93 protein-coding genes, 1 tRNA gene and 2 pseudogenes are annotated in these 104,972 nt (G+C 58.6%); 54 read left to right on the forward strand and 42 right to left on the reverse strand.

Translation table 11 applies throughout. From position 1 onward, the window contains the following. Nucleotides 1-207: 207 nt before the first annotated feature. Together ACVWXE_RS02480 and serA are read right to left on the reverse strand one after the other, a co-directional pair. Nucleotides 208-1,509: a bifunctional folylpolyglutamate synthase/dihydrofolate synthase gene (locus ACVWXE_RS02480; protein WP_457403182.1), complete on the reverse strand. Its 1,302-nt coding sequence runs from the start codon at nucleotides 1,507-1,509 to the stop codon at nucleotides 208-210. Nucleotides 1,510-1,585: 76 nt separating this feature from the next. Next, nucleotides 1,586-3,166, reverse strand: coding sequence for a phosphoglycerate dehydrogenase (gene serA / locus ACVWXE_RS02485; protein ID WP_011433001.1), 1,581 nt, complete (start codon nucleotides 3,164-3,166; stop codon nucleotides 1,586-1,588). A 233-nt stretch (nucleotides 3,167-3,399) separates the two neighbouring features. On the opposite strand from serA, the gene ACVWXE_RS02490 reads away from it, so the two are divergent. From ACVWXE_RS02490 to ACVWXE_RS02530, 9 genes are all read left to right on the forward strand, one after another. Next, nucleotides 3,400-4,611 carry an acetate kinase gene (locus ACVWXE_RS02490; RefSeq protein WP_414382804.1) on the forward strand — a complete coding sequence of 404 codons (1,212 nt, stop codon included), beginning with the start codon at nucleotides 3,400-3,402 and terminating at the stop codon, nucleotides 4,609-4,611. 118 nt (nucleotides 4,612-4,729) lie between these two features. Then, nucleotides 4,730-5,194, forward strand: coding sequence for a hypothetical protein (locus tag ACVWXE_RS02495; RefSeq protein WP_457489501.1), 465 nt, complete (start codon nucleotides 4,730-4,732; stop codon nucleotides 5,192-5,194). Between the two features lie 423 nt (nucleotides 5,195-5,617). Next, entirely contained in the window at nucleotides 5,618-6,160 is a 543-nt protein-coding gene (locus ACVWXE_RS02500) for an FHA domain-containing protein (protein WP_414332257.1), read from the forward strand. A 424-nt stretch (nucleotides 6,161-6,584) separates the two neighbouring features. Beyond that, nucleotides 6,585-8,606, forward strand: a complete 2,022-nt coding sequence (locus tag ACVWXE_RS02505; protein WP_414344701.1) for an FHA domain-containing protein — start codon at nucleotides 6,585-6,587, stop codon at nucleotides 8,604-8,606. A 257-nt stretch (nucleotides 8,607-8,863) separates the two neighbouring features. Continuing rightward, a complete protein-coding gene (locus ACVWXE_RS02510) occupies nucleotides 8,864-9,316 on the forward strand; it encodes a hypothetical protein (RefSeq protein ID WP_414388642.1) in 453 nt (150 codons plus the stop codon). Between the two features lie 121 nt (nucleotides 9,317-9,437). Further along, nucleotides 9,438-10,373, forward strand: a complete 936-nt coding sequence (gene ispE, locus ACVWXE_RS02515) for a 4-(cytidine 5'-diphospho)-2-C-methyl-D-erythritol kinase (RefSeq protein WP_457489546.1) — start codon at nucleotides 9,438-9,440, stop codon at nucleotides 10,371-10,373. Nucleotides 10,374-10,518: 145 nt separating this feature from the next. Continuing rightward, on the forward strand, nucleotides 10,519-11,700 hold the full coding sequence (locus ACVWXE_RS02520; RefSeq protein ID WP_414332259.1) for an RNA-guided endonuclease InsQ/TnpB family protein: 1,182 nt from the start codon (nucleotides 10,519-10,521) through the stop codon (nucleotides 11,698-11,700). 127 nt (nucleotides 11,701-11,827) lie between these two features. Next, nucleotides 11,828-13,180: an acetyl-CoA carboxylase biotin carboxylase subunit gene (gene accC, locus ACVWXE_RS02525; protein WP_457384836.1), complete on the forward strand. Its 1,353-nt coding sequence runs from the start codon at nucleotides 11,828-11,830 to the stop codon at nucleotides 13,178-13,180. A 72-nt stretch (nucleotides 13,181-13,252) separates the two neighbouring features. After that, on the forward strand, nucleotides 13,253-14,233 hold the full coding sequence (locus ACVWXE_RS02530) for a tyrosine-type recombinase/integrase (protein WP_457489502.1): 981 nt from the start codon (nucleotides 13,253-13,255) through the stop codon (nucleotides 14,231-14,233). Between the two features lie 216 nt (nucleotides 14,234-14,449). On the opposite strand, the gene ACVWXE_RS02535 is transcribed toward ACVWXE_RS02530, so the two are convergent. Next, complete coding sequence (locus tag ACVWXE_RS02535; RefSeq protein WP_457489503.1) at nucleotides 14,450-14,875, reverse strand: hypothetical protein; 426 nt, start codon at nucleotides 14,873-14,875, stop codon at nucleotides 14,450-14,452. Nucleotides 14,876-15,005: 130 nt separating this feature from the next. Between ACVWXE_RS02535 and ACVWXE_RS02540 the strand changes: the two genes are divergently transcribed. Then, nucleotides 15,006-15,641, forward strand: a complete 636-nt coding sequence (locus tag ACVWXE_RS02540; RefSeq protein WP_457489504.1) for an exopolysaccharide biosynthesis protein — start codon at nucleotides 15,006-15,008, stop codon at nucleotides 15,639-15,641. A gap of 17 nt (nucleotides 15,642-15,658) precedes the next feature. Here ACVWXE_RS02540 and ACVWXE_RS02545 read toward each other — a convergent pair whose 3' ends face one another. From ACVWXE_RS02545 to sufB, 5 genes are all read right to left on the reverse strand, one after another. Continuing rightward, the gene (locus tag ACVWXE_RS02545; RefSeq protein ID WP_414416829.1) at nucleotides 15,659-16,822 is read right to left on the reverse strand and encodes an S-layer homology domain-containing protein; all 1,164 of its coding nucleotides are present in this window, start codon (nucleotides 16,820-16,822) and stop codon (nucleotides 15,659-15,661) included. 336 nt (nucleotides 16,823-17,158) lie between these two features. Beyond that, nucleotides 17,159-18,451, reverse strand: a complete 1,293-nt coding sequence (gene sufD / locus ACVWXE_RS02550) for a Fe-S cluster assembly protein SufD (RefSeq protein WP_457489505.1) — start codon at nucleotides 18,449-18,451, stop codon at nucleotides 17,159-17,161. Continuing rightward, nucleotides 18,448-19,263, reverse strand: coding sequence for a Fe-S cluster assembly ATPase SufC (gene sufC, locus ACVWXE_RS02555; RefSeq protein ID WP_457489506.1), 816 nt, complete (start codon nucleotides 19,261-19,263; stop codon nucleotides 18,448-18,450). Before sufC ends, sufD begins: the two co-directional genes overlap by 4 nt. A gap of 97 nt (nucleotides 19,264-19,360) precedes the next feature. Then, nucleotides 19,361-19,759 carry a large-conductance mechanosensitive channel protein MscL gene (mscL, locus tag ACVWXE_RS02560; RefSeq protein WP_011431004.1) on the reverse strand — a complete coding sequence of 133 codons (399 nt, stop codon included), beginning with the start codon at nucleotides 19,757-19,759 and terminating at the stop codon, nucleotides 19,361-19,363. A 244-nt stretch (nucleotides 19,760-20,003) separates the two neighbouring features. Continuing rightward, nucleotides 20,004-21,440 (reverse strand): Fe-S cluster assembly protein SufB, encoded by a 1,437-nt coding sequence (gene sufB / locus ACVWXE_RS02565; protein WP_414349663.1) that lies wholly within the window; start codon nucleotides 21,438-21,440, stop codon nucleotides 20,004-20,006. Nucleotides 21,441-21,620: 180 nt separating this feature from the next. On the opposite strand from sufB, the gene sufR reads away from it, so the two are divergent. The 8 genes and pseudogenes from sufR to ACVWXE_RS02605 all read left to right on the forward strand — a co-directional run bounded on the left by sufR (nucleotide 21,621) and on the right by ACVWXE_RS02605 (nucleotide 30,266). After that, a complete protein-coding gene (gene sufR, locus ACVWXE_RS02570) occupies nucleotides 21,621-22,337 on the forward strand; it encodes an iron-sulfur cluster biosynthesis transcriptional regulator SufR (protein ID WP_457489507.1) in 717 nt (238 codons plus the stop codon). Between the two features lie 289 nt (nucleotides 22,338-22,626). Continuing rightward, nucleotides 22,627-23,697 carry a 3-deoxy-7-phosphoheptulonate synthase gene (locus tag ACVWXE_RS02575; RefSeq protein ID WP_414332215.1) on the forward strand — a complete coding sequence of 357 codons (1,071 nt, stop codon included), beginning with the start codon at nucleotides 22,627-22,629 and terminating at the stop codon, nucleotides 23,695-23,697. Between the two features lie 200 nt (nucleotides 23,698-23,897). Beyond that, nucleotides 23,898-24,081 (forward strand): annotated as a pseudogene (locus tag ACVWXE_RS02580) (hypothetical protein); the annotation flags it as partial. Between the two features lie 33 nt (nucleotides 24,082-24,114). Beyond that, a complete protein-coding gene (gene folB / locus ACVWXE_RS02585; protein ID WP_457489508.1) occupies nucleotides 24,115-24,564 on the forward strand; it encodes a dihydroneopterin aldolase in 450 nt (149 codons plus the stop codon). Between the two features lie 30 nt (nucleotides 24,565-24,594). After that, nucleotides 24,595-25,176 (forward strand): tRNA-(ms[2]io[6]A)-hydroxylase, encoded by a 582-nt coding sequence (gene miaE, locus ACVWXE_RS02590; protein WP_414349667.1) that lies wholly within the window; start codon nucleotides 24,595-24,597, stop codon nucleotides 25,174-25,176. Nucleotides 25,177-25,209: 33 nt separating this feature from the next. Then, complete coding sequence (locus ACVWXE_RS02595) at nucleotides 25,210-26,559, forward strand: sensor histidine kinase (protein WP_457489509.1); 1,350 nt, start codon at nucleotides 25,210-25,212, stop codon at nucleotides 26,557-26,559. A gap of 309 nt (nucleotides 26,560-26,868) precedes the next feature. Next, on the forward strand, nucleotides 26,869-29,055 hold the full coding sequence (locus tag ACVWXE_RS02600; protein WP_457489510.1) for a DUF1796 family putative cysteine peptidase: 2,187 nt from the start codon (nucleotides 26,869-26,871) through the stop codon (nucleotides 29,053-29,055). 17 nt (nucleotides 29,056-29,072) lie between these two features. Further along, a complete protein-coding gene (locus ACVWXE_RS02605) occupies nucleotides 29,073-30,266 on the forward strand; it encodes an RNA-guided endonuclease InsQ/TnpB family protein (RefSeq protein ID WP_457489547.1) in 1,194 nt (397 codons plus the stop codon). A 320-nt stretch (nucleotides 30,267-30,586) separates the two neighbouring features. Here ACVWXE_RS02605 and ACVWXE_RS02610 read toward each other — a convergent pair. Together ACVWXE_RS02610 and lnt are read right to left on the reverse strand one after the other, a co-directional pair. Next, a tRNA-Thr gene (locus ACVWXE_RS02610) sits at nucleotides 30,587-30,659 on the reverse strand. A gap of 82 nt (nucleotides 30,660-30,741) precedes the next feature. Continuing rightward, entirely contained in the window at nucleotides 30,742-32,352 is a 1,611-nt protein-coding gene (lnt, locus tag ACVWXE_RS02615; protein ID WP_457489511.1) for an apolipoprotein N-acyltransferase, read from the reverse strand. Nucleotides 32,353-32,583: 231 nt separating this feature from the next. Here lnt and ACVWXE_RS02620 point away from each other — a divergent pair, with 231 nt between their 5' ends. After that, nucleotides 32,584-33,120, forward strand: coding sequence for an HNH endonuclease (locus tag ACVWXE_RS02620; protein WP_457444362.1), 537 nt, complete (start codon nucleotides 32,584-32,586; stop codon nucleotides 33,118-33,120). Between the two features lie 9 nt (nucleotides 33,121-33,129). On the opposite strand, the gene ACVWXE_RS02625 is transcribed toward ACVWXE_RS02620, so the two are convergent. Both ACVWXE_RS02625 and cysC read right to left on the reverse strand, forming a co-directional pair. Beyond that, a complete protein-coding gene (locus ACVWXE_RS02625; RefSeq protein ID WP_011433031.1) occupies nucleotides 33,130-34,065 on the reverse strand; it encodes an alpha/beta fold hydrolase in 936 nt (311 codons plus the stop codon). 96 nt (nucleotides 34,066-34,161) lie between these two features. Then, the gene (gene cysC / locus ACVWXE_RS02630; RefSeq protein WP_457489512.1) at nucleotides 34,162-34,689 is read right to left on the reverse strand and encodes an adenylyl-sulfate kinase; all 528 of its coding nucleotides are present in this window, start codon (nucleotides 34,687-34,689) and stop codon (nucleotides 34,162-34,164) included. 154 nt (nucleotides 34,690-34,843) lie between these two features. On the opposite strand from cysC, the gene ACVWXE_RS02635 reads away from it, so the two are divergent. Continuing rightward, the gene (locus ACVWXE_RS02635; protein ID WP_457489513.1) at nucleotides 34,844-36,109 is read left to right on the forward strand and encodes an acetylornithine/succinylornithine family transaminase; all 1,266 of its coding nucleotides are present in this window, start codon (nucleotides 34,844-34,846) and stop codon (nucleotides 36,107-36,109) included. Here the strand turns inward: ACVWXE_RS02635 and ACVWXE_RS02640 are convergent. After that, nucleotides 36,106-36,459 (reverse strand): hypothetical protein, encoded by a 354-nt coding sequence (locus tag ACVWXE_RS02640; protein ID WP_457489514.1) that lies wholly within the window; start codon nucleotides 36,457-36,459, stop codon nucleotides 36,106-36,108. The two genes, ACVWXE_RS02635 and ACVWXE_RS02640, sit on opposite strands and share 4 nt — an antisense overlap. Nucleotides 36,460-36,702: 243 nt before the next feature. On the opposite strand from ACVWXE_RS02640, the gene ACVWXE_RS02645 reads away from it, so the two are divergent. Together ACVWXE_RS02645 and ACVWXE_RS02650 are read left to right on the forward strand one after the other, a co-directional pair. Further along, nucleotides 36,703-37,527, forward strand: coding sequence for a creatininase family protein (locus ACVWXE_RS02645; RefSeq protein WP_011433035.1), 825 nt, complete (start codon nucleotides 36,703-36,705; stop codon nucleotides 37,525-37,527). Nucleotides 37,528-37,672: 145 nt separating this feature from the next. Next, nucleotides 37,673-37,969: a hypothetical protein gene (locus tag ACVWXE_RS02650; protein ID WP_148202718.1), complete on the forward strand. Its 297-nt coding sequence runs from the start codon at nucleotides 37,673-37,675 to the stop codon at nucleotides 37,967-37,969. On the opposite strand, the gene ACVWXE_RS02655 is transcribed toward ACVWXE_RS02650, so the two are convergent. After that, the gene (locus tag ACVWXE_RS02655; RefSeq protein WP_011433036.1) at nucleotides 37,966-39,216 is read right to left on the reverse strand and encodes an LL-diaminopimelate aminotransferase; all 1,251 of its coding nucleotides are present in this window, start codon (nucleotides 39,214-39,216) and stop codon (nucleotides 37,966-37,968) included. The genes ACVWXE_RS02650 and ACVWXE_RS02655 overlap by 4 nt on opposite strands. A 186-nt stretch (nucleotides 39,217-39,402) precedes the next feature. Between ACVWXE_RS02655 and ACVWXE_RS02660 the strand changes: the two genes are divergently transcribed. Next, nucleotides 39,403-40,308, forward strand: a complete 906-nt coding sequence (locus ACVWXE_RS02660) for a leucine-rich repeat domain-containing protein (protein WP_457489515.1) — start codon at nucleotides 39,403-39,405, stop codon at nucleotides 40,306-40,308. Between the two features lie 13 nt (nucleotides 40,309-40,321). On the opposite strand, the gene ACVWXE_RS02665 is transcribed toward ACVWXE_RS02660, so the two are convergent. From ACVWXE_RS02665 to ACVWXE_RS02680, 4 genes are all read right to left on the reverse strand, one after another. Beyond that, a complete protein-coding gene (locus ACVWXE_RS02665; protein ID WP_457489516.1) occupies nucleotides 40,322-41,500 on the reverse strand; it encodes a DUF3326 domain-containing protein in 1,179 nt (392 codons plus the stop codon). 53 nt (nucleotides 41,501-41,553) lie between these two features. After that, the gene (gene hemG, locus ACVWXE_RS02670; RefSeq protein ID WP_457489517.1) at nucleotides 41,554-43,089 is read right to left on the reverse strand and encodes a protoporphyrinogen oxidase; all 1,536 of its coding nucleotides are present in this window, start codon (nucleotides 43,087-43,089) and stop codon (nucleotides 41,554-41,556) included. Between the two features lie 118 nt (nucleotides 43,090-43,207). Beyond that, the gene (locus ACVWXE_RS02675) at nucleotides 43,208-44,596 is read right to left on the reverse strand and encodes a homoserine dehydrogenase (protein WP_457489518.1); all 1,389 of its coding nucleotides are present in this window, start codon (nucleotides 44,594-44,596) and stop codon (nucleotides 43,208-43,210) included. A gap of 213 nt (nucleotides 44,597-44,809) precedes the next feature. After that, entirely contained in the window at nucleotides 44,810-45,601 is a 792-nt protein-coding gene (locus ACVWXE_RS02680; RefSeq protein ID WP_457489519.1) for a GvpL/GvpF family gas vesicle protein, read from the reverse strand. Nucleotides 45,602-45,850: 249 nt separating this feature from the next. Between ACVWXE_RS02680 and ACVWXE_RS02685 the strand changes: the two genes are divergently transcribed. Beyond that, nucleotides 45,851-46,477, forward strand: coding sequence for a DUF3318 domain-containing protein (locus ACVWXE_RS02685; RefSeq protein WP_414374913.1), 627 nt, complete (start codon nucleotides 45,851-45,853; stop codon nucleotides 46,475-46,477). Here the strand turns inward: ACVWXE_RS02685 and surE are convergent. Continuing rightward, on the reverse strand, nucleotides 46,400-47,206 hold the full coding sequence (gene surE, locus ACVWXE_RS02690; protein ID WP_414419291.1) for a 5'/3'-nucleotidase SurE: 807 nt from the start codon (nucleotides 47,204-47,206) through the stop codon (nucleotides 46,400-46,402). The genes ACVWXE_RS02685 and surE overlap by 78 nt on opposite strands. Before the next feature lie 175 nt (nucleotides 47,207-47,381). On the opposite strand from surE, the gene gap reads away from it, so the two are divergent. After that, nucleotides 47,382-48,398 (forward strand): type I glyceraldehyde-3-phosphate dehydrogenase, encoded by a 1,017-nt coding sequence (gene gap, locus ACVWXE_RS02695; RefSeq protein ID WP_457384723.1) that lies wholly within the window; start codon nucleotides 47,382-47,384, stop codon nucleotides 48,396-48,398. Between the two features lie 132 nt (nucleotides 48,399-48,530). Here the strand turns inward: gap and ACVWXE_RS02700 are convergent, their stop codons facing one another. The 5 genes from ACVWXE_RS02700 to dpsA form a co-directional block, all read right to left on the reverse strand. After that, a complete protein-coding gene (locus ACVWXE_RS02700) occupies nucleotides 48,531-49,829 on the reverse strand; it encodes an AmpG family muropeptide MFS transporter (protein WP_457489520.1) in 1,299 nt (432 codons plus the stop codon). 597 nt (nucleotides 49,830-50,426) lie between these two features. Continuing rightward, complete coding sequence (locus tag ACVWXE_RS02705) at nucleotides 50,427-51,395, reverse strand: Gfo/Idh/MocA family protein (RefSeq protein ID WP_457489521.1); 969 nt, start codon at nucleotides 51,393-51,395, stop codon at nucleotides 50,427-50,429. A 303-nt stretch (nucleotides 51,396-51,698) separates the two neighbouring features. Beyond that, a complete protein-coding gene (locus ACVWXE_RS02710) occupies nucleotides 51,699-52,328 on the reverse strand; it encodes a (2Fe-2S) ferredoxin domain-containing protein (RefSeq protein ID WP_457489522.1) in 630 nt (209 codons plus the stop codon). Further along, nucleotides 52,312-52,590, reverse strand: coding sequence for an Asr1405/Asl0597 family protein (locus ACVWXE_RS02715; protein WP_414399291.1), 279 nt, complete (start codon nucleotides 52,588-52,590; stop codon nucleotides 52,312-52,314). Before ACVWXE_RS02715 ends, ACVWXE_RS02710 begins: the two co-directional genes overlap by 17 nt. A 139-nt stretch (nucleotides 52,591-52,729) precedes the next feature. Continuing rightward, nucleotides 52,730-53,281 carry a DNA starvation/stress protection protein DpsA gene (gene dpsA, locus ACVWXE_RS02720; RefSeq protein WP_457441926.1) on the reverse strand — a complete coding sequence of 184 codons (552 nt, stop codon included), beginning with the start codon at nucleotides 53,279-53,281 and terminating at the stop codon, nucleotides 52,730-52,732. 287 nt (nucleotides 53,282-53,568) lie between these two features. On the opposite strand from dpsA, the gene ACVWXE_RS02725 reads away from it, so the two are divergent. Continuing rightward, a complete protein-coding gene (locus tag ACVWXE_RS02725) occupies nucleotides 53,569-54,831 on the forward strand; it encodes a YcjF family protein (RefSeq protein WP_457489523.1) in 1,263 nt (420 codons plus the stop codon). Here ACVWXE_RS02725 and ACVWXE_RS02730 read toward each other — a convergent pair. Together ACVWXE_RS02730 and hslO are read right to left on the reverse strand one after the other, a co-directional pair. Then, nucleotides 54,823-55,827 (reverse strand): glycosyltransferase family 2 protein, encoded by a 1,005-nt coding sequence (locus ACVWXE_RS02730; protein WP_414343206.1) that lies wholly within the window; start codon nucleotides 55,825-55,827, stop codon nucleotides 54,823-54,825. The genes ACVWXE_RS02725 and ACVWXE_RS02730 overlap by 9 nt on opposite strands. Before the next feature lie 47 nt (nucleotides 55,828-55,874). Continuing rightward, the gene (gene hslO / locus ACVWXE_RS02735) at nucleotides 55,875-56,765 is read right to left on the reverse strand and encodes an Hsp33 family molecular chaperone HslO (RefSeq protein WP_414328989.1); all 891 of its coding nucleotides are present in this window, start codon (nucleotides 56,763-56,765) and stop codon (nucleotides 55,875-55,877) included. A 342-nt stretch (nucleotides 56,766-57,107) separates the two neighbouring features. Between hslO and ACVWXE_RS02740 the strand changes: the two genes are divergently transcribed. The 4 genes from ACVWXE_RS02740 to ACVWXE_RS02755 all read left to right on the forward strand — a co-directional run bounded on the left by ACVWXE_RS02740 (nucleotide 57,108) and on the right by ACVWXE_RS02755 (nucleotide 59,674). Next, on the forward strand, nucleotides 57,108-57,593 hold the full coding sequence (locus tag ACVWXE_RS02740) for a globin family protein (RefSeq protein ID WP_011433053.1): 486 nt from the start codon (nucleotides 57,108-57,110) through the stop codon (nucleotides 57,591-57,593). A gap of 63 nt (nucleotides 57,594-57,656) precedes the next feature. After that, nucleotides 57,657-58,142, forward strand: coding sequence for an allophycocyanin subunit beta (gene apcB / locus ACVWXE_RS02745; RefSeq protein ID WP_011433054.1), 486 nt, complete (start codon nucleotides 57,657-57,659; stop codon nucleotides 58,140-58,142). A gap of 166 nt (nucleotides 58,143-58,308) precedes the next feature. After that, nucleotides 58,309-58,512 carry a phycobilisome linker polypeptide gene (locus ACVWXE_RS02750; RefSeq protein ID WP_011433055.1) on the forward strand — a complete coding sequence of 68 codons (204 nt, stop codon included), beginning with the start codon at nucleotides 58,309-58,311 and terminating at the stop codon, nucleotides 58,510-58,512. Nucleotides 58,513-58,645: 133 nt separating this feature from the next. Continuing rightward, nucleotides 58,646-59,674 carry an ABC transporter ATP-binding protein gene (locus ACVWXE_RS02755; protein ID WP_457489524.1) on the forward strand — a complete coding sequence of 343 codons (1,029 nt, stop codon included), beginning with the start codon at nucleotides 58,646-58,648 and terminating at the stop codon, nucleotides 59,672-59,674. 130 nt (nucleotides 59,675-59,804) lie between these two features. Here the strand turns inward: ACVWXE_RS02755 and ACVWXE_RS02760 are convergent, their stop codons facing one another. Continuing rightward, on the reverse strand, nucleotides 59,805-61,445 hold the full coding sequence (locus ACVWXE_RS02760) for a 2-isopropylmalate synthase (RefSeq protein ID WP_457489525.1): 1,641 nt from the start codon (nucleotides 61,443-61,445) through the stop codon (nucleotides 59,805-59,807). A 71-nt stretch (nucleotides 61,446-61,516) separates the two neighbouring features. After that, nucleotides 61,517-62,410, reverse strand: a complete 894-nt coding sequence (locus tag ACVWXE_RS02765; RefSeq protein WP_457489526.1) for an arylamine N-acetyltransferase family protein — start codon at nucleotides 62,408-62,410, stop codon at nucleotides 61,517-61,519. 107 nt (nucleotides 62,411-62,517) lie between these two features. On the opposite strand from ACVWXE_RS02765, the gene ACVWXE_RS02770 reads away from it, so the two are divergent. The 4 genes from ACVWXE_RS02770 (at nucleotide 62,518) to ACVWXE_RS02785 (ending at nucleotide 68,838) form a co-directional block, all read left to right on the forward strand. Then, the gene (locus tag ACVWXE_RS02770; protein ID WP_457489548.1) at nucleotides 62,518-63,711 is read left to right on the forward strand and encodes an RNA-guided endonuclease InsQ/TnpB family protein; all 1,194 of its coding nucleotides are present in this window, start codon (nucleotides 62,518-62,520) and stop codon (nucleotides 63,709-63,711) included. 285 nt (nucleotides 63,712-63,996) lie between these two features. Beyond that, on the forward strand, nucleotides 63,997-64,278 hold the full coding sequence (locus ACVWXE_RS02775) for a MoaD/ThiS family protein (RefSeq protein WP_457384362.1): 282 nt from the start codon (nucleotides 63,997-63,999) through the stop codon (nucleotides 64,276-64,278). A gap of 59 nt (nucleotides 64,279-64,337) precedes the next feature. Continuing rightward, the gene (locus tag ACVWXE_RS02780; RefSeq protein WP_457445189.1) at nucleotides 64,338-66,476 is read left to right on the forward strand and encodes a polyribonucleotide nucleotidyltransferase; all 2,139 of its coding nucleotides are present in this window, start codon (nucleotides 64,338-64,340) and stop codon (nucleotides 66,474-66,476) included. Nucleotides 66,477-66,651: 175 nt separating this feature from the next. Then, complete coding sequence (locus ACVWXE_RS02785) at nucleotides 66,652-68,838, forward strand: CHASE2 domain-containing protein (protein ID WP_457489527.1); 2,187 nt, start codon at nucleotides 66,652-66,654, stop codon at nucleotides 68,836-68,838. 579 nt (nucleotides 68,839-69,417) lie between these two features. Here ACVWXE_RS02785 and ACVWXE_RS02790 read toward each other — a convergent pair. Next, on the reverse strand, nucleotides 69,418-69,639 hold the full coding sequence (locus tag ACVWXE_RS02790) for a high light inducible protein (protein ID WP_414349692.1): 222 nt from the start codon (nucleotides 69,637-69,639) through the stop codon (nucleotides 69,418-69,420). A gap of 196 nt (nucleotides 69,640-69,835) precedes the next feature. On the opposite strand from ACVWXE_RS02790, the gene ACVWXE_RS02795 reads away from it, so the two are divergent. After that, complete coding sequence (locus ACVWXE_RS02795; RefSeq protein ID WP_457387583.1) at nucleotides 69,836-70,318, forward strand: pyridoxamine 5'-phosphate oxidase family protein; 483 nt, start codon at nucleotides 69,836-69,838, stop codon at nucleotides 70,316-70,318. 67 nt (nucleotides 70,319-70,385) lie between these two features. On the opposite strand, the gene ACVWXE_RS02800 is transcribed toward ACVWXE_RS02795, so the two are convergent. Together ACVWXE_RS02800 and ACVWXE_RS02805 are read right to left on the reverse strand one after the other, a co-directional pair. Continuing rightward, nucleotides 70,386-71,324, reverse strand: a complete 939-nt coding sequence (locus ACVWXE_RS02800; protein WP_457473824.1) for an alpha/beta fold hydrolase — start codon at nucleotides 71,322-71,324, stop codon at nucleotides 70,386-70,388. Nucleotides 71,325-71,427: 103 nt separating this feature from the next. Continuing rightward, complete coding sequence (locus tag ACVWXE_RS02805) at nucleotides 71,428-72,645, reverse strand: RNA-guided endonuclease InsQ/TnpB family protein (RefSeq protein ID WP_457489528.1); 1,218 nt, start codon at nucleotides 72,643-72,645, stop codon at nucleotides 71,428-71,430. 260 nt (nucleotides 72,646-72,905) lie between these two features. On the opposite strand from ACVWXE_RS02805, the gene ACVWXE_RS02810 reads away from it, so the two are divergent. The 3 genes from ACVWXE_RS02810 to ACVWXE_RS02820 all read left to right on the forward strand — a co-directional run bounded on the left by ACVWXE_RS02810 (nucleotide 72,906) and on the right by ACVWXE_RS02820 (nucleotide 79,550). Continuing rightward, the gene (locus ACVWXE_RS02810; RefSeq protein WP_457489529.1) at nucleotides 72,906-75,227 is read left to right on the forward strand and encodes a spermidine synthase; all 2,322 of its coding nucleotides are present in this window, start codon (nucleotides 72,906-72,908) and stop codon (nucleotides 75,225-75,227) included. Between the two features lie 187 nt (nucleotides 75,228-75,414). Continuing rightward, complete coding sequence (locus ACVWXE_RS02815) at nucleotides 75,415-75,990, forward strand: NADPH-dependent FMN reductase (protein WP_041437310.1); 576 nt, start codon at nucleotides 75,415-75,417, stop codon at nucleotides 75,988-75,990. A gap of 635 nt (nucleotides 75,991-76,625) precedes the next feature. After that, nucleotides 76,626-79,550: a GAF domain-containing protein gene (locus tag ACVWXE_RS02820; RefSeq protein WP_457489530.1), complete on the forward strand. Its 2,925-nt coding sequence runs from the start codon at nucleotides 76,626-76,628 to the stop codon at nucleotides 79,548-79,550. A 24-nt stretch (nucleotides 79,551-79,574) separates the two neighbouring features. On the opposite strand, the gene ACVWXE_RS02825 is transcribed toward ACVWXE_RS02820, so the two are convergent. From ACVWXE_RS02825 to ACVWXE_RS02840, 4 genes are all read right to left on the reverse strand, one after another. Continuing rightward, nucleotides 79,575-80,558: an energy-coupling factor transporter transmembrane component T family protein gene (locus ACVWXE_RS02825; RefSeq protein ID WP_457489531.1), complete on the reverse strand. Its 984-nt coding sequence runs from the start codon at nucleotides 80,556-80,558 to the stop codon at nucleotides 79,575-79,577. 115 nt (nucleotides 80,559-80,673) lie between these two features. After that, nucleotides 80,674-82,752 (reverse strand): SH3 domain-containing protein, encoded by a 2,079-nt coding sequence (locus tag ACVWXE_RS02830; RefSeq protein ID WP_457489532.1) that lies wholly within the window; start codon nucleotides 82,750-82,752, stop codon nucleotides 80,674-80,676. 128 nt (nucleotides 82,753-82,880) lie between these two features. Beyond that, nucleotides 82,881-83,375, reverse strand: a complete 495-nt coding sequence (locus tag ACVWXE_RS02835; protein WP_457489533.1) for a DUF427 domain-containing protein — start codon at nucleotides 83,373-83,375, stop codon at nucleotides 82,881-82,883. A gap of 19 nt (nucleotides 83,376-83,394) precedes the next feature. Beyond that, nucleotides 83,395-84,102, reverse strand: a complete 708-nt coding sequence (locus ACVWXE_RS02840; protein WP_414382146.1) for a Crp/Fnr family transcriptional regulator — start codon at nucleotides 84,100-84,102, stop codon at nucleotides 83,395-83,397. Nucleotides 84,103-84,375: 273 nt separating this feature from the next. On the opposite strand from ACVWXE_RS02840, the gene ACVWXE_RS02845 reads away from it, so the two are divergent. From ACVWXE_RS02845 to ACVWXE_RS02910, 14 genes are all read left to right on the forward strand, one after another. Further along, nucleotides 84,376-85,038: a sigma-70 family RNA polymerase sigma factor gene (locus ACVWXE_RS02845; RefSeq protein WP_414424137.1), complete on the forward strand. Its 663-nt coding sequence runs from the start codon at nucleotides 84,376-84,378 to the stop codon at nucleotides 85,036-85,038. A 2-nt stretch (nucleotides 85,039-85,040) separates the two neighbouring features. After that, nucleotides 85,041-85,649, forward strand: coding sequence for an anti-sigma factor family protein (locus ACVWXE_RS02850; RefSeq protein ID WP_457489534.1), 609 nt, complete (start codon nucleotides 85,041-85,043; stop codon nucleotides 85,647-85,649). A 35-nt stretch (nucleotides 85,650-85,684) separates the two neighbouring features. Then, nucleotides 85,685-86,314: a hypothetical protein gene (locus tag ACVWXE_RS02855; RefSeq protein WP_457489535.1), complete on the forward strand. Its 630-nt coding sequence runs from the start codon at nucleotides 85,685-85,687 to the stop codon at nucleotides 86,312-86,314. 65 nt (nucleotides 86,315-86,379) lie between these two features. Beyond that, entirely contained in the window at nucleotides 86,380-86,694 is a 315-nt protein-coding gene (locus ACVWXE_RS02860; protein ID WP_011433076.1) for a DUF3181 family protein, read from the forward strand. A 45-nt stretch (nucleotides 86,695-86,739) separates the two neighbouring features. Further along, nucleotides 86,740-87,807 (forward strand): S-layer homology domain-containing protein, encoded by a 1,068-nt coding sequence (locus ACVWXE_RS02865; protein ID WP_457489536.1) that lies wholly within the window; start codon nucleotides 86,740-86,742, stop codon nucleotides 87,805-87,807. Between the two features lie 310 nt (nucleotides 87,808-88,117). Continuing rightward, nucleotides 88,118-88,687 carry a photosystem I assembly protein Ycf4 gene (locus ACVWXE_RS02870; protein ID WP_011433078.1) on the forward strand — a complete coding sequence of 190 codons (570 nt, stop codon included), beginning with the start codon at nucleotides 88,118-88,120 and terminating at the stop codon, nucleotides 88,685-88,687. Nucleotides 88,688-88,898: 211 nt separating this feature from the next. Next, nucleotides 88,899-90,131 carry an ABC transporter substrate-binding protein gene (locus tag ACVWXE_RS02875; RefSeq protein WP_457489537.1) on the forward strand — a complete coding sequence of 411 codons (1,233 nt, stop codon included), beginning with the start codon at nucleotides 88,899-88,901 and terminating at the stop codon, nucleotides 90,129-90,131. Between the two features lie 257 nt (nucleotides 90,132-90,388). Continuing rightward, nucleotides 90,389-91,345 carry a phosphate/phosphite/phosphonate ABC transporter substrate-binding protein gene (gene phnD, locus ACVWXE_RS02880; RefSeq protein WP_049749639.1) on the forward strand — a complete coding sequence of 319 codons (957 nt, stop codon included), beginning with the start codon at nucleotides 90,389-90,391 and terminating at the stop codon, nucleotides 91,343-91,345. Between the two features lie 349 nt (nucleotides 91,346-91,694). Beyond that, complete coding sequence (phnD, locus tag ACVWXE_RS02885; protein ID WP_457395833.1) at nucleotides 91,695-92,672, forward strand: phosphate/phosphite/phosphonate ABC transporter substrate-binding protein; 978 nt, start codon at nucleotides 91,695-91,697, stop codon at nucleotides 92,670-92,672. Nucleotides 92,673-92,813: 141 nt separating this feature from the next. Continuing rightward, the gene (phnC, locus tag ACVWXE_RS02890; RefSeq protein ID WP_457387128.1) at nucleotides 92,814-93,668 is read left to right on the forward strand and encodes a phosphonate ABC transporter ATP-binding protein; all 855 of its coding nucleotides are present in this window, start codon (nucleotides 92,814-92,816) and stop codon (nucleotides 93,666-93,668) included. Nucleotides 93,669-93,682: 14 nt separating this feature from the next. Beyond that, the gene (locus ACVWXE_RS02895) at nucleotides 93,683-94,348 is read left to right on the forward strand and encodes a phosphonate ABC transporter, permease protein PhnE (RefSeq protein WP_457489538.1); all 666 of its coding nucleotides are present in this window, start codon (nucleotides 93,683-93,685) and stop codon (nucleotides 94,346-94,348) included. Continuing rightward, entirely contained in the window at nucleotides 94,348-95,160 is an 813-nt protein-coding gene (phnE, locus tag ACVWXE_RS02900) for a phosphonate ABC transporter, permease protein PhnE (RefSeq protein WP_457489539.1), read from the forward strand. The genes ACVWXE_RS02895 and phnE overlap by 1 nt, the downstream gene beginning before the upstream one ends. 60 nt (nucleotides 95,161-95,220) lie before the next feature. Next, nucleotides 95,221-95,676, forward strand: a complete 456-nt coding sequence (locus ACVWXE_RS02905; RefSeq protein ID WP_457489540.1) for an alanyl-tRNA editing protein — start codon at nucleotides 95,221-95,223, stop codon at nucleotides 95,674-95,676. A 7-nt stretch (nucleotides 95,677-95,683) separates the two neighbouring features. Further along, nucleotides 95,684-95,929, forward strand: coding sequence for an alanyl-tRNA editing protein (locus tag ACVWXE_RS02910; RefSeq protein WP_202943694.1), 246 nt, complete (start codon nucleotides 95,684-95,686; stop codon nucleotides 95,927-95,929). A gap of 11 nt (nucleotides 95,930-95,940) precedes the next feature. On the opposite strand, the gene ACVWXE_RS02915 is transcribed toward ACVWXE_RS02910, so the two are convergent. The 5 genes from ACVWXE_RS02915 to ACVWXE_RS02935 form a co-directional block, all read right to left on the reverse strand. After that, a complete protein-coding gene (locus ACVWXE_RS02915) occupies nucleotides 95,941-97,524 on the reverse strand; it encodes an NAD(P)H-quinone oxidoreductase subunit N (protein WP_457489549.1) in 1,584 nt (527 codons plus the stop codon). A gap of 123 nt (nucleotides 97,525-97,647) precedes the next feature. After that, nucleotides 97,648-98,922, reverse strand: coding sequence for a gas vesicle protein GvpJ (gene gvpJ, locus ACVWXE_RS02920; RefSeq protein WP_457489541.1), 1,275 nt, complete (start codon nucleotides 98,920-98,922; stop codon nucleotides 97,648-97,650). A gap of 110 nt (nucleotides 98,923-99,032) precedes the next feature. Continuing rightward, the gene (locus tag ACVWXE_RS02925; protein ID WP_457489550.1) at nucleotides 99,033-99,512 is read right to left on the reverse strand and encodes a peptidylprolyl isomerase; all 480 of its coding nucleotides are present in this window, start codon (nucleotides 99,510-99,512) and stop codon (nucleotides 99,033-99,035) included. A 221-nt stretch (nucleotides 99,513-99,733) separates the two neighbouring features. After that, complete coding sequence (locus ACVWXE_RS02930) at nucleotides 99,734-100,210, reverse strand: phosphate-starvation-inducible PsiE family protein (protein ID WP_457489542.1); 477 nt, start codon at nucleotides 100,208-100,210, stop codon at nucleotides 99,734-99,736. Between the two features lie 49 nt (nucleotides 100,211-100,259). Further along, a complete protein-coding gene (locus ACVWXE_RS02935) occupies nucleotides 100,260-100,445 on the reverse strand; it encodes a DUF2256 domain-containing protein (protein ID WP_041437321.1) in 186 nt (61 codons plus the stop codon). 278 nt (nucleotides 100,446-100,723) lie between these two features. Here ACVWXE_RS02935 and ACVWXE_RS02940 point away from each other — a divergent pair, with 278 nt between their 5' ends. After that, complete coding sequence (locus ACVWXE_RS02940) at nucleotides 100,724-101,686, forward strand: sigma-70 family RNA polymerase sigma factor (protein ID WP_457489543.1); 963 nt, start codon at nucleotides 100,724-100,726, stop codon at nucleotides 101,684-101,686. A gap of 121 nt (nucleotides 101,687-101,807) precedes the next feature. Here the strand turns inward: ACVWXE_RS02940 and ACVWXE_RS02945 are convergent, their stop codons facing one another. Both ACVWXE_RS02945 and ACVWXE_RS02950 read right to left on the reverse strand, forming a co-directional pair. Then, entirely contained in the window at nucleotides 101,808-103,442 is a 1,635-nt protein-coding gene (locus tag ACVWXE_RS02945; RefSeq protein WP_457489544.1) for a CTP synthase, read from the reverse strand. A 46-nt stretch (nucleotides 103,443-103,488) separates the two neighbouring features. Beyond that, a complete protein-coding gene (locus ACVWXE_RS02950) occupies nucleotides 103,489-104,016 on the reverse strand; it encodes a hypothetical protein (protein ID WP_457489545.1) in 528 nt (175 codons plus the stop codon). Between the two features lie 230 nt (nucleotides 104,017-104,246). On the opposite strand from ACVWXE_RS02950, the pseudogene ACVWXE_RS02955 reads away from it, so the two are divergent. Then, nucleotides 104,247-104,834: pseudogene (locus ACVWXE_RS02955) on the forward strand (aldo/keto reductase); the annotation flags it as partial. Nucleotides 104,835-104,972: the final 138 nt, after the last annotated feature.

Genomic DNA, 104,972 nt, shown 5'->3' on the forward strand with positions numbered 1-104,972 from the left:
AACTCGGACGTGAAACGCATCAGCGGCGAACCTACTGGCAGGGCGACCTGCTGGCAACCTAGCTCGGTGCCAGGCCCACCACCCTAACCCAATCAGTAGGGGAGTATCTTGATCAAGTGATAGTGGTTGAGAGCTAGTTTTTGTTCATAGCTCCTCTCTCTTTATAAGAGAGGAGCTCAGGTTTTGCATAAGGTTTCACCTGTCAGTTCAACAGGCTAGATCCCATCCCAAACATTCCTGCATCACCTGGCCCAATAGGTACAGGGATCCGCAGATTACAGCTGGTGGCTCAGTGAGGTTTTTCGGCTTGAGCAACTGAGCCCGAAGAGCGGAGAGATTGGGCAGTGCCCGTGCCGAGGCGAGATGAGGCTGCAGAGTCTGGGCTAGCTGAGCAAGTTGCTCGGGATCCGTCCCAGAGTGGCCAGCAATTGGCAGAGCGAAAAAGCAATCTCCTGGTCGCAGCAGGGTGCTGAGAATGCCCTGGACATCTTTGGTGGTGAGGATGCCCACATACCAGGTGAGGGGGCCGGGTTGATGCTCATCCAGATAGCGACGGAGAGCCTGGGCAGCGGGCAAGTTGTGGGCTCCGTCCATCAGCAACTGACGGGATCCAATCTGCACCCGCTGTAAGCGCCCCGGCCAACGGGTGATGGCAAATCCTTTTTCGACAGCGGCATCCGGGATCCGCCAGCCCTGTTGCTGTAGGGTTTCCACAACGGCAAGGGCTACTGCTGCATTGGTGAGTTGTACATCGCCGCTGAGGGGCAAGGTGAGGAGCTGCCCTCGCCAGTGGACGGTTTGAGGCTCTGACCATCGCAGAGGTTCGACCATCTTCAGGGGGCTTCGCAATTGCTCTGCCTTGGCTCGGATAACTGCTGTGACCTCTGGAGTTTGGGGTGCGCACACTGCCGGGATCCCTGGCTTGAGAATACCCGCCTTTTCAGAGGCAATTTGGGGAAGGCTGTTGCCCAAGCGCTGCCAATGATCCCAGCCGATGGAGGTGATAGCCGTTACCACTGGCTCGATCCCAGCATTGGTAGCATCCAGCCGCCCCCCCAGGCCCACTTCTATCACTGCCACATCCACCTTTTGCCGGCGGAAGTACAGCCAAGCGGCAGCGGTGATAACCTCAAACTGGGTGGGAGAAGCCTCGTCAGGGGCATAGGTTTGTAGGCAGTCTCGCACCTGGGCCAGCGCTTGGCTCCAGTCGTTGGCGGAAATGTATTCCCCGTTCAGCCAAATCCGTTCCCGCCAGTCCACCAAATGGGGAGAGGTGTAGCGGCCCACACGATAGCCTGCCGCCCACAACACGTGGCTGACCCAGGCACAGACAGATCCTTTGCCGTTGGTGCCGGCTACGTGGATGGCCGGGATCCCAGCTTGGGGCTGTCCTAGACGCTGCAGCAAGACTTGCATGCGTTCCAGACTGAGATCCACACCAAAATGGCCCAGGGACTCCAGAAAGGCCGGCCAATCCCAGTCTGGGATCTGGGACAGGGTTAGGGACAAGTTGCTCTGGTTCAAGCAAAGACTCCGTCTTGCCAGGGTAGGTGAGATTTGGGATTTTTTCTAGGGATCAACAATTCTAGAGGTTCACTACAAAAGCGTCACGGATGCCCGGCTGCTTGAGCACCTCTTCCAGGATCCCATCCGGCAGGGGATCGTCCAAGCTGAGCACCATGACTGCATCGCCGCGGATGATCTTGCGCCCCACCTGCATGCTGGCGATGTTGACATTGTAGGCTCCCAGCAGGGTGCCAATCCGTCCGATGATTCCCGGCATATCCCGGTGCAGGGTCATCAGCATGTTGGCGGAAGGGGGCACATTCACCGGGAACTCGTCGATCTGGGTGATCCGCACCTCTCGCTCCCCAATCAACGCCCCCGAAACCGAGCGGATCCCATTGGGGCCATGGGCAATCAACGTCAGGGATCCGGAATAATCTTTCAAGGAGGGATCTCGGGTTTCCACCACCCGGATGCCCCGTTCTTTGGCCTCAATGGAGGCGTTGACGTAGTTGACCCGCTCCCGCAGCGCCAGCGTCAAAAGCCCTTTGAGGGCGGCAATGACGATCGGCTGCCCATCTTTTTCCGCCAGATCTCCCTGCAGGCGGATCTCCAACTGGTTGACGCGATCCCCCGCCAATTGGCCAACCAAGTTGCCTAGGGTTTCGGCCAAGTCCAGGTAGGGTCTGAGGTTTTGCAGCACCTCTGCCTGTAGGCCGGGGATGTTCACGGCAGAGCGGGCCGGCAGCCCCAGCAACACATCGCGGATCTGCTCGGCCACATCAATCGCCACATTCACTTGGGCTTCTTCGGTGGAGGCCCCCAAGTGGGGAGTGAGCAGGACTTCTTTGCCCAGGGAAAACAGCGGGGAGTCCTTCAGGGGCTCATTGGCAAATACATCCAAAGCCGCTCCGGCAATTTGGCCGGATTTCAGGGCTTCGTACAGGGCTTGTTCATCCACCAAACCGCCACGGGCGCAGTTGATCAGGCGGGCAGTCGGCTTCATCATGCGGAAGGTTTCGGCGTTGAACAGGTTGGTGGTTTCAGGGGTTTTGGGAATGTGCAAGGTGATGTAGTCGGATTCCTGGACCAAAGTTGTGAAGTCCACCAGGCGCACCCCCAGTTGCTCTGCCCGCTCCACGGACAGATAGGGGTCATAGGCCAGCAGCTTCATCCCCATCGCCTTGGCAATCTGGGCCACATGGGATCCAATCCGACCCAATCCGACAATCCCCAGCGTTTTTTTGTAGACTTCTACGCCGACAAACTCTTGCCGATTCCACAGGCCCGACTTCAGAGAGGCATTGGCATCGGGTATGTGGCGGGAGAGGGCCATCATCAAGGCAATGGCGTGCTCGGCAGCGGCAATGGTGTTGCCCTCTGGGGAGTTGACCACCAGGATCCCGGCTTTGGTTGCGGCGGGCACATCGATGTTATCGACACCAACGCCCGCCCGCCCGATGATTTTTAAGTTCGTCCCCGCCTCGATTACCTCTCGGGTAACCCGTGTACCGGAGCGCACCATGATGGCATCGTAGTTGGGGATGACCGCGATCAACTGCTCTGGGGTGAGCTGGGTTTGCACATCCACCTGAGCGACTTGGGAGAGAATGTCGATCCCCGCCTGATCGATGGGATCTGTGACGATGACTCTGGGCATAAGCAGCGTTAGTCCAGTGGGATGGAGGGCAACAGAAGTAGGGGAACAGATTACCCAAAAAATTGGGTCTAAAGCTCCGTCCTACCGCTACGCAGTTCGCCTTGGCCTCAGGAAGCTGCAGGAGGGCTTTAATGCTATGGTCATCCTTAGCGGCAGGGTAGTCAACCGCTCTGTTCAAGCAAGCGGGCTATAGGCCTTAAGCCCAGCAGTGCGAAGGCCAACGAAGACACGCTGTGAATATTCTGGTCGTCAATGCCGGTTCCAGCAGCCTCAAATCCTCCCTATTTCTGACGGTTGAGGGAAGGGTGGAGGCCACGCCCATCTGGCAAGCCCAGGTGGATTTCACCTACAAGCCGGGGGAGGCCCTCATCCAGACTCGTCGGCGAGGCGGTGGGTGGGAATCTTTTCCCTCCGCTTCACCTGAGGGAGGGATCGGCCAACTGGCCCCGCTGTTTCAAAGCCTCTGGCAAGGGGAGGGATCCCTGCTCCCGCAGGCGGCTGAGATCGGCGGCGTCGGCCATCGGGTGGTGCATGGGGGATCCCTGTACCGGCAGCCCACCTTAATTACGCCAGAGGTGGAGAGGGCGATTGAGCAATTGATCCCCTTGGCCCCAGCCCACAACCCTGCTGCGCTGGCTGGCATCCGTCTGCTAAGGCAACTGTTGCCGGGGATCCCTCAGGTGGCCGTTTTCGACACCGCCTTCCACCAGCAAATGCCTCTGGCCGCAGCCCTTTACCCCCTTCCCTACGCTTGGGCTGAACAAGGGATCCGCCGCTACGGGTTTCATGGCATCAACCACGAGCATTGCGCCCGTCGCGCTGCCGAGATCTTGAACCGACCCCTGGAGGAGTTGCGGCTGATCACTTGTCACCTGGGCAACGGCTGCTCGTTGGCGGCCATTCGCGGGGGCAGAAGTGTGGACACCACCATGGGCTACACCCCCCTGGAGGGCTTGATGATGGGATCCCGGTCGGGGTCAGTGGATCCGGGCATTTTGATCCATCAGTTGCGCCAGGGCATGAGTGTGGATGAACTGGATCGGATCTTGAACCGAGAATCGGGGTTGAAGGGCGTTTCCGGCCTGAGCAGCGATATGCGGGTTGTGTTGGAGGCAATGGAGGCAGGCCATGCCCGGGCGGAGCTGGCTTTTGAGCTGTTTGTTCACCGTCTGCGCAGCCAGATTGGGGCGATGCTCATGAGCTTGGATCGGCTGGATGCGCTGGTGTTCTCTGGGGGGATTGGGGAAAACTCGGCGCCGGTGCGGGCAGCAACCTGTGCAGATCTGGGTTTTTTAGGGATCCAGATCGACCCGGTTTTGAATGCCGGATCCCCCCGCAACTGCGATATCAGCACTTCGGATGCTCCGGTGCGGGTTCTGGTGATCTCAGCCCAAGAGGACTGGGCCATTGCCACAGCTTGCCAAAACCTTTTGCAAGGGGAATAAGCGAAGGATCCCAGGCCGCTGCTTGCCAGGTTCTCTCCTTTCTGCCCACTGGCTTGGTGGAGACAAACTCTAGACAATAAGCTCAAAAAAAGAAGACCTTTTGGAGTGGAGGAAAACCATGCAGCGAAGGCATGAACGGATCCCATTGCTGGTGCTGCTGAGCAGTGTTCTGGTGGGGTGTGGGGGCACGACCGGCAGCAGCAATCTTCCGCCCCTGCCACCTCCCATACCTGCTCCGTCCCTCACCATTACCGATCTCTCTCCGCGCACCGTCTTGGTGGGGCAAACTCCAACCTTTGTGGTGTCTTTCCGGGTGGAGGCCCCTGCCGGGATCCGGGGTTCCAACGCCTTTTTGGCTTCCGTCACCACCCCACTGGGCAATTTCGTAACCCTGGGAGCTTTTGATGCTGCTCAGTTGCCCGGCTGCTTCGTTGGGGCGACCACCTGCACCGTTACAGGGCTGACCCTGACCCAGAATCGCTTTACCCTCACTCAAACGGGATCCCATCAGCTCACCATCAGTGTGTTCGATCGGCAGGAGCGGCTGGGCAGCGGCAGTTTCCCATTTACCGGAGTGCTTTGAAAAGGGATGAGGTCACTTCAGTCAAACTTGAACGGCCTTGCCGTTCCTGCGGAGGTCAGGCTTTATCACTTCAAATCGGGTGGGGATAAAGTCGAGTATGTAGTCACTCTAAACATCATGGTCTAAACATCATGAATGAAACCTTTCCGTCTGGCTCCCCTCTCCCTCTGGAAGAGGAGCTGAGGGTGGTCGCGGAAGCGGCGCGGAGCGTTTGGGCACGGTCTCCAGCAGGAATGTAACTCGGAGATCCCAACTCAGGTGATCCGGATCAGCGCAAGCCTTTGGTCAGGGGAGTAGGTTATAGTTATCCAAAAAGATAACAATTTTGACGAAAAAGACATCTTCTGCTTTCCCCAAGCTGACCTTTGGATATGCTGAAGCCGATCTAGGGAATGGAGGCGCTGAACTGTGGAGAATGGGATCGTGTGTCAACTCACTTTAGAATGGACCGAGGCCGACCGGCGCCGATCGCAAACGGTTTCGCCTGTCCCCTCTAAGCTGGTTACCATTGGACGGGATCCCAGCTGTGATGTGGTGCTCAATGACCCAACTCGCTCGGTCTCAGGAGTTCACGCCGGGCTTTATTTTGATCCCAAAACCTTAAACTTTCACATTCGCAACTTAACTCGGGATCGTTTGCCTCCTAAGCAGCCCAACCCCGTCTGGGTGAATGGCCGAAAAATAATTCAGGAAGAGCTTGCGCTTGAGGCCAATAGCCAAATTCAATTGGGGCGCGTTGTGCTGAGCGTGAAGTCCATAGAAGTTGCCAGGAAGAATCAGGGGGTTCCCCTCAGCCGCGGCACTTTGGACGCCCTCAAGGTTAAGTGCAGCCGCCTGGAAAACCCTCACTACCTACCCCCAGAATATCAGGGCCAGAATTGTCCCTACTGTGGACATTTGGTCTTGAGCGCTACCTTGGTGATCCCTCCTCCAGAAGCTGGCAAAGCCCCGCAATCTCCTGCCTAGGGCAACGATTCTTCCCACGGATCCCGGCGGCCAATCCAAGTCCATAAGGGATTGAAGAAAGGGATCCCGGGCAAACCAAAAGTGACCTGTGAGGTCGCGCTGTTCTGTGTTTTCTCAATGGCCTGATACATTCACGCTGAACTCTCCTGAACATGGTTCAGGAAAGAAGCGATCGCATCCTGCCTATCTCTGAGCAGGAAGGCGGTATCCCGCAAAGCCCTGAGGAATACCCCCCGAGCGCTTTCCCCCTTCACTTCCCGGCAACCGTTGCGGTGGACTCAAGGATCAGGGGGAAACTTGGTCTACTATATCCCTCTCAATGACTTTTGCCAAACCGCCTAAAGCTCAGTAAATTCAGCAAAGTTCAGGGTTTTGGGGGTTAGAGGCATGCTCTTCATGATCTTTGTAAAGGTGAGCAGAAGCTATGCAAATTCAACTGAGCTGGGAAGATCCCATCACCGAAGAACAGCAGGAGCTGATTTTTCCATTGCCTCTTGCCTTGGGCAGGGAGCTGGCCCAATTGCCACAGGAATGGCAAGGTCGAGAAGTGGCGCGGGCTGTGTTTGCCAGCCAGGAGATCTCCCGTTATCACGCCCTCGTCTATCTCGGTGAGGATGGCCAGGTCATCTATGAAGATCGCAGTGCCAACGGCAGCCGCATCAATGGGGAAAAAATCCGTCAGGCACGCCGGGTGCTCCAGGGGGGAGAAGTGGTGGAGCTTGGCCCCTACAGCATCACCGTGGGTTTGGTGTCCCCCAGGGATCCCAATGCCACCCTTCTGACCGCCACCCCTACTCTTTTGCTGGAGCCGCGCACCGAACTGATTCGCCCGGCCACCCAACCCGACACCGCATTTGAGGTTCCCCCGGCTTCCACGGTGGTTTTTGCCCCAGAGCAGCTTCCTGAAGTGCGGGCTGGCTCGGATTTTCCCCCGCCGGATTTGTTTCGAGCCGAGCAAATTGCCCTGAGCGCCCTCAAAGCCACCGGACTGCCTGTGGAAGAGACCCTCTATTTGGCCTTGGGCGGCGGTATCGGCAGCTTTGTCTGGGTGGATACCCTGCGCATCTACGGGGTCAGACCGGAACACATCCGCGTCATCAGCATTGCCCGCAAACCCTACGAACGGTATGAACGGCTTTTGACCAACTGCCAGATCCCCCGCTGGAAGCGAATTCGCTCTGGCTCCGATTCTTGTCCAGACAACATTTGGGGCTGGCCTGGCTATGCTCTGCGGGATGCTTGGCGTTCCTTTTTCTCCGGCCGATTGTTGGAAGCACTCGGCTTTTTGTGGCAGGTATTTAGTGAGCCCTTGTTGGCAGATACCTATACGCCGCGGGCGGGGGATGTATTTGCCTCAATGGATCGGGAGGCAGCCCGAATTGGTTGGGAGCAAATGTTGTGTTACGGCCATATTCGCGCCATTCGCAAAACGGAGGATGGGCGATATGTGGTGGCCTATTCGGCAACGCGGCCCGGCCATACGGATCACCGTTTTATGGTGGCCAAGTATCTCCATTTGGCAACTGGATATCCGGCCATCAAGTTGCTCAACGACCTGCAGGAGTTTCGCGAAAAAACAGGAGATTTGAGATCGGTGGTACACGGCTATGAGCCTCATGATCACGTTTATGAGCAGTTGGAGAAACAAGGTGGCACCGTCCTAATTCGGGGATTTGGGATCGTCGCCTCTCAGGTGATGGAACGCCTTTACGAAGCCCGCAAAGTCAACCCCCGCATCTCGGTGGTGCATCTGAGCCGTGCGCCCAAAAGCGGTAATCGCTTCGGACGAGCCAAACGGGCAGTGGATAACCATTGGGAGTTTCAGCCCTTCAACTGGCCCAAGGGCACTTGGGGAGGAGTTCTGCGTGCCAAATTGGAAGCGGCGACCCCCCTGGAACGGCGCGAACTGCTGGAAGCTTGGGGCGGCACCACGACAGCAAGTCGGCGGAAATGGCGGCGGATCGTGCGGCAAGGGTTGCGAGAGGGCTGGTACTCGATTGTGTTCGGCAAGGTGGAGTCGGTGGTTCCCGGCGACAAGGGTAAGCCGGTAACCTACATTCGAGGTACCCACAACAACACGCAATTAAAGGTGGAGGCCGATTTCGTTATCGACTGTACGGGTTTGGTTTCGGATCCCATGACCAATCCTCTCCTCAACGACCTGATTACCCACTACAACCTGCCCCTCAATCCTCACGGGCGCTTGCATGTCTCCAACGACTTTGAGCTGGTGGAGATGCGCAACCGGGATGGGCGAATGTACGCCGCTGGGATCATCACCTTGGGCGGGCCCTATGCGCCGGTGGATACGTTTTTGGGTTTACAGTACTGTGCCCATCGCTCGGTGGAACACCTGGCTCGACTGCGGGCACCGGGGGTCAAAGGCTTAGAAGGGATCCGATCCCTGTGGCAATGGTGCAAGTGGGCCCTAAACATCAGCCCCTAGCTTGCCGACATTGGGCAACGCTCCTGGATTTTGCCGGATGTTTGCCGGATGTTTATGGTTATCAACGCTATTGTTGGCGACACATCATGGCTATTCCCCATCCCGTTGAACCTGGTGAAAGGGGTGTTGCGTTGATCCCCAACTCTTCTATACCAAAGGGGGAAGGGTTGGGGGTGAGGGCCAGAAGGTTCCCTCAAACAGACTGGGAGCGACACGGATCCTGATGATCTCGATTGGCAAAACTGCGGGAGGAAAAAATGACTCCGACCTTGATTGGCCGCTGGCAAACTCGCATTTTCTTATTGGCCACCGTTGGTGTTTTGGCAAGTTTACCCTTTTATTTTGGGATCACCGGACATGGCGGCAGCCTCACCTATTTTTGGGTATTGCTCTACGTGGGTCTGTTTGGCTGTGTTTGGGATGTCGTTTATAACTATCTGATGGGGTGGATGTGGGATCACGATTGGCCTGGGATCCTTCAGCTTTTGGCCGGCATTTGGGAAGGGCTTTTTTTGGGTACAGTCTTGAAGGTGGTGGGTCTTCCTTATATCCCAACCCAACGGTTTGACTTGGGAGATTTTATTCTCCACTACAGTGTGGTCTGGGTTTGCCTTTACCTCAGCGCTTGGGTGGTAATGCGCATTTTGTTTCCCCGCTGGCGCTTTCGCGGTGGAGAGTGGCTGGGGCCATGGCCGCGCTCCGGCAGCTAGAAAGGGGATCCATTGCCGTTAGAATCGGGCTGGGAGACCTCCCCGGATAAGTCTGTGTTTTGATCAGGTCTGTACAGGCTAAGGGGAGTTGAGACTTGTTGCTGACCCAGATTTTCACCCCATGCAAGCCTGTACCCTGATTGCCCGCGCCAAGATCAACCTCTACCTGGAAATCCTCGGCTCCCGTCCTGATGGGTATTCAGAGGTGGCGATGGTGTTGCAGAGCATTCATTTGGCGGATCGACTGCAGTTGAAGAGCCGTCCTCACGGGATCCACCTCACCTGCGATTGTCCAGAAGTGCCTGCAGATGCCCGCAACCTTGCCTATCAAGCCGCTGAGCTGCTGCAAAAAGAGTGTCACTCTGCCGCTGGCGTGGAGATTCACATCGAAAAGCACATTCCGGTGGCAGCAGGCTTGGCGGGGGGCTCGGCTGATGCGGCAGCGGTTTTGGTGGGGTTGAACCAACTGTGGGGGCTGGGCCTGACGGTGGGAGAGTTGCAGAGTTTGGCAGCCCGCTTGGGATCCGACATTCCCTTCTGTATCCAGGGGGGAACGCAACTGGCCACCGGGCGCGGGGAAGTTTTGGAGCCGCTGGCCGATTGGGAAGGGATCCCTGTGCTGCTGGCCAAGCCCAAGCACCTGGGGGTTTCGACTGCCTGGGCCTATCAAGCCTTTCGTTCTCGTCAGGGGAGCTTGGGAGGGGATGCCCTACCCAAACCCACACTGCCCACCTTGCCGCAGGCGTTGGCGGCTCTCAGCCGTCAGGATCCGCCGGCGTTAGCCAGGAGTTTGCGCAATGACTTGGAACAGGTGGTTTTGCCGGAGTACGCGATTGTAGGGGAACTGCGCCAAGCTCTTCTCTCGGCGGGGGCCCTGGGATCCCTGATGTCGGGGTCGGGGCCAACGGTCTTCGGGATCATGCCCAGCCTGGAGCTGGCCGCCCAAGCGCGCGACACCCTGCGTCGCCAGTTTCAAGATGTAGAGTTTTGGGTGACGCAGTTTGCCCCCACCGGGATTCTGCTGCAGCCGGATCCCTGTAGCCTCAGTCCTACCTAGGTTGTCGACTGGATGGGCTGAATGTGGGATCCCCACCTGACCTTCTCTATCCTCCCCTCCAGTTGACCAAAAAAACTGGGTTACAAGCCCCGCCCTTCTAGGGCGGCTTTTGTAAGATGCTATTAGACAGGAAAGGCAACTTTGCATGTACCTTGTCCGCAAGCTCAAGCTAGGCGTCTCAGAGCAACTGCAGCTGTTGAGCAGGGCAGCAGGCGAGCTGTACTCAAAAGTGCTCGTTCACTTTTGGCGGGTCGTCCGCAAGAAGGGATTGTGGTTAAAGCCTTCCACATTCATGCGTTGGTTTCCCAACGACCCTGAGAATACACTTCATGCTCACAGTGCAGACGCGGTAGTGCAAAGCTTCTTTGCCTCTCTCAAGTCCTGGCGGGAACGCCGCAAAACCGACCCCAACGCCCGTCCACCTCGACGCCGTCGGTACTTCTACAAAGTCCAGTGGAAATCTTCAGCCATCCAAGTCGTCAATGGGAAGCTGCGATTGTCGAACGGGAAAGGCAAGGAGCCCCTGATTGTTAACTGGGCTTGGGATACGCCTGTTTGGGTAGAGATGGGCTGGGATGGCCAGCAGTATGAGCTGAGGGCTTGCTACAAGGTGGGGGATACGCCGCCGGAAGAAGAGGGGGAAGAGAGCAACGTTGCCGCTGTGGATTTGGGTGAGATTCACCCCGCAGTCGCTCATGAGGGGGGACAAACCTACATCGCCAATGGCAGGCTGCTGCGCTCCAAAAGGCGCTACCAGAACAAGCTGCAGGGCAAGCTAGCTCGACTCCTGGCGCGCAAAAAGCGGGGCTCTCGGCGGTGGAAGCGGCTAGTTCGCTCTCAACGTTTGCAGCTCAAGAAGCTGCGCAATCAAATTCGGGATATTCTGCACAAGCAGACAACCCGATTGGTCTCCACGCTCCACAAGCGAGGCGTGCAGACAGTTGTGATTGGCGACCTTCGGGATATCCGGATGTCTGCCAACTACAACAAAAAGGCGAATCAGAAGATCCACCAGATGTTGCATGGTCAAGTCCGGCATCTCATCACCTACAAAGCTGAGCGGTTGGGGATGAGAGTGGTACTGCAAGATGAGCGGTACAGCTCTCAGGAGTGTCCTGTTTGTGGACAGAGAAACAAGCCCAAAGGTCGTGTGTACAGGTGTGGGTGTGGGTTTGAGTTCCATCGGGACGGGGTGGGGGCAATTAACATCCGCAGGAAGTATCTGGGCTCCGGCCCAGTAGTTGGGGCCATGGCATCCCCCATAGGGTTGAGGTTTCAGCCTCATGCCCTGTGTAGCTCAGTCGGTAGGAGCAATTCTGCTGGCTGAGAAAGCATCCCCGTCCTTTAAGACGGGGAGTATGTCAAATAGTAGGATGAGCACCTGAACTTAACCTTGCGTTTACAGACCGCTGGCCTTAGCGGTCTAGCTACCTCTTCAGCTTTGAACCTTCCTCATGCCGCCCATCACCAAGATCCTGATTGCCAACCGGGGTGAGATCGCCCTGCGCATCATCCGTACCTGTCAGGAAATGGGGATCCGAACTGTGGCCGTTTACTCCACTGCGGATCAGAACTCCCTGCACGTCCAACTGGCGGACGAGGCTGTTTGCGTAGGAGATGCCCCGGTGGCCAAAAGCTACCTCAACATTCCCAACATCATCTCGGCAGCCCTCACCCGCGGGGCCACTGCCATTCATCCGGGCTATGGGTTCTTGGCGGAGAATGCCAAATTTGCCGAGATGTGTGCCGACCACAACTTGATCTTCATCGGCCCCTCGCCAGAGGCGATGCGCAAGATGGGCGACAAGGCCACGGCCCGCGAGACCATGCAAGCGGTGGGGGTGCCGACGGTGCCGGGCAGCCGCGGGTTGATCACCTCTGAGGAGGAGGCAGTGAAGCTGGCGGAGAAAATCGGCTACCCCGTGATCATCAAAGCCACCGCCGGTGGCGGGGGGCGGGGTATGCGGGTGGCGCGGGATGCCCAGGAGCTGCTGAAGATGCTGCGCACCGCTCAGGGGGAAGCCCAAGCAGCCTTTGGCAACGGCGGGGTTTACTTGGAGAAGTTCATCGAGCGCCCCCGTCATGTGGAGTTTCAAATCTTGGCGGATAGTCAGGGCAATGTGGTGCATCTGTACGAGCGGGATTGCTCCATTCAACGGCGACACCAAAAGCTGTTGGAAGAGGCCCCCAGCCCGGCTTTGACAACGGCTCTACGCAGCCGCATGGGAGCAGCGGCGGTGAAAGCGGCCAAGGTGGTGAATTACGTGGGAGCGGGCACGGTGGAGTTTTTGCTGGATAAAAACGGCCAGTTTTACTTCATCGAGATGAATACCCGCATCCAGGTGGAGCATCCGGTTACTGAGATGGTGACCGGGCTGGATCTGATTGCCGAGCAGATTCGCATTGCCCAAGGTCAACCCCTCACCTTTCGCCAGAAGGATGTGGAGTTGCGGGGCCATGCTATCGAATGCCGCATCAACGCCGAGGATCCCAAGCAGCAGTTTCGGCCTTGCGCTGGCACGATCAGTGCCTATTTGCCCCCTGGGGGGCCGGGGGTGCGCATGGATTCCCACATCTACACCGACTACACCATTCCCCCCTACTACGATTCGCTGTTGGGCAAGCTGATCGTCTGGGGGCCTAACCGGGCAGCAGCCATCCGCCGCATGCAGCGGGCTTTGGGGGAATGCGCCATCACTGGGGTGCCCACCACGATCCCTTTCCACCAGCAGATCCTGCGCCATGAAGCTTTTTTGAGGGGCGAAGTGTACACGGACTTCATCGCTCAGCATTTGATGCCGGGGTAGGGGCCGAGTCCAAGCTGGAGCTTGCTCGCAGGGGAAGGATAGAGTTGGTTGAGGGTTGCCAGTGGGCTAAAGATGAGGGATCCCCGACCTGGTCAGGTTCGACAGACTCAACCGAGCGGCCCTGTTCCCAGCCTCAGCCATCTGGCGGCGCAATTTTTGCAGGAGCGGCAGCGGGATCTGGCCCCTGCCAGCCGCCGTACCTACCGCATTGCTCTGGAGCAGTTTGCCAAAACTTGCCCGGTGCCGCTGCCCCAGGTGCAGCCTGTCCACGTTCAGTCCTTTTTGAACAGCTTGAAGGGCCGTCCGTTTCGCAACCGCTCCGGCCAGCGGATCCACCCGCCCGCCTCTCCGGCCACCTACAACCTCAAGCGGTTGGCCTTGCAGCAATTTTTTGAATGGGCCAGCCAACGGGGCTACCTTCAGGATCCCCTGCCCACTCAAGCCATTCGACCTGCCCGCCTACCCGCTCGTTTGCCTCGCGATCTGGATCGGTTGTTGTTGCGGCGGGTGTTGCAGCGGGCCCAAAACCATTCTCTGCGCTACGCGGCTTTGATTCGCCTGATGCTGGAGTGCGGGCTGCGGGCCCAGGAGCTGTTGGACTTAACCGTTCAAGATTTTCAAATCAGCCCCGAGGGATCCCTGTTGGAAGTGCGCTGTGGCAAGGGGAGTAAACCTCGCGCTGTGGCCGTAGGGGATCCCCTCTCCGAGCTGTTGCAGCAGTATCTGAGCCGAGAACGGGGCCCGTGCGCGCCGACGGATCCCTTGTTTGTTTCCCAATCTCGCTGCTTGGCCTACCGGGGGCGCCCCCTCACCTACGATGGCCTGCGCCACATTGTTCTCAAGCTCACCGAGCCTGAGCCGGGACATCAAACCCCCCACCAGTTTCGCCACAGTTTTGCCACCTTGTTGCTGGATCGCGGCGTTGCCCCCGAACACATTCAGCACTTGCTGGGCCACACAACTGCCGCCATGACGATGCGCTACACCCAGCGGGCCAACTTGAGAGCAGCCATCGCCCGTTCCCGCGAGATCTTGAATCAGGGCTTGGTTTAGGGATCCCTTAGTGTGCTATGGCCTCTATTGTTTCAAGTGAGACAGATGCAGATTGCTCGAAGAAAAGTGCAAAAAGGCCGCCACCAATACTCCCACCGGCTGCAACTGTCCCAACAACGCCACCCAAATAGCAATAAGGACGGGGGTTTGGATCCACAATAACGCCACAATAATGTATTTCCGGCTAATCTTCGGTGCCAACTTGGGGGCGACCTCTCAGCTTTTGGGGATCAGCCGCTTCGGACAGGCAGCACGGATATGGGATTCGCTCAGGTCGGGCATGAGAGCCAAGGCCCGTTGGGCATCAATCTGGGCTTCGCACACCGCCTCCAACACCTGTTCGGCCATCAGGGAAAGGGGCATATCGGCGGTTTGCTCGGGATCGGTATCCACGGAAATTTGTCGGACTCCCACAGGGGGGGGTGGTAACACCGACGGAGCTGCCTGCGGGGATAGGGTGGTGGAAGTGCCCACCTCCAACTGCGCTTCTGCCAGGGCCACACCGCGCCCCACCATCAACAGGGATCCCAGCAGCAGGAGCCATCCCAGCCCACGCCCCCCTTTGCGGAACTGAGTCGGAGCCTTCTGCTGTCGCTCAAGGCTGCTGATGTTTACGGCCCTCTTGAACCTGTCACCGAGCATGTCACCTCTCCGAAACCACCCCTTTGCTCAAGATATCCAACACAACTTGAATTTGCAGTAGGCTATCGTTGGCCCTCCAGGTAGTGCCCACCCGTTGCCAAACTTTGCCCGCTCCAGCCCTGCCCCCTCTATGGCCCGTCTGTCTCAAGAGCTAGCCCGATTTTCCCGCCTTCCCGAGAGCCCAGAGCAACCCGAACCCTCCCCGGAAGGGTTGATCCGCATCGAAGACATTCTAAAACTGGCGGGCGAGCGCAGTTTTGGCTTGTTTTTGGCGGTGCTCTCTTTCCCTTCTGCTTTGCCCTTGCCGGCTCCCGGCTATTCCACTCCCTTTGGCGTGGTCATCCTGTTGCTGGCCGCACAAATGCTGGCAGGGCGAACCACTCCTTGGCTGCCGAAATGGGTGTTGCAGACCTCTATTGAACGGAAGCATTTTCAAAAGTGGGTGCAGGCTGGGATCCCATGGTTGCAGCGCATTGAAAAAATTGCCCGCCCCCGTTGGAAGCAGCTCTGCACCACACGGCTCGGCCAAGTCTGGCTGGGCACCTGGATCGGCTTGATGGGGATTTCCATGATCATCCCCGTTCCAGGCACCAACACCCTGCCGGCAATGGGGGTTTTCGTCACCGCTTTTGGCCTCCTGGAAGAAGACGGGATCCTGTGCAGCTTGGGATCCCTGATCTGTGTGGCAGGGGGGCTGCTGACCACTTCCATTTTGCTCGGCCTGTGGTTGGGGGGAACAACCCTTTTGGATTGGCTGGGAAGATAGCTATGCCAGCACCGCTTTTATCGGGATGTCGGGGCCAGCGCCAGATCCTGAGTGAGGCGCAGCTCGATCACCTGATTGGGATCCAGCACCACCACTTGCGGCGCCGTGACATTGCCGATCACCGCTCCGGCCACCCCTGCCCCCAGCACTTCTTCTGTGGCAATGGCATTGTCTCCGGTTACCAAGCCGAGAATGGCGCCCGCTGCCGCGCCGATGGCTGCATCCTGAATGATTTTGCCTGTGGTGGTGTAGCGGGGATCCTTGACATCGTGGATGATGTCTGACTGGGCAGCCAAGGGGAACAGTTGGTTGTTGACAATGATGCTTTCCGCCACAAAACGGGTGCCCCCTGGGGCTGGCTCAAAGCGGCCATCCACCCGCGAGCCAAAAGGCACCAGAATATCCCCCTGGGCGTTGCGAATCGGGTTGCGGACGATCAAAGACATGGGCCGGGTTTCGTTGGGGGCAATGAAGAGGCGCTCGTTGAAGGGGGTAGTGGTTTGCATCAGGGTGCCCGCCGCTAGGGTGGAAAGGCGCAGGTCAAAGCCTGGCTGGGAACCGGAGAGGGATCCCCCTGGGTTTTGTGCCACCAAGGATCCCCGGCTGAGCATGGCCTGGTGGGTGAAGGCTGCCACCTCGGCACGGGTGGCGGGGCGGTTGGGTTCCAAGAGCATCGGGTCTGGATAATTGACGATCAACCCGGCGCGGTTGGCTGCCGCAAGTTGTGCCAGGGCCCAATTGGGGATGGCTGCCGCATCTCGGTAGCGGCTGAAGAGATCTCCGGGCTGAGCGGCTGGGATCGCTCCCGTGTTGCCAATGGCGTTGGTCAAAACCACCAGCGCTTCGGTGCGGGTAACGGGCTGTTCAGGACGGAAGGTGCCATCAGGAAAGCCTGCGACTAAGTTGTTGGCCGCTGCCGTCGAGATGGCACTGGCTGCCCAGTGGGTGGGGGGCACATCCCGAAAGCCGATAAAAGTACCGGAGGTATTGCGGAGGCGGAAAGCGGTATTGACAATGGTGGCAAACTGAGCGCGGGTAACCGGCTCATTGGGGCGGAAGGTGCCATCGGGGAAGCCGTTCAACACTCCTTGAGCGGAGAGGGTCTCAATGTAGGCTTGGGCCCAGTGACCAAAGGTGTCGCGGAAGGGAGCGGCCATGGCCACCTGGCAGTGGATGCCCAAGACAGCTCCCGATAGGAGTATGCCTGCTGCACGTGGAGTTAAAAGAGAGGGAAACATCGTTCGTTCACCGAGTTGTCGTAGCGCCCATCGCTGGGTCAATGGCTACTTTTATTCTGGCTATTTCCTCAGTGATGACAATGGCCCAAACCCTTGCTCTGTGGTAATTTGAGCGTTTCTAACCCAAGATTTGCAGCAAAACGCAACTGCGGAGGATTGATAAGGAAACCCCTAAATCTCTGTCGCGTCAGTGATGCCTATCCATCACGCCCAAGTCTGGTCACTCTTGAGGGTAATGGGGGAGCAACAACTTATTATTGTTATTGGAATTGATTGGATTCACGGGATCCCGGCCAACTGGCGGGCTACCAGGGCGGGAAGCTGAGCCAACGGGATCCCTTCCAGAACTTCTGCCGCAAAAGCGCAGGTGAGAAGTTGCCTGGCCTCAGCTTGGGGAATACCCCGGCTTTGCAGATAAAAGATCTCTTCTGCCTCCAGTTGGCTGACGGTGGCCCCGTGGGCACACTTGACGTTGTCGGCAAAGATCTCCAGTTGTGGCTGGGTGTTGACCCGCGCTTTGGGGCCTAGGAGCAGGTTGCGGTTGGTCTGGGCGGCGTCCGTCAGTTGGGCCTCTCGGCTCACCAGAATCCGTCCGCTGAAGACCGCATGGGCCGTCTCGTCCACAATGCACTTGTGGAATTGGCGGCTGCTGCCGTGGGGGGCCTGATGCACCAGGCGGGAGTGGGTGTCGCTGTGCTGGGATCCCTTCAGCAGCGTTAGCCCCTGCAGTTGGGTGTGGGCCTGGGCTCCGGCCTGGGTGACCTCCAGGTTGTGGCGGGAAAACTGGGATCCCCATTGAATGGCCTGGAGGCGGTAGTGGCTGTCGCGGCTTTGGCGCACGGCGGTCTTGTTGATGTGGAAGGCTGGGGATCCCTGCCTTTGCAAAATCACATGGTGCAAACGAGATCCCTCTGCCAGGGCGATCTCCGTAACCGCGTTGCCAAAGGGGATCCCGGATCCCAGGGATACATGATCTTCGATCAGCGTGAGGGAGCTGTGGGCTTGCAAAGACAGCAGGCAGCGGGGCTGGGCCAAAACGGCCTCTCCCTCAGGAGCCACCGTTATGAACAGCAGGTGCAGCGGTGACGGAACTTCCTGGCCGGGCTGTAGGCCAATCTGGATCCCATCTCCCAGATGAGCGGTGTTGAGGGCCGTAAACACATCCGTCTTGGCCAGGGTTTGCAGCAACTCCCCTGGGGCTTGGGCTAAAGGGATCACCTGCAAAGCGGTGGGCAGGCCGCTCAAATCAGAAAGCTGGGGGGCAAAGTAGCCGTTGACGAACACGGCGCGGCTATAGCTGGCTTCCGGCCAAAGCCAGGGCTCTAGGGTTGCCGCATCCAGAGCCGGATCCGTCGCGACAGCCAGGCGAAACTCGTGGGCCAGCAGCGGCGAGAGATCGCTGTATTTCCAATCTTCTTCCCGTGGGGTCGGGATCCCCAGTTCGGCCAGTTGGGCGCGGGCCTGCTGCCTAAGGGTGGTGTAGGGATCCTGCCTTTCCGGGATTTGGCCGAGGATGTGCTCCAGGAATAGGCGGCTCTCTGGGGCAAAAGGTTTGGGCAAGGTGGCGCTCATCCCTCTTTCTCCTGCCGAGATGTCGCAGCTGCCGGTTCTTGACCCGACTGAGTTTTGATCCAGTCGTAGCCCCGTTCTTCCAGCTCCAGCGCCAAGGTCTTGTCCCCGCTGATGACGATACGACCCCCCTCCATCACATGCACGTGGTCGGGGGTTACATAGTCCAGCAAGCGTTGGTAGTGGGTGATCAAGAGCATGGCATTCTCAGGGCCGGCCAGTCGGTTGATGCCGTGGGCCACAATGCGCAGCGCGTCGATATCCAGACCGGAATCCGTCTCGTCCAAAATGGCCAGCGTAGGCTCCAACACCGCCATTTGCAGGATCTCGTTGCGCTTTTTCTCGCCGCCGGAAAAGCCCTCATTCACAGAGCGCTCCAAAAAAACGGGATCCATTTTGACAATATCCAACTTTTCCCGTACCAGGTCGTCAAAATCCAGAGCATCCAGTTCCGGCTGATCCCGATATTTCTGGCGAGCGTTGTAGGCGGCGCGCAGGAAATCCAAGTTGCTCACCCCCGGAACCTCGATGGGGTATTGAAACGCCAAGAAGATCCCTGCCCAAGCCCGCTCCTCCGGTTCCATTTCCAGAAGATTCTTGCCCAGATAGAGGATCTCGCCTCCTGTCACCCGGTAGTCGGGGTGGCCAGCCAAGATCTTGGAAAAAGTGCTTTTTCCAGAGCCATTGGGGCCCATGATGGCGTGGATTTCTCCGGCGCGAATTTCCAGGCTCAACCCCTTGAGAATGGGGGTGCCGTCGATCTCGGCGCTGAGATCTCGAACGGATAAGATAACAGGGCTGTTTTCGCAGATCATAGCTAGACTCTAGAGTTGCCACTGAAGGGCAGGGATTGGAAGGTTAGAGGATCCCTGAACTAGGTTTGGACTTTGGGCCTAAGGATCCCCTATAGCTCTATTGGGAGTGGCGATTGAGGATATCCCGGATCTCTGTCAGCAAAACCACTTCTGGTGGGGGCAATGTGGGAGGAGATTCTTCCTCCTTTCGCTGTAGGGTGTTGATCGCCTTCACCAGTAAGAAGATGGCAAAAGCGATAATCACAAAATCAAACACAGCTTGCAGAAAGCTACCGTAGTTAATCGTAACTGGGTCTTCAGGACTTCCACCGATTTTCCAGACCAAGTTCTGGAAGCTCACTCCACCAATCATCAAGCCTAAAACCGGAGTAAATAGATCTGCTACAAAAGAAGTCACAATCTTCCCAAAAGCACCTCCAATAACAACGCCAACAGCCAAATCTAAGGCATTGCCCCGGCTGATGAACTTTTTGAACTCCTCCAGAAATGCCCTCATGGGGAACTTCTCCTGCCTAGCCTTACGGTTCAAAACTCCTTGATTATCCCCTCTCCCCCCCTGCATCCATGCGCTGTTTGCAACGTCGCCAAGCCCTTGGGCCGCCTCTGGCTTCAGGGGATCACAGCCCTCTGCCTTGGGAGTTACCTAACCCCTTACCCTTCTCCTGAAAATGGCAGCGCCTGCTCCCACAGCGTGTCAGCGGCCTCGCCCACTTGCTCAGCTTCGCATTGGGAGCAATCCCCTAGCCGACGGATCCCTCTAACTTTAGGCTCAGCAATCGATCGGCTTCTACAGCAAACTCCATCGGCAGTTGGTTGAACACTTCTCGGCAGAAGCCGCTGATGATCATGGACACAGCATCTTCCGCAGAGATGCCGCGGGACTGGAAGTAGAACAATTGCTCTTCTCCAATCTTAGAGGTGGAAGCTTCGTGCTCCACTTTGGCGGTGTTGTTTTGCACCTCGATATAGGGGAAGGTGTTGGCGCTGCACTGATCCCCGATCAACATGGAATCGCACTGGGAAAAATTGCGGGCACCTTCCGCTTTCGGCCCGATCTTGACCAGGCCGCGGTAGCTGTTTTTGGAGTGCCCAGCCGAGATCCCTTTGGAGATAATTTTGCTGCGGGTGTTGCGGCCCACGTGAATCATCTTGGTGCCGGTATCGGCCTGCTGGTAGTTGTTGGTGAGGGCAACCGAGTAAAACTCGCCCACCGAGTTTTCCCCCACCAGCACACAGCTGGGGTACTTCCAGGTGATGGCGGAGCCGGTCTCCACTTGCGTCCAGGAGATCTTGGAGTTTGCCCCCTGACACAGGCCGCGCTTGGTTACAAAGTTATAAATGCCCCCTTTGCCGTTTTCGTCGCCGGCATACCAGTTCTGTACCGTCGAGTACTTGATCTCGGCATTGTCTAGGGCGATCAGCTCCACCACCGCCGCATGCAGTTGGTTGGTGTCGAACATGGGGGCAGTACACCCTTCCAAGTAGCTGACGTAGGATCCCTCGTCGGCAATGATCAGGGTGCGCTCAAACTGGCCCGATTCGCCGTTGTTGATGCGGAAATAGGTGGAAAGCTCCATGGGACAGCGCACCCCTTTGGGCACATAGACAAAGGATCCATCACTGAACACTGCCGAGTTCAGCGCCGCGTAGTAGTTATCAGCAATGGGAACCACACTGCCCAAGTACTTGCGCACCAGCTCCGGATACTCCCGCAGTGCCTCCGACATGGAGCAGAAGATCACGCCTTCCTTGGCCAGCTTTTCCCGGAAGGTGGTGGCTACCGAAACGCTGTCGAAGATGGCATCCACCGCCACATTGGCCAGCCGCTTCTGTTCAGACAAGGGGATCCCCAATTTCTCGAAGGTCTCCAACAGCACCGGATCCACTTCGTCCAGGCTCTTTTTCTTGGGCTGCACCTTGGGGGCCGAGTAGTAGACAATGTTTTGGTAGTCAATGGGCGGGTAGCTGACGTTGGGCCAGGTGGGCTCGCTCATCTTCAGCCACTGGCGGTAGGCCCGCAGCCGGAACTCTAGCATAAAGTCCGGCTCCCCTTTCTTGGCCCAGATCTGCCGAATCACCTCTTCGTTCAAGCCTTTGCCAATCGACTCAGAGGGGATGTCGGTTACAAAGCCGTACTTGTAGGGCTGGTTGACCAGGGCGCGGACGCTCGTAGACATGGATGGCTCTCGGGTAGTGACAGGGTAGAAACGCGACTAAGACAGATGGCCAAATAAAACAACAGAGTTGTTGTTTAACTGATCCTCAGGTTACTTTAGCAATGATCCCGTTGTCAAAATAGCAGAGAGCTGTGCTGGCAGCGGCAGCCGATGGATCCCGGTCTAACCAGGAGGGCGAGGGTGGACAGCACGCGCAAGATCTCCGGGCAGGTCGCTCAACCCGCTTCGAGTAAGCAGGCCATCTTGGTCTATCTGCGCAAGGCGGGGCAGGCCAACGCCCAAACGCTGGCAGAGCACCTGCGCATTTCTCCCCAGGCCATCCGCCGCCACCTCAAGGATCTGGAGGCAGAGGGGTTGATCCAACATATCGCTCAACCCAATGGTCTAGGGCGACCCCAGCATCTCTATCAGCTCAGCCCCTTGGGAGAAGAGCAGTTCCCCGCCAGCTACGATGAGTTTGCCCTTGGTCTGCTCAACACCCTGGCCGAAACTCTGGGATCCGAACAGATGGGATCCCTTCTCCACCACCAGTGGCAGCGCAAAGCCCGGGAGTATCAGGCCCAACTGGGATCCGGATCCCTGCGGGAGCGGCTGGAGCGTTTGGTGCAGTTGCGCCAGGCAGAGGGTTACATGGCGGAGTACTACCCCTATCCTGCCGACCTGACTGTGCCGATGGCAGCAGAGGGATCCGAGCCTTACGTCGAGCAGTATGTGTTGGTCGAGCACAATTGCGCCATTGCCCAGATTGCCCACACCTTTCCCAGCGTCTGCGGCCACGAGCTGGAGATGTTTGCTGCCGCCTTGCCCGATTGCCGGGTAGAGCGCATCACCTGGCAGGTGCAGGGAGAACACCCCTGCGGCTACTGGATTGCCAAGCCAGCGGCTCGGTCGACTTAAGACTTCCCGCTGGTCTCTCCGCCAGGAAACCGGATCCCTGAGGTGTCAAACGAGGTTTTTTCGGGTATAGTTATCTCGTACAGGTTTTAAGTTTGTTCTCCGCATGGTCTGGCGCGCTTCCTTTTTTGGCTACTTTACCTTTCCCTGGCAACGACCAGGGCGGAAGGGTGGCGCGTAAACTAAAGACCTAGGTTTACCCGAGTCAGTCCTGAAGCCCTGAGCCCAGCGCCAGGGCTTTTTTGATGGCTCGACGACCCCATCCACCCACTTGCACACTAAGGACAGTTCCATGCCCCCCCAAACCGACAATTGCAACATCCAAGAGGTGACTCCCTTGATTGCCCCTGCTGCTGTCAAGGCCAAGCTGCCCCTTACGGAAACGGCAGCGCAAGTGGTGCTCTCCACTCGGCAAGCCATCCGCGACATCATCCACGGACGGGATCTCCATCGCTTGGTGGTGATCGTCGGCCCCTGTTCCATCCACGATCCCGCAGCGGCTCTGGAGTATGCCCATCGCCTCAAGCGGGTGGCCGACCAAACTCGGGAGCACCTGGTGATCGTTATGCGCACGTATTTTGAGAAACCCCGCACCACGGTGGGCTGGAAGGGCCTGATCAACGATCCCCACCTGGATGGCTCCTGCGACATTGCCACCGGCCTGCAACTGGCCCGTTCCATTCTCCTGCAGATCAACGAGCTGGGCCTGGCCTGTGCCACCGAGATGCTGGATCCGGTGACCCCTCAATACACGGCGGATCTGGTGAGCTGGGCGGCCATTGGCGCCAGAACCATCGAAAGCCAAACTCACCGGGAAATGGCCAGCGGCCTCTCCATGCCTGTGGGCTTCAAAAACGGCACCGATGGACGGCTGGAAATCGCGCTCAATGCCATTCTCTCCGCCAGCCATCCCCACAGTTTCTTGGGCATTGGCCAAGATGGCATGACGGCTTTGGTAAAAACCACCGGCAACCCGGATCGGCACATCGTGTTGCGGGGGGGAGGGGGCAAGACCAACTACGGCCCGGAAGATGTGGCGCGGGCGGCACTGCTGATGAAGGATCAAGGGATCCCTCGCTCGGTGATGGTGGACTGCTCCCATGACAACTCCCACAAAAATTACCGCAACCAGGGATCCGTCTGTCGAGCAGTGCTACAGCAGTACCAGGCGGGGCAGCGGGCTCTGATGGGGCTGATGCTGGAGAGCAACCTCTACCCGGGCAAGCAAACCTGGCAGGAAGGGGCGCCGCTCCAGTACGGGGTTTCCATCACCGATGGCTGCATCGGCTGGGAAGAGACGGAAGATCTGTTGTGGGAGATGGCAGCGACCGTAGAGGGGAGAGCGTTGGCCCTCAGCCATTGAGGGATGGGGATCCCGGAGTTTGTTAAAGAATCAAAAAGGAAATGGGGACAAGGGGCAGCCTGCTCCTAGGGTCGAGCCAAGGTTTCGTTGTTTCGCCAGGCCCTGCGGGATAGGGTCTCCAGGTCGAGCTTGGAGGATGTGATGGAGCATGACTCTAGTCAATAATAAGCTCAACTATACTGAAAATAATGTATAATATGTTCAGTACGGATTACTACCAGTTGATCTTTCTGTTTACTTTCGAGTCTGCCAACATGGTAGCCAAAGCAAAGCAGAAAATTGGTAGTAAGACGACACGGAAACTGCGCTTTGGGTATTCTACTCAAAGCTTTGCGGGATACCGCCATTCTGTTTGGAAACAAACAGAATGCTATCGCTGCATAGTTGAACAGTGATGTTCAGCAGTGTTCAGCGTAAATGTATCAGCTACAGATCCCCACCAGTGTCAGCAGCAACAGTCAGCAGCCCTATCCAGATCCCGATCGGATCCCTCGGCAACCCCCTGAGCAGTTGCGAGATCGGCTGATCGTCTCCGGCCTGCGCTACTACGGTTATACCGGCCTTGATGAGGCGGAACGGGCTTTGGGGCAATGGTTTGAGGTGGATTTCGAGTTGTGGGCGGATCTGCGCCCGGCTGCTCTCAGCGGCCAACTGTGTGATAGCCTCGACTACCGTTCTGCAGTGGCCGGGATTGCGGAACTGGTGAAAAGCAATCAGTTTGTGCTGATCGAGAGCTTGGCGGAGGCGATTGCCGAAATGGTGCTGCGGGAGACAGGGGCCAGCAAAGCTAAGATCCGATTGACCAAGTGTCATCCCCCGATCCCGGAGCTGACGGGGCGGGTTACTGTGGAGATTGTTCGTCCCTAGAACTTCTCTTAACCCTTTCCTACCGGCCCTGTGCTTGCTCTAGAACTTGCTTCTCGTACCTCTGAGGACTGGATCGAACAGGCTACCCGGCACATCGATCTGGTCTTGCTAGACCACGCCAATTGTGAGAAAAAAGCAGCGGGCAACGCCCTCAGCTTGCTGTTTCGCTACCCGGCTAATGGGCGTTTGGTGGAAACCCTCTCGCCGCTGGCGCGGGAGGAGCTGCAGCATTTTGAGCGGGTGCATCGCCACCTGCAACGGCTGGGGATCCCCATCAAGCCCTTGTCGGCTGCGCCCTATGCCGGTCGTCTGAACCAACACCTGCGCCGCTCCGAGCCGGAGCATCTGTTGGATACCCTGCTGGTGGCAGCCATCATTGAGGCCCGCAGCCACGAACGCTTGGGCCTGTTGGGGATCCACGCGCCTGACCCAGAGCTACGGCAGTTTTATCTCTGGCTGGCGGCTGCGGAGGAGCGCCATTGGCAGCTTTATTTGGATTTGGCGTTGGAGCAGTTTCCCGCCGATCAGGTGCAGGAGCGTCTCGATACTCTACTCCAGGTGGAGGCCGAGATCTTGTCTTCCCTTCACCCCGAACCCCGTGTTCACAGCTAGCCCCACTCCGTTTCCCCCCGCGGTGCAGCTCCCATGTTTCAAGCGACGCGGCAGTGGTTGGCCTTCTGGTATACAACGGTTACGGCAGTGTTGCTGCTGTTGTTTGCCGGCAGCTTCTATTGGTACGTGCAGTCAACCCTGATTGAACGGGTGGACGATACCCTTGGCCATGTGGTGGAAATTGTCGAGCGGTCTTTGGTGGTGGATGAGAGCCTCTTGGATCCGCAGCAAGCCCGCCGCAGCTTGGAGGCCAGCTTTCGGGATGATCCCAGCACCCTAGAGGACGATCACATCGACTTGGAGTGGTTCGGCCCTCAAGGAACGCTCATCTGGTCCACGGTGCCCGGCGGGATCCCTGCCCCCCTATTGACCGAGGGATCCCTGCACACTGCCCGTATCGCCCCTGGGTATTGGCTGCGTCAGTTCACCGAGCCGATCGTGGCCCATGGGAAGCTGCTGGGCTATCTGCGGGTCAGCCATCCTTGGTTTGAGGTGAGCAAGCCAACGCGACAGTTGATCCGGGATCTTTCCCTCTGGGTGGTGGCCGGTTTGACGGGTGTGGGGGCCATTGGCTGGATGCTCTCCGGCCTGGCCATGCAGCCCATCCGGCAGTCTTATCAGCAGCTCAAGCAATTTACCGCCGATGCCTCCCACGAGCTGCGCAGTCCCTTGGCCAGCATCCAAACCGCGGTACAGGTGGCTTTGGCGGATTCCCAATTGGATGCCGACACCCGGCAGCGCTGGCAGATGGTGGAGCGGTTGTGTTTACGGCTGGGTCGTCTGGTGGATGACCTGCTGTTTCTGGCCCGCCACGACAGCGGTATGGTGCCTTTCCAACCCCGTTGCTGTGCGCTGGATGCTCTGCTGCTGCAGGTGGTGGAAGAGCTGCAGGGCTTGGCCAACCAAAAGCAGATCCGCTTGCAGCTGGATATTGCTGCCCCTGAGAGCGGGACGGAACCTTCTCCCGCCCAGGTGGATCCCTTTGGCTTTTGGGGAGATGAAGATCAATTGGCCCGCCTGTTTACCAACTTGATCGAAAATGCCCTTCTCCACACTCCCCCGCAAGGAGAGGTGCAGGTGAGGCTGGAGCAGCGGCTGCGCTCTGGATCCCCAGAGCTGGTGGTACGGGTACAAGATACCGGGCCAGGGATCCCGCCTCAGGCTCTGCCCCATGTGTTCGATCGCTTTTATCGAGCAGATCCGGCTCGCAGCGGGGATCCCGGTCGCCTCTTGGGGTCAGGTTTGGGGCTGGCGATCGTCAAAAGCATTGCCCAACAGCATCAAGGTCAGGTGCAGGTGGAGAGTAAGCTGGGCCAGGGATCCAGCTTTGAGGTCATTTTGCCGCAGCGACAGTTGGAAATCTGTACCCCAGAGAGGGTCTGAAAGTGCTCTGGAAAACAGACAGTCCTCAGTCAATATGCTAGCTTTAAGCCGAAAATTGACTTGGTTTTTATTCAGAACCGTATTGGCCCGGTTGAACTGAATTTCTGGGTGTCAAAGACCTTCTCTTAACCTTTGCTTTCCAGATTTAAGAATCTCTCTTTTTCCCCGATAAAACGGCAGAGATGGGATCGGATCCCAGGCTCTTGCTTTTCTCAGCCGGCTGCTGAGCTGTTGATTGGGTGATGAGTGAGTGCAGTCTGCCCGCACAGCCCCACAATTTCCCATTGAATCCTGTGCCAGGAAAACGTTATGTATCGCTTCCAGGTTCGTGCCATCACCCAGCCGGGCGAGAGAATTGCCTTGGTGGGATCCAGCGCAAAATTGGGCTCCTGGGATCCCTGCCATTGCATTTGGCTGCAGACGGATCCCGCTCATTATCCGCTGTGGTGGGTAGAGTTGCCGTTGAGCCCAGCAGACGGCACGCCCGGCCCGTTGTTGCCCTATAGCGGGTGTTCAAAAGAAATCCCTCGAGTAGAGTACCGGTATCTGCGCGTTCAAGCCGGTGGCGAAGTGATTTGGGAATCCGCCGATGTCAATCGCTGGGTGCCACTTGAGCCAGAACCTTTACCGGCAGTTTTAATTGTTGAGGATGGAGAGTTTGGCCGGATCCCTGCCTATCCTTACGGCTATTTTGCCGATCCCATTCCTGAGGTCGAACCGGAAAATCCGCAAGGGCTAAAAGTCGTCATTTTGGGCAGCTCCGTTGCCCTGGGGTGCAGCGCTTGGCTGTTGCGAGGTTGGGCTTGGCTGTTGCAGAAAGCTCTACAAGAGCGCTATGGCCATCAAGTGCGAAATCTCTCCCAATTGGGGGCCAATGTCAGCCGAACTCTGTTGCGGTTTGAGCAGGCGGTGATCCCTGAACGTCCTGATGTCGTTATTGTTGCCCTGTCCTTGGGAAATGAAGGCTTGGTATCGGCCTTGCCCCAGCATCGCCGCGCCCTGCAGAGGCGGTTTGAAAACGGCCTGCAGCGGCTAATTCAGCGAATTCAAGACATTGGAGCCTTGCCAGTTCTGGGAGGGGTTTATCCCCATGCAGACTACGGCCCAGAACAGCATCTTATTTTGCAAGAAACTCAGCAAAGAATGCTCAGCTGGGGATGCCCTGTGTTCAATTGGCTGCCTCATTTGGAAGATGGACAGGGCCGCTGGAAACCAGACCTTGCTTTTGACCTAGCTCACCCCAATTCCAAGGGTCATCAGGTCATGTTTGAGGCCATCGATCTCTCTCTTCTGGATCCCAGCCAAGTTAGCTCGGCTCGTGGCAAGCTCCCTCAACTCACTGGGGAACAGGTCATTTTTGAAGAGGAGCATGGTTTTTGGGTAACCGTAGAGACGGGCAAAAATCAATTTCGCATCGTGAATGTAACTCCCTATCCCTATACCATCACGCCCACTTGGCAGCCTTTGCAAGCCGCTTTCCAAAAAGCACATCTACAACCGGGTCTGTATGTTGGCAGAAGCGATGAAAGGATAGGGGATGCGACCCTATATTCACTTTCCATACGAGAAGATGGTTCAGTGCAAACAACCCTCTCCATTCCTGCGGATGCCGATCTGGTCTTCTCCCCAGTAGCCCAGTTCTTTTCCTCAGCAGCAGTAGAAACGATCTTCGAGGATGGATCGTTGATCCTTCTCAAGCTCAGTGGATCCTCAGAAGGCTCTTCTGATCCCATACCTCGCCTGTGCGTGATCAACCAGAGCAATCACGAGTACAACATCCACCCCATGTGGAAGGAAGTGCGGGCCGCTCTCAAAGCCATGCCAGCGGGTGTTTATGAAGATCCGAGCCACCGGGAAGCTCTCTTCCGAACCCTGATGATCGGGGAAGGCGGCCTCGAAAGCCGGGTAAAGGCTGCTCCCGAATCGGTCATGCTGCTGGAATACACCTGCAAATTATCGGATATTCATCGTGTTGCCATTGTGCCGTTAGGGGATCGCTGCGCGGTGCGAATGCTGCTCTACAAGTTGGAATATGACGGGCCTGCCTTTCCTTTTGATTTGACGCGCACCAGCAATTTGGCTGATGTGGCCGATATGATCCACAACGAGTTTCAGGGCATGTGGGATCCGCAATATTTGCACTACAGCCCTGAAGATAGGCGAATTTACCACAGCAAGTGGATGGGCCTCTCCTTTGGCCATGAGGTGGAAGAGGGGGAGGATCCACTTCAGAATATGCACCCCATCCATGAGCGAATGCGAACTCGCTACACTGCTCGCGCCAAGCGTTTTATGTATGTTTTGGAAAAAGCCGATAAAGTCTTGTTTGTGCGCACAGGGGGTTGCCGGCGAGAGGCCGTTGTTGACTTAATGGATAAGCTGGCGGCTAAGCGCAGGGGCAAACCTTTTCTGTTGCTGATTGTTTCTCCTCAGCTAGAAATCGCAGGAGCCCCGCACTGTACCCGTAGGGTCAGTGCCGGGAGGAATGCGCTTTGATGAAGTACAATGAACTTATGAGCCAAGTCCTGACCGTCTCCTGCAAGCTCAAGGTAGCCCAGTCGCAAGCCGCCAAATTGGACGCGACTTTGGAGGCTTTTGGCCAAGCCTTGAATTGGGTCAACCAGAACACGCCGGAGAAGATCGTCAACGCGGTCAAACTGCAATCTCTTTGCTACTACGAGACTCGAGCCCGGTTTGGCTTGTCCAGTAACTTGGCTCAACAGGTGTGCAGACGGGTAGCGGGTTCCCGCAAAGTGGCTAAGCAGAAAAAGCGTCCCGTCAAGGAGTTTAAGAGCGGCTTTGTTACCTACGACGCCCGTATCTTTTCGTTCCGTCAAAAAGACTGGACGGTGTCGCTCACCACGGTGGAAGGGAGAGAACGCTTTGAACTGGCCATTGGCAACTACCAGCGTGGGATGCTGGCTGGTTCCAACCCCAAATCTGCCACGCTGATCAAGCGCAAAGATGGCTCCTACTACATCCAGATTTGCGTAGAGAAAAAGCCACCCAAGCAACAAGATACCGACAAGGTGATCGGGGTGGACTTGGGAAGGACAGATATTGCCCATACATCGGAAGGAGATAACTGGAATGGACAGCAGTTGAACAGAGTCCGCGACCGCTACTCCCGGTTGAGGGCGGCACTCCAACGCAAAGCCAGTAAGGGCACACGCAGTTCGCGGCGCAGATGCAGAGAACTGTTGCAACGGCTGTCTGGCAAGGAGAGACGCTTTCAAGTGTGGGTCAATCATCGCATCTCCAAAGCTATTGTCTCTAGGGCAAAAGCTACTAACAGCGCTATCGCCCTGGAAGACCTGACAGGGATCCGGGAAAGGGTCAATCAACAACCCCGCAGCAAAGCTGAGCGGCGTAGGACCAACAGTTGGGCGTTCTACCAACTACGTCAATTTCTGGAATACAAGGCGAGGGTTGCAGGGGTTTCTCTGATTCTTGTGCCGCCTGCCTACACGTCGCAGACCTGCCACCGGTGTTTGCACATCCATCCCGACCCTGCGCAATCCTACCGCAGTGGCAAGTCGTTCAAGTGTGGGCACTGTGGATGGGAAGGGGATGCGGATTTGAATGGTGCGAATGTGATTGCGCTCTTGGGGGCTGCCGTAAACCGGCCTAGAGGTTCGGGCCTGTTTTGTTCTCTGGTAGAGCAGAACAGGCTCAGGGCTACTGAAAGCCCGCTCCGTACCGCTTAGCGGTCGGAGCCGGGTAGTTTACTCTTCTGATGAGTTTGCCGGGATCCCCAATGTTATCCATTATGAGATGGAGTTGAATCCCGACCGCATGTGTGCAGATCCTGAGCATTGGAAGTACTGCACAGGGGTAATGAGAGATATTCTCCATTCTTTGGGGGTCTCTACCCGAAATCTTTTCTGGTGCCCTCGACAACTGTAGCCGTTCCAAGGTTTCACTGCAATTCGAAAGAATGATCGCTGCTGCCCAAACGCTCCGCGCCGCTTCCGCGACCACCCCCAACTCTTCTCCCAAAGGGACTCTGAGGTGTTCAACTCCAGAAAGCTGATGATCGGACTCGAACCGACGACCTGCTCATTACGAGTGAGCTGCTCTACCAACTGAGCTACATCAGCAACGGTTGATTCGATAGGGGAACCCGCCGCTCCGGAGCAAGCAATCCCAATCTTGATCCTGGGCAGGTTTACTGATCCTAACTCATCCTTGCCTCACTCGGGATCCCCAGCGCCATAGCCCCAAAGATAGCCCCAACGTCAGCCACGCCAGCCAATCCCCTGCGCGATTGTAGAAAGTTGTCTCAGAGCGCCGCCTCACCTCTCCCGTGATCACCCCCCGCTGAAAGATGGGGCCAACCTGCTGGAGCCGACCTGAGGGATCCACCACCAAATTGCCGCCGGTGTTGTTGACAAACACCACGCTACGCCGATTTTCCACAGCCCGAAAAACCGAGAGTTTGCCATGCAGCATCGGCCAGTGGCTATTGCCAAACCAGCTATCATCCGAAATTACGATCAAAGACTCGGCACCGCGACGAGTCAAAGTTCGGCTGGGCGCAGGCAACACGCTCTCCAAGCAGATCATCACCCCCAAAGGCCCGAAAAGCTCCCCTCCGTCCAGAGGCCGATAGCCATCGGGTGAAGGCACGTAGCGCCCCGACTCGAAATAGGGAAAGATCCACTGCTTGCCAAACCCATCCAGTAAGTTGCCCCGGGCGTCAAGCAATAGGGCCGTGTTAAAAAATCGCTGCTCTGGCTCCGGCAAATGGGCTGTGCGGGGATCCGGCTCTGTTGCCCCCGTAATCAAAGCGCCTTCCGGCGGCAGAATCGCTTGCATCGGCTCGATCACGTAAGGCTCTAGGCCGGTATTCAGCAGCCGTGCCCGCAGCGCCCCCTCCGGCCAAATCACCAACTGCGCCCCGGCAGCCACCCCCTGGGCAGAAAGCTGATGCAGCTCCCGGTAGCGCTCCATGCGGTAGTCCCAACTGCGATCGGCTTCCAGCCAAGCCACCTGCTGCACTGCCCCCACCCGAAAGCCGGGATCCCTGTTTTCAACGGCCAAGGCATCGAAGTAAGCCAGGCGCACGCTTCCATAAGCCAAGACCAGCCCTGTCAGCCCCAGGCCCCAGGCAAGCGTACTCCAGAAATCTCTGTTCTTGAGCATCTCACCCAAAGCGTTTCTCAGGGATCCCCTAGCCGTCTGCCACCGGCTGGAAATCTGCCTGGCCATCTGCCAAAGAACCCCATTGACGAACACGGCAAAAAAGGTAACCCCCCAGATCCCGGTGACATCGGCTACTTGGATCCCGAGGGGCCAGTCGAACAACAGGGATCCCCAGTGGAAAGGGATGGGCCACCAGAGCAAGCCCAACAGCCCATCCAAGCCTGTCCAGACCGTGGCCAAGCCCAGCGGACGTGCCCAAACCGGCAGGGGGCGGCTCAGCTCCAAACTCAGGAGCGTAGCGGTGGTGAAAAAGAGGGGGATCAGGGGAGCCACCACCACGCCCCCCAGGATCTCCCAGGCGCTCAACACCTTAACCGAGAAGGGATCCACCCAGAAGGCATACAGGCAAACCCAAAACCAGAGGCCATAGGCCAAACGCCACCGCGCCCACCCTTGCCGTTGCTCGCACAGGCCAAACAGCAGGGCTAAGCCCAGCAGCGCTCCCGGAAACCAGTGCAGCCAGCGGTTGGGGGATCCCAGACAAAGCAGCGCAATGGCCAAACCCATCAGCCAGCGGGATCCCTCGCCTGGGTTTCTCTTTTGGGGCAGATCCTGCTGTTGAGTTGAAGATTTCAGTTCCGGCTTCATCACCTCAATAAAGTTCAGCCTATTCGGGAAACCCCACCTAATGCCCCAGGATCAACACGCCCTTGCCGGCAGGTCTTTTCCAGAGTAGCGCTCTCGCAGCAGCCGGGAATATCTCCTGGAGCACAGAACTCCTACTGCTTGAATCTAAAGCTGTGTTAACATTTTGCATAACTTCAGGGGGCTGGCGCCTTCCGGCTTAGGTTGGGGATCCCGTCAGCGGTGCGCGGCACTATGGGCAAGGTTTTGGTTTTGAATGCCTCCTACGAGCCGCTCAACATCACCAGTTGGCGCAGGGCAGTCGTTCTTTTGCTTAAGGGCAAGGCCGAGCAAATCGAGCACAATGGCCGAGTGGTGTACGGCAACATTCCTTTGCCCACTGTCATTCGTCTGCGCCACTATGTCCACGTTCCCCACAAGGAGATCCCACTTACGCGCCGCAACGTCCTCTACCGGGATGGGCATCGTTGTCAGTACTGCGGCTGCTTCGGCGAAGATCTCACCCTGGATCACGTGATCCCTCGGTCTCGTGGCGGCGGGGATACTTGGGAAAATGTGGTCAGTGCCTGTGTGCGTTGCAACGTGAAAAAAGGGAACCGCACCCCCCGCGAAGCCGGTATGCCCCTGCTGCGCCAACCCCGCCGTCCCCACAGCACTCTTTACTTTGAAATCTCCAAAGCCGTCGGCAGTGGTTCCCATCGAGAATGGTCTAAGTACACCATCGGCCTAGAAGGGGATCCCCAGGGGGAATCGTTGGACAGCCCAAGCTAGACGGGCCGCCTAGGGATGGACTTCCGATACAGGGGCAGCTTTGGAAATGGGGGGAGAAGTGGTGGCTGGGATCCCGGTCTCGATCCACCGGTGAATCAGGGCATTGACCTCTTCGGGGCGCTCATCGTGGGGGCAGTGGCCAGCCTCCAGGAAGTATTCCACTGCTTGAGGGTAGTGGGCCCGGTACAGCTTAGAGCGTTCCCGAGCCCGCATCCAGGGATCCCGTTCTCCCCAGATCAACAACAGCGGGCGCACCAAGCTGCACAGCAGCTCATCTACATACCGTCCCTTCTGCCCACCTCGCATCAAGGCCACAAACACATCGGCAGCCCCCGGATCCTGGGTGGGGCGATGGATGGCCTCGACCAGCTGATCGGTCACGGCTGCCGGGTCGTAGTAAACCTGCTTCAGCTTGGCTCGGATCACGTGCGGCTGCCGCAAATACTGAAACAGCAGGTAAGACACCAGGCGCTGGCGCAGGCCCCAGCCCACCAATCCGCCTATCCATTGCCGCCATCCGGTCGGGGATCCTTTGAGCGTGGAAAACCCACCTGCCCCATTCAAAAGCACCACGCCCCGCACCCACTCCGGCCACTCCGCCGCAAAACTGAGCACCACGTAGCCGCCCAGGGAGTTGCCGATCCCCACCACAGGCCGACGGATTACCTGTTGGCAAAAGTCCCGCAGCTGATCCCGCCAGATTTCGGCGCGGTAGTCCCAGTTGGGCTTGGCGGAGCGACCGAAACCCAGCAAATCGATGGCGTACACCTGGTAGTGTTGAGCTAATTCGGGAATGTTCTTGCGCCAGTGGTCGGTGGAGGCTCCAAAGCCGTGCACCAGAAGCAGAGGCTGCCCCTGCTCACCCTGTTTGACGTAATGAACTGACTGCCCCCGCCAGATCCACTGCGCCGAAATGGGAGTGGCCGATGCCGATGTCGAAGCCATAGGAGTTGCTTGTAAGCCTTTCTTAATTCTAGGTTCTTTGCAGCTACTCCGGGGGGAAGCCCACCCTCTACGGGCAACGTAAGAGCAGGGGGCCTGTTAGACATAACCTCTGCTTTTTAGGCTTTGTATCACCAGGTCAATACATTCGGAGATGCTTTGCTCGGCAGTTTTGCACACCACCTCCGGCTGTTCCGGCGGCTCGTAGGGATCGTCAATACCGGTAAAGTGCTGGATTAAGCCTGCCCGCGCCTTTCGATAGAGGCCCTTCACATCCCGGCGTTCGCACACCTCCAGGGGGGCATCCACAAAGACTTCGATAAAGCTGCCAATATACTGCCGTACCTCCTGCCGTGCTGCCCGATAGGGGGAAATGGCCGACACCAGCACAATCACCCCGTGCCGAGTCAGCATCTCCGCCACAAAGCCGATGCGGCGAATGTTCTCATCCCGATCCGCTTTGCTGAAGCCGAGCCCTTTGGTGAGATGTTGCCGCACCACATCTCCGTCGAGCACCTCCACCGGCAGCCCCCAAGCGCGCAACTGCTGGGCCACGCCGCAGCTCAGGGTGGTTTTGCCCGCCCCGCTCAACCCTGTAAACCAGACCGTTACCCCCCGCCGCGACATCTGTCTGTTTGCTTCTGTCTGTTTGCTGTGGATCCCTGAATCTTTGGCCCCGCCAGAATATCATCTCCAAAGCAGGGTGGTACACTCGAAACACGGCTTGCGCCAGCCCCAAAGCGCTCCGCGCCGCCAACACGACAGCAATCTTTTACCGGCCATGTCTCCTCTAACTTCGCCTCTTGCCAGTGCCCCCTCGGGATCCCCGACAACTGCCGAGCTGTTTGCCGAGCATGTGATGGCCACCTATGGGCGCTATCCCCTGACCTTGGTGCGCGGGCAGGGGTGTCGGGTTTGGGATGAGCAGGGGCGCGAGTACCTGGACTTTGTGGCCGGCATTGCCACCTGTACCCTGGGGCATGCCCACCCGCTGTGGATTCAGGCGCTCACCGAGCAGGCACAACAGTTGCACCATGTTTCCAACCTTTACTACAACCAGCCGCAGGCACAACTGGCTCAATGGCTGACCCAGCACTCCTGTGCCGACAAGGTGTTTTTCTGCAACTCAGGGGCGGAAGCCAATGAGGGAGCCATTAAGCTGGCCCGCAAGTATGCCCACACGGTGCGCGGGATCCAAGATCCGATGATCCTCACCGCCCATGCCAGCTTCCATGGCCGCACCCTGGCCACCATTACCGCCACCGGCCAGCCCAAATACCAAAAAGACTTTGCCCCTCTGGTGCCCGGCTTTGATTACGTTCCCTACAACGACATCGAGGGCACAGCAGCAGTGTTGGATCGCTGGGGCGAGCGGGTGTGTGCCGTGCTGTTGGAGCCGTTGCAGGGGGAAGGGGGGGTTGTGCCGGGGGATCCCGCCTATTTTCAATGGTTGCGCCGGATCTGCAGCGAGCGGGGCATTCTGCTGATTTTGGATGAGGTGCAGGTGGGCATGGGCCGTACTGGCATGCTGTGGGGCCACTGTAACCTGGGGGTGGAGCCGGATGTGTTCACCTTGGCCAAGGGCCTGGCCGGTGGGATCCCCATCGGGGCCTTGTTGGCGAAAGACTTTTGCGCCGTGTTTCAGCCGGGGGATCACGCCAGCACCTTTGGGGGCAACCCCTTGGCTTGTGCGGTGGGCCTGGCGGTTTGCCGCACGCTAATGTCGGAGAGTTTGGTTTGGAATGCCCAGCAGACAGGGGTGTATCTGCGTCAGGGGCTGTCCCGCTTGGCGGAGCAGTTTCCGCAGCTCGTTGAGCAAGTGCGGGGCTGGGGCCTGATTCAGGGCTTGGTGGTGCGCATCCCGGCGGCTGAAGTGGTCAAGGCAGCCATGGACTGCGGGCTGTTGTTGGTGCCGGCAGGATCCCAGGTGGTGCGCTTTGTGCCCCCCTTGATCGTCACCCCGGCAGAAATTGACGCGGCTCTAGCGATGTTGGCATCGGCTTTGCAAAGGTTGGCCGCCTCCCTTGGCCATTCCGGGGCAGCCTAGCCTCGCCAGACTTGCCGCAGAAATGCCTGCAACTGCTGTCGGGCAGGGAGCTCGTGGGGAGCGGGATCCCTTGCCTGTTCCAGAAGGGGCAATACCTCCTCCGCATAGGCCGGGACAAAGCCGGCAGCAGGCCAGAGCAAATCCGAGGTGGCCCGCAGGTTGAAGACTTGGGATCCCTGCCTGAGCAAGAGAGGTCGCACCCAGAGCAGCGGCGGGGTGTCAGAGCCTGTCTCAAGACTGTGGCGAGAAACCTGAATCAGCTCCGCATAGAGGGTGGCCTGCGACCCTGGCAGGGCGAGAATGGGACGGGGTGAGGGTGGAGTGCTGCCCACCTCCACCGGGGCAGGCAAAGGGCGGCTTCTGAAAGGGATATTCTCCACAGAGCCACATCGGGCGGGCAAACAAGGCAACAGGGTCATGCAATCGTTGACCGGAAACTGTACAGACTGTACTTATCCTAATCGATGGCTTTCTTACGTTTCTTTGGCAGGCGGGTTGGCCGGGGATCCCGTCTTTGCGGGCATTTCGTGAACCCGATTTTGTGGCATGGTGCTAGGTAGCTTTCTGATCAAACTTGAACGGATCCCGCCATGATGCACACTTTTGTCCCGCCCCACCGCTTTTTCCCCTACCTGACCTGGACGGAGATCCAGGCCATGCCCGACAAAGAGAACGTGGTGATCATCCAGCCGGTTGCCTCAATCGAGCAACATGGGCCCCACCTGCCCCTGGTGGTGGATGCCTGCATCGGCACGGCGATCATTGGGCGCGCCATGGAGAAGCTGGAGCCTGAGATCCCGGCCTATGTTTTGCCCACCCAATGTTACGGCAAAGCCAACGAGCATTGGCATTTCCCCGGCACCATTACCCTCTCGGCTCAAACCCTGATGGCGGTGCTGACAGAAGTGGCAGAGAGCATCTACCGAGCTGGGTTTCGCAAGCTGGTGTTCCTCAATTCCCACGGTGGCCAGCCACAGGTGCTGGAGATTGTTGCCCGCGATCTGCACCAGAAGTATGAAGATTTCATGCTGTTTCCGGTGTCGGTCTGGCGCGTTCCCCACGAAGGACGAGAGCTGTTTACCGAGAAAGAACGGGAATTGGGCATTCACGCCGGCGATGGGGAGACCAGTATGCTGATGCACCTTTTGCCGGACACGGTGCGAACCGACCGATTGGTCTGCGAATATCCCCACGATCTGCCGGAAAACAGCCTGCTCAGCATGGAAGGGCGGATCCCTTTCGCTTGGGCAACTCGCGATCTCACCCAGAGCGGAGTTTTGGGCGATGCCACCGCCGCCACGCCGGAGAAAGGCAAAGTTTTGGTGGAGTCCATGTCTGACGGCTGGGTGCGGCTGATCCGAGATCTGCACCGGTTCCAGCAGCCCAAGGCTTGGCGCAAAGCCCCGCTGCTGGTCTAGGGATCCAGGCAAAAGACCTACGGCCTGCTTTGTGAAAGGCTTTCGCCAGAACTGGCCGACCAAGATACGACCTGCTGACGCGATCAGGGCAGCTTTTTGCTGGGCTGCTGCAAACTCTATCTGCCCAATGGGAAAGGGTGATACCTTGGCCCCAGAACACACCCGTTCTGGTGGAAATGGGGTGGATTTGGGCAAAGTTCACCTGGCCACTGCCCATGAGGGTATGGATATCTTCATCGCTAACGGTCAGGAGCTGCAGTCGAAGCGGCAGTACCCGGAAAGCCGAAGGGGAAGCTGGCCCAGTTGCTGCGTTGCAGGCAAAAGGGTTCGCGGCGGTATCGCCGACTGGTTCGTCATCTTTCCTGTCGGGCCCAAGCTGTTCGCCTCTGGCGGCGGGGAGCGCTTGAAAGAATCCTCGCCCTCTGGGTCAAGACTCAATTAACCAACGGCTCCAGCCCCCGCAAACACGCTGCCAATGCGGCGCATTGCCTCTTCCACGTTGGCGCGGCTGTTGAAAGCGGACAGGCGCAGATAGCCCTCTCCGGCGCTGCCGAAGCCAGAGCCAGGGGTACCCACCACATGGCAGGTGTGCAGCAGCTTGTCAAAAAACTCCCAACTGCTCAGCCCATCGGGTGTTTTCACCCAGACGTAGGGGGCATTCACGCCGCCATAGACTTGGATCCCCACTTCGGCCAACTGCTGGCGAATGATGCGGGCATTTTCCAGGTAAAACTGCACCAGACCTTGCACCTGCGCTTGCCCCGCTTCGGAATAGACCGCCTCCGCCCCCCGCTGCACAATGTAGGACACCCCGTTGAACTTGGTGGATTGACGGCGATACCACAAGCTCCACAGATCCACCCAGGATCCATCGGCAGCTTGCCCCCGCAAAGACTTGGGCACCACCGTAAAGGCACAGCGGGTGCCGGTAAACCCAGCGGTTTTGGAAAAGGAGCGGAACTCGATGGCACATTCCCGCGCCCCTGGAATCTCGTAAATGGAGTGGGGGATCCCGGGCTCGGTGATATAGGCTTCGTAGGCGGCATCGAACAGGATCAGGGAGCCGTGGGCACGGGCATAGTCCACCCAGTTTTGCAGATGCTCCCGTGTGGCCACTGCGCCTGTGGGGTTATTGGGGAAGCAGAGGTAGATCACATCCACCTTTTGGCTGGGCAGGCTGGCGGTGAAGTGATTTTCGGCAGTGATGGGCAGATAGACCAGGCCCTCGTATTCGCCGCGTTCGTTGGCCGGCCCCGTATGGCCCGCCATCACGTTGGTGTCCACATAAACCGGATAGACAGGATCCGTGATGGCGATGGTGTTGTCGTGGCCGAGGATATCCAGGATGTTGCCGCAATCGCACTTGGAGCCATCGGAGACGAAGATCTCGGAAGCGTCGATATCGCAGTTGCGGGCCTGGAAGTCGTGCCGGGCAATGGCCTGGCGCAGCCACTCGTAGCCCTGCTCTGGCCCATAGCCGCGAAAGGTGGCCCGTTCCCCCATTTCCTCCACCGCCCGGATCATGGCCGTTCGACAGGCTTCCGGCAGCGGCTCGGTGACATCGCCAATGCCCATTTTGATAATTTGAGCTTCGGGATGGGCGGTGGCAAAAGCCTGCACCCGCCGGGCGATCTCGGGAAAGAGATAGCCGGTCTTGAGCTTGAGGAAGTGGTCGTTGATCCTGGCCATGGAGGTTTGCCGAAGAGGAGGTCATCGGCTTTTCAGTGTAGCTGTTCGCGCTAGCGGGACGGAGTCCTTAGCCGGTTCCGGGCCAGAACTCTTCTACGTCGCGGTTCCCCTGCCCATGGCAACAACCCCGGCGGAGGCGGGACGGAGTAGGATGCTACCTTGGCAAAGATCCTTTGGAGAGCAGGGATGAAGCAGCAGAGGGGAATGGCTCGGCACGAGAGGTGGGCGGTGGGCCTGTTGGCGATCTGGGTTTGGCTGAGCTGGGGGATGGGGGCCTGGTCTGCTCCCCTTTGTCGGGATCCCCTCTTGCTGCGGCAGATCTTGGCAGCTCTGGGCCGTCCGGAGGTGAAGGTAGAGGAGGTGGCCCTTTTTGATTCGGATCAGTGTCTTGTCCAACTGGTGTTGGATCGCCAGGGGTTGAGCGGCTCCTTGCCGCCCGAAATAGGCCAATTTCGCCGGTTGCGAGCCTTGTCCCTCAGCCACAACCAACTTTCCGGCCCCCTGCCGCCCGAGCTGGGGCAACTCAGCCAGTTGGAAAACCTGTTTCTCGACTACAACGAATTCTCCGGCTCCATCCCATCCGAGCTGGGGCAGCTGCGCAACCTGCGCGGCCTGTTTTTGGATCACAACCAGCTCTCTGGGCCTATTCCCCCCCAGCTGGGGCAACTGCGCCACCTGGAAAACCTCATCCTGCAAAACAACCGCCTCAGCGGCACCCTTCCCGGCCAACTGGGCCAGATGAGCTCCCTCAAGGGCCTGTTTTTGGATCGCAATCAGCTCTCTGGGCCTATTCCCCCCCAACTGGGGCAACTGCGCCACCTGGAAAACCTCTACCTGTCGGACAATCGCCTCAGCGGATCCCTGCCCCCCGAACTGGCCCAACTGAGTCAGTTGCGGGATCTGCGCTTGGCACATAACCAGTTCACGGGAGAACTGCCGACCTTTTTGGCAGAACTGCCCCGACTGGAGCGGCTGCACATCGAGGGAAACCCCGGCCTCTGCTTGCCGGCCGCCCTGTCGGAGTGGTTTGCCGGCCTAAACCCGGCGGATCCCCTGCCGGCTCCCATCTGCTCATCGACTCCGTCCCGCTAACGCGACCGGTAGCCTACTGGGACTCCGTCCCGCTCAAGTGCTCCGCACCGCGACCGCGAACGGCGCAAGTGTGGGATCCCAGCTTGTCCCGGGTGGAGGGGGAGAGCCGTAGCGACGACCAGGCCACTCCTGCTCGATGGGCCACCACCACTCCAATCGCCTCTAGATAGGAGGTTACCGATACATGAGGGATCCCCAACTGGCGGGGATGCACCTGCATCACGGTGGTGTTTTCCTCGACGGCAATGAAAAGCGGAGGACGAGTAAGAACTCCGTCCGTTCGCGTCAGCGGCGGAGCATTGTGGCGCGGTCGCGACAGCATTGCGGAGCCATAACGGCTGGCCAGGTGCAGCAAGCCAGGCCCCCCAAAGGCAGTGGCCGGGGCAATGACGCTGTCCACCTGCTCTGCTGTCAGGTCGCCCGGTTGGGCGGGATCCCCGCTCTTGACGAACTGGGGAGCGTAGCTGAGGCCCACCAAAACCGAAGGCAAGAAGGTAAACCCCACCTCTTCAGCAGCAGCGCGGGGGTGAACCGGCTTGGGGAAAGTCTCAGGGTAGAAAGCGGGGGCATGGGCACAAGGGATCCGCAACTCCCGCACCACCAGGTGGCTGATCAGGGCTTCGACGCCGGCCAGGGGATCCACCCCCCTTCCCTGCTCGTACTGGCTGAAGTCCAAGTCATCCGGAAAGCGGGCCACCACGGCAATGGCCTCTGCCCCCAGGCGAACCAGCTCCTGGGCAGTCTCCAAGAGAGCATCGGGCCGGGCTAGGGATCCCTGGCTGGCTCCTGAGGGGGAGAAGCCGACGGAAACGCCCAAGGGTTGGCGGGTCAAGCGCCAGGGGCCAATGTTGAGCCCCAAGGTGGCCTGAGCAGCCTGCATCACCTGCAGGTGGCGTTGTTGCAGATCGGGGGGGATCCCGGCATCCAGCACCACCCCAACACAGTTTTGGCGCACTGGCCGCAAATTCCACACCCCCGCACAGAACTGATCCAGGCCGTACCCTTCCACGTACAACACGTTCCCCATCGGCCAAAACAAACTGGCTCCGTTTAACACGTTGGGATGGGTAATGACCCGCTCTGCGGCTGCTGCCAGGGTGCGGGCAACAGGCAGGGCATCCCCGGCAAAACCACCGATGCGGGCACCAATGCCGGTGGGGATGAGCAGGAGGCTGGTGTAGGGATGGCTCATGCTGCTATGTCTACAGCACTCTATGCTGCTACACGCGAACGGGAACCGCACCGCTAACGCCGGACGGACAGGATCTGCTGGGCTAGGGCCTCGGCCCGCCGCACACAATCTCCCAAGGCCACGCCATCCAGGTAGTTGGCACACACCCACACCCCTGGGGTTTGGTCGGCCAGGCTGGCCTGCAATTGGGCAATCCGCTGCCGGTGGCCAAGCGTATATTGCGGGATAGCCTGGGGCCACAGGCGCTCTCCCAGGCGGATGGGTTCGACAGGGCGGGTGAGCAGGATCTGGCTGAGTTCTGCATGCACAATTTGGGCCCGCTCGTCGGGGGAGAGAGCTGTGATGGGCGGGATCCCTTTCTGGCGGGCAAAAGCCGCATCGGTGGCCCCCCCAATGAAGCTGATCAGGCAGTGATAGCCCTGAGGAGCCCGCTCTGGGAAGAGGGAGGAGGCCCAGATGGTGCCCAGGGTGCGCAGGCCCTGAGAGCGAGGGATCAGATGGCCAAACCCTCGCAGCGGTTGGGGGAGGGCTTCTTCTGGATAGGCCAAAGCCACCACCGCCACAGGCGGGTAGGGGATTTCCCTCAGCAGCCGGCTGGCCTGGGGGTTGAGATCCTGCAGGAGGGTGGCAGCAGCGTAGGCAGGGAGGGTGAGCACCACCTGTTGAGCCGCCACCCAGTGGATTTCTTCTGGGGCCGTGTGCTCTGCACCGCTGTCGTGTATGACGAAGCCCACCCGGTAGCCCGTCTCATCCCGCTTGAGATGCACAGCCCGCCAGCCCAGCCGCAGCGCACTGCCCAGTTTCTGGGCAATCGCCTCAGGTAGCTGCTGCAACCCCTGCCGCAGGTTACCCAGTTGGCCCCGCTTGGGAGGAGGTTGGATAGGGGAGTTGCCGCTGTCCTGGTGACGGGTTCGCGGGAGCGCCGCGTAGCGATAACGGCTGCGCAAAGCCTGCACAGCACCGGCAAAGAGGCTGCCGTAGCGTTCTTCCAAGCCGGCAATGCGGGGGAAGGCTGCCAAGGCGCTGAGCTGATCCGGATCCCCGGCATACACCCCTGAGGTGAAAGGTTCGACCAGCCGCTCTACCACCTCGGATCCCAGTTGCCGCCGGAAGAATTGCCGCACCGTTTCCTCTCCGCCTGGCGGCGGCGCAACAAACCCCAACAAGCCGCGCAAGGCCCGCAACTTGCCGCCCACGCTCAACAGCCGCGAGCCAATTGCCGCAGAAGGGCTCAGGGGCACCGGCAGCAGCTCTTTTTCCCAGTAGATGTAGCGGGGCAATTGGGCATCGGCCAGCACCAGGTGCTCCGCCAAGCCCACCTCGGCAATGAGGTTAAGCAGGGCGGGGACGGGGGTAAAGCTGTTGGGGCCCTCTTCCCAGCGATAGCTGTCTTTGGATTGGGTGGAGATACAGCCCCCCACGCGGGAGCTGGCCTCGGCCAGGAGCAGCGGCTGGGTGGATTCATCCTTGGGGGATAAGCCCTGTTGTAATCGCAAGGCCAACGTTAGGCCGCTGATGCCCGCCCCCACCACCACCACCTCAGCCTGCGAGGGCTGCGTCCCGCTAAAGTGCTCAACAGAAGAGTTCATCTTTTGGGTTCCAACGGGGTTTTCAATCCTCAAGAGTCAAACAATTATGCTCTGAGCCGCTCCCCGTCCCACCAGCGCGTTCGCGTCAGCGGTGCGGAGCATTTTGGATCTATAGCAGCTAGCGCAGCACCCGAAATAGGCTGGGGATCCCGGCCACCTGGGGCAGTTGTTGGATCTCGGCCAGCGCCTGCCGGCAGTCGGCCTCCCGGACGGTGTGGGTGAGAATCACAATCTCCGCCTGCTCTTGGTGACATTCCTTTTGGGTAATGCTCTCCAGGCTAACCCGGTGGCGACCGAAGCAGGTGCCAATCGCCCCCATTACCCCCGGCTGATCCTGGGCCAATACCCGCACGTAAAACTCCGACTCCAATTCCGAGAGAGGGATCAAAGAGGCGGCAGCAGGAAAGCAGGGGAATCCCCACAGCGGATTGGGGGCATCAGCCCCCGTTTGCCGGTGGGCAATCAGGGTCAGCAGATCGCCAACAACGGCACTGGCAGTCGGCCCCCGCCCCGCCCCCGGCCCCGACAGCACCACCTGCCCCAAAGGATCCCCCTGCACCAGGACGGCATTGTCCACACCGTTGATGTTGGCCAAGGGGTGGGTAGAGGGCAGAAGGGTGGGGTGAACTCGGATGTCCAAGGCCATCGTGTTGCTCCGCAACGCTGTCGCGACCGCCCCTTCCCCGTCATCCAAGGGCTCCGCCCCGCTAGCGCGAACAGGATGGGCCCTTGCTGCTCCGCAATGCTGACGCAACTGGGCGATGGCCAAGAGCTTGAAGGTGTAGCCCCACTCGCGGGCATAGCGAATGTCGGTGGGGCTGATGCCGCGGATCCCTTCGCAGGGGATGGCTTCCCGCTTCACAGACACCCCGAAAGCAAGGCTGGCCAAAATGGCGATCTTGTCGGCGGCATCCCACCCTTCCACATCGGCGCTGGGATCCGCTTCGGCGTAGCCGTGGGCCTGGGCCAGGGCCAGGGCTTCCTCAAATGAGCTGGCCGCCTGGGTCATCTGGCTGAGGATGAAGTTGGTGGTGCCGTTCACAATGCCCCAGACCGCCTGGATGTGGCTGGCCTGCAGGGACTGTTGCAAGGGCTGCAGAATCGGGATCCCGCCCCCAACTGCCGCTTCCAAGAGCACCGAGACTTTGGCTTGGGCTGCCGCCTGAAAGATCTCCTCCCCGTGGCGGGCGATCACCGCTTTGTTGGCTGTGATCACCGGTTTGCCGTGGTCAATGGCTTTTAAGATCAAGGTGCGGGCCGGCTCCAAGCCCCCCATCAGCTCGATGACCACGTCGATTTCCGGATCCGACACGATTTGCTCCAGATTGGTGGTCAGGCGCTCAGGCGGGATCCGCACTTGCCGTGGCTTGTCCAAAGAGCGCACCCCCACCGCCGCAATCTCAACCGACTGCAAGAGAGGATGCCGGGGTTGCTGCAGAATTTGCACAACACCCGTGCCAACCGTGCCCAGCCCCAATAGCCCAACTCGTTCGCGGTAGCGGCGCATAGCGCTTTAGACCACAACTCTTCCTTTTGCCTGCTGTTCCCGTTAGCGGGACGGAGTCCTTTGCCCTGTGAGGGCTCCGCCTCGCCAATGCAAACAGGAAGCGGACGGGATCCCCTCACCATTATCACGCTTGGATCCACGCTCTGCTAACGCGACCGCGATCCTCGTGCGGAGCACTTTGAACGGTGTCGGCCACTCCAAAGTTGGGATCTATCACCTGTCGGCCAGGGGATCCCGCAGGGCACGGACAAAGTGATAGGGGGGCAAAGGGGCGCTCCAATCCAGTTGCCAATGGGGGTGCTGATCCAGCCAGGTTTGGGTGAGCTGAAGGGCGGCTTCCCACTCGGCAGGAGTGAGCAAAAAGTAGAGCCGCAAGGCTTCTCCTGGCTGGGGATCCCCCCTTTGCACAGGCCAGGTGGAAGGCCAAAGCTGCTGTAGGGCTTGCTGCTCCTGCTCTTGCTGCTCTTGGGCCTGTCGTTGCTGGAGATAGGCTTGCTTGCGGGCCAACAGATAGGCCGTCCCGCTTAGGGAGGGCTGTGGCTCCGGTTGGGGCTGAGGTTGAACCCTTCCTTTGAGACAGTACTCGGCCCGCCCCCCAATGGCTGCGAGGGCTTGTTCGTACTCCGTCTGCCGGGACAGCAGATGGGATCCCAGCTTTTCTGCTGAGAGGAAGCAGGTGCCAAAGCGCAGGGGCAGCACCGGCATCTGGGCGAACAGCCGGCAGATCACCTGATCGTGGCGCAGGGCAGAACGCACCAACACCTCATCCGAGACTTGCAGCGACTCCGGATCCGGCATCGGCTCCACAGCAGCGGCAATTCGGCTGCCTGTCGGGGAGAACACCTGCACCGACCGATGGATCCCCTCAGTTTGCCGGATGAAGGGCAAAAGTTCTGGAGCTGGCTGCGGGAAGAAGGCGTAGGTGTAAAGGGGGCTGTTGATACTCTGCTCATTCCCGTCAGCAGTACGGAGCACTTGGGGTTCTGGCTGAGCTGGGAAGGTCATGGTCTCGGATTTAAGACGAGTAGGTAAGACGGGTAGGCTCGCCTTCCCAGTCTACGCAACCTAGGATTGGGATCTTTGAAACCTACAGGGTTCCACCTATAGAGTTCCACGGCCAGAGTTCCACGGCCAGCCTGGAGATGCGATAGACTAACCTCGCATTGGTTCTACACAGGGCTGTGGTGTCGGGGGCCGGAACAGCGCCCGTGTTCAGGCGGGCTCCCCGCCTCAATGCCCCTAACAGGTGAGGCCATGAACAGCCGCCCAGATTTCAAATCCTTTGAAAAAGAAGAAACCGAACGGTTGCGGGATCTGCTCCCCGCTTCTTTCCGACCCTTGATCAGCGTCGTTCCCCACTTCGGGGGTGAAGCCCTGCTCATCTCCCGCCGCAAAGCCCCTTGGCAGCCCCAGGGCACCATCGCCATCGATTTTCGCCGTTGGCAAGGGATCCCTCAGCCACAGCGGGATCTGTTGTTTCTGCGGGAGGTGGGCTGGCTGGACAATCGCAACTGGCTGCAGCCGGGGTTTTACCAGTCGCTGGCCTTGTTCGGGGGCATCACCACCGTGGCGGAGCTCTCTTTGCAGCACCCCTTTTCCGCTCTGTTGGCAGGTGGCATTACGGCTCTCTCCGTCCGGCAGATCTGGCAAAACCTGAACCGGGAGAGCGCCCATTTCGACGCCGATGAATTTGCCCTGCGCCGTGCTCAGTTTCGCGGCTACACCCGACAGGAGGCCGCTCAACACCTGGCAGATGCCATAGAACAGGTTCTGAAGCTGGATCCCACCGATATCCTGACGGCGCTACGGCTGCAACGGCTGAGAACCATTGCCCGCAACCTGGCTTCTACCCCCCCCAGCGGAAACGCCTGGTCGCGTTAGCGGGACGGAGTCCTTGGCCAGTTGCACTTGGGTGATGGCCACCCGACCGGAGAAGCAGATGTCGGTATCGGTTTGGGGATCCCGAGCGCGCTCCGCATAGCGGCCCTGATAGCGAAACCACAGCGACTCTGCCCCATTTCCCTCGGCTTCCACTGCATAATCGAGCGGCAGGGGTTGGGTGCAGAGGGGACAATAGACCCGCTCCGGCAGAGGGGATCCGGCGGGCAAGTGAGGCAGGTTCACATTCCAAAACGCCCCCCTGGGCAGGGGTTGTTCCATCAGCTCCGCCAAGATTTCCCGCGTCCACCGCTGGGCTTGCTCCCAGTCGATGGGTTGGCCCCCTGCTCGGTATTGGGAAATGGCAATTCCCGGGATCCCGCGCATCGCTGCTTCCCGTACCGCCGCCACCGTTCCCGACAGATACACATCCGATCCAAGATTTCCCCCCTCGTTGATACCGGAAAGCACCCAATCCACCGCTGGGGCCAGCTTGAATAGGGCCACCCGCACACAGTCGGCAGGGGATCCCTCGACGGCAAAGGTGCGCTCGCCGCGGGCCAAGGCTCGAAAAGGTCGCCCCGTCGTCACCTGGTGGCTGCAGCCGGAAATCTGCTGGTGGGGGGCCACAATCCAACAGTGTTCTTCCGGGATGAGAGAGTTGAGGGCCAACTTGAGGTTGGCCAGCCCGGCAGCCTCGATGCCGTCATCGTTGGTCAGCAATACCTTCATTCCTACTTTTCCCTTCTGCCGGCAACTTCTTGGGTGAGTCCCAGTGGCAAATCTGGAGATCTTGGGTGCAAAAGCGATGGGGATCCCGTTCTTCTTTTACCCTATCCCTAGGGGGGCAGCGTCTCCCATGCCGCGTCCCCTGATCCATCGTATAAACTGATACCGGAGGATTGCGATGACCACACGGGTAGCCATTAACGGATTTGGTCGCATTGGGCGGGCCTTCCTGCGGGTGCTGCTGTCTCAACCAGCTCCAGAGCTGGAGGTGGTGGCAGTCAATGACCTGACCGAACCCGACAACTTGGCCTACCTGCTCCAGTTCGACTCGGCCTATGGGCGCCTGCCCCAAACCGTGAGCGCGGTGGACGGGCATCTGCAAATCGGCAGCCACCTGAAAGTCCGGGTTTTGGCAGAGCGGGATCCGGCACAACTGCCCTGGAAAGATCTGGGGGTTGACCTGGTGGTGGAATCGACCGGCTTGTTCACCAAACGAGACGGGGCCGCCAAACACCTGGAAGCCGGGGCCAAAAAGGTGATCATCTCTGCTCCTGCCAAAGGCCCCGACTTGACGGTGGTGATGGGGGTCAACGATGACCAATACGACCCGGAGCGGCATCACATCATCTCCAATGCTTCCTGCACCACCAACTGCTTGGCGCCGCTGGCTAAGGTCTTGTTGGATCGCTTCGGCATCGAGACCGGCTTTCTCACCACTTGCCATGCCTATACCGCCACTCAGGCAATTGTGGATCGCCCGGATCCCAAAGATTATCGGCGGGGCCGCTCAGCAGCAGTGTCGATCGTGCCTTCCACCACCGGGGCCGCCACGGCAGTGGCCGAGGTTTTGCCCGCCCTGAGAGGGAAGATGGATGGCCTGGCGCTGCGGGTGCCCACCTTGACCGGCTCGATTGTGGACTTTGTGGTGCGTACCGAGCAGCCCATCACCAAAGAAGCCGTCAACCAAGCCTTTATCGAGGCTGCAGAAGGCCCGCTGCGCGGCATCCTGGCCATTGCTCCACCGGAGATCGTCTCGGCGGATATCGTCGGGGATCCCCACTCTTCCATTGTGGATTTGGGATCCACCATGACCTTAGGGGATCGCACGGTGAAGGTGCTCTCCTGGTATGACAACGAGTACGGCTATGCGGCGCGGCTGGTGGATCTGGCGGCCAAAATCGGGGCTGCGCTGTAGGCGGCCATCCCCGTTGCGTTCAAGGCAAGGCTACCGTCAGCAGCGAAGAAAGCAGGGCAGAGATAACGGGCTGCTCATTCGCCACCATGGGGTGGAAAGGCCAACGGTAGACACAGACGGCTGGAGGGGCAGCTACGGTTCAGAGGCTTCCCCTTTTGCAGCCGTGGTCAGGGCTGCAGTCGATGAAGGGGGGCCAAGCCACAGCAGGATCACCATTGCCGGAGCGGCTGTCATCGCCGTGATCAGATAAAACAAAGGCCAATTGACCGCAGCCGCCAAATAGCCTGACACAGCCCCGGCCAAGGTTCCCCCCACGGCAAATACACTGGTGAGCAAAGCATACTGGGTGGCACTAAATTGCCGGTCGCAAAGGCTCATCAAAAAAGCCAGAAAAGCAGCCGTGCCCATGCCCCCGGCCATGTTGTCGAAAACGGTTGCCCCCACCAGCAGCGGATAGTTTTGCCCCACCAACCCAATCGCTCCCAGGCCCAAATTGCCGATCCCTTGCAAGGCTGCGAAAATGAACAGACAGCGGTAGGTGCCGATGCGGCTGACCCACTCCCCCCCCACAAAAGCCCCAGCCAAGGTGGCCAACAAGCCTATCCAACTGCGGATAATGCCCAGATCGCTGGTGCTAAACCCCGTCTGCAACAAAAATGTGGGGGTCATTTGCCCTGCCAAGCTATCCGGCAACTTGAAGCAGACCACAAACAGCAGGATCGCCCAGGCCAAGCGGTGCCGCCAAAAAGATTGAAACGGCTCGATGATGGCCGACCGCAAAGAGGTAGGCTTGAGGGCGCTGTTTTCCGGCTCAGGGGCCAAAAACGAGGTAATCAACCCGATCAACATCAGCAGCGCCATGATCCCGTACACCTGCCACCAGGGCAAATAGTCCGCCAAGATCAAGCTCACGCCACTGCTGACCAACAGCGCGATGCGGTAGCCAAATACGAAAATCGCTACCCCTGCCCCCATCTCCCGCTCCGCCAAGATATCGGTACGGTAGGCATCCACCGCGATGTCCTGAGAGGCGCTCAAAAAAGCCACCAGCAACCCCACCAGAAAGATCGGGCGGGTGAAAACCGTGATTCCCGGCCAAGTCTGGGCCAGCTCTTCCCATCCCAAGGCTTCCAGCCAGGTTTGGGTCGGATCCTGAAAACCCAGTAGCCCTATGCTGAGCAGCAACAGCACCTGGGTCAGGGCCATCCACCCCCGCCGCCGACTGCCCCGCAGGGATCCCGGTGCCGGCAACAGAAATCGATCCAGAACAGGCGACCACAAGAACTTAAAGGAGTAGGGCAAATTGAGCAGGTTAAACAAGCCGATGGCAATGGTGGTCAAGCCCGCTTGGGTCAGCCAAGCATTCAAGGTGGTGTTGATCAGCAGCAGCGGCAAACCCGAAGAAAACCCCAGCAGCAGCAGAACGCCCATCTTAGAGCTGCCGTAGACGCCCAACATCCGCCTCAAGACGCTTGCCCCCGCCTCAATCATGACTAGCCCTCCCCGCCATCCTGTCTATTTTCAGGGATCCCTGTATTGCCAGTATGGTCATTTCAATTAAACTAGGGCACTGCACCCACACCTAAAACTCTGAGTGCAGCAGGCTATAGGGCTTTTCAAGGACTCCGTCCCGCTGGCGCGATCAGCAGCCCAGGCGTCTCACCTTAACCTGAAATGACCATAACATCCCAGTGAAACTCCCCATTGCGTAGCTCCCCTCTCTCAAGGGGAGAGCATGACTCTAGTCAATAATAAGCTCAACTATACTGAAAATAATGTATAATATGTTCAGTACGGATTACTACCAGTTGATCTTTCTGTTTACTTTCGAGTCTGCCAACATGGTAGCCAAAGCAAAGCAGAAAATTGGTAGTAAGACGACACGGAAACTGCGCTTTGGGTATTCTACTCAAAGCTTTGCGGGATACCGCCATTCTGTTTGGAAACAAACAGAATGCTATCGCTGCATAGTTGAACAGTGATGTTCAGCAGTGTTCAGCATAAATGTATCAGGGACTTCCCTTAGGGCTAATCCTGAACGCAAACCACCTGCTGGGTTTGGGCAGATCGCTCGGCTGCCTCGGCCACCGCCAGGGCGTGGAGCATGTTTTCAGTATGGATATAGAGGGGTCTGCCGTGGCGCAGGTGATCCAGCACCATGCGGGTGTCTTGCTCGAACAGGCCGTGGCGGGATCCCGTCTCTAGAGGGTGGGCGCTGCCGGGCCGCAGCAACGTTGCCTCTTCGCCGTTGATCAATAGGCCCCCCCGTTGACCGTGGAACTCCAGTAGCCGCTGCGAGCACCACAGGGAATCCCCCTTGCCATAGGTCAACACCGCCAGCAACCCACTGGCAAAACTCAGCTGGGCTGTGCAGTAGCAACTGCTGTAGCGGTGGGGCAGATCCGGCCCGTCGTAGCGCAGTTGGCAGCTCACCCGTTCTACCCTGCCCAACAAGTCCACCAAGCGGTGGATGCGAGAAACGGCCCCCATGAGGGGGAAGCCAAACAACTCAGGCCGATAGGTCCAGCGATCGGGAGCGGGGTGGGTGGCGGTGAGAGTGATGTAGCGAACGGCAAACAGCTTGCCCAACCCTTCCAGCTCTTGTTTCAGCAACCGGTGAACGCCGCTAATTAGCTCGATGTGTTCGACGTGCAGCAGCACTTGCCGCTCGGCTGCCAATTGCACCAAGGAACGCGCTTCGGCAGCGCTGAGGGCGAGGGGATATTCCACGACGGTGTGGATCCCTGCCTCCAGAGCAGCACGGGCAATGGCGGCATGATCCCGATTGATGGTGCTGACAAAAACCAGATCCAGCCGCTGCTCGCCCAACAGAGAAGACCAGTCCGAATAGGCGACGGCCCCCAACTCGGCGGCAAAAGCATCGCTCCGGTCGGGAGCTCGACCGGCAACAGCGACAATCTGCACTTGCCCATCTTTGCGCAAGGCCTCGGCCCGTGAGCGAGCTGCGTAGCCGGTGCCGATGATCCCCACCCGCAAGGTCTGTTCCCTCCCCTAGCCTGCCTCTGTCTGTAGCATCACACAGGAGGGATCCCTTCCACCAGCTGGCAATCGGGATCTCGCTCTCCCCAGGTCTACTGCTGCACCCTTTGCACCATTCATTTCCGATTGCAGCAACCTGTGTGATTGTGTTGGCTCTCCTCTCCCGGGGGGCAAGGGCAGTCAATTGCAGCCCACCACCGGGAAAAAGAAAGGAATCTGTCTCAAACCAACCCAAAGCGGCTCCTCTGCAGAAGGAAAATCACTCGTGCCCGCCCCACAGAGCCGTTCGCCGATGGAGGGTCAGCGTGGGCATTGGGAAGAAGCCGCTGTCTCAACCTGCTGTACCCGCGACGCAATGGCAAAATGCCGCTCCAACAAAGCCGGGATCCCCTGGGGGGAAACGCCGCTATAACGAGCCTTGTCGGGCATAAACACCACATGGGGGCCCCGTTTGCAATCTTTCATGCAGCCCACCCCCTGCACGCAAATCGAACCGGAGTAGGCGGCCAAGTGGGCGTTCAGGGCTTGCATCACCGCTCCGGCCCCACGCCGATAACAGTCGGATTTCTGGCAGACCAGCACCTTACCTTTGACCTTTGGGACAACCGGCTCCGTCTCACCCCCGGAAGCTGGAGCTGTCGTCAAAGACATACCCCCCGCCCTCTCTCCGAGGGGAACCACCCGGTAAAGCACCCACTTCTCTCGCCCTTTGTGCGGATCCACCTCCCGCTCCCCACAGATCTGCACGGTGTCTCCAGGTTTGAGGGTGCGGTAGAGGGCAGAGCGCAGAGACTTGGGGATCTTGCCGGAAAAAATGTCAGCCCCAGCCTGCCAACGCAGGTACTTGAGCTTGCCATCCTTATCGGGAAGAAATCCCAAAAACTGGCCCTCCGACTCAAACGGGATTCCTTGCTTAGGGAACTTGCTCATCTTGACCCCCAGCCTCTGTGTTGAGCTGCCAACAAACCTCTAGGCCATCCAATAACTCCTGTCGCCGCGCTGTGTGCTGACGGATCACACTGCGCACCTGTAGAACAGCCAATGGAGTACTCACCTCCACCCGCAGACGACCATCTCCTGTACAAATCGCCGGGATCCCCAATTCCATCAGCCGCCGACCAACGCGCCAGCGCTCGCCCAGAGGAATGTTCAAGAGATAGCCGCGCTCAGAGTCCAGAAAGGCGGGGTTCATGGCCGGGATCAGCACCTCAGAGGTAAAGAATGGTAGAGAAAAGAATGGTAGAGAAATGAAACAGATTCTCAATAGCTTTTCAAAAAAAAGCCAGAGGTCGGAAACCAGGCAGGCTCAAGCCCACCTGTGGACCTTCTGGCTAGGCTCTGCCGTTCATCAAGCCGAACACCAGGCTGTCGTTGGCCAGGAAGTGATGGAGATGGAAAGCGCGATCCTCTGTTTTCAACAGGATCTGCTCGTAGAGGTAGCGGGTGGCCCGATCCCCAAGGCTCTCCGCCTGGGCTGCCTGCCGCCGCAGCAGATCGATGATGGCCTGCTCTGCCGCCAGGTCGTTCATCAACATTTGCCGTGCCTCAAAAGCTCCATCCGGCTCAGGGGTAAAGCAGCAAAGCTGGGCCAAGGTGGTAAAGCTGGCTACCGGCACACCTCCCAGCCCTTCTAGGCGTTCTCCCAGGTTGTGGACATGCTCCCTCACCTGCTCGTAGTGATCTTTGAAGAGTTGGTGCAGCGGATAGAACTCAGTGCCCTCTACCACGAAGTGATGCTTCTGGTACTGCAAGTACAGCCCCTGGAAGCTGGCCAGCAGGGCGTTCATCCCCTCGCAAACCGGCTGGGTTATCTCAGTGCCAAGCAAGACAGGATTGTCGCGCACGCTGTTGAAAGACTGGCGCAGGGTTGAAGTTTCGGACATAAAATTCTCCAGCACAAGTTAAAAGGAGCTGTGAATCCTAGAGCGCCCGCCATAGCGGGCCTGGGATCCCTGGGTATTTGCCTCCAAGTTTAGCATAGTGCAGAAAATGGCTCTTGTGAATAACTCTCAATAAGCCCGTTGTTGCAGATCCCTTTGGAGTGGGATCAGGGCGCAGACAGATTGGCCCTTGGCTAGGTCAGTCTCCGGTATCGGAAGAAACTTGGCAGTAGGATCCGCCCTGAACTACCTTTGTGGGGCTATCGGCCTTAGGGGAAGAAGCAAGAAGCATGTCTCAGAAAAGCCCATCCTTCTTAGAGAAACTGACTGACCTAACCCGCCAAATTGTTGACCGTGCCCGAGGCATCCCAGAAGCTTCTGAATCTCTCGAGAAGCCAGAAGCCTTTAAGTCTTTCTGGAATTCGGTGTCTCAGATACTACAGAAGGACCTCCTAGAGGCGCAGACAGAGTTGGGCCACTGCAACATCCTGGTCATTGGCAAAAACGGGGTGGGCAAGAGCACCTTGGTCAATGCAGTGTTTAGAGATGAGCTGGCCCGTACCGGTGTTGGCAGCCCCGTCACCCGCCACATTCGTCAGTATTCCAAGCCAGGTTGCCCAATCACCATCTACGATACACCTGGCATGGAACTAGACGGTGAACAGAATCAGCAAGTTCGCCTGGAGGTTTCCCAGCTTATCGAGGAGCTGCGCTTTAAGGATCCTGAACATCACATCCATGTTGTTTGGTACTGCCTCCACCACGAACTGAAGCGGTTGGAGGAAGTTGAACGCAAATGGCTAAAGGAGTTGGAACTCAAAGACGTTCCCGTCATCTTGGTCTTAACCCAATGCTTGGAATATCCCAATCCTGAAGAGAGCGAGTTTTTCCGGTATTTGCAGCATCAAAATTTGCCTGTCCGCTACATTGTTCCCGTTTTGGCCCGCAACAAGGCGATTAACCGGCAAATTACCATTCCTGCCCACGGGCTGGAGCACCTAATTGGCTGCACGCTAGAGCTTTTGCCGGAAGTGGCTCGCCTTGCCTTTATCCGCCAGCAATTGCTGCGGGTGGATCTCAAAGCCGAGGCTGCCTTTAAGTACGTATCAGGCTATGTGGCCAGTGCAGCGTTTATCGGGGCAGTGCCCCTTCCCTTTGCAGATGCCCCTCTGTTGGTTACAGCCCAAGCAGGCATGATTGCCAATATCAGCTTTATTTTTGGCTTCGAGGCTTCCCCTTCTTTTTACTACTCTTTGATAGCCGCTTTGGCAGGCACTACAATTACAACAGCAATCGGGCGAACGATTGTGTCCAACTTGCTGAAGATGATTCCCGGCCCGGGGATTGTAGGCAGCGCTATCCAATCCACTACGGCAGCCACCCTCACTCTCTCTCTGGGCCTGGCCTATATCGAGCTGATGAAGGCCATCGCCCGCGCCAAAATCCAAGGGATCCAGCTATCTCCAGAAGAGATGAAAGATATCTTTATACGCGAGTACCAAAGTTATGTTGCCTCGGGATCCAAAACTCTGAAAGATGACTTTTCATCCTAGCTTTTGCGTAGGTACTGAATCTAGGGCAGGGGAAGGTCGTGGGGTCTCAAACCCAAAGGTGCCATCGACCAGGTAGAGGGGGCGGCCTTTCACTTCTTCAAAAACGCGGCCTAAATATTCGCCAATCACGCCCAAGCTGATCAGCTGGATCCCGCCCAAAAACAAGATCATCACCGCTAAAGAGGCATAGCCAGGTACATCGGAGCCAAAGAGCAAGGTGCGGATGATGAGAAAAAGGCCATACAAAAAGGCTGGAACCGAGATCGCCAACCCTATGTAGCTCCACACCCGCAACGGCCAAGAGCTAAAAGAGGTGATGCCTTCTATGGCTAGGTTCCACAGCCGCCAGTAGTTCCACTGGGTTTTGCCGCGAAAGCGGGGGGCGCGATCGTAAAAAATGGCCGTTTGCCGGTAGCCCACCCAGGCAAAGATCCCTTTCATAAAGCGGGTGCGCTCTCGCAGCTGTTTAACTGCCTCCACCACCTGCCGATCCAGCAGTCGAAAATCCCCCGTATTGCGCGGGATCCGCACCTGGCTGAGTTGATCAATCAACCAATAGAAGCCGTTGGCTGTAAAGCGTTTTAGCCAGCTCTCCCCGCGGCGGCTGCGGCGCACCGCATAAACCACCTGATAGCCCTGCCGCCACTGCTGCAGCATCTCCGGGATCAGCTCCGGCGGATCTTGCAAGTCGGCATCGATGGGAACAACAGCTCGACCAGAGGCGTGATCGAGGCCGGCGGTGAGGGCGATCTCCTTGCCAAAACACCGGGAAAGGTTCACCACTTTGATGCGGGGATCCTGATGGTGAAAGGCGATCAGCTTTTCCAGTGTGTCGTCTTGGCTGCCATCGTTGACACAAATGATCTCGTAGGGAATCCCTAAAGGATCCAAGGTCTGCCGCAGACGCTCAAACAGGTGTTCCAGGTTGTCCGCCTCATTTTTGCAGGGGACAACAACCGATAATTCAACCAACTCAACCGGGGGCTCAGACAACATCGAGAGGTGTCAGAATCGGGATCCCGTAGTTGGCCATCATTGTGCCATCAGGGGGTGGCCGACATCTCCGCCACAATCGAGCGCAGCTCGTCTTCCGAGATGCGGTAGACCTCGTTGCAGAATTGGCAAACCGCTTCTGCCCCCTTGTCGGTGTGGATCATATCGAGCAACTCGTCCCGCCCCAGCATGCGCAGGGCCCCCTTCACTCGGTCGGAATTGCACTTGCAGTAGAAGCGGATGGTGCGCATTTCCGGCGCAATTTTCAGATCCAAGTCGCCCAGGCAGATTTGCAACAGCTCCCGCAAGCCGCCGCCACCAGCCAACATCGGGCTAAATTCTTCCACTTTGGCCAAACGGGCTTCCATCTCTGGGATCAGACTGGCCGGCGCCCCTGGCATCAGCTGCAACAACACTCCGCCGGCGGCGCGTACCCGCTGTGAGTCGAGATTTACTCCCAGAAGGACTGCCGAGGGAATCTGCTCTGAGGAGGAGAGGTAGTAGGTGATGTCGTCTCCCACCTCTCCCGAAACCAGCTCCACCGCGCTGGTGTAAGGCTGGCCATACCCCAGATCCCGCAGCACATGGAGGTAGCCATAGCGCCCAACGGCTTGGCCCACATCCAACTTGCTCTCGGCAGTGAGAGGAAGCTCAATGGCGGGGTTGCTCACATACCCGCGTACCGTGCCATCCAAGCCGGCATCCACCCAGATGTTGCCCAAGGGGCCATTCCCTTTCAGTTGCAGGTTAATCCGCGCCTGGCGTCGCTTCAAGTTGGCCGCCAGCAACAGGGCTGCGCTCATGGCCCGCCCCAAGGCCACTGTCGCCACATAGGAGAGCTTGTGCCGCTCCCTTGCCTCTTGTACCGCCTGGGTGGCCACCAAGCCCACCACTCGGATTTTGCCTTCTGCCGCCGTGGCCCGGATGAGGTGATCCGGCAGAGATGAGGGCGTACCCTCAGAAATACCTTTCGCTCGCTTCAATCGTTCTGACCCAGAGGCATCCGTCATCGCAACCTCAACGCATGTCTTAAACCAAGCCTGCAGGGATCCCCTGGCGACTCAGCCTTCATTCTAAGTGAGTCTAAGTGAGATTGTAGCCCCTCTCTTGCCGGACTTTGGGGAGGGAACTGCCCTGTCGGGGCGGGAATGGGACTGTCCCTTTTCTGGGAGAGATTTTAAGAAGTGTGAAGATCTGAGATGGCAGACGGCAAGCATATCGGAAAATAACTTGCGGGTATGCTCGTCATACTCTTTAAAAAATCGACTTGAGGATGGATATCCATGAGTGTTGTTACGAAATCGATTGTGAACGCGGACGCGGAGGCCCGCTACCTCAGCCCGGGGGAACTGGATCGGATCAAGTCCTTTGTCACCTCGGGCGAGAAGCGGTTGCGCATTGCTCAAGTCTTGACCGAGTCTCGTGAGCGCATCGTCAAACAAGCTGCCGACCAACTCTTCCAGAAGCGCCCCGACATTGTTTCTCCGGGGGGCAATGCCTACGGGGAAGAGATGACGGCGACTTGCCTGCGGGATATGGACTACTACCTGCGCCTGATCACTTACGGCATCATTGCCGGCGATGTCACCCCGATTGAAGAGATCGGCCTGGTGGGTGTTCGCGAGATGTACAACTCCCTGGGCACACCCATTCCGGCGGTGGCCGAGAGCATTCGTCAAATGAAGCAGGTGGCCATGGGTCTGCTCTCTCCTGACGATGCGGCTGAAGCCGGCTACTACTTCGACTTTGTGGTGGGGGCAATGAGCTAATCCCTCATTGTTTTTGCCGCACAACCCTTTGCTGTTCGTCGATTTGGATTTAGGAAGCTCATCATGCAAGACGCAATTACTGCTGTAATCAACAGCTACGATGTTCAAGGCAAGTATCTGGACAGCTCGGCCATGGAGAAGTTGAAAGCCTTCTTCGCCACAGGCGAGCTGCGGGTGCGGGCGGCTGCCACCATCGCGGCCAATGCCTCCACCATCGTCAAGGATGCTGCTGCCAAGGCGTTGCTGTACTCTGATCTCACCCGTCCTGGCGGCAACATGTACACCACCCGTCGCTATGCTGCCTGCATCCGCGACATGGACTACTACCTGCGCTACGCCACCTACGCCATGCTGGCCGGGGATCCCTCCATTCTGGACGAGCGGGTGCTGAACGGGCTCAAGGAGACCTACAATTCCCTGGGAGTGCCCATTGGGGCAACCATCCAGGCCATCCAAGCCATGAAAGAGGTAACTGCCGCTCTGGTGGGTGCTGAGGCCGGCAAGGAAATGGGGGTGTACTTCGATTACATCTGCTCTGGCCTGAGCTAACTCCCGGGGTCATTGCCTCAGGGGAGGTGCATTCTTCAACGAGCACGGCGGGCGATTTGCCACAGGGATCTGGTGTGCTAGCTGAAGTACGCGAGCTTTCTGGGGTGAGTCGCCTGTTCTGCTGGTCGAGATAGCCCATTTTGTTGTTGAGCGGGGATCCCATATCATGCGCATGTTCAAGATCACGGCCTGTGTGCCCAGCCAAACCCGAATTCGCACCCAGCGGGAGCTGCAAAATACCTACTTCACCAAGCTGGTGCCCTATGAGAACTGGTTTCGGGAACAGCAGCGCATCCAGAAATCGGGTGGCCGCATCCTGAAGGTGGAGCTGGCCACGGGTAAGCCTGGGATGGACGTAGGACTGCTGTAGTTCCCCTATTCGTTCGTTGCTTTCCCTCGGATACTGAGAAATAGCCCTCTGCAGATCCGGTATGCCCAGCTCTGGAAGCTCTGTTCTTGGGGTTGGGGTAGCGGATCTGGCCGTTTTGTAGGGGTGGGGGTAGATGTTGCCCGATGTGCCGACCCGGTTGGAGCCAATCATCGCTGCCCACAACCTGAGCAAGGTTTACCCGGTGGCCGTCAAGGATCCCGGAGTGGTTGGCACCCTGCGCCACTTTTTTCGCCGCACCTATCGCTACATCCCGGCGGTGCAGTCCGTGAGCTTTCAAGTTCAGCCGGGGGAGATGGTGGGATTTTTGGGGCCCAACGGGGCGGGCAAGACCACTACCCTCAAGATGTTGACTGGTTTGATCTATCCGTCCGGCGGCACGGTGCAAGTGGTGGGTCATGTGCCCTACCGCCGGGAGCCGGCTTTTTTGCGGCAGATCACCCTGGTGATGGGGCAGAAGCAGCAGCTCATCTGGGATCTGCCGGCGATGGACTCTCTGCGCATCAACGCTGCCGTTTACGAGATCCCCGAAAAAGAGTTTCAAACTCGGGTGGGGGAGCTGGCAGAGCTGCTCGACCTAGAAAGCAAGCTGAAGCAACCGGTGCGCAAGCTTTCCTTGGGGGAGCGGATGAAGGCGGAGCTGTTGGCGGCTCTGTTGCACCGCCCGCAGATCTTGTTTTTGGACGAGCCCACCTTGGGGTTGGATGTCAACGCCCAGGCCGGCGTGCGGCAATTTCTGCGGGATTACAACCGCCGCTATGGAGCAACGGTGCTGTTGACCAGCCATTACATGGCCGATATTACTGCGCTGTGCCAACGGGTGCTGGTCATCAACGCGGGGCAGCTCATGTACGATGGCGACCTCGAGGCATTGCTGGAGCGCTTTGCCCCCTACCGAGAGGTGAGGTTGAAATTGGCTCGCCCTTGCCCTGTTGCCCAACTGCAGCTCTATGGAGAGGTGCGCACGGACGGGGATCCGGGCAGCTGTGAGGCGCGGCTGTGGGTGCAGCGGGAGCAGCTCACCCAAACGGTGGCCAAGCTCTTGGCAGAGCTGGATGTGCTGGATCTAACGGTAACCGACCCGCCCATCGAGGAAGTGATCGGGCGGGTGTTTGCGGATGGGATCCCTTCGGCCAGCCCATAGGGTCATTTGCAACAGGGTTAGGTTGAGCGTGGGCTCCCTTCTTCCCCAAGAGGAGAGGGGCTGGGGGTGAGGGTCAGCAGCGAAGGATCCCAGCTTTGTTGGAAACGACTGAGATTCCCTAACCCTTCCCTCAGATCTTCTGGGCAGCAGCCTCGCGCTGGTCAGCCGTCGAGCGTGCCGCGTGCAGCGCAGAGTAGAGCTTGTTGAGGGCATTCATGTAGGCTTGGGCCGAAGCGACGATGATGTCGGTGTTGGCGGCATGGCCGGAAAAGATGCGGTCTTCGTGGCGCAGGCGGATGGTGACTTCCCCAATGGCGTCGATGCCGGCAGTAACCGATTGGACAGAAAACTCGATTAACTTGTTGGGGATATTGACGATGCGGTTGATGGCCTTGTACACCGCATCCACCGGGCCTGTGCCCACAGCAGCGTCCACCCGCTCTTCTCCTTCCGGGGTTACCAGGCGCACCGTGGCGGTGGGAGCTTCCCGATTGCCACACACCACTTGCACATGCTCCAGGCGATAGAGCTCCGGCACCGGGCGAGTTTCGTCGTTAACAATCGCTTCCAGATCCAGGTCGGAGATTTCTTTTTTCTTGTCGGCCAGTTCTTTGAAGCGCAAGAAGGCTCTGTTCAGATCTTGCTCCGACAGCTCGAACCCCAGTTCTTTGAGGCGGGTGCGAAAGGCGTTGCGGCCCGAGTGCTTGCCCAACACCAAGGTGCTCGATTGCAGGCCGATGGTCTGGGCGTCCATGATCTCGTAGGTCTGGCGGTTTTTCAGCATGCCGTCCTGGTGGATGCCGGATTCGTGGGCAAAGGCGTTGGAGCCGACGATAGCCTTGTTGGGCTGCACCAACATGCCGGTGAGGTTGGAGACGAGGCGCGAGGTGCGATAGATCTCCTGGGTTTTGATGTGGGTGAGAGGCTTCTCGGAGTCCACCGGCAGGCCGAAGTAGGGGTTGAAGTAGCTGCGCCGCACGTGCAGGGCCATCACCAACTCTTCCAGGGCTGTGTTGCCGGCCCGCTCACCAATGCCGTTGACCGTCACTTCCACCTGACGGGCGCCCTGCTTAATCGCTTCCAAGAAGTTGGCCACCGAGACGCCCAGATCGTCGTGGCCGTGCACAGAAAGGATCGCTTGCTTGATGTTGGGCACGTTCTCGCGGATGCCCTTGATCAGTTGGCCGAACTCCTCCGGCATGACGTAGCCGACGGTATCGGGGATGTTGATGGTTTTGGCCCCCGCCCGAATGGCCGCCTCGATGACCTGGTATAGGAACTCTGGGTCAGAGCGGGTGGCGTCCATCATGGAAAACTCCACATCCTCCACGAAGGACTTGGCGTAGGCCACCATCTCTTCGGCAATTTGCAGCACCTCAGCGCGGGTTTTGCGCAACTGATACTTCAGGTGAATGTCGGAGGTGGAGATGAAGGTGTGGATGCGGGGCTTGGCAGCGGGCTTTAGGGCTGCAGCGGCTGCCTCAATGTCCGGCTTGAGGGCGCGGGCCAGGCTGCAAATCACAGGGCCATCGGGCGTTCCCACCTGCTCGGCCACTTTCTGCACAGCCTCGAAGTCACCGGGGCTGGCATAGGCAAACCCCGCTTCGATGATATCGACGCCCAGCCGGGCCAACTGCCGGGCAATGGCCAGCTTCTCTTCGGTGTTGAGGGTGGCGCCGGGGCACTGCTCCCCGTCTCGCAGGGTGGTGTCGAAAATGAGTACATGATCCAAAGCTTGGCCATCAAACCCGGCGACCGCGGCAGCATCCATAACGGTTACTGGGATAACGAAACACTACCTCATTATTCTGACATTAACTGGGACATTAACTGGCAGGGGTTCTAGCCTTGTTTGGGGAAGATTTGGGTGGGCTCTGTTGAGACGTCATTGGGCTTGGGTCTTGCAACCTTTCCCCTGGGATCCCCAGCGGCGGCAGGAGATGGGGGAAGGCAGATCCCGAAGGCGCAGGCGAGCAGTTGTTCATACTCTTTCTCATCCCTGAGAGGGCGTTCCCAGCGGCCTTCTGGGGTGGTCTCGATCCACTTAAAAGAGCCATTGGCGCGGGCGGTGAGGGTAATCCGTCCGGTTGGAGTGGCTAGGGTGCAAAGGCGCAGCCGAGTAAACATCGATTCTGGCGAAGTTTGGTGAAAGTGGCACATGGGCTCGAACTCCTGCAGGGAGCGTGGGATCCGATCCAGAAGAAACAGAGTTTTCCAGGTGTGATCCGGCTGTTCCTGCTGAATGAGCCAATACCGACGAGCGGTGGGATCCCCTGGCCAAGGGGTGAGGCGGTAGCGTCCTTCAGCCTGGGCTTGAATCCCGGGATCCCCCAGCCGCAACGGCTCGCGAAAGGCCTCCCCATACCCCACATCTGCCAGCCAGGCTTCATCGCCGATGTTCACCTGCACAGCCAAGTGGTCGCACTCAGGTCCAAAGCGGACATCGGACTCCGTCGGAGTAGCGCGAACGGCGCGGCTCACCTGTCCTGAGAGCAGGTGTACCGAAAACCCCATTCCCTGCAAGGCAGCGGCCAGCAGGCTGTTCAGCTCAAAGCAAAAGCCGCCCCGCCGCTCTCGGACGATTTTTTGGAACAAGAAATCCCGCTCCAGGCGAATGGCACGACCCCGATGAATGTCCAGATTTTCAAACGGCACCCGTAGCAGGTGGGCTAGGTGGATCTGGCGGAGGGTTTGCAGGGTGGGCTGGGTGGAGCCAACGTAGCCGATCCGATCCAAGTAGGCCCTGATTTGGGAGGGGGTCAGCTAGAAATCGCAGGAGCCCCGCACTGTACCCGTAGGGTCAGTGCCGGGAGGAATGCGCTTTGATGAAGTACAATGAACTTATGAGCCAAGTCCTGACCATATCCTGTAAGCTCAAGGCGTTCCCGTCACAAGCCGCCAAATTGGACGCGACGATGGATGTCTTTGTGCAGGCACTGAACTGGGTCAACCAGAACACGCCGGAGAAGATCGTCAATGCGGTCAAACTGCAATCCCTTTGCTACTACGAGATTCGAGCCCGGTTCGGCTTGTCCAGTAACTTGGCTCAACAGGTCTGCAGACGGGTGGCCGGCGCTCGCAAAGTGGCGAGACAGCGCAACCGTCCAGTTAAAGAGTTCAAGCGTAGGTTCGTTACCTACGACGCACGTATCTTTTCATTCCGCGAGAAAGACTGGACGGTGTCGCTGACCACGGTGGAAGGGAGAGAACGCTTTGAGCTAGCCATTGGTAACTACCAGAGGGGAATGCTGGCTGGCTCTAACCCCAAATCGGCCACCCTAGTCCAGCGGAAGGATGGCTCCTACTACATCCAGATTTGCGTAGAGGAAAAGCCACCCAAGCAACAAGATACCGACAGGGTGATCGGGGTGGACTTGGGCAGGACGGATATCGCCCATACGTCAGAGGGGGACAATTGGAATGGGCAGCAGTTGAACAGAGTCCGCGACCACTACTCCAAGCTGAGGGCGGCACTCCAACGTAAAGCCAGTAAGGGCACACGCAGTTCGCGGCGCAGATGCAGAGAACTGTTGCAACGGCTGTCTGGCAAGGAGAGACGCTTTCAAGTGTGGGTCAATCATCGCATCTCCAAAGCTATTGTCTCCAGGGCAAAAGCCACAAACAGCGCTATCGCTCTGGAAGACCTGACAGGGATCCGGAAAAGAGTCAATCAACAACCCCGCAGCAAAGCCGAGCGGCGCAGGGCCAACAGTTGGGCGTTCTACCAACTACGCCAGTTTCTGGAATACAAGGCGAGGGTTGCAGGGGTTTCTCTGGTTCTTGTGCCGCCTGCCTACACGTCGCAGACCTGTCACCGGTGTTTGCACATCCATCCCGATCCTGCGCAATCCTATCGCAGTGGCAAGTCGTTCAAGTGTGGGCACTGTGGATGGGAAGGGGATGCGGATTTGAATGGTGCGAATGTGATTGCGCTTTTGGGGGCTGTCGTAAACCAGCCTAGAGGTCCAGGCCTGTTTTGTTCTCTGGTAGAGCAGAGCAGGCCCAGGGCTACTGAAAGCCCGCTCCGTACCGCTTAGTGGTCGGAGCCGGGTAGTTTACTGGCTCTAGCATCAGCACAGAAACCGGTTGGCTGCCAAGCAAGCTTTTGGCCTACCCTAGCCTTGCCACGAATCCCCGGCCAGAGCCAGAAGAACAGTTCACTGGAATCTGAAAGACGGCATCTTTTCCCCGGAGCCGATTTTTCTGTGGCTGTAGGGATCCCTGATGAGTAGGATATGGGCAGAGGATTCTGGTGGACGGCCAGGCCCAAGCTTGCCCAAGATGGTTTACAAGACCGTCCAAAGCAGGTGGGAGCGCTACCGATGGCTGCTGCCCAAAATTTGCCCTCCGATGAGCTTTTTCCCATCACGCTGAAGCTCTTTGCCGTCTATCAAGAAGTAATCGGACAAACCGAGATGCGCCTGCAGGTGAGCCCTGGTACCACCGTCGGGCAGCTGTGCGATCAACTGATCCAGCGCTACCCCAGCTTGGCTCCTTGGCGCTCCCAAACGCGCTTCGGTCTCAACCTCAATTTTGTAGCTGCCGACACTCCCCTATCGGCGGAAGACGAAGTCGCCCTGATCCCTCCGGTCAGCGGGGGCTGAAAAGGAGCAAAAGGAGAATGCTACGATAGCGGCAAGAAAAAAAGAAGGCGAAGCGTTACATGGCAGAATACACTCGGTCGATTTCCTTTTATGGGCGGGAAATTGACATCAATATTGGGCTGATGGCCCCTCAGGCAGGGTGTGGGGTTTGGCTGACTTCGGGCGAAACCTCGATTTTGGTTACCGCCACACGGCAGCCAGGCCGGCCTGGCGTTGATTTTATGCCCTTGTTGGTCGATTACGAAGAGCGCCTCTACGCAGCGGGGCGGATCCCAGGGGGATATCTGCGGCGAGAAGGCCGGCCACCGGAACGGGCCACTTTGATCTCTCGCTTAATAGACCGACCCATTCGTCCGTTGTTCCCGGAATGGCTGCGGGATGATGTGCAGGTGGTGGCCACCACCCTCTCTGTAGATGATACGGTGCCGCCCGATGTGTTGTGTATTTTGGGAGCCTCGTTAGCCATTCACGGCGCTCGCATCCCCTTCAATGGCCCCGTGGCGGCGGTGCGGGTGGGCTTGGTCAAGGATGAATTTATCCTCAACCCCACCTATGCCGAAATTGAGGCGGGCGATCTGGATCTGGTGGTGGCCGGCTGTGCCGATGGCGTGATCATGGTGGAAGCCGGGGCCAACCAACTGCCGGAAAAGGATGTGGTGGAGGCCATCGAGTTTGGTTTTGAGGCCATCCAGGAGCTGCTCAAAGCCCAACAGCAAGTCCTGGCGGATCTCAACATCACCCCGGTAGAGCTGCCCCCTCCCCCCAAAGACGAGGAGCTGATTGCCTTTGTAGAAGAGCAGGCTCAGGAGGGCATTCGCTCCATTCTCAGGCAGTTTTTGGACAAGACCAGCCGGGAACAGCAACTGGAGGAGCTCAAGGCCAAGCTGGAGGCCCAAATCCAGGAACGGCCAGAGGGGGATCCCTTGCGGCTCTATCTTCTGGAAAATCCCAAGGAGTTGGACAATCAGTTCAAGGCTCTGCTCAAGAAGCTGATGCGCCAGCAGATCCTGCAAGAGGGGGTGCGGGTGGATGGGCGCAAGCTGGACGAGGTGCGACCGGTCTCTTGCCGGGTGGGTTTGATCCCAAGGGTGCACGGCAGTGCCCTGTTCAATCGCGGCCTCACCCAAGTCCTTTCCATTACCACCCTCGGCACCCCCGGCGATGCCCAGGAGCTGGACGACTTGCACCCGGTGGATGAGAAGCGCTACATGCACCACTACAATTTTCCGGGCTTTTCGGTGGGAGAAACGCGGCCTTCACGCTCGCCGGGACGGCGGGAGATCGGTCATGGGGCGCTGGCGGAGCGGGCCTTGGTGCCGGTGCTGCCCAAGGAAGAGGAGTTTCCCTACGTGGTGAGGGTGGTGTCGGAAGTGCTCTCCTCCAACGGCTCCACCTCGATGGGATCCGTCTGTGGCTCCACTCTTTCCCTAATGGATGCTGGGGTGCCGATCAAAGCGCCGGTCAGCGGGGTGGCCATGGGTCTTATCAAGGAGGGGGACGAGGTGCGCATCCTCACCGACATCCAGGGGATCGAGGACTTTCTGGGCGACATGGACTTCAAGGTGGCCGGTACGCGGGCGGGGATCACCGCTCTGCAAATGGACATGAAAATCACCGGCATCACCGTTGACGTGGTGGAACAGGCCATCCGGCAAGCCAAGGCCGGACGCGAGTTCATCCTCGACAAGATGCTGGAGACGATTGCTGCGCCTCGACCCCAGTTGGCCAAAACGGCTCCCCGTCTGCTCACGTTCAAGGTGGATCCGGAGGACATCGGCAAGATCATCGGCCCCGGTGGCAAGACCGTGCGCGGCATCACCGAAGCGACAGGGGCCAAGGTGGACATCAGCGACGACGGCACAATCACCGTGTCTTCCTCGGTGGGCGGCCAGGCGGAGGCGGCGCGGGCGATGATCGAAAATCTGGTGCGGCGGGTGGAAGAGGGGCAGGTGTATTTGGGCAAGGTGACCCGCATCATCCCCATCGGCGCTTTTGTGGAGTTTTTGCCCGGCAAAGAGGGCATGATCCACATTTCGCAACTGGCGGAGTACCGCGTCGGCAGGGTGGAAGATGAGGTGGCTGTGGAGGATGAGGTGGTGGTCAAGGTGCGCAGCATCGATCACAAAGGCCGTATCAACCTCACTCGCCTCGGCATTAGCCCTGAGGAAGCAGCGCGGGTGCGCAACCATCACCACTGAGGCTGCGGTTTTCCCCCAGCAACGGGGGGGCCAGGGATCCCCTCGACAGCCGCCGGCAGCGGCCAAAATGGCAGAGAAAACTCCATCGCGACAGCGGTGCGGAGCGCTTTTTAGCTGGCTCGCGTCTGCACTGCCGTTCGTGTGGTCGCGTCAGCGGTGCAAAGCCCTTTGCAATATGCCGGATCCCGTCCCTCCCTTTCTCGTTGGCCAAGGCTATACTTCTCCAGCTCGACTGTCCCCCTCCCGGCGGCGGCTGGGCTGGGCGTTGGCTTGGGGCTTGGGTTGGGCTGCTCTGCTTAACCTTTCTGCTCAGCATCCTTTGTTGGTGCGGATGGAGAGCGACGCCCAGGAGTGGCTGTACGCTTGGCGTGGCCCTCAGCAGCCCTCTCCCGAGGTGGTGATCGTCGGCATTGATGGTCGTATAGGACTCGATCGCGACAGCGGTGCGGAGCACGTTCCCGCTAACGGGAACAGCGGACAGGGGGAAAGCAATGGCCGCACCAGTGGTGCAGAGCACCTTGGCCAACATCAAGTTGACTTCCTTCTGGAACGGGCCAACTACGCCGGCCTGACGTTGCGTCTATTGGAAGAAGCCAAGGCCAGGGTGGTGGTGCTAAACCTGCCCAGCAGCTTTGTGGTACCTCAAAACCTGGGCAACGAGAACTTAGATGCCCCTCTGCGTCAGGTGGTACAGCGCTACCCAGATCGCTTGGTCTTGGCCACCCGCAGCAGCGAGAGCTTTGGCCGCTCCGAGATTAACATCTACAACCATTTCCTGCCCTTTTCTTCCCTGCGGCTGGAGTACTTGGTGCCGCCAGAGCATGTGCAGGGGGTGGTGCAATATCGGGTGGATAGGGCCGGGATCCTGCGCCAGGCCCAGCTGCGGGGGCTCTACCTGCGCCGCGACAGCCAAGAGGAGCAGATGTTCGCCTCGGTCGAGGCTCTGGCTTTTGCCAAATACGACCCGGAGCGGGCCAGCCGCTGGTTTCGAGAACGGGGTTTGCAGCCGATTCAATTCAACCCCCTCGGCTCCCAGCACGGGATCCCCATCATCCCCATCGAACGGGTTTGCCCTCCAGCTGTTCTCCAGGCAGGATCCGGGTCTGTTGCCCCGATGATCAACCCCAGCCAAGCCTGCCGCGGCCAAGAAGGGATCCCTCCCCTCGATCCCGAAGTTGCCGACCAACTGCGGGACAAAATTGTCCTGGTGGGTTTTGTGGGCGGCTACCCCGAAACCTTCCCAGTGCGGACTGCGGATGGATCCCAGATTGCGGCGGTGGAGTTGCAGGCGCAAATCCTCTCCAGCCTGCTCACCGGAGAGGTCTACCAATCTGTGCCAGAGGGGGTGGCGGCTGCGGTGGTCTTGCTGCTGGGAGTGGGAACGGGACTGCTTTTGGTGCTTTATCGTCCCCCCCTACGTTCGCGTCAGCGGTGCGGAGCACTTTTGAGCCCTTGGGGCTGGAAGCAACAGCAGTTTCTCCTGCGGCCTGTGGTGGGGCTTGCCGTTTACGAAGGGTGGGCTGTGGCCCAGTTTCTACTGGGGCGTTGGGTTTGGCCTCTCGTCTTGCCGGCCCTGGCCAGTGGGCTAACGGGGGTAAGCCTGCTGCTCACTTTGATCATTGTGGAGAATCAGGAGCGGCTCTTGGCCCAACAGCAGGAATTGGAGCGTCTGCGTCGGGCCGAACAGGAGGCAGCTATCGACCAAGCCCGCAAGTTGCTTTACCGGGTAGCCACCGACATTCACGATCGCGAGCTGCAGGAGCTGAAGGTGGTGATGGACAACTTGGAGAGCTTGCAATGGCAGCAGCAGCAAGGCAGGTCGCCCGACCCCGCCGTCTACGATCACCTGCTCGAACAACTGGAGAGGATCGGACGCGGGATCCGGAATCAGCTCAACGATGTGCGCACCCTAGCCGCCAAGCTGCGCATCTCCCCCAGCTTACGAGAAGGGCTGCATCGAGGCATCGAGATCTATCTGGACGAGCTGATCCAAGCGGGCAGCCTGACGCTGTCTGTGGAGCGCCAACTGCAACCGCTGCAGGAGCCCAACACCGGTGAGTGGTTTGATCAGCGAGAAGACATCTTGCGCTTTTTGCGGGAGGCCATCGGCAATGTCATCGCCCATGTACAACCCCCCAAAGGCAATGCTTCCTTTGTCAAGGTGTCGCTGGCCCAAACGGAGCGCCACTGCTGCCTTTCCGTGGTCAACGATGGTATCGAGTACGCTCCCGGCCTCAGCGGCGGCTACGGCAGCAAGGCCATGAACACCATCGCCCGCTATCTACCCAAGGGATCCTGGCATCGCACCCGCACCCCAGAAGGCCATACCCATGTCGAGCTGCACTGGGAGATGCCACTCTGAAAGACCTACACAGCACTGAACAGAACAGATTTTTGCTCAGCGCTGTTGCTTTCTTCCTGCTTCAGCAACCCTTGACTAGCGGTAGGTTTTAGACCTACCACCCCGCCAGAGGAGTCTCCACAGGCGTTAGCTTGTCGGGGTGTGGGGTTAGCTAAGCCCCGCACTGTACCCGTAGCGTCAGTGTCGGGATACAGATACCCCCACATGGTGTATGGTGAGAGTAGTTGCACAAAACGGCTTTTGCCGGAATCTGGTGCAGCTACGCGGTGGGACATCCCGTGTCTGCTCGCAGAGGGTTCTTGCGTAGGCTCCCCAATGAAGCGAGAAGCCCACACTGTACCCGTAGGGTCAGTGATGGGAGTATGTCACTTCCCCCAGAGCTTGGGGTACATTTCAAGCGGTAGCTGGGGTCTAGAAACATAAACCTAACCACCCGCTCCCTGCACACTCGCACAACTGCCTAGCGTTTGCACATCAGGTTGTAGAGAACTGTGCAGCAAAGTGAGGACTCCGTCCCACTATCGCGAACAGTCAATCGGCGATTAGAGACAGCCCTCTTCCTAGGAAGCGCTCTTTGGCTTATCGGCCCAGGGATTGCAGCCAGCCGAGCAGGGTGGTACCGGACAGAGCTTCAAACAGGATCAGGGCAACAAAGCCGATCATTGCCAAACGCCCGTTCAAGCGCTCTGCATATTCGGTGAAGCCCACGCGGGGGGTGCTGTCCACATACATTTCCGGCTCGATGGCGTAGTTGTTCAGCCGACCACCTTCTTCGACGACAACGGAGCGATATCGGGTCATAGGGTTCTCCTCGTGCTTTCTTTCCCAGCGTAGCTCGCTTTGCGTAGGATTGTAAAGTTTTATTTACAACGTTAATGCCCAACGCTCCGAGCTGCCGGGCAGAGTTCAACCAGGCCAGGAACAGCCTGTAAGCAGGGTTGTGGCTCTTGTCCCAGTACAGGGGAGCTGATAATAGCAAGGGGACTGGAGGACAACCATGTCGGTGCTGGAACAGTTAAATATGCTGCTGGATGGCCAGCCGGTGGCCAGCTTGGCGGTGCTGGAGCAGGGATCCCCGGCGGTGTCGTTGGTGCCTTTTGTGGTGCAGCGGGATCCCTTGCGCTTTGCCATTGTCATCAGCGATCTTTCTGCCCACACCCAGGCTTTGCGGGCGGATCCCCGGGCCGCGCTACTCATCCACGAGCCGCCTACGCCAGGGGATCCCCGCAGTAACCACGCCCTGCCGCGGGTGATGGTGAGCGGAGAAGCCCAGTTTCTCAGCCGCGAGGAGGCGCAGGCGCAGGGGTTTGAGGCCCTTTATCGCGCCAAGTACGAGATTGCCGAGATGATCCTAAGTTTGGCGGATTTTCACTTCTGTCAGATCGTCCCCAAAACTGGTAGCTTCATCCAGGGGTTTGGCCAGGCATTCCGGCTGAGGGGCCCCAACCTGGATCAACTGGAGCACCTTGGTCGGGCGTAGATTATGAGAATTCCAAGGGCAGCCCGCGCCATCCTTGAGCCCAGGGAAGCTCTTGCTGCGCCGCTTCCTAGCTCCCCTCTTCTGGGGGGAGAGAATGGAGTCCTTTCTCAGGTTTTCGGGTGGGATCCCGGATCCAGTCCAACAGCAGCGGGTTGACCAGCTCTGGGGCTTCATCCTGGGGGCAATGGCCGACCCCCGGCAATGGGATGAACCCCACCACGCAAGGAAACTCTGCCAGGGCCCGCCCCAGAGCAATGGGTTCCCAGGGATCCGCTTCCCCCCACAAGATCAAGACGGGACAGGTGAGCTGAGGCAAGAGATCTTCAGCCAAAGGCCCCTGAGAATAGCGCACAAAGGCCAAAAAGACCTCTGCCGCCCCCGGCTCCAAAGCGGGTTTGAGCAAAAGCTGGATCAGTTCCTCGGTAACCGCTTCTTTGCGTCCGTAGGCTTGTAGAAGGATATTGCGAATGGCCCTAGCCTGGGCCACTTGAGCGAAGAAGAAATGACCAAAGGGGGGCCACCCCAGCAGGGATTGCAGCAAAGGGGTGAACCGGCGGCGCAGCCAGGAGATCTGCTTTCGTTTCCGCTCGTGCAACAGCCGCAGCGAGGGATCCAACATCGCTACCCCTAAAACCTGGGCTGGATCCAGAACCGCCGCCTGCAAAGCCACGATGCCCCCAATCGAGTTGCCCACCAGGTAGGCCGGCTGGCCCATCACCTCCCGCACAAAATCGGCCACCAGGGATCCCCAGGTCTCGAAGGTGTAGGGCAAAGGGGATCCCGGCAGGGGCTTGGCGGATCCCCCAAACCCCAACAAATCAATCGCATACACCTGACAGTGCTGCCCCAGCTCCGGCAAATTTTTCCGCCAATGGTCGCTGCTGGCCCCGAAGCCATGGATCAGCAACACGGCTGGGCCTGTGGATCCCGACTGTTGGTAGCGAATGGGCTGGTCACGCCAGAGCCAGCGATGCTCTGTGTTCGCGTTGGCGCTGCATGGCAACATGGGGGTGCAGTGTAGGTTTGAGTCAGCGTTGCGATCCTAACCGTTCGCGACAGCGGGACAAAGTCCTTGTGATCGGGGCAAGTAAACTACCCGGCTCCGACCGCTAAGCGGTACGAAGCGGGCTTTCAGCAGCCCTGAGCCTGCTCTGCTCTACCAGAGAACAAAACAGGCCTGGACCTCCAGGCTGGTTTACGACAGCCCCCAAAAGCGCAATTACGTTTGCACCATTTAAGTCCGCATCTCCTTCCCATCCACAGTGCCCACACTTAAACTTCTTCCCACTGCGGTAGGATTGCGCAGGATCGGGATGGATGTGCAAACACCAGTGGCAGGTCTGCGACGTGTAGGCAGGCGGCACAAGAATCAGAGAAACCCCTGCAACCCTCGCCTTGTACTCCAGAAACTGACGTAGTTGGTAGAACGCCCAACTGTTGGCCCTGCGCCTTTCGGTTTTGCTGCGGGGTTGTTGATTGACCCTTTCCCGGATCCCTGTCAAGTCTTCCAGAGCAATAGCGCTGTTGGTAGCTTTTGCCCTGGAGACAATAGTTTTGGAGATGCGATGATTGACCCACACTTGAAAGCGTCTTTCCTTGCCAGACAGCCGTTGCAACAGTTCTCTGCATCTGCGCCGCGAACTGCGTGTGCCCTTACTGGCTTTGCGTTGGAGTACCGCCCTCAACCGGGAGTAGCGGTCTCGGACTCTGTTCAACTGCTGTCCATTCCAGTTGTCCCCCTCTGACGTATGGGCAATATCTGTCCTTCCCAAGTCCACCCCGATCACCTTGTCGGTATCTTGTTGCTTGGGTGGTTTTTTCTCTACGCAAATCTGGATGTAGTAGGAGCCATCTTTGCGCTTGACCAGGGTGGCAGATTTGGGGTTGGAACCAGCCAGCATCCCACGCTGGTAGTTGCCAATGGCCAGTTCAAAGCGTTCTCTCCCTTCCACCGTGGTCAGCGACACCGTCCAGTCTTTTTGACGGAACGAAAAGATGCGAGCGTCGTAGGTAACAAAGCCGCTCTTAAACTCCTTGACGGGACGCTTTTTCTGCTTAGCCACTTTGCGGGAACCCGCTACCCGTCTGCACACCTGTTGGTCGCGTAAGCGGGACGTAGTCCTTGCCAAGTTACTGGACAAGCCAAACCGGGCTCGAGTCTCGTAGTAGCAAAGGGATTGCAGCTTGACCGCGTTGACGATCTTCTCCGGCGTGTTCTGGTTGACCCAATTCAAGGCTTGGCCAAAAGCCTCCAAAGTCGCGTCCAATTTGGCGGCTTGCGACTGGGCTACCTTGAGCTTGCAGGAGACGGTCAGGACTTGGGTCATGGTTCTATTGTAACCTCGCATTCCTCCCGGCACTGACCCTACGGGTACAGTGCGGGGCTCCTGCGATTTCTAGCTGAGAGTACTGGCGGAGGGTGGCCCCCTTCCACCCGTTGGCGCACTTGAATCGAGGAACAAGGATCGGCCTTCCTCTGAGTTGGGTGATCCCAAGGGGCACCACCAAGCGGCTACAACATCCCATCTCAAGCTTCCGGGAGAAAGTGGGGAATACTGGCAGTTGAGGGTTTTGCGGTGGGTCGGCTTTGGTTTGGCTAGTTGGCCTCAGCTTGTTTGGTAGCGCTTTTTGCCTCTTCTGGGGACAGTTGCTGCTGGGCAAGTTGCTGTTGCCGCTGTGGGGGGGATCCCCCCTGGTGTGGAATACCTGCCTGGCCTTTTTTCAGGCCACCCTGCTTTTGGGCTACCTGTGGGCAGATCGGCTGGGGCGCGGCCTCAATCCCAGGATGGGGGTGCTGATCCACGGGATCTTGCTGCTGGTCGGGCTGAGGCTTCTGCCCTTTCAGCTGGGGATCCCCGGCCAACCGGAAGGATGGTGGCCCCCTCTCGCTCTGTTGGCAAACTTGACTTTGGGAGCTGGGGTGCCGCTGTTTCTCCTGTCGGCGACGACGCCGTTGCTGCAACGGGGGTTGGCGGCAAGAGGGGTCGCGGGGCAACGGGAGGCTTTGGATCCCTATTTTCTCTATGTGGCCAGCAATGCCGGCAGCTTGGGCGGGCTGCTGGGGTACCCGCTGGTGTTGGAGCCTCGTCTGTCTTTGGCTGGGCAAACTCTCCTGTGGACGGGATCCTACGCGCTGGTGGCAGCCCTGGTGCTGCTAAGCGGGGTGGGTCTGCTGCTCAGTTGCAACGGCGTTGCCGAGCACCAAGAACGTGAGGCGGATTCCCAGGGATCCGGCGCTGCTCTGGGGAATTGGGCTGTTTCCTGGCGAGAGCGTTGGCGCTGGGCGGGGCTGGCTTTTTTGCCGGCGGGCCTGTTGGTGGCGGTCACCACTCTGTTGACCACCGACGTGGCGGCGGTGCCCCTGTTGTGGGCCATCCCCCTGGGGATCTATCTGCTGACATTCATGCTGGCTTTCGGGGGGATCCACCCCAATAAGGGGGTTTTGGGAACGACAGCTCTTCTGGCCTGCGGGGCGGTGGGGACACAGGTCTTGGGCTGGGTGAGGCCGGGTTTTTTGCTTTTGCCGCTGCATCTGACCACCTTTGGGCTGGTGAGCTGGGGCTGCCACAGCCGGTTGGCTTGCCGTCGCCCGCCGGTGGAGCAGTTGACGCAGTTTTACCTGTGGCTGGCTTTGGGGGGGAGCTTAGGGGGAATGTTCTCTGCCCTCTTGGCACCGCAGGTGTTTGAGACAGTGCTGGAATATCCCCTGTTGCTGGGGATGTCGCTGGCAGTGCTGGGGGCTCAGGGGGGGCGGGTGGGCCTGTGGCTGGGGCTGGGGCTGCTCCTGCCCTTGCTGCTGTTGCACTTTCGACCGCAGGCGTTGCTGCAGGTGGGCGCTGGGGTGGGTTTGGCTTTGGGCTGGGCGGTGCTGGCGCTGTTGGCGTCAGCAGAAAGCCCTTCCCAGAAGCGGGGCGGAGCCCCAAGTTGGCAAGGCAAGGTCGGTTGGGTGGGAGCGCTGGCGGGGTTGGTTGTGCTGCTGGGGCAACCCTGGCTGCAGCCGGGACTGCAGGTGATCCACAGCGAGCGCAGCGCCTTCGGCCTCAACCGGATCGTGGAGTACCGGACTGAGCAGGGATCCTTTCGTGGCCTTCTGCACGGCACCACTCTACACGGCAGCCAAAACTTGGATCCGGAAAAAGCGCTGGAGCCGCTGACCTATTTTTCTCGGTCTGGGCCGGTTGGGCAGGTGTTTGCGGCGTTCAGAGCCCAGACTGTGGATCCCATGCCCGCCATTGCCGTATTGGGGCTGGGGATCGGCACGTTGGCCGCCTATGCCGAGCCAGGGGATGAGTGGACGTTTTTCGAGTTGGATCCCACCGTGGCCGATTGGGCGGGGCGCTATTTTTCCTATCTCCGGTGGGCCCAGACGCGGGCGCGGGTGCAGGTCATCCTCGGTGATGCCCGGCTCAGCCTCAAGGGGATCCCAGAGGGCAGCTATGACCTGATGGTGATGGACGCCTTCAGCTCTGACGCAGTGCCGGTGCATTTGCTCACGCAAGAGGCTTTGGCCCTCTACCTCAGCAAGCTCAAGCCCCACGGCTGGCTGCTCTTCAACATCACCAACCGCCACCTCGACCTGGCCCCGCTGTTGGCTGGCCTGGCCGGATCCCTGCAGCTTCACGCTTGGCACCAAGACCACCGGGATCTCTCCCCTGAGCAACGCCAGGCGGGGCTGGCCCCTTCCCACTGGGTGCTGTTATCGCCGCGCGACGCTTCGACGACCGCCTCAGCAGGGCGGAGCCCTTTGGCCCAAAACTCTGGAGTCCTGCAGGAACTGGATCCCTGGCAGCCCCTTTTGCCCCAGGCCGGGGATCCCGTCTGGCGGGATGATTTTTCCAACCTGCTGCAGGTGATCCGTTGGCCTTGGATCCCTTTGCCGAGAGGTATTCAGATCCCCAGTTCTGGATAGGAATCCGGCTGCTATCGCTACGCGACCCTTCGGCAAACGTGTTAGCGTTGCGGAGCAGAAAAGTTAAGGAAATCTTTACAACTCGAAGTTGGTATGAGTTATGATTGTTTGCAACGTAACTGATGTCTGCTCGGGAGTCCGGCCCATGTCTCCTCTACAAGCCCTCACTGGCAATCCTCAAACCACCATGGCTGAAACCTCTGCGGCTCGTTTCGTGGCAATCGGGGGCAGCTTGCGGCCCAATTCCCTGACGTACCAGGCGCTGGAGGTGGCGCGGCGCGAGTTTGAGAAGTTGGGGATCCCGTTGCACATCCTCGATCTGCGGCAGATGAAGTTGCCCTTTGTGGATGGCTCGGAATCCTATGCAGATTATCCCGATGTGGCAGTCCTACGAGCAACCATGAAGCGGGCGGATGGGATCATCCTAGCCAGCCCGGAGTACCACGGCGGCATCAGCGGCAGCCTGAAAAATGCACTGGATCTGTTGAGTTTTGAGCAACTGGAGGGTAAGGTCTTTGGGTTAATCAGCGTTTTGGGCGGCGAGAGCAACAGCAATACCCTGAACCAGATGCGCTTGATTGTGCGTTGGGTGCATGGCTGGGTGATCCCAGAGCAAATCGCCATCGGTCGGGCTTGGAACGCTTTTGACGAGCAAGGCAATCTCAAAGACGAGAAGCTACAACAGCGCTTTCAACACTTTGTCCAGAGCTTGGTGACCCATACTCACAAGCTGCGAGGGATCCCAGTGGTGAAGCCTTCCTGAAATTACAGTCATTCCAAACTAGATTGAGACACTCTGATACATTTACGCTGAACACTGCTGAACATCACTGTTCAACTATGCAGCGATAGCATTCTGTTTGTTTCCAAACAGAATGGCGGTATCCCGCAAAGCTTTGAGTAGAATACCCAAAGCGCAGTTTCCGTGTCGTCTTACTACCAATTTTCTGCTTTGCTTTGGCTACCATGTTGGCAGACTCGAAAGTAAACAGAAAGATCAACTGGTAGTAATCCGTAATGAACATATTATACATTATTTTCAGTATAGTTGAGCTTATTATTGACTAGAGTCATGCTCCAAGCGTTCCGCGACCAACCCCAGGGAAGTTAGGAAGCCATGAAGGACGGCTGCAGACAGACTACACTGGGGCTGGGTGAGAGATGAAAACCAAATCTTTCACTGCGTCGAGGATGGGGCGAACGCCCGACGTCGAGAATCCCTGCCCCTTGGGGCGGAGAGTATGCCAAAGTTGTTCCAAACAGCAACAAGTCCGGGCTCTCTTCTTCTCACCTGTTGCCTCAGCGTTGCCCAGCAACAAATAAGGCTCAGATCCGACGGAGATCTGGCTGAGAGGGCATTGACTTGCAGAGGAACCCGCAGAATAGCTCCACACAGGTATGGTTCAGTCTGTTCCCCCTCATTCCGATAGAGCTGGGCCAATATCTCCCCTGGTGGCCCTGCAAGCAACCTTGCAGCAGATGCGGGAGCAGAGCGATGCCAACACCCTCGTTCAGCTCACGCTGGAGTATGTCAAGGCGGCGTTTGGGGCGCCGCTGATCTGGCTGGCCTTTTACGACTATCCAAATCACCAGTTGGTGGGTCAGGGGGGAGTGACCCTTCTTGAGGATCAAACCCTACTGCGGGCGGTGCATCCTCTACAGCCGGGGGAGATCCTGGAGCAGGTGGTGATCGAGCAGCGACCGATCAGCCTGCCTGACCTCTCTCAGGAGCCGCGCATGGGCATTTGGCAGCGGGAGGCCAGGCGACTGGGCGGGATCCAGGGCTGTTTCATTTATCCCTTCTCGGCCTACGGCCCGCTGTCGCGAACGGCAGTGGGACGGCGGCGCTGCTTGGGGATCCTGATGCTGGGATCCCAAATGTGGGGGGTTACCACCCGTGAGGACGAAAAGGCTCTCTTGGGAATTTTGCTGGGGCAGTTGGCAGCCTCTCTGCAGGAGTTGGAAAACGCTTGGCAGCAGCAGACCGAAAAGCGCCTTGAGGATCCGCTCCTGAGGTTGGGAACGGCGATGCGCCAGGTGGGATCCCTGCAGGAACGGGTCAGCCTGGTGAGGCAGGAGTTACAGTCTTTTCTGGGCGCTGTCCACATTCAGGTGTATTGGCACGAGCGCAGCCAGGGGCAGTTCGTTCCCCACGGGAGCGTCCCCAAAGCTGTTGGCAACAGCGGGGGGACGGAGTCCTCTCAGCCCCCTGTTCCCAAAGGGGCTAAAGTCGGAGCAGGGCCAACAGGGGAGGTCAGCCTTTCGCTGCGGGAATTGGGGGACATGTACTACACCCTCGCCGATGGCCAGGTGGTGGTGGGCGGCACAGGGACGACTCGCTCTGAGGTTCCCCCCAAGCTGATGCAGCAGTTGCGGGCCCAGGCCGTTTTGGCGGCCCCGATTTTGCTGGAAAAGGATCTGCTGGGGTTTATCTGGGTGCAATCCGATGTGCCCCGTACCTGGCAAGCCGCTGAGCGACAGTTGGTGGCCGCTGCCGCCAATGGGTTGGCCTTGGCTGCCCCCCTAGAAAATCTGGATCGCCGCATTCGCCAGTTGGCCGATGACCAAGAGTTTGTGCAACAGGTGGGCCGCTCGCTTTACAACCCGGCGGAGCTGCAACAGGCTCTCCAGCAAGCCGTTGTCGGCCTGGCCCAGCGCCTGAAAGTCGGTGCAGTGGCCGTGTTGACGGTGGATCCCGACAGCCCCATCCCCCGCCTCTTCTACGAGTACCGCAGGGAAGGCAAGCAGACTTTGCCACAGCAGCTCAGCCCTCTGAGCGACCAGGACTGGCAGGATCTCATGCGCAGCGAGGTGGTGGTGGCAGAAAACTACGACCAAGATCTGCGCCTGCTCTCTTGGCGGCAGGAACTGGCAGGAGTTCGTTCCTTGATGCTGACCCATACCGGGGCCAACACACCCGTGGAAGGGCTGCTCTTGGTGTTGCATCCCCAGCTACGGGCCTGGAGCCGGGAAGAGCGGCAACTGCTGCGGGGGATTGCCCAACAGGTGGGGGTGATCCTGCGGCAAATTCGGTCAGAACAACGCCGGCAACGACAAGAGCAGTTGCTCAAGGGCCTGATCACCACTTGTTTAACCTTGCAAAACTCGGCCACCTTGTCAGATCTGTACACCACTACCACTCGACAGACGGCCCAATTGCTGGGGATCCCTCTGGCGCTCATGGTTAGTTGGCAGCCGGGGGAAAGCCGGGCTCAGCTCCAGGGGCCTTTTACTACCGCTGCCGGGACGGAGACCGGCCCCACCGAGATCGACCTGCAAGATCCCCTACTGGCCTACGCGCTGCAGTCGGCAGAACCTCTGCCGCTCACCCAGATCCCCCCTGCCAGCCGCACTTGGCTCAGTCGCGTCAGCGGTGCGGAGCACTTTGCTGCCGGCCTGGGATCCTGGCTGCTGGTGGCGCTGGGGGAGACAAACTCCTCGCAGGCGGGAGCTTTGGGAGTTTTGATCTTGGGGGCAGAAGCGGGCAAGGTTTGGGATCCCGACGAGCGGGCGGCTGTGATGTTGATCGCCCAGACCTGCGGCTGGACGGTGCGGCGCTTGCTCTGGATGCAAACTTTGCAAGAGCAGCAGGAGGTGCTCAGGGAGTTGAACTGGTACAAACACCGCCGCCTGATGGACATGCAGAATGCCCTTCTGGACAGCCTGCGCCGCCTGGGTCAGGTGCCGGAGATTCCCGGAGACGAAGCCACCCGCTGGCAAAAGGTGGTGGAGATCGGCAGAGGGCTGCGGGATCTGACCGTCTCCACAGGGCCGTTGTTGCAGTCGGAAACTTGGCAGGTGCAGCCGCAGTCGCGGTCGGTGCCCTTGGCAACCTTGGTGCGCAAAAGCCTACGCCGAGTGGAGGCCCTGACCCAAAAACGCAAGCTGTGGCCGCGGGCCCATGGGGACATGAGCATTGCCGTCCAGGGGGATCCCGAACGACTGGAGATGGTGCTCTGGGAGGTGTTGACAGCCGCTATTTTGCGCAGCCCGGAAGGGGGGCGGCTGGATCTGTGGAGCCAAGCCAGCGTTCGCGATAGCGATGCGGAGCCCTTTGGCTATGCAGAGCTGCTGGTGGTGGATCAGGGCAGCTTCGACCCTCACCTGATGGCCGCCCTTCAGTTGGATCCGAACCAGGTGATCTACGCGGATCCTCTGCTCAAGTCGCCTCTATCGGTAAGTCCTGGTCTGGAACTCAGCCTGTGTCAACGGGTGGTGCAGCGGATGGGGGGCCAGCTCTCCTTTTACCTCTCTTCCGATGGGCGTTGTGTCTCTCGGCTGCTCCTGCCGATGGGCAGCGACGAGCCCCATCCCCCTGGGTAGGAAAAAGCTGTGTTGCCGGTCACCTTAGGGGGACAAGGTTCTGAGCAGCCAAAACAGGGGCAGTAGAGCCAGTAGGCCGCGATCCAGCCGCCGCAGTTGTAGGCGGTGCCAGCGCAGGGGATGGTCTGGGCCGGTCAGCCCACGGGCCTGCATTGCCATAGCCGTCTGTTCGGCACGCAGGAGCAAGTTTTCAAAAAAGCGCTCCACCAAGGCCAGCAGGGTTTGCATCCCGCCCCGGAAACTTAGGGATCCCCAGCGCACATCCCGAGTTCGCACCGCCCGCGCCAAGTTTTGCACCTCTTCCATCACCAAAGGCAGAAAGCGCAGCGCCAAGGTGAGGGTGAGAATTACTTCGGCAATCGGCCATCTCCAACGCTTGAGAGGCTGCAACCATTGGCCGATCCCCTCGGCAATTTCTTCGGGGGCCGTGGTCAACAGAAACAAATGGGTAGCGTAGAGCAACGTAAAAATGAGGGTGCCCAGCCGCAGCGCCACCGATAGAGAACGGCGGGAGACCTGAAAGGTTCGCCCCAACAGGGAAAATTGAACAAGGCGGTAGCGGTAAGGGGTTTGCCAAGCACGGGTTTGCTCCCGCCAGGCACGGTCTGGGGATCCCTGTTCTACGGCCAAGTCGAAGTGCCCTGCACCGCTAACGGGAACAGCGGGGATCCCGGTCAGCCCATAGCCCACCACCTGCATATCCTGCCGTTGCGGTTGGGGAAAAACCCCCAATCCATCCGGCGCCAAGCTGGTGATCCCAAAGGTGAGCAGGCTCAGGGCCAGCACCAGGGAGAGTTGGCCCGACCAAACCCGGCGCGGCAGACGGGCCGCCACAGTTAGCAGCAGAAGAGCCACCACCACGGCCAAGCGCCAACTATTGCCGGCCAAAATGGGGCTGAGGAGAAAGCTGAGCAGCCAGGCCAGCTTGACTCGCGGATCCAGGCAATGTAGCCAGGTGCGAGGCTCTTCCAGATAAATCCCCAGCGGGGCATTGCGCAGAATATCCACAACAGTTGAGAAGGAAGCAGACTATACCCCTTAAAAGGGCGGGACCGAGAACTCCGTCCCCGTAGCGCGGTCGCAGCAGCGTTGCGGAGCAATAACAGCTGGCAGCAAGGGAGAGCTAGAGCCGTTCCACCAGACGGGTGGAGCCCGACTGGGCGGCGACCCATCCCCCGGGCGCGCCATCTCGCTCAATGCGCAGCCAGACGGGCACCTGTCCCTCCCCAGCCTGCACCTCCACCACCCGCAGCAGGGCTTGGCGTGGGGCTGTCCCGACAATGGCTCCTGTCAGGCTGGGTTGCTGGCGAATGTTGAGGCCATCGTTGGAGATCACCCGCACCTGTTGTACTCCTTGCCACTCCGCCAGAGGGCCAGTTAGCTCAGGCGGGGGAGTGAGTTCCGTCTGGCCGGGATTGTCGTTCGCGAAAGCGTCGCGTAGCGATATGTCAACCGGCGGCTGCTCAATTTGCACCTGGGGTTGCTCCAGCGGTGGTGCCGGCGGCGGCGTGAACAGGCCCCGCAACATTTGCCAGATGACCAATAGGGAGAGGATGCCCACACCGACCACCCCGGCCATTCGCGCCAGCGGTGCGAAGCCCAAACGAACGCCAGCGGGAAAGGTAGGACGCTTACGGCCCCCCAAGCGGCTGCGGCGGTAACGCTCCACATCCTGCAAACCGATCGCGCCAGCGGACCTTAGGCCCTGGACTCCGTCCCCCTGAGGGGAACGGTCTTGGGCGCGTTCGCGACAGCGGTGCGGAGCACTAGAACTCTCATCCGCAAGAGCAGAGACGCCCGCCTTGGGGGTGCTCCGGTAGGAGGGCAAATCCGAGAGGCGCGGGGGTTCTGGCACCCCCTGTTGCCAAGGGGCGGGTGGGCGATACAATTCCTGGGTTGGCTCAGGACCCACCACGGCAGGCAAATGAGGTGGGGGATGGGGGGCTTGTTCGCGACAGCGGTGCGGAGCACTGGGAGAAAGCATCCCTGCCGGCGGGTCTTCGCGGCTGGGCATTTCGTCCAGGTAAGCTTGTACTTGGGGGTTGTCGAAGTAGGCTTGCAACGTCACTTGGGCGGCTTCCAGACCGCGGAACTCCGGGAACACCTCCTCCTGAAACCATTTTTCTGTGAAGCGGCACAGACCCGGCAGATGGTCGGGAGAACCGGCGGAGTGTTCTTCGATAAACTGCAAGGCCTCTACTTCTTGGGTGGAGCGCAGATGGGCGAGCGCGTCTTCGGTCTGCCCCAGCAACAGACTACAGATGGCCTGCTCCAGATGCACATCCTGCCGCTGCGCCAGACGAGCCAGGTAGCCGCGAGCACGCCGCACCAGAGCCGGGCGGTTTTCCAGATAACCTGCCGCCAGCAACACCTGCACGGCCAAGTAGGCGGCCACCATCGAGGGACGCTCAGCCTCCCGCTCGAACAACTCCTGCTGTTCTTTGAGGGTGAGGTGGCGACGTACCCGTTGGATAAAGCGCAGGAAATCTTCGGTGCTGAGGCCAGAGCCATCTTGCCCCATCCCCTCGATGCCGCCCCGTTCGTCCAGCATGGCTTTGAGGAGAGCCAGTCCCTGCTGTCGCTCCCCGTTCCCATCAGCGGTGTGTCTTCCAGCTTGGGCGGGAGCACTTTGGCTGAGGAGTTGCAAAATGCGATAGGGACGCAGCTTGCCCAAATCGATACGGATCTCCGCTTGCATCTGCGGAAAGGCCTGATACTCCTCCAGCTCCGCCAAGCCCGCCTGTAGGGAACGCGCCGCCTCTTCATAGGATCCCTGTTGCCAGGCTTCTCGACCCAGTTCCAGACGAGCGATGGCCCGCGCCAAGATGGCATCGGAACGAGCAGGGTGGCCCTGCTCCAGCATATGTTGAGCCAAGTCCAAGGCAGCTTGGTATTCTCCGGCTTCGCAATACAAGCACAGCACTCCCGGTAGGTGTGCCTCCTCCACCGTCAAGGTGGGATCCGTTGGCATGAGGTGTTCGTCGTAGTTTCGTCGTGCCTCAGGGTTCAGCAGCACAGAAGCCGCCTCTTGGATCATCTGGGCGCGAGCTTCCACAGCCTGTGGCGAGAACCCCGACAGCCAGGAGCGCTCGCCCGGCTTGAGATCGATCCGCTCCCGATATGCCTGTTCAATCTGATGCTCATCTGCCCGTGCCGACAGCATCAAAACCCGATAATAGTCGAGGGGCACCCGCACCGTCATGGTTTTTGTCCGCGCTCTCCTGTTCGTGCCAGCGGGACGGAGTCCTTGGACAACTTACCCGCATCGACTTAACTGTAGTCCTTTTCGTGGGTAAAAGGGATCCCCCCTCGGGAATCGCTGCTCCGCCCCTACCAGTTCCAGCTACCCGGCTCTCCTTTGAAAGGGCCTACGACCTTTGAGGTGATCCAACCGCCGTAGAAATCTCCGGGTTGAGGCCGGACTCGTTCTCCACCTACCCGGCACTCCTGCACACGGCCTGGATAAAAGGCAAGGTAGTCGCGGATGGGCAAAAACGCCGGGCTGGGATCCGGATAGCTCCAGGCGGCATCTACGGCTGTTTGGGATCCAACCTGAACTGTCCAGTAGCAGGCAGCCCCTTTGAACTCACAGAAAGAGGTGCGATAGCTGGGGCGGAGATACTGCAGTCGAACGTCGGTGGGGGGAATGTAGTAGGTGGGCGGGTGGCTGGTTTCCAGGACGCGGTAGCAACGGCGGCTTTGGGCAATGAGCTCGCCATTGAAGAGAACTTCCACCAGTTCTGTGGTGGGCTCCAGACGAGGTGGGCGCGGATAGTCCCAGACAGATTCTTGTCCTGGATGGGGAGAAATCGGTTGGGGAGACATGGGTCAATATCTTCAATATCTAAAGCAGACGGGTGGCCTCCAGCAGTTTGGCGTACCGGATCAGCAGCAAAGACTGTTGCTCCGGCAAAGGCTGAATAACTCCCTGCTGCTGCAGACGGCTCAGTACCGCCAGGGCTGTCTCCCGGCTAACTTGGCTGATATCGGCCAAATCCTGGGGGGGAGGGTAGACAATGCGCATCCCCTGGGGGGTCTTCTCGCCAAAAGCTTCCGCCAGTTGCACCAGCGTATGCACCACTCGCAGCGGGGGGCTCTGCTGGTCAAGATCCGCCTGCAAGTTGGCCAGGCGCAGGCGACGGGAGAGGCTGCAGGCCAGCTGGTAACACAGTTGCGGCTCCCGCAACATCAGCGCTTTGAAGGTTGCCGCCGGGATCCCGGCCACCCGCAGCGGGGTTAGGGCCAGCACATCTCGCGAGCGGGGAGCTTCGTCCAGTACCGCCATTTCCCCCACCCAAGCGCCCGGCCCCAGCAAGGCAAGGGTTTTGGTGCTGTCTTGCGCCCGCAAAGCCCGCCGCACCTTAGCCCAGCCGGCGAGGATCAGGTAAACTACGCTGCCCCAGGCATCTTGCATGAAGAGGGCCTGTCCCGCCGGGATATCCCGCAGCTTGACCTGGGATCCCAACCATTGCAAGGACGTCGCCGAAAGTTCGGCCAACATTGGCACCGCCTTGAGCTCGGAGAGAAGGGCAACAGGAGCATCGGAAGCCATGGCGGGTCGGACGTTTCACCATACCGCAAGCCCACTGTAGCCCAGTTACCAACTCAAGAGCTATCCTGCAATCCACCACCCCGCCATGTGCGCCAAGATCTAGTGAGGAGGTGGTCTTGCTGTAGAGTCTTGCCGGTATGGCCCTCAGAGCCTCTAGAGCTACCCTGCGGTTGAGGGTGGGGGGAACCCAAACTCTGCCGTTTCGTCTGGGCAACAGAGGTTCTGTCTGGGAGGGGATCCCTCCGCTGTTGTTGTTAGAACTTATGGATGCCTATGGATGCTGCCCTCAGCGACATCAGTGGCCAGCGCTGGTCGGTCTTGGTGAAGAACGTGCCTGTGCGGCCCGAAAAGCTCGCTGATGCGGATCTGGTGCTGATCTGTCAGCAGGGATCCCAGCCCCATCGGGAGGCTTTTGCCGAGTTGATGCGTCGCCATCAGGCCCATGTGGACAAGGTGCTCTACCATCTTGCTCCCGACTGGCACGACCGGCATGATTTGGCCCAGGAAGTTTGGATCCGGGCCTACCGCCACCTGAAACGCCTACAGGAGCCGGCAAAATTTCGCAGTTGGCTGGGGCGGATTGCCACCAACCTGTTTTACGACGAGCTGCGCAAGCGCAAACGGCAGCAGCAGCCCCTTTCTCTGGATGCGCCGATTCAGATGCGGGATAGCGAGATGGAATGGGAGCTGCCCAGCGAGAGCCCCAGTCCCCATGAGCACCTCGCCACTTGCGAGTTCTATGAGCGATTGCACCAAGCCGTCCGCGACCTGCCGCAGGCCTTTCGCCAGACAATCCTGCTGCGGGAAATTCAGGGGATGGCTTATGAGGAAATTGCCGAGATCACAGGGGTGTCTTTGGGCACTGTTAAGTCTCGCATTGCCCGCGCCCGCGCCCGCTTGCAATCCACCCTAAAACCCTACCTTAATGGTGAATGACCATGGTTCGCGGCAACCCCAACCCCGACCCCAGGGATCCCCAGCAAGAGCTGCCGGTGGTGGATGAGCGCTTTGAACAGTTGAGCGCCTACTTGGATGGGGAATTGTCGTCTCAAGAGGCGCGGCAGGTGGAAGATTGGCTGGCCAGCGATCCTCAGGCGCGGCAACTGTACAGCCAACTGGCAGCTCTGCAGGCCGGTTTGGCCAATCTCAAGGCCCCAACCTTGAACTCCACCCAGACGGAGCTGTTGATCAGCCGTGTGTTCGCTGAGCTGGATCGGCGGCCAATGCTCGACCTGGGCTGGCGGCAACGTAAGGGCACCCCTTGGGGACGGGTGGCAGCGGCTGTAGTGGCCTTGGCAGGGGCGGGCTGGGTGGGATGGCGTTGGTCTCATCCCCAGCCTTTGGTATCGCTGGAAGATCCGCCGGTGCGCGTGGCCATCGTGCCTGCCTCTGCTCGTGTTGCCCAACGCTATCTTTTCGAGCCGGGGCAAAAGCAAGATGCCTACTCGATTTTGTTTGAGGCAATGCCCGACCGTGGATCTCGCTCCGCCAACGGGACCGGAGCCGTTCGCATCAACGGGACGGAGTCCTTGGTGGGCTGGGAATGACCTGAGCAGGCTTGAGAAAGACTGAGGAGCGCAGGGTGGAAAAAGCAGTTCGCTGGGCTTGTGGGCTAGGAGTCTGCCTTTGGCTATGCAGTCTGGGATCCCTGTCGGCCCAGGCAGATCCCAGCAGTAGCCATCTGGCAACGCCGTCCGCGCCGACGGGACGGAGTCCGAAGCAGTTGCACTCCTCTCCCAGTGGACAGGAGCCTGCCCCCCAGCCCACAAACCTGCCTTCACCCGGATCCCGTCTCACCCCTGCCCCCGATCAAAACCAATGGGCCCCTCCCAAGACGGAGCTATCGCCCTTTCCGGACTTCCCCCTTCTCAAGGAGTTGGATCCGCCCCCGCCAAGCTTGGCCGACCTGGGCATCCATTGGGATCGCTTGGCCCTGCTGCCGGATCCCGAGCTGGCAGAGGAAATGGATGTGGAGTTCAGCCGCCGTCTAGCCCGCCTAAACCGGCAAATTGCCAACCAACAAGAGCGCCTCTACCGCCTTTTGCAAACCTGGGACTCCGACGAGGCCGATATCCGCCAAATTCAGGCCCAACTGAGCCAGTTGCGGACAGAACGGGATCGCCTAGCTCTGGAACACCTGTTGATGCTGCGGCAGCTGCAAGAGAACTTCGCCCTACCTCTACCCGACCGCTCGGCTGCCAGCTCTCCCTGAGGAGTCCTTGGGTTCGGGTTATGATCTGAGGGAGGGGCAGACGCAACCCCCAACGGAGCTGAGGGATGGCCAAAGTGCCCAGTAACCCAGACATTGAGCAATTAGCTGCTGCCATTGGTAAAGAAGTTTACATCGATGTGGCCCGCTGGCATCTTTACCTGCGCGATGCCCACCTGCATACTCTTTTGGCGGAGCGACTGGCACCCCAGGTGATGGCAGGCAAGGTGGATGAGGACGCCGTCACAGAGATCTTGCAAGGGATCCCGGTGAAAGTGGGGGGTGGGCGCAAAGAATTGCCCCTGGCCGATCTCCTGCCGATGCAAAGCCTGCTTAACCTGCTGGACGTGCTGGAGGAGTTCAGCCGCAAATGGGCCCAATAGAGACCAATAGAGAAAGGTAGAGCGGTGCATCACCAGTCTAAACCTATGCGGCCTGGCCCCTGGCTCAAGCTCGGCAGCCTTATTCCGCTGCTCTGGCTGTTGTCGGCCTGTCAGGGAACCGAGTGGGGAGAACGGCTGGAGCGCGCTGTACGCCCAGTAGGTCTGCCCACAGCCCAACCTGAGCCGCTGGCACCTCCCTCGCCTCAACCTTCGCCGGGATCCATCCCACCCTCTATCTCGATCCCCACTGCTCCCGCCCCCTCTTCACCTCTGCCCAGCCAGGACAGCAGCCGCTTTACAGACTTGGAGCCCGGATCTCTGGTGGCTCGTTCGGTGGGATACCTGGATCGGTTGGGAGTTTTTGCCGATATCTCCAGCAGCGAATTTCAGCCGCAGCGCAGCGTTCGTCGCGGAGAATTTGCCCGTTGGCTGGTGCTGGCCAACAACGCCATCCACGCCGACGAGCCCAGTCGGCAGATCCGCCTGGGATCCCCCTCGGAACGCCCCCTCTTTTTGGATGTGCCGGAAGAGGATCCCAACTTTCGCTACATTCAAGCCCTGGGAGCTGCCGGCATAATTGCCGGAGATGCCAATCGAGAGTTTCGCCCCAACAGCCTGCTGTCGCGGGCAGAGTTGATCCGCATGAAGGTGCCTCTGGACTTACCTCCCGGCCAGATCAAGGGATCCCGAGCGGAGCTGGAGGAGCGCTGGGGGTTCACCGATGCGGCGCAAATTCCTCCTGAAGCCATTCCTGCTCTGGTAGCGGATCGCAGTCTGGAGAATGCCTCCACCGTGCTGCGCACCTTTGGCCCCATCCGCACCTTCAACCCCTTCGAGCCGGTTAGCCGCGGGGAAGCCGCCATCGCCCTGTCGGCTTTTGGGGAACGAACGGCCCAAGACGCCATACCCCAGCCGCCAGCCTTGCCAGACCCAACCCCTGAGCCTCAGCCTTCTCCCCCTGCCGCAGAACCGCAACAAACGGCCTCTCCTGAGCCGGATCCCACCCCTGCCTCTCCCTCGGATGCTGCTGATGAGCCCCCTGGGCAGACCCGACCCAACCCCCCGGAAGTCGCCCCAGGAGAGGGTAGGATCGTCACGCCGGGTAAGCCCTAACCCTGAGGTGAGAGGGATCCCATTGGCGTATACTGTCCAGGTTTTGTCAGCAGATAGAACGCCTCAGAACCCCAGCAGGGATCCCTGCTACGGCTCTTACAAGGAGCAAAAGGAGCCATAACAATAAAAACTATCCCTAACTCCCTTCGGGAGAGGGGCTGTACAGCGCAGAGGACTTCCGCCCCCATTCCCCAGGCGGCTCTAGCTCTTGCCAGTCCCCTGAGCGCCCCTCTGCTGGGGAAAACCCTTGCCGCCCATAGCCTATAGAATGGGGGAAGCCAGCCTTGGAAAACCTGCAGGGATCCCAACTGTGTCCGCCATTGTTCCTGAAATCCGTTCTGCCGATCTGCTGCGCTACACCGTGATTGGGTCGCGGCGGCCCAGCGTGTACTTTTGGGCGGTGGCGCTGACGGGGGGAGGGCTGGGCTTTACCTTGGCCGGCCTTTCCAGCTATCTCCACCGCAATTTGCTCCCCTTTTCCGATCCCGCCAGCCTGGTGTTTATTCCCCAGGGCATTGCCATGCTCTTTTACGGGGTGCTCGGATCCCTGGCGGGGCTATACCAGTGGCTGAGTTTGTATTGGAACTTGGGAGGCGGCTACAACGAGTTCGACCGGCGCACGCAAAAGATAACGCTGGTGCGCCAGGGCTTTCCGGGCAAAAACCGTGAAGTCCGCCTGGAGTATGACTTTGCCGATGTGCAAAGCTTACGGGTGGAGCTGAGAGAGGGGCTTAACCCCCGCCGAGCCATCTACTTGCGGGTGAAAGGACGTGGCGACATCCCCCTCACCGGCGTAGGCCAGCCACCTCCCCTGACGGAGATCGAAAACCAGGCAGCCGAGATCGCCCGCTTTCTCAACGTCAGCCTAGAGGGCATTTGATTCCCTGCGGTGCCATTGCTTTGACCCCGCCCTGCTGGTCGCTTGAGCGAGACGGAATCCCATCCTTGGGCAACAGTGAAACCATTGAGGGGGATCCAGAACTGTGGAGTCGAATAGAGAGTTGTCGAGATTGTTTTCAATGTAGCGGGATCTCTTCGAGGAATGATCTACCCTTGATGCCAGCGCAGTTGTTGCCTGGGAGAAGCCTGTGATGGCCAACCTGAACCCCTTCATTCCCCTACAGGCCAAGAAGCTGGGGTCTATTCTGTTTCGCCTCTGGCTAACTCTTCTGCTCTCATTGGGCTTGGCCTTGCTCACGCTGCTGCTGACCTCCCATTCCGCCCATGCTGCTCGCGGGCCCCTGTATCGCTTGGGCCGCCCAGAGGGGGCGGTCTCGATTGTGGCTTGGGCAGGCTATATCGAACGGGGAGAAACGGATCCCGCCTATGACTGGGTGACCGGCTTTGAGAAAGAAACCGGCTGCCAAGTCAGCGTTAAGGTGGCAGCCACCTCCGATGAGATGGTAGCCCTGATGAATGAGGGCGGCTTTGATCTGGTGACGGCCTCCGGCGATGCCACCCTGCGACTGATCAAGGGGGAACGGGTGCAGCAGATTAACCCCCGCCTGATCCCCAGTTGGGAGACCATCGACCCGCGCCTGCAGGATGCTCCCTGGCATACTGTGGATGGCAAGCATTACGGCGTGCCCTACCAATGGGGATCCAATGTGTTGATGTACAACACACAAGTCTTTCCGGAACCCCCCACCAGTTGGGATGTGGTGTTTGAAGAGAAAACCTTGGCAGATGGCAAATCCAACAAAGGCCGCATCCAAGCCTACGATGGCCCCATCTACATTGCCGATGCCGCCCTCTACCTGAAAGCCCACCGCCCAGAATTGGGCATCACGGATCCCTACGAGCTGACCCGCGAACAGTTCAATGCTGCTCTAGCTCTATTGCGACAGCAGCGGCAACTGGTTGGACGCTACTGGCACGATGCGGCGGTGCAGGTGGATGACTTTGTCAACGAAGGGGTAGTGGCCTCCAGCTCTTGGCCCTTCCAGGTCAATCTGTTGCGATCCGAAGGTCAACCTGTCGCCAGTGTGATACCGGAAGAGGGAGCCACCGGCTGGGCAGATACAACCATGCTCAGCGCTACCGCCAAACACCCCAACTGTGCCTACCTGTGGATGGAACATTCCTTGAACCCGAAGGTGCAAGGGGATCTGGCGGCTTGGTTTGGGTCGGTGCCGGTGGTGCCAGCCGCTTGTCAGGCCAGTGAGCTGCTGGGGCCGGAAGGTTGCCAAACCAATGGCATCGACAATTTTGAGCGCATCTCCTTCTGGAAGACGCCGGTGGCCGATTGTGGGGATGGCCGGATGGATTGTGTGCCCTACTACGAATGGGTGACCAACTACATCGCTGTGATTGGCGGGCGCTAATGGAGCAACCTTAACGAGATCCTAGACTCTTCTTAAAAATTTATTAACTGTAATATGACATAAATACAAATGAATGAACCATCTCAATGAATTTGAGATGGTTTTTGCTTTTCAGGCAAGACTTCTAGGGCCTAGAGGAGGAATTTTTACCTCTTCTGGGTTCGTCAGATGCTCTTGTTGATTGCCATAGTTGGGAGCTTTTATTCATGATGACACTATCTTCTTTTGGAACTCGGATCCCGTTGGGAAAGCTGGTGATGGGAGCTGGATTGGCGGGAGCTGTCACCTTGGGGTTGGGCAGCAGCCTTTCTCAGGCTCGTCTAGACTGTCCCCGCCCTCCTCAAATGGATGCCCGCTACTGTGATCGGGTGGGGGATCTGGTTGCCGATTTGCCGGAGGATCCCTCGGAGTGGGTAGATCCGGAAGTGCTGTTGGTGTCTTACACCTCCTCAGAAGAGCCAGCTGTCTATGCCAATACCTGGGCTGAATTCACCGCTCACTTAGAGGAAGTCACCGGTAGACGGGTGCAATTTGTCCCTGCCGATTCTCAGGCTGCTCAGTACGAGGCAATGCGCGCTGGACGTCTACACATTATGGGTACCTGCACAGGCTGTACTCCTGTAGCCGTGAATGTTGCCGGCTTTGTGCCCTTTGCCATTTTCCAACAAGAAGATGGATCCATCGGCTACGAGATGGAAGTGATCACTCATGTGAATAGCGATATTCAAGCCCTCGATGATATTGCCGGTCGTCGTGTAGCTTTTACCCATCCTTCCTCCAACTCCGGTTATATCAGTGCTCGCATTTTGATCAAACAAGAGACAGGCTTGGATGATGAGGCAGGAGACTACATCGCCGAGTTTTCTGGCAGCCACCAAAACTCCATTTTGGGTGTGTTCAACGAAGACTACGATGCCGCCCCCATTGCCAACGATGTGCTTAATCGCATGTGCCTCAACGAGCAAGTGGATTGTAGCCAGTTCCGCAGCCTCTACAAATCGGAGACCTTCCCCAGCGGCTCTTTCGGCCATGCCCACAATCTCCACCCTGAGCTGGCAGAAAGGATCCGAGAAGCCTTCTTTACTTTTGAGTTTGAGGGCACAGCCATGCGACAAGCTTTTGACCGGGTAGCTTTTGCACCGATTACTTATCAAGAAAACTGGGAGATCATCCGTCGCATTCAGGAAGAAGAGGGCGTGGAATATACGCTTTAGGCAGTCCTCAGGGATCCCCTGCCCAGAGAGGATCCCTGATTTACATAGTTCTGAATCTAGAGCTGAATCTAGAGAAATCGCACTGGCTGGTTCCGTCCATACCCCATCTCGACGAGTATGTGATAACCCACTCTTAACTTCCTATTAAACCTGTCTTAACTCTACAGGGGTCAAACAGCGCTACTATATTATTAAGTTTCGTTAGGCGACGTGAGTTTTGCAGATCTTCTTTGGGTTCTGTAGCTTATGAATTCACATCAAGTCTCTTGATTAGCTGGATCTTCTCGCCCACTTTTGTGTTTTTTAGCTGATAACGGTTTGCTTCATCTTGCATTCGGGGGTTTTTGCAATGTTGGCGTTTTGCTCTGTGGCTCGTCTGTTATCCAAAAGCCTTGCCCTGGCTGGTTTGGTTGCTGTGCTAGTGGGTTATCAATCTGCTCAAGCTCAATCTTGCCCTCGTCCGGCAGGCATGGATGAGCGCTATTGTGATGCCGATGGGGATCTGGTGGCGGATACTCCGACGGATCCCGCTCAAATTGTCAATCCTGACACTTTGCTCATCTCCTACACTTCTTCCGAGGATCCCGCCGTTTATTCAGAAACCTGGCAGGAATTTACCGACTACCTCAAGCAAGTGACCGGTAAAGATGTGCAATTTGTGCCAGTTGATTCCGAGGCCGCCCAAACCGAGGCAATGCGGGCCGGACGTTTACACATCATGGGCACCTGCACCGGCTGTACCCCCCGCGCTGTGAACCAAGCAGGCTTTGTGCCTTTCGCCGTTTTTGCCAAGGAAGATGGTAGCTTTGGCTACGAAATGGAAGTGATCACACGCATCGATAGTGGCTTGGAAAAACTAGAAGACATCAAAGGCCGCCGCATTGCTTTCACCCAGCCCTCCTCCAATTCCGGCTACATCAGCGCCCGTATTTTGATCGAGGCGGAAACTGGCTTTAAGGACGGTGTGGACTACGAAGCCAATTTCTCTGGGGGGCACGAAAACTCCATTTTGGGTGTGTTCAACGGAGACTACGATGCGGCCCCCATTGCCAACGATGTGCTCAACCGCATGTGCATCGCCGGACAAGTGCAGTGCGATCAGTTTCGTACCCTCTACAAATCGGCTACTTTCCCCAGCGGCCCATTTGGCTATGCTCACAATTTGGATCCACAGCTGCAGGAGAAAATCCGCGAGGCCTTCTATACCTTTGACTTTGCAGGCACTAAGTTGGCAGAAGCCTTTGACCGAGCTTCCTTTGCTCCCATCACCTACAAGGAAGATTGGGAAGTGATCCGGCTGATTCAAGAAAATGCCCCTCCCCAATAGGTGGGCTGAACAGAATCGGGATCCCTTGTTCAGGGCAAGCCATAGGGGATCCCTTCTGATTTCAAAATTCTCTCAAGATTGCAAACATCTGGTTCTAGAAGGCCCGCAATTGCAAATGTCCACTTCAAGTAGGTTATCAAGATGCTACGTATCGACTCCCTCAGCAAACGTTACCCCACAGGCGATATGGCCCTGAAAGGGGTGACCTTAGAAGTTCCCGATGGGCAGGTGATGGCCTTGATTGGTCCTTCGGGTGCTGGGAAAAGTACGCTGCTCCGTTGCATCAACCGCTTGGTGGAGCCGACCAGTGGCAGCATTTGGCTCAATGGAATCGACCTCACTCGCTTGAACACCCGGGAGTTGCGGCAAGCACGACGCAAAATCGGCATGATCTTTCAGGAATATGCCCTCGTGGAGCGCCTGACCGTGATGGAAAATGTTCTTGCGGGTCAGTTGGGCTACGTCAATTTTTGGCAAAGCTGGTTCCGCAAGTTTCCCCAAGCCACCATCGACGAAGCCTTCCGCTTACTGGATCGAGTGGGATTGTCGGACTTTCCTGATAAGCGGGCAGATGCTTTGTCTGGGGGGCAACGGCAACGGGTGGGAATCGCCCGGGCTCTCCTGCAAAACCCAGAGCTGCTATTGGTGGATGAACCGACCGCCAGTTTGGACCCGAAAACCTCCCGCCAAATTATGCGCCTGATCAACGAGCTGGCTTCAGAGCGGGGCCTATCGGTGATCATCAGCATTCACGATGTGCCTCTAGCGCAAATGTTTGCCCAGCGGATCGTCGGTTTGCGGTTTGGGGAAGTGGTGTATGATGGCCCCCCCAATCGCCTCACCCCCAGCGTCTTAAACGAAATCTACGGCGAAGAAGATTGGAATGCTTCTGGCCCAGCCCAAGACTCCGAAGAAAAACGAAGCCGTCTCGGCTGGAGTAGCCACCCACTAAGGGATCCCTTGCAGAAGTCAGTAGAAGTCAATAGAAGTCAGTAGTGCGGAGCACACCCATGGCACAGGCAACGACACTGAGCGGGCGCCAATGGTCGCCACCACCTTTGATTAAAAATCCTTGGGTTCGCTGGGGACTGATTCTTGGGGCGGTCATTTACCTGATCTTTGCGCTTTCTACTCTCAATTTCGATCCAGCCCGGGTAGCCCGCGGTATGCAGCGTAGTGGCCGTCTCTTGTTGGCCTTTTTGCATCCCGATTTCACCACCCGCGGCAACTTGATTTTCACCGGGATGCTGGAAAGTGTGACCATGGCCGCCATTTCCACCGTGGCAGGATTTATTGTCGCGGTTCCGGTGGGGTTTGGGGCCGCACGCAACTTGGTGCCAATGCCGGTCTACCTGGTTTGTCGTGGCCTGATTGCCCTGTCGCGCACCTTCCAAGAGGTGATCATCGCCATTTTGTTTGTGGTCATGATGGTCAGCTACGCGGTGGTGCCGCAGGTGTTGCCCCGCATGATCGGCTTGACTCTGTATCGTTTCGACATCAACATTCGGGAGGCGGCCGTTCTAGGGATTGTCGGTGCCGGTGGGATTGGCTCTACCCTGAACACCTCCTTACGTCGCTACGACTATGACACGGCCTCTGCCATCATCCTTGTGATTATCGCTCTGGTGATGGTGGTGGAATTGAGTTCTGGTTGGATTCGCAAGAGGGTGCAATAATGCCTGTTCTGGAAAGCAGTGGGATCAAGACCTGGCAGTGGCGCAATCAAAAGCAAACTTTGCTTGAGTATGCCTTCTGGTTGGCTCTGCTGTTACTGATGTTTGCCTGCGCTAAGTTCATTGCAGACCGTACCACCTGGGGCTTTGTGCTGGATGCACCGCGCCAGGGAAGAGAAATGCTCTCGCGGGGGGTACCGCCCCGTTGGGACTACATGTCACAGCTTTGGCGCCCCCTTTGGGATACCCTCACCATTGCCACATTGGGTACGGCCCTTTCCTTTGTGATTTCGGTGCCGGTGGCCTTTTTGGCAGCCCGCAACACCACTCCCAATTTGCTGGTGCGCTACATCGCCCTGTTCATCATCGTCGGCACCCGTTCGGTTAACTCCCTGATTTGGGCTTTGATCCTGGTGGTTGTTCTTGGGCCAGGGGTCTTGTCCGGAACCTTAGCCATTGCCCTACGCTCTGTCGGATTTATGGGCAAGCTGATCTATGAAGGCATCGAAGAGATTAACGAAGAACCAGTAGAAGCGATCCGTTCCACGGGGGCTAGCGGTGCCCAGGTACTGAGCTATGCCATTTGGCCGCAGGTGATCACCAACATCCTCGGGGTAACAATTTACCGTTGGGATATCAATTTGCGAGAGTCTACGGTGGTTGGATTGGTCGGTGCCGGTGGAATTGGCCTACAGCTAGATGCTTCCATCAACACCCTGCGCTGGAATCAGGTGAGCATGATCCTGCTTGTGATCTTCGTTTCTGTGTTCATCAGCGAGTGGATCTCCGCCAAGGCCCGGCAAGCTCTGATTTAGCCCAGGGATCCGGATAGGCTACGGTGAAGGGCAGTTTGCAACAGCACAACTGTATGACTCATGACGGAAGAACTGTTTCGGGGGGAGGCCTATCTCACCACCTGCCAGGCTCGGGTAATTGCCCTTGTGGATAACGGGATCCAGTTGGATCGGACGGTATTCTATCCCACCGGCGGTGGACAACCCGGCGATACGGGATCCCTGATTACATCGGACGGTCGTGTCATCCCGATTGTCGATACCCAAAAGGGGGAAACGGGCATCCTCCACATCCCGGCAGAGGGATCCCCACCCCTCAGTCTGGGGGAGTCAGTCAGCGCCAGCATCGACTGGGAACGTCGCTATCGGCACATGCGCATGCATACGGCTCTACACCTGCTCTGTGCAGTGGTAGAAGGTGGCGTTACGGGGGGTCAGGTGGGTGAAAGCAAAAGCCGATTGGACTTTAACATCCCTGGAGAAAAACCCGACAAAGAAACCCTGACGGGTGCGTCTCAATGCTTTGGTACAAGGTAACCACGCCGTGAACCCCCGCTGGGTTAGCGATGAAGAACTAAAAGCCAATCCCAGCCTGGTGCGCACCATGTCGGTCAAGCCCCCCACCGGACAGGGGCAAGTGCGCTTGCTGGAAATTGAGAATGTGGACTTGCAACCCTGCGGCGGCACTCATGTACGGGCGACAGGAGAAATTGGCAAGTTGGTGGTGAGCAAGATCGAAAGCAAAGGCAAGCAAAACCGACGCATTGTGGTCAGCTTGGTGGATCCCTGAAAAACTACAGACTACCCTTGGCTGGGCTGAGTCAATGAACCCAAAGATCCATCGACTGCCACCTGAAGTCTTGCCGACTCTGGAAGGAAGGCTTGTGCGGCTGGGAACCCCAAGAAGGGGCTTTGCTCCACTGCCTGGATGGAGAGGGTAAAGAGGGGATTGGAGAGGATCCCGGCAAAGATGGTGGCCACCAGAGTCAACACCATACCGACCCGCAGAGCAGGCATACCTTCTGCCTGCCAGTTGGTCTCGGGGTAATTTTGCACCGAAACCGACATCTCTTGCGGCTCTTTCACCACAATCGTTTTCACCACCCGCACGTAGTAGTAAATGGAGATAACACTGGTGACCAACCCCACCAACACCAAGGTATAGGCCCCCGCCTGCCAACCGGCCCAGAACAGATACAGCTTGCCGAAGAAGCCCGCCAGAGGCGGCAACCCACCCAACGAAAGCAAACAAATGCTCAAGCACAGGGTGAGGAAGGGATCCTTCTGGTAAAGGCCGCTGTACTCGTTAATTTCGTCGGTACCGGTTTTCAGGCTGAACAGGGTAATGCACAAGAAGGCCCCCAGGTTCATGACCAGGTAGACCAGCAGATAGAAGATCAAGCTGGCGTAGCCTGCTTCTGTGCCCACCACCAGACCAATCATGACGAAGCCCGCTTGCCCAATCGAGGAATAGGCCAGTAGCCGTTTGAGGCGGGTTTGGGCAATGGCCACCACATTCCCCAGCACCATGGTCAAAATGGCCAGCACCGAGAGCACCGCCCGCCACTCTTCCGTCATGGCCGGAAACACGGTGGCCAGAAAGCGCACCGCCAAGGCAAAGCCTGCTGCTTTGGATCCCACCGACAAAAAGGCCACCACCGGCGTTGGGGATCCCTCGTAGACATCAGGAGTCCACTGGTGGAAGGGCACCGCCGCCAACTTAAACCCGATACCACCAATGCAGAGGACCAAAGCGATGATCCCTGCCAAACCGGCATCCCCCATGGATGAGGCGATGGCTTCCAGCTTCGTTTGCCCACCCGAAAGGCCGTAGAGCAGCGACATGCCGTAGAGAAAAATGGCTGTGCTGCTGGCCCCGATCAAGAGATATTTCAGGGCTGCCTCCGAAGAACGGGGATCCCGCTTGGTATAGCCGGCCATCAGGTAGCTGGCGATGCCCAGGGTTTCCAGAGATACAAACACTAGGATCAAGTCCGTCGCCCCGGAGAGGAACATGCCCCCCAAGGTGGCCGTGAGCAGCAACACATAAAACTCGCCTGTGGGCGCTCCGGACTGAGAGATGTAGCGCTCCGCCATCATCACGGTCAGTACCGCCGTCCCCACCACCAGGCCACGGAAGAGAATGCTGATGGGATCCGCCGCAAAGCTGCCCAAGAAGCTCTCGAACTGGGGCTGCTGCCACTGCAACACCAAGGTCACCAAGGCCCCGATCAAGCCAAAGATGGAGAGGGCCGGAAGACTTTTGCGCGCCGCCGAACCACCGACCAAATCCACCACCAAGACGAGCAAGAGGGTGAGGGTAACCACCACTTCTGGCCAAATGGCACCGGCATACAGGTTTCCGGTTGGGGCAAAGACATCCATAGGGGAAGACATGAAGACAGATGAAGGGGATCCACAGCCAGCATACCGCGATTTCCGGTCTCTCTTTCCGCTTCCGGCATCTCTTCTCCCAATCGTCTCCATCAGCACTCTCAATCCACGGGCTCAGTAGAGCTTGGCGCTGGAGGTGAGCACCAACTTCAGGCGGGCGTGGATCAGATCCAAGTCCGCCAGCCCCAGGTCGATCTCCCCATCGATGACGATGCCGGTGTGGATCAGCCGATCCAACAGTTCCAGCACGGATCCCTCGCGGTGGGGTTGTCCGGGGTAGTAGTCCCCCTGGCGGGGCAGGAGGGTGCCCAGATCTCCGAGCTCCAGGTTCAAATCCGCTGGGTCGATCTCCAACAGGCTGCAGATTTGTCGAATTTGCTCCCGCAAGGCTTGTAGGCTGCTGCCGGCCCGCTCAATCTGCTCTGCAGAAAGGCGCTCGGCCTCCATTTGCCGCACCACCTGCGCCTCCATCAACTGCCGCAACAGCTCCACCAAGGTCAGCACCAGAGAGGCCAAACCGGCTTCCGGGCGTTTCCGGCCAGGGGTGGGCCGAGCCTGGCTCAAGTCTTCCGAGCTGGCGGGACTGATCGAAAGGCGCGGCGGGGGAGGAGAAGCAATCCAACGGTCAAAGGGCTGACAAAGCTGTTCCAGGCTGAGCAAGCGGAGACGGGGATCCCGAGCGGCCTCTTCCCTTTCCTCCGGTAGGTTGTAGCCCCAGTCGGCCAAAAACAAGAGAACCTGCTCCAGCTCCGGCACCCTCTGCACCTGGCGCAGCGTTTGCAGGCGATCCTCCACAAACCACAGCTCAGCGGGTGGCACTTGGGCAGCAGCAAGCAGCCGCTGTAAAGTGGTGGCCTTGGGGGCGCGCACTTCCTTGCCCAGAATGCGGTGGCGTGGCAGTTGGATCCCTGCTCGGCCCAAGAGCTGCTGGATGAACCGTCCCTCTTTGGTGCTGAGGATGGCCAAGCGCGGCTCCCCTGCAGCCTGAACCTGGCGTAGCCAAGCCGCCACCCCCGGATAAAAGCGGTGTAGCCCCAGCCACCCCTGCAGATCCTCTTCAATCCAACGATCCCGCACCCGATCCAACGCTTGGATTAGAGAGAGGGCAGGGATCCCTGACTGCTGCAACAACCGCTGACGCCAGCTGGGCCAGTCTTGGCGCAAGTCTTCCTCCCGGATCCCTTCCTGTAGCCCCCACAACAACAGAGGCATCTCCCAGCCGGTCTCGATCAGCGGGCGCAGACGGTCAAAAGCAGGACGCAGCGGCTCTAGCTGAGCAGGAGCCAAGCCCCACACCTGAGCACAAACGCGGCAGGAGGAAGCAAAATACTCCGCCCGCCCATCGCAGAGCACACCATCAAAATCCAGAACCAGAATGCGGGGGGACATTCGCCGGGGCCTAGCGAACTCCATACCTGAGTCCCCCTGAGGGCAAGTTGCAAAAATGGGGCCAGAGGCCAAGTTAATTCAACCAAACTGTTCCACCGGAGTGGCCCAACCTAATTGGATTCCGAGATACGAACGGACTGGATCTCCACCGGTTTCAGGGGGCGATCCTGAGGGTCGGTGGGCGCAGTTGCAATTTTATCCAACACATCCTCTCCCTCGATCAATTGCCCGAAGATCGTGTAGTTGGGAGGCAGCGGATAGTCGGCGTGCATGATAAAAAACTGGCTGCCGTTGGTGTTGGGGCCAGCATTGGCCATCGCCAAAGTGCCGCGGCTGTAGGGACGTTGCACCGGCTCATCGGGAAAGCGGTACCCCGGCCCACCCCGCCCCGTGCCCGTGGGATCCCCGCCCTGGATCATGAAGCCGCGGATTACGCGGTGAAAGATGACGCCATCGTAAAAGTGATCGTTGGCCAAAAAGACGAAATTGTTGACGGCCAGGGGAGCTTCCTGAGGAAACAGCTCCAGAACCATTGTGCCGGCGGTGGTCTCCATCGTGGCCGTGTAGGACTTGGCCGGGTCGATCACCATCGGCGGGGGATTGTTGTAGGTTTTCACGGGTTTGCCCAAGTGTTGTGCCAGGAGCAAATCGCGAGAAGAATGCGGGCGGGCCAAAACAGGGAGAGCACTCAACCCCACCCAAAGCACCACCATCAGCACAGCTAACTTCACCAGGCTGGCCAACTCAGATCGCACACGCACGTTTCTTGCAGGAAAGCTCCATCCCCATCGTACCAGGATTCTGTCCTAGCCTAATTTTCCCCAGACTTGGATGGAGGCTTGGCCCGCCGCACCAGCCAATAACTCACCGAGAGGGCCAACGTCGCTGCCCCCAACCCGATGAGATCTAACCCCCCCAGCTTCTCGAAATCGAAAATGATGATCTTGCGGGCCACCGCGATCAAAGAGGTGACGATCACCAGCTCCACCTGCACCACCTGCTTTTGCAAGTAGGCGGTAATGTTCTCCAGAATTTCCAGCGCAATCAGAATATTTAAAAAGAGGCCGAAGATCTCGATTAAAGTGGTGGAGAAAAACCCAGTTGGCTCGGTCAACAAATCTGCCACCAAGAACCGGGCCAAGTCCACCACTGCTACTGTGATTAGCCCGATCATCAAAGTTGACAGTAGCTTCGAGATCAGGCTTTCCAGGCGGGTGATGGCCCGCAAAAAGGGATCCTCCTCTTCTGTCTCGTGGGGATTGTGCAACAGCCACTTGAGAAACCGCATCACCAACCCCGACAGATCCAAACCCTTATGTCCTGATCCTGAGACAACATTATCCGTCCCAACCGTCTTGCCGGGAAGCAGGCAGGGATCCCTTGGGGCGATGATTGCGACACCGCTCAGAACAGTATTTCACCTCCGACCAACAGTCGGCCCACTTTTTGCGCCAGGTGAAGGGTCGCTGACAGGTGAGACAAATCTTGCTGGGCAAATCCGATTTCTTCCGTTGGCGTGGCATGGTGCACTGCAAAACAAGGTCAACTCTGTAGTCAGCTTAACAATCTTATTGGATGCTGACCGTTACCATCACGGGGGTGCTTGGCCTGCGCCCCACCTTAGCAAAAGCTGAAGTCTGAACCTAGAGAAATCGAGTAGCCTCTTGAAATCCGGCGAGATCTCTGCCCTGTGTCTGCAGGGATCCCTGAAGGAAGTTGGGTTTGCTGAAAGGTTAGCCGCCTCCATCCTGTACTGAGTAAAGTTCTTAACACCCGCTTGTGAACTTGAGCTTGAGTTTGTATGAAATCTCAACCAAATGGGACGAATGTAGCTGTTCAGAACTCTCCTCCTCCACTGAAGCGGGTTGAGGTACGGCTCAGCAAACCCGGCAACCGAGCGACCCAAGCCTCGCTTTCGGAAGACTCAGTGGGCGTATTTTTGCGGGAAATGGCTCGCTACCCACTCCTCAGTGCCGAGCAGGAAGTGAAATTGGGACGGCTGATTGCAGAGGGGGGAGCCGCCGGGGAACGGGCGAAACGGGAATTGGTTAGGGCCAACCTGCGCCTGGTGGTCTCGATTGCCAAAAAGTATTTGAATCGCGGTGTGCCGTTTCTGGATTTGATTCAAGAAGGCACCATCGGCCTGATCCGGGCCGCAGAAAAATTTGAGTACGAACGCGGCTACAAGTTTTCCACCTACGCCTACTGGTGGATTCGCCAAGGGATCACCCGCGCCGTTGCCAATCAGGGGCGCCTGGTGCGGATCCCGGTGCACATGGTAGAAAAGCTCAACCAGGTGAAGCGGATCCGGAGAGATCTGACCGAAGCCCTAAACCGTCGCCCCACCCAAGCAGAGATTGCCAAAGCTCTGGAGATTTCCCCCGACAAGCTGGACGCTCTCTTAACCCTCTTGGAAGCCGGTCGCCAAACTCTTTCGCTGCATACTCCGGTCGGCAAAGAGGAAGATACGGAGCTGATGCAGCTTATCGAGGCCGCCAACGGCCCCACTCCCGAATCGCAAATGGACTTGCACCTGCTGTCTGCCCAACTGGAAGAAATGCTGGAGCAGCTCAGCCCCCGAGAGCAAGAGATTCTCAAGCTCCGCTATGGGCTGAAAGATGGCCACCTGCACACTCTCTCCGAAATTGGTCAGCTCTTCGGCCTGTCTCGAGAGCGCGTCCGACAAATTCAAGCACGAGCCATGCGCAAACTGCGCCATCCACGCCGACAGGAAACTTTGGCAGATTGGATGACCTCGTTTTAGGCAGTAGGCCACGGCTGCTCCACAGGCGAAACCCAGGATTCCGCAGCAGTTTATGTTCAGCAAAGCTCTGCAGAACCAGGACCAGAGGCGTGCCCCCACTTTTGGACAAGGGATCTGTCAACTAGCCCATCTTCTGCAACTGCAGGGGGTGAGGCTGAGGGCGGCTGCGCAGGGCAGCTTCGATCAACCCCAAAAAGAGGGGGTGGGGGCGGTTGGGGCGGGAGCGAAACTCCGGATGGAACTGGGTGGCGATGAAAAAGGGGTGGCTGGGCAGCTCGATAATCTCCACCAAGCGGTTATCCGGCGAGACTCCGCTGATGATATAACCAGAGTCCAGAAAAAGGCTGCGGTAGGCATTGTTAAACTCATAGCGATGGCGGTGCCGCTCGTAGATGATGGCCTCACCGTAGAGCTTGGCCGCTAGGGTATTGGGCATGATGCGACAGGGATAGAGGCCCAGCCGCAGGGTTCCTCCCAGATCTTCCACATCTTTCTGCTCCGGCAAGAGGCTGATCACCGGGTGGGGGGTATCGGGATCAAACTCGTAGCTGTTGGCCCGCTCCAGATGGGCAATGTGACATCCCCAGTCGATCACCGCGCATTGCATGCCCAGACACAGGCCCAGAAAGGGAATGCCCCGCTCCCTCACGTAGCAAATACTGGCCACTTTGCCCTCGATGCCGCGATTGCCAAACCCCCCTGGCACCACCACTCCATCCACGCCGGAAAGCAATGCCTCTGGTCCCCGCTCTTCGATCTCCTCAGAAGAGATCCAGCGCAGCGTGACGCCGGCATTGAGGGCCAACCCGGCATGGCGCAGGGCCTCGGCCACCGAAAGATAGGCATCCGTAAGGCGCACGTATTTGCCGACAATGGCAATCTCCACCCGCTCTTGGGGGTGGTGCAGCCGCTGCACCAGGAGCTCCCACTCCCGTAGATCTGGCTGCTGCGGATCCAAGTTGAGAATCTCCAGAACCCGCTGCGCCAACCCCTCCTGCTCCAGCACCAGAGGTACGTCGTAGATGCTGGGGGCATCCTGCGCCTGGATGACGCATTCTACCGGCACGTCACAAAACTCGGAGATCTTCTCTTTGATGCTGCGGGGCAGGGGCTGCTCGCAGCGGCACACCAACACATCTGGCTGGATGCCAATGGAGCGCAGCTCCTTGACCGAGTGCTGGGTAGGCTTGGTTTTCATCTCCCCTGCCGCCTTGATCAAAGGCACCAGGGTAACATGCACATAGGCCACGTTGGCCCGGCCCACATCCTTGCGAAATTGGCGGATGGCCTCCAAAAAAGGCAAAGACTCGATATCTCCCACCGTGCCCCCCACCTCCACCAGCACCACGTCGGGGTTGGTCTCGCGGGCCACCCGCCGGATCCGCTCTTTGATCTCTTGGGTAACGTGGGGGATCACCTGCACCGTGCTGCCCTGGTAATCGCCGCGCCGCTCTTTGTGGATCACCGCCTGGTAGATGGAGCCGGTGGTGACGTTGTTGAGCTTGGACATGTTGGTGTCGGTGAAGCGCTCGTAGTGGCCCAAGTCCAGGTCGGTCTCGGCGCCGTCGTCGGTGACGAACACTTCTCCATGCTGGTAGGGACTCATGGTGCCGGGATCCACATTGATATAGGGATCCAGCTTCAAAATCGACACCGTGTAGTTGCGGGATTTGAGGAGGCGACCCAAGCTGGCCGCTACAATGCCTTTGCCGATGCTGGAGACCACTCCGCCCGTGACGAAGACAAACTTGGTCATAGCTTGGATCCCTTCCCTTTTGCCTTTTGATTATGCCAGGGATCCCTTAGCGCAGAGAGCGGATGGGGCCGTTGTAGAGGATGGTGGTTTGAAAGGTGCGCCTGTCTACCCGCACCTGGGTTTCAATGCTGGGCTGGACAAAGCCGGGCTCTCCCCCCCGGAAGGTGAAGATCCAAGCATCTTCAAACTCTTCAAACGGCGAGTCAATGGCTGCCCCGTGCATGGAAGCTTCGGCGCGATAGCGCTGTAGGCCCCCATTGGCGATCTCGGCAGCTTGACGGGCCAGGTTTTTGGCGCGGTTGAGATCCCGGAAGTAGCGGCTGATCTCCTCAAAACTCCCCCTGGGCAGCGGTCGCTGGGGAGCGGGGGTTGCCGGCACAGGCTGGGGATCCGGCACAATGGGCAGGGTGGGAATGTCCGGGCTGGGGGGCAAGGGTTCGACGGGGATGGGAGTTCCAGAGGGGAAAAGAGGGGTGATCACCTGCGCTTGGGCAGCCCTTCCAGCCAGAAGGGATCCCCACAGGAGAGCCATACCGACGGAGCTGACAGTAGAGACAAGAAAAGTGGGCTTCATGGAGCCATTCCTCGCAAAAGTTCTGGGTTGAGAGACGCTGCAGCTCTTGAATGGGATCCTATCGATTCAGTTCCTTACAACAGCAGAGTCAAAAGCCTCTCCTCTCCTTCCAACCCCGGTCACAGGCTTGGGTCGTTCACGCAACCTCGGCTGCTGTCAGCAATGTCTGCTAGATTTTTGGAGAGGATCCCTGGCCACAGTGGGAGGATCGGGGTTCAGCAGGAGCAGCCATGGAGTTCGTCACCCTCGCAGATGCAGGGCTAAGGTTGAGCCGGGTGGGCCTGGGCACTTGGGCGATGGGCGGCGGCTGGTGGGGCCCTTCCGACCGCCAGGAATCTTACACCACGATTCGCAAAGCCATTGATTTGGGCATAACCACCTTCGACACCGCTCCCATCTACGGACTGGGTGTTTCGGAGGAAGTGCTGGGGCAAGCGATCAAAGACTCAGGTTGCCGCGATCGGGTGGTTCTCGCCACCAAAGCGGGACTGGAGTGGACAAACAACAAAGTGGTGCGCAACTCCAGCCTGCCTCGCTTGGCCCAAGAACTGGAGGATTCTCTGCGCCGCTTGCAAACAGATGTGATCGATCTCTACCAAATTCATTGGCCGGATCCCTTGGAACCGATCGAAGAAACGGCGGCGTTTCTGGGGCAGTTGCTGCAGCAGGGCAAGATCCGCGCCATTGGGGTCAGCAACTTTTCCCCCGAACAGATGGATCGGTTTCGCCAGGTGGCTCCTCTGCACACCGCCCAGCCCCCCTACAACCTGTTCGAGCGGCAGATTGAAGCAGAGGTCTTGCCCTACTGTCGAGAGCATGACTCTAGTCAATAATAAGCTCAACTATACAGCCTGTTAAGGACTCAAGGGGTACAATAGCAGCACTTAGCAAACCAACTTCGGAAGGAGGATGGATTGATCAGTAGTAAAGAAGTCTTCACTATCTGCTCCATGCTA

The sequence above is a fragment of the Thermostichus sp. MS-CIW-41 genome (assembly GCF_054058915.1).

What these genes read in the sequence shown, in the direction of transcription:
- gap (WP_457384723.1), top strand. Translation starts at nt 47,382, where the DNA reads ATGACCACACGGGTAGCCATTAACGGATTTGGTCGCATTGGGCGGGCC.
- ACVWXE_RS02935 (WP_041437321.1), bottom strand. Translation starts at nt 100,445, where the DNA reads ATGCCACGCCAACGGAAGAAATCGGATTTGCCCAGCAAGATTTGTCTC.
- ACVWXE_RS02800 (WP_457473824.1), bottom strand. Translation starts at nt 71,324, where the DNA reads ATGTTGCCATGCAGCGCCAACGCGAACACAGAGCATCGCTGGCTCTGG.
- ACVWXE_RS02655 (WP_011433036.1), bottom strand. Translation starts at nt 39,216, where the DNA reads ATGGCCAGGATCAACGACCACTTCCTCAAGCTCAAGACCGGCTATCTC.
- ACVWXE_RS02845 (WP_414424137.1), top strand. Translation starts at nt 84,376, where the DNA reads ATGGATGCTGCCCTCAGCGACATCAGTGGCCAGCGCTGGTCGGTCTTG.
- ACVWXE_RS02540 (WP_457489504.1), top strand. Translation starts at nt 15,006, where the DNA reads ATGGCCCGTCTGTCTCAAGAGCTAGCCCGATTTTCCCGCCTTCCCGAG.
- ACVWXE_RS02790 (WP_414349692.1), bottom strand. Translation starts at nt 69,639, where the DNA reads ATGACCCGATATCGCTCCGTTGTCGTCGAAGAAGGTGGTCGGCTGAAC.
- ACVWXE_RS02740 (WP_011433053.1), top strand. Translation starts at nt 57,108, where the DNA reads ATGAGTGTTGTTACGAAATCGATTGTGAACGCGGACGCGGAGGCCCGC.
- apcB (WP_011433054.1), top strand. Translation starts at nt 57,657, where the DNA reads ATGCAAGACGCAATTACTGCTGTAATCAACAGCTACGATGTTCAAGGC.
- ACVWXE_RS02925 (WP_457489550.1), bottom strand. Translation starts at nt 99,512, where the DNA reads ATGGTGATCGACCCGGCCAAGTCCTACACGGCCACGATGGAGACCACC.
- ACVWXE_RS02530 (WP_457489502.1), top strand. Translation starts at nt 13,253, where the DNA reads ATGAGGGATCCCCGACCTGGTCAGGTTCGACAGACTCAACCGAGCGGC.
- ACVWXE_RS02495 (WP_457489501.1), top strand. Translation starts at nt 4,730, where the DNA reads ATGCAGCGAAGGCATGAACGGATCCCATTGCTGGTGCTGCTGAGCAGT.
- surE (WP_414419291.1), bottom strand. Translation starts at nt 47,206, where the DNA reads ATGAAGGTATTGCTGACCAACGATGACGGCATCGAGGCTGCCGGGCTG.
- ACVWXE_RS02700 (WP_457489520.1), bottom strand. Translation starts at nt 49,829, where the DNA reads ATGGGCGTTCTGCTGCTGCTGGGGTTTTCTTCGGGTTTGCCGCTGCTG.
- ACVWXE_RS02780 (WP_457445189.1), top strand. Translation starts at nt 64,338, where the DNA reads ATGGCAGAATACACTCGGTCGATTTCCTTTTATGGGCGGGAAATTGAC.
- ACVWXE_RS02645 (WP_011433035.1), top strand. Translation starts at nt 36,703, where the DNA reads ATGCACACTTTTGTCCCGCCCCACCGCTTTTTCCCCTACCTGACCTGG.
- phnE (WP_457489539.1), top strand. Translation starts at nt 94,348, where the DNA reads ATGCCTGTTCTGGAAAGCAGTGGGATCAAGACCTGGCAGTGGCGCAAT.
- dpsA (WP_457441926.1), bottom strand. Translation starts at nt 53,281, where the DNA reads ATGTCCGAAACTTCAACCCTGCGCCAGTCTTTCAACAGCGTGCGCGAC.
- phnC (WP_457387128.1), top strand. Translation starts at nt 92,814, where the DNA reads ATGCTACGTATCGACTCCCTCAGCAAACGTTACCCCACAGGCGATATG.
- serA (WP_011433001.1), bottom strand. Translation starts at nt 3,166, where the DNA reads ATGCCCAGAGTCATCGTCACAGATCCCATCGATCAGGCGGGGATCGAC.
- ACVWXE_RS02805 (WP_457489528.1), bottom strand. Translation starts at nt 72,645, where the DNA reads ATGACCCAAGTCCTGACCGTCTCCTGCAAGCTCAAGGTAGCCCAGTCG.
- ACVWXE_RS02775 (WP_457384362.1), top strand. Translation starts at nt 63,997, where the DNA reads ATGGCTGCTGCCCAAAATTTGCCCTCCGATGAGCTTTTTCCCATCACG.
- ACVWXE_RS02820 (WP_457489530.1), top strand. Translation starts at nt 76,626, where the DNA reads ATGGTTCAGTCTGTTCCCCCTCATTCCGATAGAGCTGGGCCAATATCT.
- ACVWXE_RS02730 (WP_414343206.1), bottom strand. Translation starts at nt 55,827, where the DNA reads ATGTTGTCTGAGCCCCCGGTTGAGTTGGTTGAATTATCGGTTGTTGTC.
- ACVWXE_RS02750 (WP_011433055.1), top strand. Translation starts at nt 58,309, where the DNA reads ATGCGCATGTTCAAGATCACGGCCTGTGTGCCCAGCCAAACCCGAATT.
- ispE (WP_457489546.1), top strand. Translation starts at nt 9,438, where the DNA reads ATGCAAGCCTGTACCCTGATTGCCCGCGCCAAGATCAACCTCTACCTG.
- ACVWXE_RS02895 (WP_457489538.1), top strand. Translation starts at nt 93,683, where the DNA reads ATGGCACAGGCAACGACACTGAGCGGGCGCCAATGGTCGCCACCACCT.
- ACVWXE_RS02930 (WP_457489542.1), bottom strand. Translation starts at nt 100,210, where the DNA reads ATGCGGTTTCTCAAGTGGCTGTTGCACAATCCCCACGAGACAGAAGAG.
- ACVWXE_RS02945 (WP_457489544.1), bottom strand. Translation starts at nt 103,442, where the DNA reads ATGACCAAGTTTGTCTTCGTCACGGGCGGAGTGGTCTCCAGCATCGGC.
- phnD (WP_457395833.1), top strand. Translation starts at nt 91,695, where the DNA reads ATGTTGGCGTTTTGCTCTGTGGCTCGTCTGTTATCCAAAAGCCTTGCC.
- ACVWXE_RS02840 (WP_414382146.1), bottom strand. Translation starts at nt 84,102, where the DNA reads ATGGCTTCCGATGCTCCTGTTGCCCTTCTCTCCGAGCTCAAGGCGGTG.
- phnD (WP_049749639.1), top strand. Translation starts at nt 90,389, where the DNA reads ATGGGAGCTGGATTGGCGGGAGCTGTCACCTTGGGGTTGGGCAGCAGC.
- cysC (WP_457489512.1), bottom strand. Translation starts at nt 34,689, where the DNA reads ATGTCGCGGCGGGGGGTAACGGTCTGGTTTACAGGGTTGAGCGGGGCG.
- ACVWXE_RS02575 (WP_414332215.1), top strand. Translation starts at nt 22,627, where the DNA reads ATGCCCCCCCAAACCGACAATTGCAACATCCAAGAGGTGACTCCCTTG.
- ACVWXE_RS02770 (WP_457489548.1), top strand. Translation starts at nt 62,518, where the DNA reads ATGAGCCAAGTCCTGACCATATCCTGTAAGCTCAAGGCGTTCCCGTCA.
- ACVWXE_RS02760 (WP_457489525.1), bottom strand. Translation starts at nt 61,445, where the DNA reads ATGGATGCTGCCGCGGTCGCCGGGTTTGATGGCCAAGCTTTGGATCAT.
- ACVWXE_RS02710 (WP_457489522.1), bottom strand. Translation starts at nt 52,328, where the DNA reads ATGAGCAAGTTCCCTAAGCAAGGAATCCCGTTTGAGTCGGAGGGCCAG.
- ACVWXE_RS02680 (WP_457489519.1), bottom strand. Translation starts at nt 45,601, where the DNA reads ATGACCTTCCCAGCTCAGCCAGAACCCCAAGTGCTCCGTACTGCTGAC.
- ACVWXE_RS02950 (WP_457489545.1), bottom strand. Translation starts at nt 104,016, where the DNA reads ATGAAGCCCACTTTTCTTGTCTCTACTGTCAGCTCCGTCGGTATGGCT.
- mscL (WP_011431004.1), bottom strand. Translation starts at nt 19,759, where the DNA reads ATGAGGGCATTTCTGGAGGAGTTCAAAAAGTTCATCAGCCGGGGCAAT.
- ACVWXE_RS02625 (WP_011433031.1), bottom strand. Translation starts at nt 34,065, where the DNA reads ATGGCTTCGACATCGGCATCGGCCACTCCCATTTCGGCGCAGTGGATC.
- sufB (WP_414349663.1), bottom strand. Translation starts at nt 21,440, where the DNA reads ATGTCTACGAGCGTCCGCGCCCTGGTCAACCAGCCCTACAAGTACGGC.
- ACVWXE_RS02520 (WP_414332259.1), top strand. Translation starts at nt 10,519, where the DNA reads ATGTACCTTGTCCGCAAGCTCAAGCTAGGCGTCTCAGAGCAACTGCAG.
- ACVWXE_RS02905 (WP_457489540.1), top strand. Translation starts at nt 95,221, where the DNA reads ATGACGGAAGAACTGTTTCGGGGGGAGGCCTATCTCACCACCTGCCAG.
- ACVWXE_RS02815 (WP_041437310.1), top strand. Translation starts at nt 75,415, where the DNA reads ATGGCTGAAACCTCTGCGGCTCGTTTCGTGGCAATCGGGGGCAGCTTG.
- ACVWXE_RS02865 (WP_457489536.1), top strand. Translation starts at nt 86,740, where the DNA reads ATGCGGCCTGGCCCCTGGCTCAAGCTCGGCAGCCTTATTCCGCTGCTC.
- ACVWXE_RS02725 (WP_457489523.1), top strand. Translation starts at nt 53,569, where the DNA reads ATGTCTCAGAAAAGCCCATCCTTCTTAGAGAAACTGACTGACCTAACC.
- ACVWXE_RS02755 (WP_457489524.1), top strand. Translation starts at nt 58,646, where the DNA reads ATGTTGCCCGATGTGCCGACCCGGTTGGAGCCAATCATCGCTGCCCAC.
- ACVWXE_RS02795 (WP_457387583.1), top strand. Translation starts at nt 69,836, where the DNA reads ATGTCGGTGCTGGAACAGTTAAATATGCTGCTGGATGGCCAGCCGGTG.
- ACVWXE_RS02875 (WP_457489537.1), top strand. Translation starts at nt 88,899, where the DNA reads ATGGCCAACCTGAACCCCTTCATTCCCCTACAGGCCAAGAAGCTGGGG.
- ACVWXE_RS02850 (WP_457489534.1), top strand. Translation starts at nt 85,041, where the DNA reads ATGGTTCGCGGCAACCCCAACCCCGACCCCAGGGATCCCCAGCAAGAG.
- ACVWXE_RS02600 (WP_457489510.1), top strand. Translation starts at nt 26,869, where the DNA reads ATGTATCGCTTCCAGGTTCGTGCCATCACCCAGCCGGGCGAGAGAATT.
- ACVWXE_RS02785 (WP_457489527.1), top strand. Translation starts at nt 66,652, where the DNA reads ATGCCGGATCCCGTCCCTCCCTTTCTCGTTGGCCAAGGCTATACTTCT.
- sufD (WP_457489505.1), bottom strand. Translation starts at nt 18,451, where the DNA reads ATGAGCGCCACCTTGCCCAAACCTTTTGCCCCAGAGAGCCGCCTATTC.
- lnt (WP_457489511.1), bottom strand. Translation starts at nt 32,352, where the DNA reads ATGAAGCCGGAACTGAAATCTTCAACTCAACAGCAGGATCTGCCCCAA.
- ACVWXE_RS02535 (WP_457489503.1), bottom strand. Translation starts at nt 14,875, where the DNA reads ATGCTCGGTGACAGGTTCAAGAGGGCCGTAAACATCAGCAGCCTTGAG.
- ACVWXE_RS02715 (WP_414399291.1), bottom strand. Translation starts at nt 52,590, where the DNA reads ATGAACCCCGCCTTTCTGGACTCTGAGCGCGGCTATCTCTTGAACATT.
- ACVWXE_RS02835 (WP_457489533.1), bottom strand. Translation starts at nt 83,375, where the DNA reads ATGTCTCCCCAACCGATTTCTCCCCATCCAGGACAAGAATCTGTCTGG.
- ACVWXE_RS02510 (WP_414388642.1), top strand. Translation starts at nt 8,864, where the DNA reads ATGACTCCGACCTTGATTGGCCGCTGGCAAACTCGCATTTTCTTATTG.
- ACVWXE_RS02860 (WP_011433076.1), top strand. Translation starts at nt 86,380, where the DNA reads ATGGCCAAAGTGCCCAGTAACCCAGACATTGAGCAATTAGCTGCTGCC.
- ACVWXE_RS02660 (WP_457489515.1), top strand. Translation starts at nt 39,403, where the DNA reads ATGAAGCAGCAGAGGGGAATGGCTCGGCACGAGAGGTGGGCGGTGGGC.
- ACVWXE_RS02635 (WP_457489513.1), top strand. Translation starts at nt 34,844, where the DNA reads ATGTCTCCTCTAACTTCGCCTCTTGCCAGTGCCCCCTCGGGATCCCCG.
- gvpJ (WP_457489541.1), bottom strand. Translation starts at nt 98,922, where the DNA reads ATGTCCCCCCGCATTCTGGTTCTGGATTTTGATGGTGTGCTCTGCGAT.
- accC (WP_457384836.1), top strand. Translation starts at nt 11,828, where the DNA reads ATGCCGCCCATCACCAAGATCCTGATTGCCAACCGGGGTGAGATCGCC.
- hemG (WP_457489517.1), bottom strand. Translation starts at nt 43,089, where the DNA reads ATGAACTCTTCTGTTGAGCACTTTAGCGGGACGCAGCCCTCGCAGGCT.
- folB (WP_457489508.1), top strand. Translation starts at nt 24,115, where the DNA reads ATGTATCAGCTACAGATCCCCACCAGTGTCAGCAGCAACAGTCAGCAG.
- ACVWXE_RS02685 (WP_414374913.1), top strand. Translation starts at nt 45,851, where the DNA reads ATGAACAGCCGCCCAGATTTCAAATCCTTTGAAAAAGAAGAAACCGAA.
- ACVWXE_RS02595 (WP_457489509.1), top strand. Translation starts at nt 25,210, where the DNA reads ATGTTTCAAGCGACGCGGCAGTGGTTGGCCTTCTGGTATACAACGGTT.
- ACVWXE_RS02675 (WP_457489518.1), bottom strand. Translation starts at nt 44,596, where the DNA reads ATGCGCCGCTACCGCGAACGAGTTGGGCTATTGGGGCTGGGCACGGTT.
- ACVWXE_RS02665 (WP_457489516.1), bottom strand. Translation starts at nt 41,500, where the DNA reads ATGAGCCATCCCTACACCAGCCTCCTGCTCATCCCCACCGGCATTGGT.
- ACVWXE_RS02620 (WP_457444362.1), top strand. Translation starts at nt 32,584, where the DNA reads ATGGGCAAGGTTTTGGTTTTGAATGCCTCCTACGAGCCGCTCAACATC.
- ACVWXE_RS02505 (WP_414344701.1), top strand. Translation starts at nt 6,585, where the DNA reads ATGCAAATTCAACTGAGCTGGGAAGATCCCATCACCGAAGAACAGCAG.
- ACVWXE_RS02940 (WP_457489543.1), top strand. Translation starts at nt 100,724, where the DNA reads ATGAAATCTCAACCAAATGGGACGAATGTAGCTGTTCAGAACTCTCCT.
- ACVWXE_RS02915 (WP_457489549.1), bottom strand. Translation starts at nt 97,524, where the DNA reads ATGGATGTCTTTGCCCCAACCGGAAACCTGTATGCCGGTGCCATTTGG.
- sufC (WP_457489506.1), bottom strand. Translation starts at nt 19,263, where the DNA reads ATGATCTGCGAAAACAGCCCTGTTATCTTATCCGTTCGAGATCTCAGC.
- ACVWXE_RS02830 (WP_457489532.1), bottom strand. Translation starts at nt 82,752, where the DNA reads ATGACGGTGCGGGTGCCCCTCGACTATTATCGGGTTTTGATGCTGTCG.
- ACVWXE_RS02605 (WP_457489547.1), top strand. Translation starts at nt 29,073, where the DNA reads ATGAGCCAAGTCCTGACCGTCTCCTGCAAGCTCAAGGTAGCCCAGTCG.